The sequence below is a fragment of the Haloferax marinisediminis genome, assembly GCF_009674585.1.
GTDB lineage: Archaea > Halobacteriota > Halobacteria > Halobacteriales > Haloferacaceae > Haloferax > Haloferax marinisediminis.
The window spans coordinates 554703-670045 of sequence record NZ_WKJP01000001.1; the positions used below are offsets into that span (position 1 = coordinate 554703).

General features: G+C 62.3%; 112 protein-coding genes, 1 tRNA gene and 1 pseudogene (1 of these 114 only partly in view). 74 read left to right on the forward strand and 40 right to left on the reverse strand.

What is annotated here, in order from left to right; all coding sequences use genetic code 11:
• The first annotated feature begins 81 nt into the window (after positions 1–81).
• Together GJR98_RS02945 and sufU are read left to right on the forward strand one after the other, a co-directional pair.
• Complete coding sequence (locus GJR98_RS02945; RefSeq protein WP_151135305.1) at positions 82–669, forward strand: mechanosensitive ion channel domain-containing protein; 588 nt, start codon at positions 82–84, stop codon at positions 667–669.
• Positions 670–741: 72 nt separating this feature from the next.
• On the forward strand, positions 742–1167 hold the full coding sequence (gene sufU, locus GJR98_RS02950; protein WP_151135307.1) for a Fe-S cluster assembly sulfur transfer protein SufU: 426 nt from the start codon (positions 742–744) through the stop codon (positions 1165–1167).
• A 109-nt stretch (positions 1168–1276) separates the two neighbouring features.
• Here sufU and radA read toward each other — a convergent pair whose 3' ends face one another.
• From radA to htpX, 3 genes are all read right to left on the reverse strand, one after another.
• Positions 1277–2308, reverse strand: a complete 1032-nt coding sequence (radA, locus tag GJR98_RS02955) for a DNA repair and recombination protein RadA (protein ID WP_151135309.1) — start codon at positions 2306–2308, stop codon at positions 1277–1279.
• Positions 2309–2493: 185 nt separating this feature from the next.
• Complete coding sequence (pspAB, locus tag GJR98_RS02960; RefSeq protein WP_151135311.1) at positions 2494–3099, reverse strand: PspA-associated protein PspAB; 606 nt, start codon at positions 3097–3099, stop codon at positions 2494–2496.
• A gap of 69 nt (positions 3100–3168) precedes the next feature.
• The gene (htpX, locus tag GJR98_RS02965) at positions 3169–4050 is read right to left on the reverse strand and encodes a zinc metalloprotease HtpX (RefSeq protein ID WP_151135313.1); all 882 of its coding nucleotides are present in this window, start codon (positions 4048–4050) and stop codon (positions 3169–3171) included.
• Positions 4051–4187: 137 nt separating this feature from the next.
• On the opposite strand from htpX, the gene GJR98_RS02970 reads away from it, so the two are divergent.
• The 3 genes from GJR98_RS02970 to GJR98_RS02980 all read left to right on the forward strand — a co-directional run bounded on the left by GJR98_RS02970 (position 4188) and on the right by GJR98_RS02980 (position 6988).
• Positions 4188–5078, forward strand: a complete 891-nt coding sequence (locus GJR98_RS02970) for an NAD-dependent epimerase/dehydratase family protein (protein WP_151139373.1) — start codon at positions 4188–4190, stop codon at positions 5076–5078.
• Positions 5079–5167: 89 nt separating this feature from the next.
• Positions 5168–5806 carry a phosphoribosyltransferase gene (locus GJR98_RS02975; protein ID WP_151135315.1) on the forward strand — a complete coding sequence of 213 codons (639 nt, stop codon included), beginning with the start codon at positions 5168–5170 and terminating at the stop codon, positions 5804–5806.
• 48 nt (positions 5807–5854) lie between these two features.
• On the forward strand, positions 5855–6988 hold the full coding sequence (locus GJR98_RS02980) for a 60S ribosomal export protein NMD3 (RefSeq protein WP_151135317.1): 1134 nt from the start codon (positions 5855–5857) through the stop codon (positions 6986–6988).
• A 152-nt stretch (positions 6989–7140) separates the two neighbouring features.
• Here the strand turns inward: GJR98_RS02980 and GJR98_RS02985 are convergent, their stop codons facing one another.
• The 3 genes from GJR98_RS02985 to GJR98_RS02995 all read right to left on the reverse strand — a co-directional run bounded on the left by GJR98_RS02985 (position 7141) and on the right by GJR98_RS02995 (position 9892).
• Positions 7141–7335, reverse strand: a complete 195-nt coding sequence (locus tag GJR98_RS02985) for a DUF7317 family protein (RefSeq protein WP_151135318.1) — start codon at positions 7333–7335, stop codon at positions 7141–7143.
• Positions 7336–7751: 416 nt separating this feature from the next.
• Positions 7752–9617 (reverse strand): helicase C-terminal domain-containing protein, encoded by a 1866-nt coding sequence (locus tag GJR98_RS02990; protein ID WP_151135320.1) that lies wholly within the window; start codon positions 9615–9617, stop codon positions 7752–7754.
• A gap of 71 nt (positions 9618–9688) precedes the next feature.
• Positions 9689–9892 carry a DUF7561 family protein gene (locus GJR98_RS02995; protein ID WP_151135322.1) on the reverse strand — a complete coding sequence of 68 codons (204 nt, stop codon included), beginning with the start codon at positions 9890–9892 and terminating at the stop codon, positions 9689–9691.
• A 116-nt stretch (positions 9893–10008) separates the two neighbouring features.
• On the opposite strand from GJR98_RS02995, the gene GJR98_RS03000 reads away from it, so the two are divergent.
• The 3 genes from GJR98_RS03000 (at position 10009) to GJR98_RS03010 (ending at position 12667) form a co-directional block, all read left to right on the forward strand.
• Positions 10009–10893 (forward strand): YkgJ family cysteine cluster protein, encoded by an 885-nt coding sequence (locus GJR98_RS03000; RefSeq protein ID WP_151135324.1) that lies wholly within the window; start codon positions 10009–10011, stop codon positions 10891–10893.
• 66 nt (positions 10894–10959) lie between these two features.
• Entirely contained in the window at positions 10960–11889 is a 930-nt protein-coding gene (locus tag GJR98_RS03005) for an NAD(P)H-binding protein (RefSeq protein ID WP_151135326.1), read from the forward strand.
• 82 nt (positions 11890–11971) lie between these two features.
• Positions 11972–12667: a DUF7530 family protein gene (locus GJR98_RS03010; RefSeq protein WP_151135328.1), complete on the forward strand. Its 696-nt coding sequence runs from the start codon at positions 11972–11974 to the stop codon at positions 12665–12667.
• Positions 12668–12691: 24 nt separating this feature from the next.
• Here the strand turns inward: GJR98_RS03010 and GJR98_RS17410 are convergent, their stop codons facing one another.
• Positions 12692–12868, reverse strand: a complete 177-nt coding sequence (locus GJR98_RS17410) for a DUF5786 family protein (RefSeq protein WP_191965407.1) — start codon at positions 12866–12868, stop codon at positions 12692–12694.
• Between the two features lie 146 nt (positions 12869–13014).
• On the opposite strand from GJR98_RS17410, the gene GJR98_RS03015 reads away from it, so the two are divergent.
• Positions 13015–14019 (forward strand): DUF5784 family protein, encoded by a 1005-nt coding sequence (locus GJR98_RS03015; protein ID WP_151135330.1) that lies wholly within the window; start codon positions 13015–13017, stop codon positions 14017–14019.
• An 84-nt stretch (positions 14020–14103) separates the two neighbouring features.
• Positions 14104–14202, forward strand: a pseudogene (locus GJR98_RS17905) (DUF6757 family protein); the annotation flags it as partial.
• A gap of 72 nt (positions 14203–14274) precedes the next feature.
• Here the strand turns inward: GJR98_RS17905 and GJR98_RS03020 are convergent.
• Positions 14275–14559: a DUF5789 family protein gene (locus GJR98_RS03020; RefSeq protein ID WP_151135332.1), complete on the reverse strand. Its 285-nt coding sequence runs from the start codon at positions 14557–14559 to the stop codon at positions 14275–14277.
• Between the two features lie 132 nt (positions 14560–14691).
• Between GJR98_RS03020 and GJR98_RS03025 the strand changes: the two genes are divergently transcribed.
• Together GJR98_RS03025 and GJR98_RS17415 are read left to right on the forward strand one after the other, a co-directional pair.
• Positions 14692–15486: a PHP domain-containing protein gene (locus GJR98_RS03025; RefSeq protein ID WP_151135334.1), complete on the forward strand. Its 795-nt coding sequence runs from the start codon at positions 14692–14694 to the stop codon at positions 15484–15486.
• A gap of 73 nt (positions 15487–15559) precedes the next feature.
• The gene (locus GJR98_RS17415) at positions 15560–15724 is read left to right on the forward strand and encodes a DUF6757 family protein (RefSeq protein WP_191965408.1); all 165 of its coding nucleotides are present in this window, start codon (positions 15560–15562) and stop codon (positions 15722–15724) included.
• Between the two features lie 88 nt (positions 15725–15812).
• Here the strand turns inward: GJR98_RS17415 and GJR98_RS03030 are convergent, their stop codons facing one another.
• Complete coding sequence (locus GJR98_RS03030; RefSeq protein WP_151135336.1) at positions 15813–16325, reverse strand: DedA family protein; 513 nt, start codon at positions 16323–16325, stop codon at positions 15813–15815.
• A gap of 94 nt (positions 16326–16419) precedes the next feature.
• On the opposite strand from GJR98_RS03030, the gene hemB reads away from it, so the two are divergent.
• From hemB to hemL, 7 genes are all read left to right on the forward strand, one after another.
• Positions 16420–17412 (forward strand): porphobilinogen synthase, encoded by a 993-nt coding sequence (gene hemB, locus GJR98_RS03035; RefSeq protein WP_151135338.1) that lies wholly within the window; start codon positions 16420–16422, stop codon positions 17410–17412.
• Positions 17413–17777: 365 nt separating this feature from the next.
• Positions 17778–19181 (forward strand): ammonium transporter, encoded by a 1404-nt coding sequence (locus GJR98_RS03040; RefSeq protein WP_151135340.1) that lies wholly within the window; start codon positions 17778–17780, stop codon positions 19179–19181.
• On the forward strand, positions 19178–19534 hold the full coding sequence (locus tag GJR98_RS03045; protein WP_151135342.1) for a P-II family nitrogen regulator: 357 nt from the start codon (positions 19178–19180) through the stop codon (positions 19532–19534). Before GJR98_RS03040 ends, GJR98_RS03045 begins: the two co-directional genes overlap by 4 nt.
• 382 nt (positions 19535–19916) lie before the next feature.
• Positions 19917–21287, forward strand: coding sequence for an ammonium transporter (locus GJR98_RS03050; RefSeq protein ID WP_151135344.1), 1371 nt, complete (start codon positions 19917–19919; stop codon positions 21285–21287).
• Between the two features lie 3 nt (positions 21288–21290).
• Positions 21291–21662 (forward strand): P-II family nitrogen regulator, encoded by a 372-nt coding sequence (locus GJR98_RS03055; RefSeq protein ID WP_151135346.1) that lies wholly within the window; start codon positions 21291–21293, stop codon positions 21660–21662.
• A 141-nt stretch (positions 21663–21803) separates the two neighbouring features.
• Positions 21804–22493: a CPBP family glutamic-type intramembrane protease gene (locus GJR98_RS03060; protein WP_151135348.1), complete on the forward strand. Its 690-nt coding sequence runs from the start codon at positions 21804–21806 to the stop codon at positions 22491–22493.
• Between the two features lie 32 nt (positions 22494–22525).
• Positions 22526–23863, forward strand: coding sequence for a glutamate-1-semialdehyde 2,1-aminomutase (gene hemL / locus GJR98_RS03065; protein ID WP_151135350.1), 1338 nt, complete (start codon positions 22526–22528; stop codon positions 23861–23863).
• 62 nt (positions 23864–23925) lie between these two features.
• Here hemL and GJR98_RS03070 read toward each other — a convergent pair whose 3' ends face one another.
• Positions 23926–24315, reverse strand: a complete 390-nt coding sequence (locus tag GJR98_RS03070) for a hypothetical protein (protein ID WP_151135352.1) — start codon at positions 24313–24315, stop codon at positions 23926–23928.
• A 115-nt stretch (positions 24316–24430) separates the two neighbouring features.
• Here GJR98_RS03070 and hemC point away from each other — a divergent pair, with 115 nt between their 5' ends.
• From hemC to GJR98_RS03105, 7 genes are all read left to right on the forward strand, one after another.
• A complete protein-coding gene (gene hemC, locus GJR98_RS03075; RefSeq protein ID WP_151135354.1) occupies positions 24431–25528 on the forward strand; it encodes a hydroxymethylbilane synthase in 1098 nt (365 codons plus the stop codon).
• 1 nt (position 25529) lies between these two features.
• Entirely contained in the window at positions 25530–26381 is an 852-nt protein-coding gene (gene cobA, locus GJR98_RS03080) for a uroporphyrinogen-III C-methyltransferase (RefSeq protein WP_151135357.1), read from the forward strand.
• Positions 26381–27124 carry a uroporphyrinogen-III synthase gene (locus GJR98_RS03085; protein ID WP_151135359.1) on the forward strand — a complete coding sequence of 248 codons (744 nt, stop codon included), beginning with the start codon at positions 26381–26383 and terminating at the stop codon, positions 27122–27124. Before cobA ends, GJR98_RS03085 begins: the two co-directional genes overlap by 1 nt.
• A gap of 57 nt (positions 27125–27181) precedes the next feature.
• Positions 27182–28357, forward strand: coding sequence for an MFS transporter (locus GJR98_RS03090; RefSeq protein WP_191965409.1), 1176 nt, complete (start codon positions 27182–27184; stop codon positions 28355–28357).
• A 107-nt stretch (positions 28358–28464) separates the two neighbouring features.
• Entirely contained in the window at positions 28465–29196 is a 732-nt protein-coding gene (locus GJR98_RS03095; RefSeq protein ID WP_151135363.1) for an enoyl-CoA hydratase/isomerase family protein, read from the forward strand.
• A gap of 119 nt (positions 29197–29315) precedes the next feature.
• A complete protein-coding gene (locus GJR98_RS03100) occupies positions 29316–30371 on the forward strand; it encodes a PstS family phosphate ABC transporter substrate-binding protein (protein WP_151135365.1) in 1056 nt (351 codons plus the stop codon).
• 207 nt (positions 30372–30578) lie between these two features.
• Positions 30579–31997 (forward strand): DHHA1 domain-containing protein, encoded by a 1419-nt coding sequence (locus tag GJR98_RS03105; RefSeq protein ID WP_151135367.1) that lies wholly within the window; start codon positions 30579–30581, stop codon positions 31995–31997.
• A 5-nt stretch (positions 31998–32002) separates the two neighbouring features.
• On the opposite strand, the gene ppk2 is transcribed toward GJR98_RS03105, so the two are convergent.
• On the reverse strand, positions 32003–32830 hold the full coding sequence (ppk2, locus tag GJR98_RS03110) for a polyphosphate kinase 2 (RefSeq protein WP_151135369.1): 828 nt from the start codon (positions 32828–32830) through the stop codon (positions 32003–32005).
• Positions 32831–33065: 235 nt separating this feature from the next.
• Here ppk2 and GJR98_RS03115 point away from each other — a divergent pair, with 235 nt between their 5' ends.
• From GJR98_RS03115 to GJR98_RS03130, 4 genes are all read left to right on the forward strand, one after another.
• Positions 33066–33290: a DUF7557 family protein gene (locus GJR98_RS03115; protein ID WP_151135371.1), complete on the forward strand. Its 225-nt coding sequence runs from the start codon at positions 33066–33068 to the stop codon at positions 33288–33290.
• A gap of 238 nt (positions 33291–33528) precedes the next feature.
• Entirely contained in the window at positions 33529–33846 is a 318-nt protein-coding gene (locus GJR98_RS03120; protein WP_151135373.1) for a DUF5783 family protein, read from the forward strand.
• A 42-nt stretch (positions 33847–33888) separates the two neighbouring features.
• Complete coding sequence (locus GJR98_RS03125; protein ID WP_151135375.1) at positions 33889–34257, forward strand: NifU family protein; 369 nt, start codon at positions 33889–33891, stop codon at positions 34255–34257.
• An 80-nt stretch (positions 34258–34337) separates the two neighbouring features.
• Positions 34338–35879, forward strand: coding sequence for a sulfatase (locus GJR98_RS03130; RefSeq protein WP_151135377.1), 1542 nt, complete (start codon positions 34338–34340; stop codon positions 35877–35879).
• Positions 35880–35957: 78 nt separating this feature from the next.
• Here the strand turns inward: GJR98_RS03130 and GJR98_RS03135 are convergent, their stop codons facing one another.
• Positions 35958–36854 carry a ketopantoate reductase family protein gene (locus tag GJR98_RS03135; protein ID WP_151135379.1) on the reverse strand — a complete coding sequence of 299 codons (897 nt, stop codon included), beginning with the start codon at positions 36852–36854 and terminating at the stop codon, positions 35958–35960.
• Positions 36855–36908: 54 nt separating this feature from the next.
• Positions 36909–37196, reverse strand: coding sequence for a DUF7130 family rubredoxin-like protein (locus GJR98_RS03140; RefSeq protein WP_151135381.1), 288 nt, complete (start codon positions 37194–37196; stop codon positions 36909–36911).
• A gap of 238 nt (positions 37197–37434) precedes the next feature.
• On the opposite strand from GJR98_RS03140, the gene GJR98_RS03145 reads away from it, so the two are divergent.
• Positions 37435–40674, forward strand: coding sequence for an Eco57I restriction-modification methylase domain-containing protein (locus tag GJR98_RS03145; RefSeq protein WP_151135383.1), 3240 nt, complete (start codon positions 37435–37437; stop codon positions 40672–40674).
• Between the two features lie 240 nt (positions 40675–40914).
• Here the strand turns inward: GJR98_RS03145 and GJR98_RS03150 are convergent, their stop codons facing one another.
• The 3 genes from GJR98_RS03150 to GJR98_RS17420 form a co-directional block, all read right to left on the reverse strand.
• Positions 40915–44514: a DNA polymerase II large subunit gene (locus GJR98_RS03150; protein WP_151135385.1), complete on the reverse strand. Its 3600-nt coding sequence runs from the start codon at positions 44512–44514 to the stop codon at positions 40915–40917.
• Positions 44515–44517: 3 nt separating this feature from the next.
• Entirely contained in the window at positions 44518–44937 is a 420-nt protein-coding gene (locus GJR98_RS03155) for a PPC domain-containing DNA-binding protein (protein ID WP_151135387.1), read from the reverse strand.
• A gap of 90 nt (positions 44938–45027) precedes the next feature.
• Positions 45028–45195, reverse strand: coding sequence for a DUF7556 family protein (locus tag GJR98_RS17420; RefSeq protein ID WP_191965410.1), 168 nt, complete (start codon positions 45193–45195; stop codon positions 45028–45030).
• A gap of 237 nt (positions 45196–45432) precedes the next feature.
• Between GJR98_RS17420 and GJR98_RS03160 the strand changes: the two genes are divergently transcribed.
• The 6 genes from GJR98_RS03160 (at position 45433) to GJR98_RS03185 (ending at position 52814) form a co-directional block, all read left to right on the forward strand.
• Positions 45433–47274 (forward strand): ABC transporter substrate-binding protein, encoded by a 1842-nt coding sequence (locus tag GJR98_RS03160; protein ID WP_151135389.1) that lies wholly within the window; start codon positions 45433–45435, stop codon positions 47272–47274.
• A 214-nt stretch (positions 47275–47488) separates the two neighbouring features.
• The gene (locus GJR98_RS03165) at positions 47489–48538 is read left to right on the forward strand and encodes an ABC transporter permease (protein WP_151135391.1); all 1050 of its coding nucleotides are present in this window, start codon (positions 47489–47491) and stop codon (positions 48536–48538) included.
• 6 nt (positions 48539–48544) lie between these two features.
• Complete coding sequence (locus tag GJR98_RS03170) at positions 48545–49984, forward strand: ABC transporter permease (protein ID WP_151135393.1); 1440 nt, start codon at positions 48545–48547, stop codon at positions 49982–49984.
• Positions 49981–51060 (forward strand): ABC transporter ATP-binding protein, encoded by a 1080-nt coding sequence (locus GJR98_RS03175; protein ID WP_151135395.1) that lies wholly within the window; start codon positions 49981–49983, stop codon positions 51058–51060. The genes GJR98_RS03170 and GJR98_RS03175 overlap by 4 nt, the downstream gene beginning before the upstream one ends.
• A complete protein-coding gene (locus tag GJR98_RS03180) occupies positions 51057–52388 on the forward strand; it encodes an ABC transporter ATP-binding protein (protein ID WP_151135397.1) in 1332 nt (443 codons plus the stop codon). The genes GJR98_RS03175 and GJR98_RS03180 overlap by 4 nt, the downstream gene beginning before the upstream one ends.
• A 3-nt stretch (positions 52389–52391) precedes the next feature.
• Positions 52392–52814 (forward strand): DUF7555 family protein, encoded by a 423-nt coding sequence (locus GJR98_RS03185; RefSeq protein ID WP_151135399.1) that lies wholly within the window; start codon positions 52392–52394, stop codon positions 52812–52814.
• 9 nt (positions 52815–52823) lie between these two features.
• Here GJR98_RS03185 and GJR98_RS17795 read toward each other — a convergent pair whose 3' ends face one another.
• Complete coding sequence (locus GJR98_RS17795) at positions 52824–52958, reverse strand: hypothetical protein (RefSeq protein ID WP_255518394.1); 135 nt, start codon at positions 52956–52958, stop codon at positions 52824–52826.
• A 20-nt stretch (positions 52959–52978) separates the two neighbouring features.
• Between GJR98_RS17795 and GJR98_RS03190 the strand changes: the two genes are divergently transcribed.
• From GJR98_RS03190 to argF, 15 genes are all read left to right on the forward strand, one after another.
• Positions 52979–53611, forward strand: a complete 633-nt coding sequence (locus GJR98_RS03190) for a DUF7529 family protein (protein WP_151135401.1) — start codon at positions 52979–52981, stop codon at positions 53609–53611.
• Between the two features lie 205 nt (positions 53612–53816).
• Positions 53817–54671 carry a CBS domain-containing protein gene (locus GJR98_RS03195; protein WP_151135403.1) on the forward strand — a complete coding sequence of 285 codons (855 nt, stop codon included), beginning with the start codon at positions 53817–53819 and terminating at the stop codon, positions 54669–54671.
• The gene (gene glyS / locus GJR98_RS03200; RefSeq protein ID WP_151135405.1) at positions 54664–56448 is read left to right on the forward strand and encodes a glycine--tRNA ligase; all 1785 of its coding nucleotides are present in this window, start codon (positions 54664–54666) and stop codon (positions 56446–56448) included. The genes GJR98_RS03195 and glyS overlap by 8 nt, the downstream gene beginning before the upstream one ends.
• Positions 56449–56455: 7 nt before the next feature.
• Positions 56456–57058, forward strand: a complete 603-nt coding sequence (locus tag GJR98_RS03205) for a dolichol kinase (RefSeq protein WP_151135407.1) — start codon at positions 56456–56458, stop codon at positions 57056–57058.
• A gap of 55 nt (positions 57059–57113) precedes the next feature.
• Positions 57114–57599, forward strand: coding sequence for a cation:proton antiporter regulatory subunit (locus GJR98_RS03210; protein ID WP_151135409.1), 486 nt, complete (start codon positions 57114–57116; stop codon positions 57597–57599).
• On the forward strand, positions 57599–58798 hold the full coding sequence (locus GJR98_RS03215; RefSeq protein ID WP_151135411.1) for a cation:proton antiporter: 1200 nt from the start codon (positions 57599–57601) through the stop codon (positions 58796–58798). The genes GJR98_RS03210 and GJR98_RS03215 overlap by 1 nt, the downstream gene beginning before the upstream one ends.
• Before the next feature lie 315 nt (positions 58799–59113).
• Positions 59114–60331 (forward strand): argininosuccinate synthase, encoded by a 1218-nt coding sequence (locus tag GJR98_RS03220; RefSeq protein WP_151135413.1) that lies wholly within the window; start codon positions 59114–59116, stop codon positions 60329–60331.
• Position 60332: 1 nt separating this feature from the next.
• Complete coding sequence (gene argH / locus GJR98_RS03225; RefSeq protein WP_151135415.1) at positions 60333–61799, forward strand: argininosuccinate lyase; 1467 nt, start codon at positions 60333–60335, stop codon at positions 61797–61799.
• Between the two features lie 308 nt (positions 61800–62107).
• A complete protein-coding gene (gene lysW / locus GJR98_RS03230) occupies positions 62108–62287 on the forward strand; it encodes a lysine biosynthesis protein LysW (protein ID WP_151135417.1) in 180 nt (59 codons plus the stop codon).
• 1 nt (position 62288) lies between these two features.
• Entirely contained in the window at positions 62289–63164 is an 876-nt protein-coding gene (gene lysX / locus GJR98_RS03235; RefSeq protein WP_151135419.1) for a lysine biosynthesis protein LysX, read from the forward strand.
• On the forward strand, positions 63161–64204 hold the full coding sequence (gene argC, locus GJR98_RS03240; RefSeq protein ID WP_151135421.1) for an N-acetyl-gamma-glutamyl-phosphate reductase: 1044 nt from the start codon (positions 63161–63163) through the stop codon (positions 64202–64204). Before lysX ends, argC begins: the two co-directional genes overlap by 4 nt.
• Before the next feature lie 57 nt (positions 64205–64261).
• Complete coding sequence (locus GJR98_RS03245) at positions 64262–65194, forward strand: acetylglutamate/acetylaminoadipate kinase (protein ID WP_151135423.1); 933 nt, start codon at positions 64262–64264, stop codon at positions 65192–65194.
• Complete coding sequence (locus tag GJR98_RS03250; protein WP_151135425.1) at positions 65194–66330, forward strand: aspartate aminotransferase family protein; 1137 nt, start codon at positions 65194–65196, stop codon at positions 66328–66330. The genes GJR98_RS03245 and GJR98_RS03250 overlap by 1 nt, the downstream gene beginning before the upstream one ends.
• Positions 66327–67412 carry a [LysW]-lysine hydrolase gene (locus GJR98_RS03255; RefSeq protein ID WP_151135427.1) on the forward strand — a complete coding sequence of 362 codons (1086 nt, stop codon included), beginning with the start codon at positions 66327–66329 and terminating at the stop codon, positions 67410–67412. The genes GJR98_RS03250 and GJR98_RS03255 overlap by 4 nt, the downstream gene beginning before the upstream one ends.
• Before the next feature lie 58 nt (positions 67413–67470).
• Positions 67471–68370 carry an ornithine carbamoyltransferase gene (gene argF, locus GJR98_RS03260; protein WP_151135430.1) on the forward strand — a complete coding sequence of 300 codons (900 nt, stop codon included), beginning with the start codon at positions 67471–67473 and terminating at the stop codon, positions 68368–68370.
• 12 nt (positions 68371–68382) lie between these two features.
• Here argF and GJR98_RS03265 read toward each other — a convergent pair whose 3' ends face one another.
• Complete coding sequence (locus tag GJR98_RS03265) at positions 68383–68847, reverse strand: ester cyclase (RefSeq protein WP_151135432.1); 465 nt, start codon at positions 68845–68847, stop codon at positions 68383–68385.
• 119 nt (positions 68848–68966) lie between these two features.
• Positions 68967–69428 carry a DUF1440 domain-containing protein gene (locus GJR98_RS03270; RefSeq protein WP_151135434.1) on the reverse strand — a complete coding sequence of 154 codons (462 nt, stop codon included), beginning with the start codon at positions 69426–69428 and terminating at the stop codon, positions 68967–68969.
• A gap of 180 nt (positions 69429–69608) precedes the next feature.
• Here GJR98_RS03270 and GJR98_RS03275 point away from each other — a divergent pair, with 180 nt between their 5' ends.
• Both GJR98_RS03275 and GJR98_RS03280 read left to right on the forward strand, forming a co-directional pair.
• Positions 69609–71816, forward strand: coding sequence for an ATP-dependent DNA helicase (locus GJR98_RS03275; RefSeq protein WP_151135436.1), 2208 nt, complete (start codon positions 69609–69611; stop codon positions 71814–71816).
• A gap of 76 nt (positions 71817–71892) precedes the next feature.
• Complete coding sequence (locus GJR98_RS03280) at positions 71893–73272, forward strand: cytochrome P450 (RefSeq protein ID WP_151135438.1); 1380 nt, start codon at positions 71893–71895, stop codon at positions 73270–73272.
• A 7-nt stretch (positions 73273–73279) separates the two neighbouring features.
• Here GJR98_RS03280 and GJR98_RS03285 read toward each other — a convergent pair whose 3' ends face one another.
• Positions 73280–73777, reverse strand: coding sequence for a 2'-5' RNA ligase family protein (locus GJR98_RS03285; RefSeq protein WP_151135440.1), 498 nt, complete (start codon positions 73775–73777; stop codon positions 73280–73282).
• Positions 73778–73853: 76 nt separating this feature from the next.
• Positions 73854–74048: a DUF7554 family protein gene (locus GJR98_RS03290; RefSeq protein ID WP_151135442.1), complete on the reverse strand. Its 195-nt coding sequence runs from the start codon at positions 74046–74048 to the stop codon at positions 73854–73856.
• Positions 74049–74175: 127 nt separating this feature from the next.
• Here GJR98_RS03290 and GJR98_RS03295 point away from each other — a divergent pair, with 127 nt between their 5' ends.
• Positions 74176–75372 (forward strand): SPFH domain-containing protein, encoded by a 1197-nt coding sequence (locus GJR98_RS03295; RefSeq protein ID WP_151135444.1) that lies wholly within the window; start codon positions 74176–74178, stop codon positions 75370–75372.
• A gap of 486 nt (positions 75373–75858) precedes the next feature.
• On the opposite strand, the gene GJR98_RS03300 is transcribed toward GJR98_RS03295, so the two are convergent.
• The 4 genes from GJR98_RS03300 to uvrB form a co-directional block, all read right to left on the reverse strand.
• Positions 75859–76299, reverse strand: a complete 441-nt coding sequence (locus GJR98_RS03300) for a universal stress protein (protein WP_151135446.1) — start codon at positions 76297–76299, stop codon at positions 75859–75861.
• Between the two features lie 86 nt (positions 76300–76385).
• On the reverse strand, positions 76386–77471 hold the full coding sequence (locus GJR98_RS03305) for a sulfite exporter TauE/SafE family protein (protein ID WP_151135448.1): 1086 nt from the start codon (positions 77469–77471) through the stop codon (positions 76386–76388).
• A gap of 419 nt (positions 77472–77890) precedes the next feature.
• Positions 77891–78310, reverse strand: a complete 420-nt coding sequence (locus GJR98_RS03310) for an NUDIX hydrolase (protein ID WP_225316356.1) — start codon at positions 78308–78310, stop codon at positions 77891–77893.
• A 1-nt stretch (position 78311) separates the two neighbouring features.
• On the reverse strand, positions 78312–80396 hold the full coding sequence (gene uvrB, locus GJR98_RS03315; RefSeq protein ID WP_151135454.1) for an excinuclease ABC subunit UvrB: 2085 nt from the start codon (positions 80394–80396) through the stop codon (positions 78312–78314).
• A gap of 88 nt (positions 80397–80484) precedes the next feature.
• On the opposite strand from uvrB, the gene GJR98_RS03320 reads away from it, so the two are divergent.
• Positions 80485–80754 (forward strand): DUF7553 family protein, encoded by a 270-nt coding sequence (locus tag GJR98_RS03320; RefSeq protein ID WP_151135456.1) that lies wholly within the window; start codon positions 80485–80487, stop codon positions 80752–80754.
• Positions 80755–81262: 508 nt separating this feature from the next.
• Here GJR98_RS03320 and GJR98_RS03325 read toward each other — a convergent pair.
• Positions 81263–81862, reverse strand: a complete 600-nt coding sequence (locus GJR98_RS03325) for a transcription antitermination protein (protein ID WP_151135458.1) — start codon at positions 81860–81862, stop codon at positions 81263–81265.
• Positions 81863–82047: 185 nt separating this feature from the next.
• Between GJR98_RS03325 and GJR98_RS03330 the strand changes: the two genes are divergently transcribed.
• On the forward strand, positions 82048–83472 hold the full coding sequence (locus GJR98_RS03330) for a short-chain fatty acid transporter (RefSeq protein ID WP_151135460.1): 1425 nt from the start codon (positions 82048–82050) through the stop codon (positions 83470–83472).
• A gap of 30 nt (positions 83473–83502) precedes the next feature.
• Here the strand turns inward: GJR98_RS03330 and GJR98_RS03335 are convergent, their stop codons facing one another.
• On the reverse strand, positions 83503–84363 hold the full coding sequence (locus tag GJR98_RS03335; protein ID WP_151135462.1) for a sulfurtransferase: 861 nt from the start codon (positions 84361–84363) through the stop codon (positions 83503–83505).
• Between the two features lie 252 nt (positions 84364–84615).
• Here GJR98_RS03335 and GJR98_RS03340 point away from each other — a divergent pair, with 252 nt between their 5' ends.
• Positions 84616–85392 carry a sulfurtransferase gene (locus tag GJR98_RS03340; RefSeq protein WP_151135464.1) on the forward strand — a complete coding sequence of 259 codons (777 nt, stop codon included), beginning with the start codon at positions 84616–84618 and terminating at the stop codon, positions 85390–85392.
• 62 nt (positions 85393–85454) lie between these two features.
• Here the strand turns inward: GJR98_RS03340 and GJR98_RS03345 are convergent, their stop codons facing one another.
• A complete protein-coding gene (locus GJR98_RS03345) occupies positions 85455–86561 on the reverse strand; it encodes an AI-2E family transporter (protein WP_151135466.1) in 1107 nt (368 codons plus the stop codon).
• 128 nt (positions 86562–86689) lie between these two features.
• Between GJR98_RS03345 and GJR98_RS03350 the strand changes: the two genes are divergently transcribed.
• From GJR98_RS03350 to GJR98_RS03360, 3 genes are all read left to right on the forward strand, one after another.
• The gene (locus GJR98_RS03350; RefSeq protein WP_151135468.1) at positions 86690–87826 is read left to right on the forward strand and encodes a thiamine ABC transporter substrate-binding protein; all 1137 of its coding nucleotides are present in this window, start codon (positions 86690–86692) and stop codon (positions 87824–87826) included.
• 80 nt (positions 87827–87906) lie between these two features.
• The gene (locus GJR98_RS03355; protein WP_151139374.1) at positions 87907–89640 is read left to right on the forward strand and encodes an ABC transporter permease; all 1734 of its coding nucleotides are present in this window, start codon (positions 87907–87909) and stop codon (positions 89638–89640) included.
• Positions 89641–89735: 95 nt separating this feature from the next.
• Complete coding sequence (locus GJR98_RS03360) at positions 89736–90785, forward strand: ABC transporter ATP-binding protein (RefSeq protein ID WP_151139375.1); 1050 nt, start codon at positions 89736–89738, stop codon at positions 90783–90785.
• A gap of 22 nt (positions 90786–90807) precedes the next feature.
• On the opposite strand, the gene GJR98_RS03365 is transcribed toward GJR98_RS03360, so the two are convergent.
• Both GJR98_RS03365 and GJR98_RS03370 read right to left on the reverse strand, forming a co-directional pair.
• Positions 90808–91704 (reverse strand): DMT family transporter, encoded by an 897-nt coding sequence (locus tag GJR98_RS03365; protein WP_151135470.1) that lies wholly within the window; start codon positions 91702–91704, stop codon positions 90808–90810.
• 26 nt (positions 91705–91730) lie between these two features.
• Entirely contained in the window at positions 91731–92411 is a 681-nt protein-coding gene (locus tag GJR98_RS03370) for a class I SAM-dependent methyltransferase (protein ID WP_151135472.1), read from the reverse strand.
• A 105-nt stretch (positions 92412–92516) separates the two neighbouring features.
• On the opposite strand from GJR98_RS03370, the gene GJR98_RS03375 reads away from it, so the two are divergent.
• Both GJR98_RS03375 and GJR98_RS03380 read left to right on the forward strand, forming a co-directional pair.
• Positions 92517–92975 carry a DUF2391 family protein gene (locus tag GJR98_RS03375; RefSeq protein WP_151135474.1) on the forward strand — a complete coding sequence of 153 codons (459 nt, stop codon included), beginning with the start codon at positions 92517–92519 and terminating at the stop codon, positions 92973–92975.
• A gap of 187 nt (positions 92976–93162) precedes the next feature.
• Entirely contained in the window at positions 93163–93741 is a 579-nt protein-coding gene (locus GJR98_RS03380) for a DUF7090 family protein (RefSeq protein ID WP_151135476.1), read from the forward strand.
• Between the two features lie 28 nt (positions 93742–93769).
• Here the strand turns inward: GJR98_RS03380 and GJR98_RS03385 are convergent, their stop codons facing one another.
• The 3 genes from GJR98_RS03385 to GJR98_RS03390 form a co-directional block, all read right to left on the reverse strand.
• On the reverse strand, positions 93770–94582 hold the full coding sequence (locus tag GJR98_RS03385) for a DUF7089 family protein (protein WP_151135478.1): 813 nt from the start codon (positions 94580–94582) through the stop codon (positions 93770–93772).
• A 4-nt stretch (positions 94583–94586) separates the two neighbouring features.
• A complete protein-coding gene (locus tag GJR98_RS18120; protein ID WP_449271768.1) occupies positions 94587–94673 on the reverse strand; it encodes a hypothetical protein in 87 nt (28 codons plus the stop codon).
• 151 nt (positions 94674–94824) lie between these two features.
• The gene (locus GJR98_RS03390; RefSeq protein WP_151135480.1) at positions 94825–95070 is read right to left on the reverse strand and encodes a ferredoxin; all 246 of its coding nucleotides are present in this window, start codon (positions 95068–95070) and stop codon (positions 94825–94827) included.
• A gap of 78 nt (positions 95071–95148) precedes the next feature.
• Here GJR98_RS03390 and GJR98_RS17605 point away from each other — a divergent pair, with 78 nt between their 5' ends.
• Together GJR98_RS17605 and cgi121 are read left to right on the forward strand one after the other, a co-directional pair.
• The gene (locus GJR98_RS17605) at positions 95149–98013 is read left to right on the forward strand and encodes a DEAD/DEAH box helicase (RefSeq protein ID WP_225316357.1); all 2865 of its coding nucleotides are present in this window, start codon (positions 95149–95151) and stop codon (positions 98011–98013) included.
• Positions 98013–98507 (forward strand): KEOPS complex subunit Cgi121, encoded by a 495-nt coding sequence (cgi121, locus tag GJR98_RS03405; RefSeq protein WP_151135482.1) that lies wholly within the window; start codon positions 98013–98015, stop codon positions 98505–98507. Before GJR98_RS17605 ends, cgi121 begins: the two co-directional genes overlap by 1 nt.
• 155 nt (positions 98508–98662) lie before the next feature.
• On the opposite strand, the gene GJR98_RS03410 is transcribed toward cgi121, so the two are convergent.
• Positions 98663–98735, reverse strand: a tRNA-Gln gene (locus GJR98_RS03410).
• Positions 98736–98867: 132 nt separating this feature from the next.
• Between GJR98_RS03410 and GJR98_RS03415 the strand changes: the two genes are divergently transcribed.
• A complete protein-coding gene (locus GJR98_RS03415) occupies positions 98868–99440 on the forward strand; it encodes an IMP cyclohydrolase (RefSeq protein ID WP_151135484.1) in 573 nt (190 codons plus the stop codon).
• 69 nt (positions 99441–99509) lie between these two features.
• Complete coding sequence (locus GJR98_RS03420) at positions 99510–100169, forward strand: metallophosphoesterase family protein (protein WP_151135486.1); 660 nt, start codon at positions 99510–99512, stop codon at positions 100167–100169.
• A 39-nt stretch (positions 100170–100208) separates the two neighbouring features.
• On the opposite strand, the gene GJR98_RS03425 is transcribed toward GJR98_RS03420, so the two are convergent.
• On the reverse strand, positions 100209–101555 hold the full coding sequence (locus GJR98_RS03425; protein WP_151135488.1) for a tryptophanase: 1347 nt from the start codon (positions 101553–101555) through the stop codon (positions 100209–100211).
• 211 nt (positions 101556–101766) lie between these two features.
• The gene (locus GJR98_RS03430) at positions 101767–102945 is read right to left on the reverse strand and encodes an aspartate kinase (protein WP_151135490.1); all 1179 of its coding nucleotides are present in this window, start codon (positions 102943–102945) and stop codon (positions 101767–101769) included.
• Between the two features lie 184 nt (positions 102946–103129).
• Here GJR98_RS03430 and GJR98_RS03435 point away from each other — a divergent pair, with 184 nt between their 5' ends.
• Positions 103130–103558 carry a hypothetical protein gene (locus GJR98_RS03435; protein WP_151135492.1) on the forward strand — a complete coding sequence of 143 codons (429 nt, stop codon included), beginning with the start codon at positions 103130–103132 and terminating at the stop codon, positions 103556–103558.
• Positions 103559–103663: 105 nt separating this feature from the next.
• Here GJR98_RS03435 and GJR98_RS03440 read toward each other — a convergent pair whose 3' ends face one another.
• On the reverse strand, positions 103664–105220 hold the full coding sequence (locus tag GJR98_RS03440; protein ID WP_151135494.1) for a DNA-directed DNA polymerase II small subunit: 1557 nt from the start codon (positions 105218–105220) through the stop codon (positions 103664–103666).
• Positions 105221–105365: 145 nt separating this feature from the next.
• On the opposite strand from GJR98_RS03440, the gene GJR98_RS03445 reads away from it, so the two are divergent.
• The gene (locus GJR98_RS03445; RefSeq protein WP_225316410.1) at positions 105366–106154 is read left to right on the forward strand and encodes a S26 family signal peptidase; all 789 of its coding nucleotides are present in this window, start codon (positions 105366–105368) and stop codon (positions 106152–106154) included.
• A gap of 39 nt (positions 106155–106193) precedes the next feature.
• Here GJR98_RS03445 and GJR98_RS03450 read toward each other — a convergent pair whose 3' ends face one another.
• Positions 106194–107789: a Cdc6/Cdc18 family protein gene (locus GJR98_RS03450; protein WP_151135496.1), complete on the reverse strand. Its 1596-nt coding sequence runs from the start codon at positions 107787–107789 to the stop codon at positions 106194–106196.
• Positions 107790–109301: 1512 nt separating this feature from the next.
• On the opposite strand from GJR98_RS03450, the gene GJR98_RS03455 reads away from it, so the two are divergent.
• The 5 genes from GJR98_RS03455 to GJR98_RS03475 all read left to right on the forward strand — a co-directional run bounded on the left by GJR98_RS03455 (position 109302) and on the right by GJR98_RS03475 (position 114710).
• Positions 109302–109943 carry an Era-like GTP-binding protein gene (locus tag GJR98_RS03455; protein ID WP_042663592.1) on the forward strand — a complete coding sequence of 214 codons (642 nt, stop codon included), beginning with the start codon at positions 109302–109304 and terminating at the stop codon, positions 109941–109943.
• 6 nt (positions 109944–109949) lie between these two features.
• Positions 109950–110342 (forward strand): DUF2073 domain-containing protein, encoded by a 393-nt coding sequence (locus tag GJR98_RS03460; protein ID WP_151135498.1) that lies wholly within the window; start codon positions 109950–109952, stop codon positions 110340–110342.
• Between the two features lie 48 nt (positions 110343–110390).
• Entirely contained in the window at positions 110391–111437 is a 1047-nt protein-coding gene (locus tag GJR98_RS03465) for an OapC/ArvC family zinc-ribbon domain-containing protein (RefSeq protein WP_151135500.1), read from the forward strand.
• Positions 111438–111782: 345 nt separating this feature from the next.
• The gene (locus GJR98_RS03470) at positions 111783–114338 is read left to right on the forward strand and encodes a DEAD/DEAH box helicase (protein ID WP_151135502.1); all 2556 of its coding nucleotides are present in this window, start codon (positions 111783–111785) and stop codon (positions 114336–114338) included.
• 147 nt (positions 114339–114485) lie between these two features.
• Positions 114486–114710: a hypothetical protein gene (locus GJR98_RS03475; protein ID WP_151135504.1), complete on the forward strand. Its 225-nt coding sequence runs from the start codon at positions 114486–114488 to the stop codon at positions 114708–114710.
• A gap of 87 nt (positions 114711–114797) precedes the next feature.
• On the opposite strand, the gene GJR98_RS03480 is transcribed toward GJR98_RS03475, so the two are convergent.
• Together GJR98_RS03480 and GJR98_RS03485 are read right to left on the reverse strand one after the other, a co-directional pair.
• Positions 114798–115187 (reverse strand): universal stress protein, encoded by a 390-nt coding sequence (locus GJR98_RS03480; protein WP_151135506.1) that lies wholly within the window; start codon positions 115185–115187, stop codon positions 114798–114800.
• A 53-nt stretch (positions 115188–115240) separates the two neighbouring features.
• Positions 115241–115343, reverse strand: partial view of an Sjogren's syndrome/scleroderma autoantigen 1 family protein gene (locus tag GJR98_RS03485; protein ID WP_151135508.1) — the 3' portion only. Its footprint extends 554 nt past the window's final position; 103 of the gene's 657 nt are visible here — the last part of the coding sequence; the start codon falls outside the window, past its right edge; its stop codon occupies positions 115241–115243.

A 115343-nucleotide genomic window follows, 5' to 3' on the forward strand; every position in this document is an offset into this window, starting at 1 on the left:
CCGCACCGTTCGTCGGGACCGCCGACACTCGGTTTTACACCGGGCGAAAGACTTTGGCGGACTGATACGTCATCGGACCACATGCTCCAATCGGTGACTGAGTTCGTCCTCGACGTCCTCGAAAGTACGCTCATCGAATTCGGCACCGTGGTTCGCGACGCGGCACCGAAGGTACTCGCTGGCATCGTCTTCGTCGGACTCGCCTACGTCGGCATCAAAATTATCTTGTACCTCCTTCGGGGTGCCCTGGACGGCCTCTATCCCGAAGAGCAGGAACTCGTCGTCGACCTCGGCGTCGCCATCGCCGGCGTCTTCCTCTGGTTCGGCACGGCACTCGCACTCTTGAACATCGTCGGCATGGAAGAGATTGCGGCGAGTCTCGGGACGGCGACAGGGTTCATCGCACTGGGCGTCTCCTACGCACTGTCGAACATGATTGCCGACACCGTCGCCGGTGTCTACCTCCTTCGAGACCCCGACTTCAATCCCGGCGACCGCGTGAAGTCCGACCCAGTCACTGGGACAGTCGCGGCCATCGAACTTCGGAAGACACGGTTCGAGAGTGACGAGGGCGACACGGTGGTCGTCGCGAACCGCGACGTCGAAAAGAAGTGGACGAAGTTCGACGAGGTGGACGCGACGACTGTCTCTGGGACCGAATCGGCGTAATCGCCGAAATCGACCGATTTGGGCACCCCGGAACCCTTTTACGGCGGTCGGGCGTACCCCCGACGAACACCAATGGGCATTGGCTCAGACATGTATCGTCAGCAGATTTTGGATCACTACAAGAACCCCCGTAACCACGGTCGACTGGAGTCTCCGACGTTCAGTCACACGGGGGAGAACCCCTCCTGCGGCGATACGATTACGATGGACGTGCAGCTCGCCGACGACGGCGAGACGATAGAGCGCGTCGCGTTCTCCGGTGATGGGTGTGCCATCAGTCAGGCGTCCGCGAGCATGCTCACGCAACGACTCCCGGGAACGACGCTCTCGGAACTGAACGAGATGGACACCGACGACATCACCGAGATGCTCGGCGTCGACATCTCACCGATGCGAATCAAGTGTGCCGTCCTCGCCCGACAGGTCGCACAGGACGGCGCGAAGATTCACGAAGGTGAGATAGAAATCGAGAAGACGAAGACCGAAGACGACGCGTAAGCCGAGCCGCGATTTTCTCTTCGTTCGACTGGTTGCTGAGCGCAGTGGCTACTGGGTGGTGTAGTGCCGAAAGGGGGAAGAAAGAACGTGTATTCGCAGCCAGTCGGCCTTATTCGGGCTTCAGACCGCCGTCCTGCACGCGCATGACTGCCTCACCGTCGGCGAGGTTCGGCGCGTCGACGAGGCGGACGATACGCTTGTCGCCCTTGGACTTGCGGAGGTAGATACGGAACGTCGAGGTGTGGCCGAGGATGTTGCCACCGATCGGCTGGGTCGGGTCACCGAAGTAGGAGTCGGGGTTGGACGCGACCTGATTGGTCACGAGAATACCAGTGTTGTACAGGTCGCCGATTCGCATCAGGTCGTGCAGGTGCTTGTTGAGCTTCTGCTGGCGTTCGGCGAGTTGTCCGCGGCCAACGTACTCGGCACGGAAGTGGGCGGTGAGCGAGTCGACACAGAGCAGTCGAACCGGCCAGTCAGAGTCTTCATGCTCGCCAGCGAGTTCCTTGGCCTTCTCGGCGAGGAGAATCTGGTGGTTGGAGTTGAACGCCTTCGCGACGTGAATCTTGTCGAGGAAGTCAGCGATGAGTTCTTCCATCGCGTCTTCGTCGTCCGGCGAGCCTTCGATTTCGCGCTCGTCCATCGTCGTCTGGAGAATGTCGTCGTCGAGGCCGCGGACCATGTCGTCGATACGCTCGGGACGGAACGTGTCTTCGGAGTCGATGAAGATACACGCACCGCCGAGACCACCGAGTTCGCGGGGGAGTTGGACGTTGACTGCGAGTTGGTGGGTAATCTGGGACTTACCGGCACCGAACTCACCGTACACTTCGGTGATGGACTGCGTTTCGAGTCCGCCGCCGAGGAGTTCGTCTACCTCGTCGATTTGCCAGCTGAGTTTGCCAATTTCCTTGCGTCGTTCGAGGACCATCGAACCGGTCTCGAAGCCACCGACGTCGGCGGCCTTGCGTGCCGCGTTGATGATATCCGAGGCCGTGCTCGAACCGATGTCAGCCTTGTTCGACAGTTCGCCAGGGCTGGCGACTGCGATGGACTGATAGCTGTCGTAGCCGTTCTCGACGAGTTTGTCGGCGGTTGCCGGGCCGACACCGGGGAGACTTTCGAGGTCGTCTTCTGCCATACATCGTCGTTCCGCCCATACCCACATAAACCCTCGTTAACAGCAGGGTGAAAGTGAAATCGAGAGACGAGAGCGAGTCGGTGACGAGCGTCTGACGAGGGTTCAAGTCGGAAGTCGCGTAGAGTGCGGCGCGAGCAGAGAAGCGAGACGAGGAGAACAGAGAAGTCAGGAGCGACTGTTCGGAATCACTCCCACGGGTGACCGTTGGGCGTGGAGGGCCACAGCGGGTACCAGTACCCCTCGTCGTCTTCGATTTCGAGTTCACCGTCGAGGACTGATTCGAGTTTGAACTCCAGTTGCTGGTTTCGTTTGGAAGTGCCCTGCGGCGCGAAGGGGTAGTACGCACCGCGGCGGAACGAGTAAATCCAATAAACGCGGTCGTCAGCCTTCCGGAACCCGAAGAGTGCAGCGAGAAGGCGCGACCCGTAGCCTCGTTCGATGAACTCGTCGGCGGCAAAGTGGATGCTCGTCACGAGGTCCTCGGGGTCGTCGTCCACGAGAACGACCCAGTTGTAGCCGTGGCCGTCGGTGTGACGTTTGAACTCCGTCCCGGTCTCTTCGCTCCCGGCGCTGAGAATCGCCTCGACAGCGTCGACGGTGTCTTCGAAGTCAGTGCTGTCTACGGAAGAGAAACAGAGTGCTGCCTCGTCGGCCGAGTCGAATCGGAGGTCCGCTTCCATCGTCAAATACGCCGTACTCATGCCGAAGAGGTCGTCGGGGTCGGCCCGACTGGTCGCGTCCGACTCGGCACTGATACCGAGGACAGAGCGAAGCGAATCTAAGAGTCCCATGGGCACCGCTAGGGTGTCCGAGAACTTATAGGGTGTATCGAAACGAGAACGGTGAGAACCGAGTTCGGATTAGAACGTCTCCATCTCGCGCTCCATGTCGCGGAGGCGCTCGACACGCTTCTCGGTCGAGGGGTGGGTGCTGAACAGTTTTCCGATGAAGTCGGACTTGATGGGGATGATGAAGAACGCGTTCATCTCCGAAGTCTCACGCATGTCGCGCTTCGGGACGTTCTCCATTCGACCCGAAATCTTCAGCAGGGCGGACGCCAGCGCCGACGGGCGACCCGTGATAATTGCCGCCCCACGGTCGGCGGAGTACTCACGGTAGCGCGAGAGCGCCCGGATGAGCAGGTACGAGATAATCCACACCAGCAGCGACGCGATAATCGCGACGATGACCGGCATATTCTGGCGGTTGTCGTCGCCGCCGAAGAGCCAGCCCCAGCGGACGATGAGGAACGCGATGCTGGAGAGGAACGACGCGATAGTCATGACCATCACGTCGCGGTTCTTCACGTGCGCGAGTTCGTGCGCGAGCACGCCCTCCAACTCGTCGTCGTCTAGCGTTCGCAGCAGGCCTGTCGTGACACAGACGGCCGAGTTCTTCTGTGACCGACCCGTCGCGAAGGCGTTCGGCATGGACGAATCCGAGATTGCGACCTTCGGCTTTGGCAGGTCCGCCTGCTGGGAGAGACGGCCAATCATCGCGTGAAGCTTCTGCGCCTGTGGTCCGTCGTCTTCGTCGACGACGCGTGCGCCCATGCTGTAGAGCGCGATCTTGTCGCTGAAGAAGAACTGGGCGAAGAGGAAGACACCCATGAACAAGACCATGATGGTCAGGCTCTGGAAGTACGCGACCAGCACTCCCGCGAAGACGATGTAGAGAGCGAACAACAGGAACATCGTGAACGCCATTCGCCCACGGAGTCCCCAGTCCGGTTTCCATTCCATACCCCGTGATTAGTAATCCGGCTAATAAACGCTGTTGGAGTGCGACAGTTTCGCACACCAGCGCTGGGAAGCACACAGGTGGACGAATGTGCACACAGATGCGTGGTTTTAGCACGACGGAACTCCACCTGCAACATATGGAGACTGTCATCGTCACCGGCGCCCTCGGGCGCTCCGGTCGCTGGATTGCCGACCGACTCGCCGACGAGTACGACGTGGTCGCCGTCGACCTCGACCACCCCGGATTCGAAGTCGACGCCCGCGAGAACCTCGATTTCCGCGCTGCTGACCTGACGAACATGGGCGAAGTTGCGGACCTCGTCGCCGACATCGACCCTGACGCAGTGGTTCACTGGGCTGCGATCCCCTCACCGACCCGCAACGCCGGCTCTCGTGTCTTCGAGACGAACGTCCAATCGACGTACAACGTCCTCGTCGCCGCCGCGCGTGCCGACGCACGAATCGTCTGGGCCTCGTCTGAGAGCGCCTACGGCTTCGCCTTCGCCGAGGAGAAACCACTTCCCGACTTCCTCCCCATCACCGAGGACCACCCGCTCCGACCCGAAGACCCCTACGGGACCGCCAAAGTCGCCGGCGAAGAGGTGTCGAAGATGGTCACCCGCAAGTACGGTGTCTCGACGTGTGCCATCCGCCCGTCGTGGATTCAGTACCCCGGTGAGTACAACTGTCGCGACATCGCGGAATCTGGAGACCTCGCTGGCGGTGCGGGGAACTGCTGGTCCTACGTGGACGTGCGCGACGTTGCCGGACTCGTCGCTGCCGCCCTCGAAACACCAGTCGACGGCCACGAAGCAGTTCACGCCGCCGCCGCAGAGAACTACCTCGGGCGACCGACCGCTGACGCCGTCGAAGCGTTCTGGGGCGAATTGCCACAAGAATGCACCCTCGATGGCGAAGAATCCGCCCTCGCGACGACAAAAGCAGAACTCCTGTTCGACTGGGAGCCTGCCCACTCGTGGCGCGAGGCGGTCGACGAGGACGTTCCAGAACCGACGCTCTGGGAGTGAAGCCGAACGAGTAGGGAGCAGTGCCGGCTTCTCAACCGGCAGACGCGAGACACACTGTTTTCCCAACGGGGCGCATAGGTCTAGATAACATGTTCGCCGATAGAAAAGACGCAGGCCGCCGACTCGCGGACCTGCTCGACGAACGGGGAGAAACGGCGGACGTCGTCCTCGCTATCCCCCGGGGAGGACTTCCAGTCGGCCGTGAAGTTGCCGACCGACTCAGAGCACCGTTGGACGTGGTCGTCGCAAAGAAGGTCGGTGCTCCGGGGAATCCGGAACTGGCACTCGGGGCCGTCGCCGGCGACGGAAGCGCGTGGTGGAACGAAGACCTCCTGTCGTACTTCGACGTGACCGATGAGTACCTCGACCGGGAGCGAGAACGCAACGCCGAGGCGGCACGAGAGAAAGTGAAACTGTACCGCCACGGCGACCCACTGCCGGACGTCGAAGGAAAGCGCGTCATCGTCGTCGACGACGGCGTCGCCACGGGTGCAACTGCTCGTGCGTGTCTCCGGCAAGTCGTCGCCGCAGGGGCAGAACGCGTCGTCCTCGCGATTCCGGTCGCGCCACCGAGTACCGTCGTGGAACTCGAAGACGAGTGCGACGAGGTCGTGACGGTCCAAGCGCCCGAGGCCTTCGGCGCAGTCGGTGTGTTCTACCGTGACTTTTCGCAGGTGTCGGACGAGGAGGCCGCAGACTACCTCGAGAGAGAAGAACCCGAAGAGTAGTCGACGCGTGGCGCGGAATTTAAGCGGTCGAACGGGCTAGACCCGTCAATGAGCGAATCCCGCGACTTCTGTCCCCGATGTGGGGACCCCATCCCAGAGCGAGAAGACCCGCTCCCCGGGATGCCTCGTGAACGAGACGACGTGGTCTGCGACTCGTGTTACTTCGAGGATTTCGAGCTCGTCGACGCACCCGACGAGGTGCAGGTCCACGTCTGTGCGCAGTGTGGCGCCATCCACCGGGGCAACCGGTGGGTCGACGTCGGTGCCCGCGACTACACCGACATCGCGATCGAAGAGGTGTCGAACTCCCTCGGCGTCCACCTCAACGCCGAAGATATCAGTTGGGGTGTCGAACCCGAGCAAATCGACGAGAACAACATCCGGATGCACTGCCACTTTTCGGGTATCGTCCGCGGCACTCCCGTCGACGAGTCCATCGTCATCCCGGTGAGCATCGCCCGCGAGACGTGCAAGCGCTGTGGCCGCATCGCCGGTGGCTACTTCGCCAGTCTCGTACAGGTTCGCGCCGACGACCGCGTCCCCACGACCGAAGAAGGGGAAGAAGCAATCGAAATCGCCGAGTCCTACATCGCCGAACGCGAGGAGAAAGGCGACCGAGACGCGTTCATCTCCAGTGTCAAACGGACGCCCAACGGCCCGAACATCAAGATTTCGACCAACAAGATGGGGAGCAGCGTCGCCAAACAAATCCGCGAGCGACTGGGCGGGACGATCGACGAACACCCGACGCTCGTGACCGAAGACGGGGACGGAAACGAAGTCTACCGTGTCACCTTCGTCACTCGCCTCCCACGCTACACGGCCGGTGACATCATCGACCCCGAAGACGACGACGACGGACCGGTCCTCGTCAGGAGCAACAAGGGACGCCTGAAAGGCATCCGCCTCACCACCGGAGAACACTACGAATCCGAGTTCGAAGACGGAGAACGCCCGGACGCCGAACACCTCGGGTCGACGGAAGACGCCCAAGAGACCACCGTCGTCACCGTCGAAGACGAGTACGCAGTGCAGGTGCTCGACCCCGAGACGTTCGAGGCGAAGACTATCCCACGACCGGATTACTTCGACCCGGACGCGCCGATGGTGCCGGTGCTCAAGAGCCAGTCTGGACTCCACATCCTCCCGGACGAAGCCGTCGAAGACGACACAGACGAGTAGCGAGACGGGGGAGGTACTCGGACAGGAACCGGCATCTCACACGGGCGAAGCAACTGTGCGGGGAGGAACCGAGGAAACGGTCGCTTTTCGAAAAATCGCGCTATCGAGCGTCAGCGTTCAAAGAAAGGACCGTCGTCGAACGGAGGGCCGAATTAGTCTGCACTCGCCGAGTGGTCGGTCGACGTTGCTGCAACGGGTGCATCTTCCTCACGCACCGAAACACCGTGGCGCTGGAGGGCGACTCGGAGGTCTTCTTCGGAGTACCCGGAGTGGGTCGCCGCCTGCGAGAGCGTCAGTGTTCCACTACGATACAGTGTGATCGCCGTGGCGAGTGCGTTGGAGTGCATGACCGATATATCGATATCAACCCCCTCATTGTTAACTATTTCGTGAGAAAGCGTGGCAAATACATGATTAAGGAGCATATGTGTTTACATACGTAGACCAGATTTGAATTTGAGTACCGCAAACACACATACCCGTTAACAATCATTGAAGATTTGTGTCGAAGCGGCGAGTACCGTTGGACGGAGCGAGTATTTTACCAGTATTACGATATATTATTACATATTAATTCGGCCATACTGAAGCCGAGAAATATGTACGTTCACTCGGCGGTATCACGTCCGAAAATCAGTGGAAAAGCGTTAATTAGCGGTTGGCCGACGTAACGGATATGGACCGACAGCAACTCCTCGCACTGACACTCGTGGCACTGATGATGGGGTCGACGCTGCTTACCGGTGTCAGTTTCCTCCTCTAATCACTCGCCCCAGACGTCCGAAAGGGGGTGATTATCTCGGCCGTCGTCGTCCGAATCGCTCGCTGTCGAGCGCGTACGCCGACTGGACGACCCACCACCGGACCCGCCCGTTCGAGTCGTGTTCGACCCGCCCGACCCACCGGTCGACCGAGACTGTGTGCGCTGCGACGACTGCCCGCCGAGATTCGTGTCTCCACGACTCGCGTTGCTTCCGCGCCCGCCGGCCGCGACAGGGTCGAACTCGGGGAGGTCCGGTTTCGTCATGCGGTCGACTTGCTCGGCGAACCAGTCGGGCATGTCGGTGCGTGTCTTCTCGAACAGCTGGAGGAGACTGCTGTCTGCGATGTAGGTGTCGCCGTAGTCGTCGGGTGCGCGGACGACTCGACCACACGCCTGAATCACGGTTCGCAGTGCTGCGCGGCGGTACCACGCCCACTGCCCGTCTTCGAGCCGGCGAGCGACACGTGAGTCGTTCGTGTTGAGATACGGCGCTTTACACAACACCTGCCACCGACACAGGTCACCTTTCAGGTCGAGTGCCTCTTCCATCTTGACCGAGAGGAAGACCTCAGGTCGGTCGGTCGCTTTCCACGTCTCTAGCTCCTCGTTGCGGTTGTCTCGGTCGTGGCCACGGATGCGGTTTCCGAGGCCCATCTCGGCCAGTCGACGCCGCAGTTCCGCCTGAATCGCATACGAGTGGCAGTGAATCAGTCCCTTCTCGTCGGGATGTTTCGCCATCAGCCGAACGATGAGACGGGCGATTTTGGGGAGCGTCTCGTCGCGGTGTTCGTACGTCATCTTCCCCTGTGTCACGTCGTACAGCGGGCGGTTTTCGACCGGGAAGGTGTGTCCAACGTCCACGAGTGCGACGTTCGACGGGTCCAACCCGACCGACCGGCAGAACGCCGCTTTGTTCAGAATCGTCGCCGACAGGAGGGCGAACTTGTTCCCGCGGTCCCAGACGGTGTGTTGGAGGTACTTCGCCGGGTCGAGCGGTTTGATGGCGATGGGTGAGCCCTCGCCGTCGTGCTGGTCGACGACCCACGTGGTCGGACTCTGTGGGTCGCGGTAGTCTTCGACGAACCACTTCAGTTCCGAGCGGAGTTCCTGGAGTCGGTCACGGCGGGCGGCCTCGTCGGGGGTCAACTCGGCTTTCGTCAACAACTCGTCTTTCGCGCGTTTGCAGACGCCAGCGAGCGTCTCGGCGAATCGGGCGGCCCGTTCGACCGGGTCACCCGCCTCGGAGAGGTCCGGGACGCCGATGTCGTCCCACACCGGAACCGTCCGGGGTTTGAGGTCGATGGTCGCGTACATCTCGGCCCACTCCGCGAGGCCGTGTGCCTCGTCGATGACGACTACGTCGCGCTTGCGGAACACGTCCGACCCGGCCGTCTGCATGAAGTACGCGAGCGTCATCGCCGCAATCTGGCGGTTGGAGGCGATAGCACGGTCAGAGAAGTACGGACACCGGTGCCGGACGGTGCAGTCGAATCCACGGGTTCGAGCACAGGGGGCCCGGTCGACTGGGGTGTCTTCTTCACCGCGGATGATACAGCGGTAGTTCGACTTCCCGCGGATAATCTTGAGGTCCGAGAGCAAGTCGTCTTCGGCGACGTCGTCGAGTTGCGACACCTGTGGCGTCGTGTAGTACGCGTCTGTCGCGTCCGCGGGCGACGACTCTTCGACGGTCTGGGCCGTGCCCGCGATGGAACGCGCGAGGAGCGACTTTCCGCTCCCGGTCGGCGCTCGAACCAACACCACGTCGTTGCCGCTCTCGAAGGCGTCACGAATGTCACGCAGGGCTTGCTCCTGATTACCGCGGAAACTGGGGGCGGGGAACGAGTCGACGATGCGTGACGGGTCCACGATGGTTCCTGTCGGTGGGGACGCCTAAATCCACCGCTCCCTCACGAAGACTGCGACGTGAAAACCGTGACTTAGAGACCAGCGACGTCTTCTGCGGTCGGTTCGCGGTCACCCGGTAACTGCTCCATACACTCGAAACAGAGGAAGTGCTCCGACCCGTCGACGAGTTCGAGCGTCATCCCACCCGACGAAGACGTCGGAAAGTTCCACAGGTCGCCGATGCCGCCGGCGATGCGGACGCCCTTCCCGCAGGCGTCACACGGTTCTGAAGTCATACGACGAGTGAGGTGACGGAGCGCCAAAAGCACCCCGCCCAGGTGACCGAGTCGGCACGTCAGGAGCGCACGGACCGCCGGGAGATTCATGTCGATAGACGTATAACTTCTATGGCATGCGTGTCGATTGCGAGGGGTGTGCAGGCTGCTGCATCGACTGGCGACCGGTCTCGCCCGTTTCGCTGGACCACGAGCGACGCGGACCGCGCGCACCACTCGACGACACCTACAACCTCGTCCCGTTGACCCGCGACGAGGTTCGTAACTTCGTCGACGCTGGACTCGGCGACGTACTCACACCGCGACTGTGGAAAGTCCCGGCCGGGGAAGGCGTCGAAATCGACGGTGTCGACGTGGCGACGATTGGCGGCAACCCGGCGTTCTTCGTCGGCATGCGCAAACCGCCGAAACCCGTCGCCCCGTTTGGCCTCGACCGGACGTGGCTTCGTGCCTGTGCCTTTCTCGACCCCGAGACGCTCCAGTGTCGCATCCACGACACAGAGCTCTACCCCGCCGAGTGTTCGGAGTACCCCGGGCACAACCTCACCCTCGACCAAGAGACCGAGTGCGAACGCGTCGAAGCATCCTACGGCGGGGACCGCCTCGTCGACGAGGTACCCCCCACGGACCAACACGGCCTGCTCCTCGGCCCCCACGCCCTCGGCGCGAAGGTGTTCGTCCACCCCGACCCCTCGCGACTGGAAGGCGTCGTCGAACGCCTCCAGCGCCGGTCGTTGACTCCGGAAGACAGGGCCGAGTTCGTCGGTGTCGCGGTCGGTTCCCATCCGGGGTCGACCGAAGTCGACGCCGACCGTGCCCGCGAGGCCCGAGCGCGCACGTTGCAAACAGCGTCGTGGGCCGGCGAACTCATCTCGACGTGGAACGGCATCGCGACTGTTCTCGGAGCGTCTGCCGCAGACGCACCGCACCCAGACGAGGTCGAAGTAAAACGCGGGGCACCCACGACTCCCGGGTGGGACGTCGTTCGAGCAGACAATTAAGCGAAGGCGGCCCGACGGCCCTCACGCGACGAGAGTTTAACATCCTGAACAGCGTTATCACACATCATGAGAGTCCTCGTGACTGGTGCGACCGGATTCGTCGGCCGACGTCTCGTTCCAGCCCTCCTCGATGCGGATCACGACGTGGTCGCCCTCGTCCGCGACGCGAGTCGCTACAGTGGGCCGGATGAAGCCGAAGTCGTCGAAGGTGACTTACTCGACGCGGAGACGCTCACTCCCGCCATGGAGAGTGTCGACGCGGCCTACTATCTCGTCCATTCGATGCGGTCCGGCGGAGACTTCGAAGCGCGTGACCGACTCGCGGCCCGAAACTTCGTGAATGCGGCGTCGGCTGCGGGTGTCGAGCGTGTCGTGTATCTCGGTGGATTGGGTGAAGAACGAGACCGGCTCTCGCCACACCTGCGCTCGCGGCGCGAGGTCGAACACCTCCTCGCGTCGGGGCCGTACGAACTCACTACCCTCCGAGCGGCCATCATCGTCGGTGCCGGGAGTGCGAGTTTCGACATGGTTCGGCAACTCGCGAAGCGCCTCCCGGTGATGGTGACGCCACAGTGGGTCGAGACGGAGTGTCAACCCATCGCGATTAGCGACGTGGTCGCCTACCTCGTCGGCGTGCTCGACCACCCAGAGACAGCGGGCGAGACGTACGAAATCGGCGGTCCCGACGTACTCACGTATCGGGAGATGCTCCAGCAAGTCGGGACACACCTCGGCCACGCACCGAGAATCGTCCCCGTCCCCGTGTTGTCGCCGCGCCTGTCGTCGTACTGGATCGACCTCGTCACAGACGTGGACATGGACGTCGCGCGACCGCTCATCGAGGGGCTGAAAAATCCCGTCGTCGTCACGGACGACCGTATTCGGGACATCATCTCGGTCGACGACATCCCGTTCGACGTCGCAGTCGAACGGGCCCTCGTCGAAGAGCGTGACGAGACGGCGATTTCCATCGAACCAGCGACCGAGGTGCCGTGAGCGCCGGTGGAGTCGAGTATCCCGACTGGACACGTATCGTGACAGTGGCGATTGATAAGTCGCGAGAGCCTAGAGCAAGGAAATGAACGACGCCCCGGACTACGGCGAGACGTGGGTGTACGAGAGCATCGTCGGTGCGCTTCCGGGCGTGAAAATCGGCGAAGCAGGCGCTATCGCTCTCCAAATCGCCGTGTTCGAGACGGCAGTCCTCTTTTTCGCGTGGGTGTACGACCTCTGGACCGCCGCGATTGCGGGAACGGCAGCCATCGTCGTCGCGGCCGTCGGCAGTGTCGTGATGCTCCGGATGGGCGAACAGACCCGCGCTGTTGCGGTTCCGACACCGTATCGACGCCTCCTCTTCGGGTCGAGCATCGAAGTCGTCCTCGGAGTACTCGCGTTCGTCGCGCTCGTGACGTACCTGTTCGTGTTCGACCCCCAGCGAGCCGAGACACCGCTCTTGACGATTCTCTTCGGGCCAGAGCAGCCCATCGTCGTCGTCTACCTGATGCTCCTCATCCTCTGGGACCTCTGCTACCGTATCGGCACGTCCTGGTGGGCCGCCGTCGTCGGCCTCTGGGGCGCGGTCCGCTACCGCTTCGACGAACCCACTGCCCGGACGATTCGGCGGGTGAACCTGCTCAACGTCGGGTTCGGCGTCGCACAGATACTCCTGGTTCCGTTCATTCTAGACCAACCGGTCCTCCTCGTCGCGGTCGGTGGGCACGTCGTGGCCGTGACCGTCGTCTCGGTGACGGCAGCGGCGCTCGTGCGAACCTAATACTCGGACAGAAAGTGTGCTGACTTACTCGCCAGACTTCATCTGCTTGAACTGTTCGAGAAGCGCATCCGCAGAGTCACCGGAGTCGTACTCGATAGTACCGTGGTACGTCGAGCGGTCGTCGTCGGTGCCGACATCGACCTGGCTCGTCATGCGTTCACGGCGTTCGTGTTCGGCTTCGTCATAGGCACCCATTGACATGATACAACATACCGTGAGGGTGAGTACCACATATATCTATCGGAGAAATTCATTCCATTGACACATACTCGGATAATGTGTTGCTAAACTGGCATTCGTGGCCGTCAGCGGGAAAGGATAAAAACACCTGCCGGACAACACCGTGTGTGGCACGCCCCCTTCGCTTTCGCTATGCCCCCGGTCGGTGGGATACGTCGCGAGTCAACCGCGACGTGTACCAGCCCCTCGACGCCAATCTCGGCGCGTCGATGAGCGCTCCGTGGTACGACCCACCCGAGGGCTACGAAGCCCGCCGATTCGACATGGACAACGGTGATACGGCACTCCTCGCGTGGACCGACGACCACGCCTACTGGATTGGCAACACTGAGACGCCGAGTTCGCTCTGGCGGACGGACAAAGTGGCGTTCAACGAGGCCCCCTTCGAAATCTCCCGGTGGGCCCAGCGTGAACTCATCGCCGAGCTGTTCAAAGCGTCACCGTGGCTGAAGCCCTACCCCCACCTCTCGTGGTTCTTCTTGCCGGTGTTCCTCTCGAAAGACGGGCGAGAGACCACTCGGTCGTTCTTCCACGACCACGCAGCAGGGTTCCCGGACGCGACACGTGACGAGGCACTGGAGTTCTACGAGGCGTTCTTCGCGACGGGCGTCCTCGACGAGTACCGCGAACTGATGGCCGGCAAACTCGGCACCTCCGAGTACTTCGACCCGACACGGATGGCCGCGGCGATGGGCGAGTTCGACGTGGCTTACCTCCTCAACGAGGCGGGGTACGACATCACACCCGAAATCGAAGTCGCGACAGGCCACTCCATCGACTTCCGCGCCGAGAACACCCGCGCTGGCGGCGCGCTCATCGAAGTGACGCGCCCGCTCCCACCGAACCGTCGGTCGGTGAGCAACCCAGTTGCCGCGATCCGCGACACGGCGCAGACCAAGACCAACGGCGAGGGACAACTCGCCGAACACGGTGGTGGCGTGACGCTCTTCGTCGACTGCTCGTCGTATCCCGACGACGACTGGGCCGCCATCATGGGCGAACAACCGGACGTTCGACACCGGCCGGCAGTCGTGTTCAGACTCCGTCCGTCGGGCCACGTCGAAGGCTACTCGAAAGGGTCGGTCCCCGTGGACCTCCCGTGGCTCCCGTAGCCCGCGGCTCTCGTAGCGATTCTGACGCGCAGTTCTCACTGTAGCGAGCGTATAGCTAAATCAGCGACTGTCGGATGAGCGAGTATGCAGTGTCACTACTGCGACCGTGAGGCCGCATACGCTCCCGAGAAAGACCACGTCAAGGTCGGCCTCTGCAAGCGGCACTTACGCGAGTACTTCGAGTAACGTGACGAGCCACAGGCTCACGGACGTGAGTTATTCGAAGAAGAATTCGTTCGGGAGGTTCGTCCGTGCTCAGAACGAGAGCATGTCAGGACCGTTCTCGCCGAACGGTGACGGGTCACGGTCGCTGTAGTACCGACGACCGATAGCCTCGTGACCGACACCGGTGAAGAGGGCATCGCGGACGTCCTGCGGGCACGTGTACGTCTCGTCTCCGAGACGGGCCAGAATCTCCGCGACCGTCTCCTGACCGTTTTGAAGCTCGATTACTTCGTCCCCGTAGTGTTGGGCGAAGTCGGTCGAGCTAGTCGGGTATTCGTGGCGATCGATTGCGTCGCCGAGTCCATTCAGGCGCATTACACCCAGACAAATCCGGACCTCATCCTTAATGATTTTCCATGATTGTCCTTAGAGAATTGGTAGTCCTTAATCATCCTTAATGGAGAATTCGGAGCAAGGTTTGTTGCCTCCTCGGACCCACCACGACGCATGCACGACGACCCGCCGGTTGCGGATCTTCATCTCCACACGACCGCTTCGGATGGCCGCCTCACTATCGACCGTCTTCCCGATGCGGCCCGCGCGGGCGGTGTCGACGTGGTAGCGGTGACAGACCACGACCGTTACCACCCCGAGCTGGACGGCTCAGTGGTCGAACGCGACGGTGTGACCATCATCCACGGCATCGAACTCCGTGCCGATGCGGGAGACAGACGAGTCGACCTGCTCGGATACGGCGTCGAACCACACCCCGGACTCACCGCCGAAGTCGAACGCCTCCAGAAGAACCGAGTCGAACGCGCGCGGAAAATCGTCGACTACGTCGAAGAGACCACCGGCGTCCACCTCGACATCGACATCCACGACGGGATTGGCCGACCACACATCGCCCACGCCATCGACACCAGTGATGCCCCCTACGACTATCAGGGTGCGTTCGACGAACTCATCGGTGCGGATGGCCCGTGTTACGTCCCCCGTGACCTCCCGTCGTTCGACCACGGCGTCGCGGTGCTGAAAGAAGCGTGCGCAGTCGTCGGTCTCGCACACCCGTTCCGCTACCGTGACCCAGCGGGGGCGCTCAACCTGTGTGAACATCTCGATGCTGTCGAACGGTACTACCCCTACGGATACGACACCGACGTTTCACTCGTCGACGAGGCAATCGAGAAGTTCGGCCTCCTCGCGACCGGCGGGAGTGATGCCCACGATGAGACCCTCGGACGAGCGGGTCCCCCTGAAGACGACTTCGTTCGGTTTGCGGCTGAGATTCCGGGTCTCTAACTCGTTAGTCAGCTAATAACTCCGGGTTACCCCGGGGCGTAAACTTAAATCCTGTCACGACTCATGGGCGGGTATGCAGTGTCACTACTGCGACCGTGAGGCCGCATACGCCGCCGAGAAAGACCACATCAAGGTCGGCCTCTGTGAGCGACACTTCCGCAAGCGCGTCGAGAAACTCGCCGAGTCTGAAGAACTCGCAGGCTTGAAAGAAAAACTCGACATTAACCGAACGAAGTGACTCCCTACTCACTGGCGCACCTGCACTAACGACCCCATACCGTTCCCCCCCACGAACGAGACCACCACCGTTCCCCACGAACGGTCTTTTACCCGAGAACCCGTCCGCCGAATACGTAGAGCGCCGCGAGTACGCTCTCGAACACGAGCGTCCCCGCCGCCGACAACACGAGGAACTGCCGCGATGACATCTCGGCGAACCCTGCGGGCACGGTGAGCATCCCGCGCGTGAACAACATCGCGTTACTCGCAGGGACGACGAGCGGGCCCCACCGTTCGAACCACCCGTCGAATCTGTCGAGTTTCGAATCGTCGATGCGGAACCACGAACGCGAGGCGAGGTATTCGCGCCCGCCGTATTTTGCGACCAGAAACAGTGCGAACTGGCCAACTGTGGCACCAGCGACGGCGACGGCGAGGATGGGAATGAGATACTCCTCTCCGATTAGTATCAACGCACCCGGGACGAGTAGTTCGCTCGGTGCGATGTACAGCAGCATGGCACCTTCGAGGACGAACACCAAGAAGAGGACGAGAAATGCAACGTCCGAAGCCAAGAGGTCACGGAGGAAGGCGGGCAGTTCAGGAACGACAGCGCTCATCGATGGCTGGTAGTTCGGCGCCTGACACCGTCACTGTGCTGGTTTCCCGCACGGAGAGCGACGACATTTTGCCACCTCCATCCGAAGGCGGGGTATGGACCTCACCGACCGCCCGCGACGGCTTCGAACGGATGGGATACGGCCGCTCGTCTCAGAGACGTCACTGGAGGCGACAGACCTCGTCGCGCCCGTGTTCGTCGACGCGACGACCGACGAGCGAATCCCTATCGAGTCCATGCCGGGACACGAACGCGTTCCTGTCGACGAGGCGGCCGCCCGGGTAGCCGAAGTACGCGAGACTGGCGTCGAGGCAGTCATCATCTTCGGAATTCCCGAGTCGAAAGACGCCGAAGGGTCGCGCGCGTACGCGAAAGATGGAGTTGTTCAAGAGGCAGTCCAGCAGATTACCGCCGAGACGGACGCCTACGTCATCACCGACGTGTGTCTCTGCGAGTACACCGACCACGGACACTGCGGAATCATAGAGGACCACGCAGAAGACGACCCGACGCTGACCGTTCAGAACGACCCAACACTCGACCTTCTCGCGAAGACAGCCGTCTCGCACGCCGAAGCAGGCGCCGACATGGTCGCGCCGTCGTCGATGACCGACGGGATGGTGGGTGCCATCCGCGACGGATTAGACGACGCGGGCTACAGTGACGTTCCAATCATGTCCTACGCCGCGAAGTACGAGAGCGCCTTCTACGGTCCCTTCCGAGACGCCGCCGATGGTGCGCCGGCCTTCGGCGACCGGCGTCATTACCAGATGGACCCCGCCAACGCCCGCGAAGCGATGCGCGAGGTCGCGCTCGACGTCGAACAGGGTGCAGACGTGCTGATGGTCAAACCCGGCCTCCCGTATCTCGACATCGTCCGTGCCATCCGCGAGACCTACGACCACCCCGTCGCCGCGTACAACGTCTCTGGGGAGTACGCGATGCTCCATGCCGCCGCCGAGAAAGGTTGGTTGGACCTCGACGCGACGGCGCACGAGTCACTGTTGTCGATGAAGCGAGCAGGCGCAGACCTCATCATCACGTACTTCGCAGAGCGCGTGGCGGAGAACCTCGCTGGGCGTCGCTGACTCATACGTTCGCCGGCCACTACTAACTCACTCGTCGTCTACTCGCTGTGTTTCGCAAATACGGCACTCGGTAGCGTGGTGCGCACGGCCAAAACGCCTATATCTGGCAACATTTTCCTGAACGTTCGTCCAACCATCACCGAACATTCGTCTTCGGAGTGGACGAAATACAACCTTATATGCGTAATATTCTAACCTATTTTGTTCGAGTGTAGTATTATGCATAGGTAAATTTGAGCATTTCAACCCCTCTCTTTATGTATTACCTCTCCATGAAGCTGAACCGTGATGAAGCACCACAATCCGCACGGATACGGTAGAAAAGTACCCGATTGTATAGCAGACTCGTTCGGAGGTGTACACGCGTGACGCCACTGCAGGTCGACCCATCGGTCATCGCGCAGGGGGTCAACTACGTCTGGATCCTCGTCGTGTCGTTCCTCATCTTCTTCATGCAGCCAGGATTCGCGCTGCTCGAAGCAGGGCAGGTCCGCGCGAAGAACGTCGGTAACGTCTTGATGAAGAACATGACCGACTGGGCGCTCGGCGTCCTCGTCTACTTCATCGTCGGTGCCGGCGTGGCGACGATTATCGGTGGACTCACCTCGCCGGGTGGGTTCAGCGTTGCAGCCGCGTTCTCGTACATCGGTGATTCGGGATCGTGGATCGACTGGCTCTTCGGTGCCGTCTTCGCCATGACCGCCGCCACCATCGTCTCCGGTGCCGTCGCAGAACGCATGGACTTCCGTGCGTACGTCGTCTTCGCAGCCATCATGACGGGTATCATCTACCCCGTCACGCAGGGCCTGACCTGGTCCGGCGGTCTGCTCGCTGGAAGCGGCTACCTCGGTGCGATTCTCGGAACGGGCTACCTCGACTTCGCCGGTGCAACCGTCGTCCACATGTGCGGTGGTGTCGCCGGCCTCGTCGCCGCAAAGATGGTCGGCCCGCGTAAGGGTCGCTTCGACGCGAACGGTAACAGCCAGCCCATCCCGGGCCACTCGATGCTGCTCGCCGTCCTCGGCACGCTCATCCTCGCGTTCGGCTGGTACGGCTTCAACGTCGGCACGCAGGCGACGGTTCTCGCGACAACCGAAAGCGGCGGACTCGAATTCATGGGTGCCGCACTCGGCCGTGTCGCCCTCGTGACCACCCTCGGCATGGGTGCAGGCGCAGTCGCCGCGGTCATCGTCTCGACGCAGTACCAGGGCAAGCCTGACCCACTCTGGATGGCAAACGGCCTGCTCGCTGGTCTCGTCGCCGTCACGGGCGCTGTCCCCCACGTCACGTGGTGGGGCGGCCTCATCCTCGGCGCACTCGGCGGCGCAATCGTCCTTCCCGCGTACCGCTTCACGGTCGACTCACTCAAGATCGACGACGTGTGTGGTGTCTTCGCTGTCCACGGCGTCGCTGGTGCAGTCGGTACGGCACTCATCCCCGTGTTCGCAGTCGGCGGATTCTCCGCGACGCAGCTGGTGATGCAGGTCGCCGGTGTCGGCATCATCGCTCTCTGGACTATCGTCGCGTCCGCAGTCTTCCTGTTCGCAACGAGCACCGTCTTCGACCTCCGCGTCTCGGAAAAAGAAGAAGTCGAAGGCCTCGACGTCGGCGAACACGGCGTCTCCGTCTACCCCGAATTCGTCGGCGACTCCGGTCCCGACCGCGGACTGGGAACGCCTGCAGCAACCGACGGCGGCCACGACGTGCGCACTGACGGTGGCGCCACGGACGACGTGAACGCAGCAGTCGAAGGAGGTGACGACCAATGAGCGAGACTGACGGCATCAAGATGGTGATGGCCATCATCCGCCCCGACAAGCTCGCAGACGTGAAGTCGGCACTCGCCGAAGCAGGTGCCCCCTCGCTCACCGTCACGAACGTCTCCGGTCGCGGGTCGCAGCCCGCGAAGAAGGGACAGTGGCGCGGTGAGGAGTACACCGTCGACCTCCACCAGAAGGTCAAAGTCGAGTGCGTCGTCGCAGACACACCAGCAGACGACGTGGTCGACGCCATCGCCGACGCGGCCCACACCGGCGAGAAAGGTGACGGGAAGATATTCGTCATCCCCGTCGAAGAGGCCGTTCAGGTCCGCACCGGAAAGGAGGGGAAGCCAGCAGTCTGAGCGAGAAATCCGCCGGTAGTCTCTGCTTTCGCCGCCGCACTCGCGGTGTTCGCCACCGCGCGTGTGGCACCACGCCCGCTGGGGGTCCCGATTCTGTCCCGACCCTCGTATTACTTTTCTTACACTACATGCGTCGAATTCTGCGGCAACATTTGTCCAATTAGTCCGTGACATACGACCTTAAACATCTCATACTTCATTTTAAAGCGGACATATGTCATCTATATCAAGATAATGTGGACAAATGTCAACACGAATGGTTATGTACTCTCATGTGGATACAATCTTCCATGATTCGCGAAACATTCGTTCGCGAATTGAGCACTAACATGAACGACCGTCCATTTGAACTTCAGTTCGAATCGTCCATCGGAGGAATCGTATGCTGACCGCCCTACAGACAGACCTCGCCTCAGTCGTCGAAGGTGTGAACCTCGTGTGGGTCCTCACCGTCACCTTCCTCATCTTCTTCATGCACGCCGGCTTCGCCATGCTCGAAGCCGGACAGGTGCGTGCGAAGAACGTCGCCAACCAGCTCACCAAGAACCTCTTGACGTGGAGTATCGGCGTCATCGTGTTCTTCCTGCTAGGTGCGGCCGTCTCGTCTATCGTCGCCGGCCTCACCGGCGGCCCCGTGACGAGCATCAGTGACGCCTTCATGGGCCTCTACGCGCCCGATGCGTCGGCGACCACTGCGTGGGTCGACTGGCTCTTCGGTGCCGTCTTCGCCATGACCGCCGCCACCATCGTCTCCGGTGCCGTCGCTGGCCGCGCAAAACTCCGTGCGTACCTCACGTACACCATCCTAATCGCGGGCGTCATCTACCCCGTCGTCGTCGGCATCACCTGGGCTGGCGGCTTCCTCGGTGGCCTCGGCTTCCACGACTTCGCCGGCGGCATGATCGTCCACGGCATGGGCGGCATCGCCGGTCTCACCGCCGCGTGGCTCATCGGCCCGCGGATGAACCGCTTCAACTCCGATGGCAGCGCGAACGTCATCCCCGGTCACTCCATCGCGTTCGCCGTCCTCGGCACGCTCATCCTCGCGTTCGGCTGGTACGGCTTCAACGTCGGCACCGCCGCCGCGCCACTCGCGTACTCCGACGGCGCAATCACGCTCGGATCGTTCGCCTACGTCGGTCGTGTCGCCCTCGTGACCACCCTCGGCATGGCCGCTGGCGCAATCGGTGCGGGCGGCGTCGCCATGTACAAGACCGGCAAGGTTGACACGCTCTACGTCGCCAACGGCCTGCTCGCTGGCCTCGTCGGCGTCACCGCAATCGCAGACGACATCATCTGGCCGGGTGCGCTCGTCGTCGGCCTCCTCGCCGGCGCACAACTCCCCATCGTCTTCGAATTCGTCGAAAAGCGCCTCCGCATCGACGACGTGTGTGCGGTCTTCCCCGTCCACGGGTCTGCGGGCGTCCTCGGAACGCTCCTGTACCCCGTCTTCGCCGTCCCCGTCTGGCACAGCGGTGCCTCGTTCGTCTCGCTGGCCATCCCGCAGGTGGTCGGCGTCGGCGTCATCGCCATCTGGACGTTCGTCGCCACGGCAGCAGTCTTCGGCGTCTTCCGCGCTGTCGGCCAAGCCCGCGTCTCTCCCGACCACGAACGCGAAGGCCTCGACACGGCTGAACACGGCGTCGACACGTACCCCGAGTTCGGGTCGCGCGACACCGACACCGGCATCCGCGCTGACGGGTCCGGCATCCCACACGGGGATGGATTCATGACGACGCGGAAGGAGGACTGAGCCATGAGCAACGCTGACCTGCCCAACGACGGTGGCATCAAGATGGTGATGGCCATCATCCGGCCCGACAAGCTCGCAGACGTGAAGACTGCACTCGCCGAGGTGGGTGCCCCGTCGCTCACCGTCTCGAACGTCTCCGGACGCGGCTCGCAACCCGCCAAGAAGAGCCAATGGCGCGGCGAAGAGTACACCGTCGACCTCCACCAGAAGGTCAAAGTCGAGTGCGTCGTCGCCGAGACACCGGCCGAAGACGTCGCCAACGCAATCGCAGACGCCGCTCACACCGGCGAGAAAGGTGACGGGAAAGTGTTCATCCTCCCGGTCGAAGCAGCCTATCAGGTTCGAACCGGCAAGACCGGCCGCGACGCAGTCTGAAGCGACTTCGACTGCCGCCACTTCGACTGCCGCTACTCAGTGGGTCGGTCGACGTGACCGCCGACCGGGCGGACGCCGGCCCCACGCGAAACCATTTTTCTACTCCGCACGAAGCGACGTGACGATGAGCGGTGTCTCTCCGTGTTGAGTGTCGAAGTCGTCGTCGGCCTCGTCATTGCACTCGCCGGGATGTCCATCGTCGGCGTCGCCGTCGACCGATACCTCCCTGAGCCCGACAGTCCACGCGCAGACCTGCTCGTGAGCGATATCAGCAAGTGGGCGGTGTTTCTGACGCTCTGTGGCTACGTCGTGGTCGTCGAGGGGCGACCACTGTCGTCGCTCTCGGGCCGCTCGCTCGACCCACTCTCGTTCGTCGCTGTCGTCGGTGTCGGCGTCTTCGTCCTGTTCGCGGCGAACGTGGTGACTGCACCACTGTTCGACCGGTTCGGTATCGACGACCTCGGTGATGGGATGTCGCACCTCGCGTCGCTCTCGGTTCGACACCGTCTCTTCGTCGCGGTCACGGCTGGCGTCACCGAAGAAGCGCTGTTTCACGGCTACGCCATCGAACGACTCATCGAAGCGACCGGAAGTCCGCTCCTCGCCGGTGGTGTCTCGTTCGTCGCGTTCACTGCTGGCCACGCAGTCGGGTGGAGCCGCGGCGCAGTCGTCCGTATCGCGGTTCCCGCGTTGCTGACGACGCTCATGTATCTCGTCGTGCGCGACGTGGTGGCCCTGATGGCGATTCACGCGCTCAACGACGCCGCAGGGTTGCTGTTGGCGCGGTCGGTGCAAGGCGTCGAGGACGCGACGGACGGCGCGACCCAGTAAGGTCTTTGCCGCGAGGGGGCGAACCGCCGCGCATGAGACACGACGAGTCCCGCGCGTTGTACGACCGAGCGCTGTCGGTTCTCGCTGGCGGTGTGAACTCCTCGGTCAGGGCAACCCAGCCCTACCCGTTCTTCGTCGAACGAGGAGACGGCGCACACGTCATCGACGCCGACGGGAATCGGTACATCGACTACGTGATGGGCTACGGCCCACTCCTGTACGGCCACGACGCACCCGAGCCCGTCCAAGCGGCCGTCCAGAAACACGCCGCCGCAGGGCCGATGTACGGTGCACCGACGGAGATAGAAGTCGAACACGCCGAGTTCGTCGCCCGGCACGTCCCCTCGGTCGAGATGCTTCGCTTCGTCAACTCGGGTACCGAAGCGACCGTTTCGGCAGTCCGCCTCGCCCGCGCGACCACCGGGCGCGACAAAATCGTCGTCATGCAGGGCGGCTATCACGGCGCACAAGAGTCTACGCTGGTCGAAGGCGGCCCTGAGGGTGCGAGTCCGAGTACGCCGGGCATCCCCTCGTCGTTCGCAGAACACACGATTCCCGTCCCGTTCAACGACGCCGAGGCAGTTCGCGAGGTGTTCGAAGCACACGGTCAGGACATCGCGGCGGTGTTGGCCGAGCCCATCCTCGCGAACATGGGCATCGTCCACCCAGTCGATGGCTATCTCCAGACGCTTCGCGACGTGACCGAGGAGTACGGCTCGCTCCTCATCTTCGACGAGGTCATCACTGGGTTCCGCGTCGGCGGCCTCCAGTGTGCCCAAGGGAAGTTCGGCGTCACGCCGGACCTCACGACGTTCGGGAAGATTATCGGCGGCGGGTTCCCCGTCGGTGCCATCGGCGGCAAAGCCGAACTCGTCGAGCAGTTCACCCCCGGCGGCAACGTGTTCCAGTCGGGCACGTTCTCCGGCCACCCAGTCACGATGGCCGCGGGCCACGAGTACCTGAAGTACGCCGCCGAAAACGACGTGTACGACCACGTCAACCGACTCGGCGAGAAACTCCGGTCTGGCATCTCCGACATCCTCGAAGACCAGGCACCCGAGTACACCGTCGTCGGCACGGACTCGATGTTCAAGACCATCTTCACGCGTCACGGCCCCGCCGACCGCGACGACCTCTGTGAGAGCGGATGTGAACAACGCGAGTCGTGTGCCCGCTTCGACTACTGTCCGAAGACCGGTGCCGACGTGTCGAAGGCAGAAACCGACCGCTGGGAGCGCGTCTTCTGGCAGGAGATGAAAGACCGCGGCGTCTTCCTCACCGCGAACCAGTTCGAGTCGCAGTTCGTCTCGTACGCGCACACGGACGAAGACATCGAAGAGACGCTCGAAGCGTACAAAGAAGCGCTCTAGCGTCTACGACCGCTCCCTCTCTCGAAATAATAGTTCGTTAACCCGACAGTTTCGGGTGCGACTCACTCGACCCGCAGTCGCGACTCTGCTGCCTTCCAGAGCGGTGGGTAGGCCAACGCGCTCCCCAGACCGACGCCGAGAACCCACGCGAGGACGATGCCAACGACGTTCTCCTCCAGTTCGAAGAAGACGAGGAGGGTGACGAAGACGAGTGTCGTAACGAGACCGACCAACCACACTCGGACGACGAGACGGAGTCGGAGCGGGCGAACCCACGTCAAGACGACACCTGCTACGCCAGTGAGAACGTAGCCAAGCCACCACGGCGCATCGTATCCGAAGAGCGGCAAGAGCACGTCGAGTGGCGCGAACACCGGGAGCAACCCGAAGAACAGGAGCGCGACGACGACGAAGTCACCGACCTGCTGGACGGGTGAATCGAGGGAGGGCATTGAGGAAGTCGTGGTTCGGGCGGGGTATTCGTCTTTCCCTCCCGTGGTGCGTCAGACCCCGACACGACAGCGACGAACTGGAGGGCTTTTCAACGCGGGCGCCAGACAACAGCGTATGACTACACGGACGCTGCGACTGGCGACGCGGGGGTCGGCGCTCGCTCGCGCACAGGCTTCGAGCGTACAGGAGGCGCTCGCGAGCCGACGACTCGACGTCGAACTCGTCGAGGTCGAGACAGAGGGAGACCGAATTCAGGACGAACTCATCCACCGACTGGGCAAGACGGGCGCGTTCGTTCGCGCACTCGACGAGCGCGTCCTCGACGGCGACGTCGACGCGGCGGTCCACTCGATGAAGGACATGCCGACGGAGAAGCCGAACGACCTCGTCGTGGCCGGCGTCCCCGAGCGCGCACCTGCGGGCGACGTCCTCGTCACGAGCGACGGGTCCGACATCGACGAACTACCCGAAGGCGCAGTCGTCGGTACGTCGTCGCTCCGCCGACAGGCGCAACTGCTCAACTACCGCGAGGACCTCGAAGTCGCACCGCTCCGCGGCAACGTCGACACGCGCGTCGAGAAGTTGCTGGCGACGAGTCTCCAGCGAGAACACGAGGCCCGCGTCGAAGACGACAAAGAACGACAGGGGAAGCACGGAAAGACCGACCACGACGGCGAGTTCGACCAGCGCGCCGACGAGTGGTTCGACAACCTCACCGAACTCGAACGGCAGGCGATGAGCCGAAAGGTCGACACCGAGTACGACGCTATCGTCCTCGCAGAGGCCGGTCTCAAGCGCAGTGGACTCGCCGACAAGGTCGAGTACCAGCGTCTCGACCGAAATTCGTTCGTCCCCGCACCCGGGCAGGGTGCCATCGCAGTGACGGCGTCCGACCCAGAGATTGTCGACCTCGTCCACGACAAACTCGACCACCCGCGAACGCGCGTCGAGACCACCGTCGAACGAACCATCCTCGCCGAACTCGGCGGCGGGTGTATCGCACCAATCGGCGTCCACGCGCTCTTGCAGGGCGAACACGTCCACGTCGACGTCCAAGTGCTCGCGACAGACGGGTCAGAAGCCATCAAGACGTCGCGTGACCTGCCAGTCGGCAACCACGCGAACACGGCCCGCGAGTTCGCAGCAGGACTGCGCGAGCGCGGTGCTGACCAGCTCATCGAGGCCGCCCGACAGGAAGCAGAGGAGGAGTGAGATGACGGGGGAGGACGAGCCGGCTGACTCCGACACCGTCGGGATGGTCCACCTCGTCGGGAGCGGTCCGGGTGACCCGGAACTGCTCACGATGAAGGCCGCACGCCTCATCGACGAGGCAGACGTGGTCCTCCACGACAAACTGCCCGGCCCGGAGATTCTCGGGATGATTCCGGCCGAAAAACGCGAAGACGTCGGCAAGCGTGCCGGTGGCGAGTGGACGCCACAGGAGTACACGAACGCCCGATTGGTCGAACTCGCCCGCGAAGGGAAGCAGGTCGTCCGATTGAAAGGTGGCGACCCGTTCGTCTTCGGCCGCGGTGGCGAAGAGATGGAACACCTCGCGGAGAACGGAATCCCGTTCGACGTCGTGCCCGGCATCACCTCGGCAGTCGGTGGCCCCGGGTCCGCAGGCATCCCCGTCACCCACCGCGACTACGTCTCGTCGGTCTCGTTCGTCACCGGGCACGAAGACCCGACGAAAGACGAGTCGGCAATCGACTGGGGAGCGTTGGCCGCGACGGGTGGGACGCTCGTCGTCCTCATGGGTGTCGGCAAACTGCCGCTCTACACGGCCGAACTGCTCGACGCAGGAATGGACGCCGACACGCCCGTCGCCCTCATCGAGCGCGCGACGTGGCCCGAGATGCGCGTCGCGACCGGGACGCTCGAAACCATCGTCGACGTTCGCGACGAGGCCGACATCGAACCGCCGGCGATTACCGTCATCGGCGAGGTTGCGGCGACTCGTGACCACGTCAAGGAGTTCCTGCGTGGTGGCGGCGTCGACGCCCTCGCCAGTGCATCGACCGACGGCATGAAGGAAGCCGGTGACGAGGAGACAGACGAATAATGAGCCAACAGGTTCGTGCTGCGGTCTTCCGCCCCGACGACGAGCGTATCGACGCGGCGGTCGAACTGCTTGATTCCCTCGGCGCGACCCCGATTGCCGACCCGATGCTGGTGGTCGAACCGACAGACGCAACACCCGAACCGGCCGAGTACGTCGTCCTCACGAGCAAGACCGGGGTCGAACTGCTCGCCGAGGCCGGATGGGAACCGGGCGAGGCAGTGCTGTGCTGTATTGGTCCTGCAACCGCCGGCGCCGCACGTGAGGCCGGCTGGACTGTCGACCGCGTCCCCGACGAGTACACGTCGTCCGGGTTGGTCGAACACCTCGCACCCGACGTGTCGGGGGCGACGGTCGAAGTCGCCCGGAGCGACCACGGGAGTGACGTTCTCCTCGACGGCCTGCGCGACGCCGGTGCCGACGTTCACGAGACGGTTCTCTACCGGCTCGTTCGCCCAGAGGGGTCGGGCGAGTCGGCCGTCATGGCAGCCGACGGCGACCTCGAAGCGGCCCTGTTCACCTCGTCGCTGACGGTCGAACACTTCCTCGACGCCGCCGAAGAACGCGGCATCCGCGAGGAGGCAATCGCCGGCCTGAACGCTGCCGTCGTCGGTGCCATCGGTTCGCCGACGCGGGAGACGGCCGAATCGCACGGCATCGACGTCGACGTCGTTCCCGACGAGGCGACGTTCGAGGCACTCGCCTGCGACGTCGTCGAAACAGCAGCACCGACCTACCACGAGTGACACGGCCGGGCCGCAGCGACTCGGATGCGACAGCGACCCGGGTGCGAGCGTGACGGAATGAGCGAACCTACAACCGACGGGTCGTGGCGAACCGTCGCCGCAGTCACCGGGTGGCAGACCGCGGCCAGTCTCTGTTACTACACCATCTTCGCCTCCACGGGACTCGTCCGTGAGGCGTTCTCGCTGTCCGAGTCACTCGTCGGCGTCTTTCTGACCGCCGGCGTCCTCGGATACACCCTCGCGTTGTTCCCGAGCGGTGCGCTCGTCGATGGCTACGGCGAGAAACCCGCGATGGTCGTCGGTCTCTTCGCGCTCGCAGTCGCAGTCGTCGGCGTCTCGTTCGCACCCTCGTACGCACTCTTGTTGGTCACCGCCGGCCTCCTCGGTGTGGCATATTCGGCGGCGATGCCCGGTTCGAACCGTGGTATCGTCGCTGCCGCCCCCGCAGGGAGCAAGAACCTCGCGATGGGATTGAAACAGGTCGGCGTCACCGCCGGAAGCGGTGCATCGTCGGTCATCATCACGGGCGTCGCTGCCTTCGCGGCGTGGCAGACAGGGTTTTGGCTCATCGCCGTCGTCGCCGTGGTGTACGCGCTCTTCTTCGCCGTCGAGTATCGGGGGACGCCCGGAACCGGACGGCTCGAACGGCCACAACTCGGTGGGCTGAGCGACAACCGAGTCTACGTCGCCCTCGTCGCCGCCGGACTGTTCATCGGTGCGTCTATCTACTCGATGCTCGGGTACACCATCCTCTACGTGCAGGACGTGGTCGGAACGAGTCCCGCAATCGCCGGTGGCGTCCTCGCGGCGACGCAGGTGACCGGGAGCATCGGCCGTATCGGTGCCGGGAGTCTCGCCGACCGACTCGGTGGCGTGAACGGGGCGGCAACCGTCGCACTTGCTCAACTCACGGGTGCGGTCGTCCTGTTCGGCCTCCTCGCCGGAGCAGGGGGGTCGCTCGTCTTCACCGTCGTCGTGTTCGTCGCGCTCGGACTCACCATCCACGGCTCGACGGGTGTGTTCTACTCCTGTTTGAGCGGCGTCGTCGACGACGGCGACATCGGCGCAGCGACTGCGGGTGGACAGACCGCAATCAACACCGGCGGCCTGCTCGCACCACCGCTGTTCGGTATCGTCGTGGAGTCACTCGGCTACGGTGCCGGGTGGACAGTCGTCACCGTTTCGACGGTCGCAGCGGCACTCTTGCTGTTCGTGGTCACACGACGGCTCTAACAACTCGCGCCTGTCCCAGAGAGTTCGTACTGAGTCGAACCGGCGGTCGGCGCTGGATTCGACGTGTGACCCCTAGACTATTCGTACTCGTGTGCGCACCTTGTCACATGATACGATACGACATCCGTGGCGACGCGAGTTGGCTCACGCTCGACCGACCCGAGAAGAAGAACGCCCTCCACCTCGACGGATGGCGAGCACTTCGCGATGGCCTCGACCGGGCAGCAGAAGACTCCCGTGTGGCCGTCCTCACCGGTGTCGAAGACGTGTTCTGTGCCGGTGACGACATCGCCCTCATCGACGAGGCGGAGACTGCCGACGACGTGGAGACACTGACCGACTGCCTCTACGACGTGTTTTTCGGCATCGAATCGCTGGACATTCCGGTCATCGCGGCCGTCAACGGACTCGCCTACGGCGGTGGCTGTGAACTCGTCGCCGCGTGTGACCTCGCTGTCGCCGTCGAAGATGCGACGTTCGCGCTCCCGGAGACGACCATCGGCGCGTATCCACCGTACGCAGTCGAGCGTGTGGCCGAAACCGTCGGCAAGAAACGACTCATGGAACTCGCGCTGACGGGCGACCCAATCGACGCTGACCGGGCGGCAACGTGGGGGCTCGTGAATCGAGTGGTCCCGGCAGGACAGTTAGCGGAGACGACCACGCAATTCGTCGAGTCGATTGCAAATTCCCCCCGGCGTTCGACCCGCCTCACGAAACAGTACGCGGCAGTCGGTGCGGCCGACCCGGCGGCACGCGACCGAATCCGCGGTGCCTTCCAGCAGATTCGTGCCGACGACGAGTGTCGGGCGGCGACGAAACGGTTCTTCGAGCGGTGAGCTGAAGACGACCCGTCTCAGGACGCTTCGATATCGCTATCCTCCGGGATATATACCAACCATATACTATATGTATCTAATAGCAGGATACTTAGTTAAATCTGCGTTCGTCACGGATGATGACGCGCAAGACGGACGACGTCGTTTCACGCCGAAAGTTCTTGATTGCCTCCGGTGCGGTCGGCCTCGCTGGCCTCGCCGGGTGTACTGAGAACAACAGTGGTTCTGGATCCGCAGACGAATCGGGCGGTTCAGACGACGCGGCGAGCGCTGAAAACGAGAACTCCGGCTCCGACACGGACGCGCTTTCGGGCGCAATCGACATCGCCGGTTCTTCGACGGTGTTCCCACTGGCCACCGCGATGGCCGAGCGCTTCCGTGAAGAGAACCCCGACGTCAACATCAACATCCAGTCGACGGGCTCCGGCGGCGGCTTCGCGAACTACTTCTGCCCCGGCGAGACCGACTTCAACAACGCCTCGCGCCCAATCAAATCCGAAGAGCAGGACCAATGTTCGACGAACGACGTTGACCCCGTCGAAATCAAAGTCGCGACCGACGCCCTGACCGTCATCGTCAACAACGAGAACGACTTCATCGGCGAGGGCCTCACCGTCGAGCAACTCAAGACCATCTTCTCGGCTGAGGAACAACCCGAGACGTGGTCCGACGTCAACGCCGACTGGCCGGAAGAACCAATCGAAATCTTCGGTCCCACTGACGCATCCGGCACCTACGACTACTTCATCGAGGCCATCATCGGCGAGGAGGGTCCGGGCCACCGCCAAGACTACTCCGCGACCGAACAGGACCGCACCATCATCCAGGGTGTCGAAGGCTCCGAATTCGCCATCGGTTACATGGGCTACGCCTACTACAGCGAGAACACCGACGCTGTCCAGGCAGTCGCTATCGACGACGGCGACGGCTACGTCGAACCGTCGCTCGAAACGGCACTCTCCGGTGAGTACACGCCGCTGTCGCGCCCACTCTTCACCTACCCTGCAACGGACGCCCTCGAGAAGGACCACGTCGCCGAATTCGCTCGCTTCTGGATGGAGAACTCCACGAGCAAGGAAATCGTCGCCGACGAAGTTGGCTACGTCCCACTCGGCGAAGACGAGCAGCAAGAGATGCTCGACAAGCTCGATTCGGCCATCGAGGAAGCAAACTAACACATCCGCGTTCGGCACGTCCGCTGACCCTGTCCACGTCTGTCTCGGGCGGCCGTGCCAGCGACGAAGCTTTTTGTAGCAAGACAGTCCCACTGCGGTACGTCATGCACGATGACGGTCGAACAGTGAACGCGGGTGGCCGAGGGGTGGCACACTCGCGAAACTGCCAGCGTTTATGCCGATGTCGCCGTGAGTACTGAACAACTGATGGAAGGACCCGTCCCCGACCTCACTGAGCACGCCGCGGCGTGTGCAGACCGACTCCGCGCCGCCGACCGGGTGCTCCTCGCTTCGCACATCGACGCCGACGGGTTGACGAGCGCCGGCATCGCCTCGACGGCGCTCGAACGCGCCGGGATTCCGTTCGAGACCGTGTTCTGCCGCCAACTCGACGAGCGTGCAGTCGCCGAAATCGCGGCGACTGACTACGACACCGTCCTCTTTACCGACTTCGGCAGCGGTCAACTCGACATCATCGCCGAACACGAATCGGCGGGAGACTTCCACCCCGTCATCGCCGACCACCACCAGCCCGCCGAGGGCGTCGAGACCGAACACCACCTCAACCCACTTCGGTTCGGTATCGACGGAGCGACCGAACTCTCTGGAGCAGGCGCGAGTTACGTCCTCGCCCGCGCACTCGAACCCGAAGGAGGCGACAACCGTGACCTCGCGGCCCTCGCCGTCGTCGGCGCTGTCGGCGACATGCAAGATTCGAACGGCACCCTCCACGGAGCCAACGAAGGCATCGTCGAAGAGGGGGTCGAAGCCGGCGTCGTCGAAGAGGGGACGGACCTCCGCATCTACGGCCGACAGACGCGTGCACTCCCGAAGCTCCTCCAGTACGCGACCGACGTTCGCATCCCCGGTATCTCGAACAACGAAGCCGGGGCTATCGAGTTCCTGACCGAACTCGACGTGCCGGTCCGTGACGACGACGGTGAGTGGAAGCGATGGGTTGACCTCACGGGTGAGCAGCGACAGACTCTCGCCAGCGCCCTGATTCGCCGGGCCATCGCGAGCGGCGTCCCTGCCCGACGAATCGACGACCTCGTGGGAACGACGTACGTCCTCTCACGAGAGCAGGAAGGCACCGAACTCCGCGACGTGAGCGAGTTCTCGACGCTCCTGAACGCGACGGCCCGCTACGACCGAGGCGACGTGGGACTCGCCGTCTGTCTCGGCGACCGTGACCGCGCGCTCGACCGGGCGCGCAGACTCCTGCGCAACCACCGCCGAAACCTCTCGAACGGCCTCCAGTGGGTGAAAGAACACGGCGTGACTGTCGAAGAGAACCTCCAGTGGTTCGACGCCGGCGACGAGATACGTGAGACCATCGTCGGCATCGTCGCCGGCATGGCCGTCGGCACCGACGCGACGCGCTCGGGAATCCCCGTCCTCGCTTTCGCCGAGAACGAAGATGGCGACGTGAAAGTCTCCTCGCGCGGGTCGTACGTGATGGTCAGAAATGGCCTCGACCTCTCTGTCGTCATGCGCGAGGCATCCCGAGCAGTCGGCGGCGACGGCGGCGGGCACAACGTCGCGGCGGGTGCGACGATTCCGAAGGGGTCGGTCGAAGAGTTCATCGCAGAAGCCGACCGCATCGTCGGCGAGCAGTTAGGATAGCCGACTCAGTCGCTGTCCACCGGATTCGACCCGAACTTCGCGGGCACCCAGTCCTGGTCGTCGATGGGTGGGCGCTCGTAGTCGGCGTTCTGTCGCGGCGGAAGTTCGATGGGGTCGGGCGTCAGGTCTTCGTACGGAATCTGGTCCAAGAGGTGTGAGATACAGTTCAGTCGTGCGTGTCGTTTCACGTCTGCGTGGACGATGTTCCACGGTGCGTCGTCGATGTCGGTGTATTCTAACATCACGTCTTTGGCTCTGGAGTACTCGACCCACTGTGACCGCGCTTCGAGGTCCATCGGACTCAGTTTCCAGCGACGTTTCGGGTCCTCGTTGCGTTTCTGGAACCGTCGCTCCTGTTCTTCGTCGCTGATAGAGAACCAGTACTTGATGAGGATGATGCCAGACCGAACCAACATTCGCTCGAACTCGGGGCAGGTCCGGAGGAACTCTTCGTACTCTTCGTCGGTGCAGAATCCCATCACGCGCTCGACGCCCGCGCGGTTGTACCAACTCCGGTCGAACAACACCATCTCACCCTCTGTGGGGAGTTGCTCGACGTAGCGTTGGAAGTACCACTGCCCTTTTTCGCGCTCCGTGGGCGTCCCGAGAGCGACGACCCGCGCGACCCGCGGGTTGAGTCGACGAGTGATGCGCTTGATGACGCCACCCTTTCCCGCAGCGTCACGTCCCTCGAAGATGACGCAGACTCGGAGGTTTTCCTCCGTAATCCAGTGTTGGAGTTTGACGAGTTCTTCCTGCAGAGAGTTCAACTCGCGCTTGTAGTGTTTCTTCTTGATGACCCCTTTTTTGTTGTATTCGACCTCGCTCGACATACCTCATGTATGGTCTTTGAGAACAAATACCAAGTGGGCTGGAAGGAGGACGCTGGACCAACGAGAAGACTTTCGTATCGCAGCATGCAGTTTATGGTATGGTAGTGAGCTGTCACTCAGCGGTGGGAAACACTTCCTCTCAGCGTCGAGAGGCGCGAAATATCCGCGAAATCCTCATATTGGATGCTCGTGTATCACACGGTACCGGCCCGCATGGCCGGAGAGGGGTAAGACGATGGCGACCGCGAGAACAAACAAATTCGAATACGATTACCCGGTCGGTTACGAACCGGAGGTACAAACAGAGACGGTCGAGTTGGACCGTCGAACCGTCGAACGACTCGATGCACTGCGCGAGGACGAGGAGCAGTCGTACGACGAACTAATAGACGAACTCCTGTCCATCTTCGTGACGAGCGAGCTGTTCGCCGCGCGTGTGGACTCTCCACTCATCGAGTGACGCGCGGCCACCTCACTCCATTTTCGACACCCGAGTCATCGTAGGGCCGTAGCCACAGCTAATCTGCAGAATTCACGCGGGATAACCGCTCAGAGAACGCTTTTTTGAGCAGCTATCGGTCTACTCGATAGCCGACTCGATAAACAGACAGGTGCTATACGAAACGAGTGGGTGCAGCGCCCCGAGCGCGCACCGGCCAATCGTCCGATTTTTTGCCGCCAGTGGGAAACCTCCGAGTATGACCGACTTCGACCCAGAGAAGTTCGAAGACAAGTACGTCCACTACTTCCCGCAGCTCCAGCGTGCGTACAAGAACGCCTTCGAGACGATGAACGACGAGTTCGACTCGACGCTCATCCACGGCATCGACCAGCAGATTCTCAACGAGTCTGAACCGTTCTACGAGGACGGCGACTTCTCCGTCGAACTCCCCGAGAACCCGCCAGAGCGACTCACTGCTGTCGAAATCGATGACGACGAACTGGAGGCCGTCCTCGACCGATACGTGGACGAAATCGAGGCCGAACTCCGCCGTGTCTTCGGCGTCGAAGCGTAACCCATCCAAAGGCCTAAGCCCGTTCACCCCGAACGCGCGTCCATGAGCACGGAGACGCAGGACGGCGAGGACGACCTTAAAGAGCGTGTCGTGAATTTCCTCCGTCGGAACTTCCCGCAAATCCAGATGCACGGCGGAAGCGCGGCCATCCGCGACCTCGACCGAGAGACGGGTGAGGTCACGGTCCTCCTCGGTGGCGCTTGCTCTGGGTGTGGCATCTCCCCGATGACCATCCAGGCGATCAAGACCCGCATGGTCAAGGAGATTCCCGAAATCAACGAAGTCCACGCCGACACCGGCATGGGCGGCGACATGGGTGGCGCAAGCCGCGGCGGCGACGTGAGCCCGTCGTTCCCCGGCGACACCAGCGACGACCGCGAAGACGACCAGGGTCCGCAGGCCCCGTTCTAACGTAGTTTCTCAGCGGTTTTTTCGGTCGCTCCGCGACAGAGAACAGGAGTTTTATCGGCGACTACGCCGCACCCACGGGTATGACAGCCGAGTCGCCCGAGAACGTCCTCTTCGTCGTCATGGACACGGTCCGCAAGGACCACCTCACGCCGTACGGCTACGACCGCCCGACGACGCCGGGCCTCGAACAGTTCGCCGAAGAGGCGACCGTCTTCGAACAGGCCGTCGCGCCCGCCCCGTGGACGCTCCCGGTTCACGCCTCGCTCTTCACCGGAATGTACCCCAGTCAGCACGGGGCCGACCAGGAGAACCCGTACCTCGAAGGTGCGACCACGCTCGCACAGACGCTCTCGGCGGCCGGATACGACACTGCGTGTTACTCTTCGAACGCGTGGATTACGCCGTACACCCACCTGACCGACGGGTTCGCAGACCAGGACAACTTCTTCGAGGTCATGCCGGGCGACTTCCTCTCTGGCCCGCTGGCGAAGGCCTGGAAGACGATGAACGACAGCGACACGCTGCGGGCGCTCGCCGACAAACTCGTCAGTCTCGGCAACACCGTCCACGAACATCTCGCCGGCGGCGAGGGTGCCGACTCGAAGACGCCCGCCGTTATCGACCGAACCATCGACTTCGTCGACGACTCCGACCAGTTCTTCGCGTTCATCAACCTGATGGACGCACACCTGCCCTATCACCCGCCGAAGCAGTACAAAGACCAGTTCGCACCGGGCGTCGATTCGACCGAAGTCTGCCAGAACTCCAAGGAGTACAACTCGGGCGCCTACGAGATCGACGACGACGAGTGGGAAGACATCCGCGGCCTCTACGACGCCGAAATCGCCCACATCGACGACCAACTCACCCGCCTGTTCGACCACCTGAAAGAGACCGGAAAGTGGGACGACACCATGGTCGTCGTCTGTGCCGACCACGGTGAACTCCACGGCGAACACGGCCTCTACGGCCACGAGTTCTGCCTGTACGACCCACTCATCAACGTCCCGCTCATGGTCAAGCACCCGAAACTCGGCGCAGGCCGCCGTGACGACCAGGTCGAACTCGTCGACCTCTACCATACGGTTCTCGACTCACTGGGTGTCGAAGGCGGCGACCCCGCCAAGCCCGGTGATGACGCCGTCACGCTCGACCGAACTCGGTCGCTCCTCTCTGCGGACTACCGCGACTTCGCCCGCGCGACGAACGACGACCCCGGCCAGCACCACGACGGCCAGTACGCCTTCGTGGAGTACTCTCGCCCCGTGGTCGAACTCAAACAGTTAGAGGAGAAGGCCTCGAAAGCGGGAATCGTCCTCCCGGAAGACTCACGATTCTACTCGCGGATGCGCGCTGCACGCCGTGTCGACGCCAAGTACACCCGAATCGACCGCATTCCAGACGAAGCCTACCGTCTCGACGAAGATGCAGGCGAAACCGAGAACCTCGCAGACTCGGACGACGAGGCCATCGCCGAGACAGAGGCCGCACTCAGCGAGTTCGAAGACGCGGCCGGCGGTGCGTGGACCGACGCCCTCGATACCGACGTCTCCGACGACTCTGTCGACCAGATGGACGACGAAGCACAGGAGCGACTCCGCGACCTCGGCTACCTCGAATAACAGCGTCGTACCTCGAATACCGGCACGCACCGAATACCGACACGCACCGAATACTGACACGCACCGGCGAACTCCCCGTTACCGAAGCCCTTCTCCGCGTTCCCACGCCCGAAGCAGCGCCGCGAGCGTCCGATTCGTCGGCACCTCGAAGTCGTGTTCGGCGGCGATGTCGACGACCGCCCCGTTGATGGCGTCGACCTCGGTTCGTTTTTTCGCGTCCACGTCTTGGAGCATCGACGAGCGGTTCGCAGCCGTCTGTTTGACGACTCGGTCGATTGCTTCGCGGGCGACACGGTTCGGGAGCCGAACACCCTCCAATCGGGCGATTCGAGCAGTCTCGCGGGCGGCACGGTGAGCCACGTCGCTGGCCTCGTCGGCCGCGAGCGCTCCGTTTTCGACGCGTGCGAGTGCAGTGACCGCGTTGATACCGGCGTTCACGGCGAGTTTCTCCCAGCGTCGGCGGGGCATATCTGCGGCCACGAGTGTCCGGATATCAGCGTCGCGGAAGGCCTTTCCCACGCGTTCGGCGAGTGGGGACGCCCCGCCGTCGAGCGTGCCCAAGACGACGCGGCCGATTCCAGTGCACTCGACGCGGCCGGGTCCAACGAGTCGAGCGCCGTAGGTTGCAGTCCCCGCGAGCACGGGAACGTCGAGTCGTGCGTCGAGTACCTCCTCGGTCAGGCCGTTTTGGAGCGAGAGAACGGCGTCGACGTCGCACGCCGCGAGGGCCTCGGCTGCCGCGGCCGTGTCGAACGATTTGACGGTCACGAGAGCGAGGTCGGCGTCGTGGCCCGTTTCAGTCGTCGTCGCGGCCGGCGAGACGTGCGCGGACGCGGCACCGACGATATCGAGCCCGGTCTTCGAGACGCGTGACGTGTGCCGGCCTCGGCCGACGAGTGTCACGTCGTGGACCGACGCGAGCAACCCACCGACGAGTGTTCCGAGGCTACCCGCGCCGAAGACGAGAATTCGCATAGCTACAGGTACTCGCCGGGTGACAAAAATCGAGGAGTCTCGCGGGTGACAGCGTCAGTCTTCGGTCCAGTAGTAGAGGTTCTCGCGTTCGGCACCACAGTTCGGACACGAGTCGGGTAACGTTTCGATGTCACCCATCTCCCCACAGTCGCTACAGCGCCACATCAACTCCGCCTCACCGAACTCGTGGCCTGCGCGCTCGTGTTCGATGGACATCGCGGCGAACCCCTCCCGAGTCGTGACGAAGAAGCCGTCTTCGTCGAACCCGCGGACAGTGCCGATTTTGGTCCCATCCTCCGCGTACACCACCATTCCGACGGTTGGCTGCGTCTCACTAGCCATGTGTGTACATACAACATGGAGAAACCTAAATTCGGATGCCCATCACACCTGTCCGCTGGCGGGAGATGTGGCCCCATATAAGAGATAAACCAGATAGTGCGATATAGAATGGTGACACAGGGCCAAACCCACGAACCCATCCCTTACCTCGACTGAACTTTTAAGTCGAGTGACTAGCCAACGTGCGGTATGTCTCGTCGCGTCGCTCGTGTGAACACGCCCTGCGAACTCATCGCGGATGTCTAACGGAGAGGCCGGAGAGATTCGTCGGGTGCTCGACGAGGAACTCTCACTCGGCGAGTGTAGACGCGACAGTCGCGGTGTCGAGGCGGCGGCGACGCAGTTCTTTCGAGACCTCTTCGTCGAGAGACTCAACTTCGAAGCGGTCACCTCACCACGGGGTGATTCTCCGTGGCAGGACCTCCTCGTTCACGAGTGGCCGAACACGATACGTGCGAACGCTGCCCGTCTCGTTGCGAGAGCCGGGAGGTTTCGGGTTATCTACGTCGAACTGGAGGAGCTGACTCCTAACACGGAACGGGACGTGCTTCGGTGTCTCACCCAGTCGAACCAAGCGAGTGGGTGGACCACTGGGCGGACCGTCCTCACAGTCTTCCACGCGCCTGCCGAGGACACGTGGCATCTCGTCACACCGTACGAGGGAGCGACAGGCGACGAGGAAAACGGCCGTCTGGTTCTCCGTCGCTACAGCCTCGGTGAAGGCGAGACACATCGAACCGTCGCCGACGCGCTGTCGAGACTGGATGCCAGCAACGGACGACTGGCAGAACGCATCGACGAGGCGTTCAGGGTCGAGCCCATCACCGAGGACTTCTACGAGGACTACAAGCACGCATTCGACACCCTCAGTAGCGAACTTCGTGAGAACGGCCTCGACGTCGAGGCTGCCGACCGGTACGCACACGTGACACTCAACCGATTGCTGTTCTGCTACTTCCTCCAGAAGAACGGCTTGCTCGGCGGGCGAGCGGACTTCGTCCGGTGGTTCCACGAGCGATACGAAGCGTCGGATGACGAGGGAGTGTTCCACGAGACGTGGCTCTCTGCCCTCTTCGATTGGATAACCCACCCAGAGGGGACGCGTCTCACAACCGAACTCCCCAGTGACGTCGAATCCGTCGTCGCTGAACTCCCATACATGTCTGGGCTCTTCCACCCGAGCGACGGGGACGAACTCGACGTCTTCCTGTCCGACGAGGCACTGAATTCGGTGATTCGAGGGTTCCTCGAACAGTACACCTTCACGGTCAGAGAAGAGCGTCCGTACGACGTCGACGTCGCCGTCGACCCGTCGATGCTCGGGAAGGTTTACGAGTCCCTCATCGCCGAGCGAGAACGCGACGAGGCGGGCATCTTCTACACACCTCGCTCCGAGGTCGACCTGCTGTGTCGATTGGCACTCTACGAGCAGGTCTGCGACCACGTGGACGACCTCGATTCAGAGCGCACCCGGCGGATTGTGGAGTTCGTCTTCAGCGACCCACAGGAGTGGGACGCGGCAGACATCGAGGAAACGGAACAGCTCGAACAGATTCTGCACGAACTCCGCATCGTCGACCCAGCCTGTGGGAGCGGTGCGTTCCTCGTGGGGATGAAACAGGTTCTCACCGAACTGTTCGAGAAAGTGGGCAGTCAGCCAGACGACCACCGAACCGCACAGAGTATCAACGAGAGCCTGTACGGCGTCGACATCAAAGCATGGGCCATCCGAGTCGCCGAGTTCCGTCTCTGGCTCTCACACGTCGAGGACGGAGGGCGACGACCCGACACCCGTTCAGGGCTGCCCCCCATCTCGTCCAATCTGAAGGTTGGAGACAGCCTGATTCAGAGACGTGACGAGGAGGGTGACGCCGCAGCCTTCAGCTGGGATATCGACTTCGCCGACGTCGTCGAAGACGGTGGATTCGATATCGTCATCGGGAACCCGCCGTACGTTCGCCAAGAAGCGATTACCGACCAGCTGATTCACCCGAAGCGACTCGAAGAGATGAGCGACGGTGAGGTCTCGTCGTCGAAGAAGCAGTACAAAGACCAACTCGTCGAGTCCGTGGAGGAGTCGTTCGGCATCACGCCGGACAGGCGAAGTGACATCTACGTCTACTTCTACTTCAAAGGGCTCGACCTCCTCCGCGACGGGGGCACGCTGGCGTATCTCACGTCGAATTCCTGGCTCGACGTGAACTACGGGAGACAACTGCAAGCGGGCCTCCTTCGGTACTCGAATCTCCGATACGTACTCGATACCCGGGCAACCCCGATGTTTGGAGAGGCAGACGTCAACGCGGTGATTACAGTCGCGAATCGAGAGTCCGAAGAGTCACTGGACGGAGAGACAGCGTTTCTGGCGTTCGACGAACACTGCGGGAACATCGTCCACGCAGAGGCGATTACGAGTGCCCTCGTCGACGAGCGTGAAGACACACGGGAGATTGTCTACGGCGAAGAGACACTGTACTATTCACAGATTCGGCACGGTCGGAGGGTCGCAGTTCCCGCATCGAGCCTGTGGAAACTCGGCGGAGGAGACGTCGAAGAAGCATCGACTGGAGCCCGAGCCACCGGTTCGTACTCCGTCGACTCGAAGTGGGGAATCTATCTGCAAGCCCCAGACGTGTACTTCCGACTCCTGAGTCGGAATCAAGACGAGTTGACGCCGCTCGCAGAACTCACAGAGGACGTGTTCCGCGGCATCACGTCAGGTGCGAACGAGTTCTACTTCCCAGACAACGAGACGATTTCGAACTACGGTATCGACGAGCGGTATCTCTCTCCGCTCGTGAAGAGCCCCCGGACACTGAAGCAGCGAACCATCGCGCCAGAGCGACTCGAACGCAAGCTGTTGAAGATTACCGAACCCAACGAGGACGCCCTGCCACGCGGGATTCGCGCGTTCATCGACTGGGGAGTGTCTCAAGGCTACCCATCACGTCGAACCGTCAAGCGACGCGACCCGTGGTACGACGTTGGACCCGACATCAAACAGACCCAGATACTCTGGCAGCGCACTCACTACACCAAACACGCAGTGTACTACGCTGAAAAACCGGTCTACGTGACAGACCGATTCTATGGAATCAACGTCGACCCCGAGTCGTACGACCCGAAGGTGTTCGCTGCACTCCTCAATTCGACGTTCTATGCGCTCGTGAAGATGCTGTACAGTAGTGAGGTGTCGGGGCGCTCTATCGACACCGCCGTCTACGAGGTAGAATCGTTCCCGATTCCGTCACCAGAGACGGTCTCGGACCACGAACGAGACGCGCTCGTGGACGCGTTCGAAGCCTTAGACCAACACGAACCCGAAGCAATCTACGACGAGTTCGAACGAGATGCCCGCCGCAAACTCGACGAGGTCGTCTTCGGTATCTTAGCTGCCGACCAAAACGAGCGTGCCGACGTGTACCGGAGTGTCGAGCGACTGAGTACACAGATTAGAGCGCGAGACCGCCGGCGGTAACACAAATTCTCCAGTTGCCTACGCGCACGCTAGACACATATGTTACTAATGAACGAATCTGGGCACCAGTGTGCGAAATCTTAGAAGAACGTGCCGTTTGACACACTAGCTCCCTGAGATGCAGGTTCGAGAACAGGTTCGAGAGCAGGTTCAAAAGTGGCGTCGAACGTCGTTGTTGAGGCGTCGCCGAGAGAACGCGAGTGCGTGAAAAACGGAGGAAAAAGACCGACGCCGCAGAACCTACATGAAGTCCGCGATGCCAGACTGTTTGTTTTTGTCGTTCTCGAAGATGGATTCGAGACTCTTTTCGAGCACTTCGAGGCGCTGTTTGGTGTAGTCGCGGCAGTTGAACTCGTCTGCCACCTCGATGGCGACGTCCATGTACTTGTTCACACTTCCCTGATGCACCGTGAGGTTCACCCGGCCACCGCACTCGCGGCATTCGCCTGTGAGGGGCATCCGGCGGTACTTCTCGCCGCAGTCGAGACACCGCGTCTCCTGTCGGGAGAAGGCACGGAGGTTCCCGATGAGGTCCGGCAGGAAGTGCCCCTCGATGACGCGTTCTGCCACGTCAGTCTCGTCGACGGCGCGGAGTTTCCGCGCGAGGAAGAGTTGGGCGTCCATCTTGTCCATCATCGACCCGAGCGTCTTGTACGCAGAGAGGTCCGGTCCGGCGGCGATGTTCGTCGTGTCGTGGGTGTGGTGGAATCCGGTGTACTCGCGGTCGGTGCCGAGGTACTCTTCGGCGATGGTGACTTCGTCTTCCCAGTCGTCTGGGTCTTCCATCTGGAGCGTCGCCTCGTAGAACGCTCGTGGATACTGCCGAACGATGTCCATGTTGTGCGCCTCGTCGTCGATTTCGGAGGGGTCGATACGCGAGGACATCACGAGCGGTGCGTCCATCTGCCCACCTCGCTTGTCCGGGAGGAACTCCTTCGAGAAGTTGAGGAGTCCGTCCATGAGGAGCATGACACAGTCTTCGTCACCGTCGCAGTTGCGACGCTTCGCGGCGTGGAAGTACGGATGTGCGTAGCCGACGGCCGCCGTCGTAAACCCGACGACCCGCCCGACGACTGCCGCAGACGTGTGCGGTGCCATCCCGAAGACGAGTTCGCCGATGAGGTCGTCGCGCTCTTCCATCTGGTAGAATCGGTCGAGACCGTAGAACTGCTCCAAGAGGTCGTCGACGAAGTCCGCCGTCTGCATCATGTGCTTCGCCGCGCCGTTCGAGAGGACGATGTCCTGGACTTTGAGTTCGACCAGTTGGTCGTCGAACCGGAGCGGTTCGCCGTCGATGTCGGTCTCGTAGCCGAGTTCGCGGAAGTGGCCTGCTGTCACGTCGAGTTCTTCTGGTCTGACGGCCGTGACGGGCAGGTCGGTCATGTCGTACCGGACGGTTCCGTCTTTGAACGACGACACGTCGTGTTTCGCTCGGAGGATGCCTTTCTCGATGGGTTCGGGCGTCTTGTTCGAGGAGGTGAGTCCTTTGACACCCTTCAGAATCTTGAACGACGACTCGCGTTCGCCGACGGATTCGAGGGCCTCCCTGTACTCGGTGTTCAGGTCGACTTCCTGCCACTCGACGCTCTCGACGTCCCACTCACAGCGGTCACAGTAGACGCGACCCGACTCGTCGGGTTCGACGACGGTTCCACAGTCGTCACACTCGTAGTGAGGGTCGGTGTGGCCGCCGCACGCCGTGCATTTCGGCTTGAAGCCGAACGTCCCGCAGTCGGGACACTTCCGCCTGCCGATGCGGACCGAGATGTGTCCGCGCTTTCCAGAGTCACCGAACTCGCGGGCGGCGTCACCAACGTCACGCTGACTCCCTCCTGCTTCGCCGATGGGAAAGAGCGTGTGGACGGCCGGTGAGAGGTCACGACGCTCGGACTTCTCCGGGCGGCCCATCCGGTTTCCGATGCGAGTCGGCGCGCGCTCTCGGATGGTGAAGGGTGCGACCTCGTTGACCGCCTCGATGGCGTTGTTGCCGTCGTCCCACTCGCGGGCACGGTCCGACAGGTCGTCGAGGTCCCACGTCCGTTCTCGGTCGTCGGTGAGGCCGAGGGTTCGTGCGAGCGGTCGCCAGATGGGAACGCGAAGGTCGGCGTCGGTCTGGCGGTGTGCGACGAGGAGGTGTTCGAGCGTCTCGCGGAGTTCGGGGGTTCGTTCGAGGACGAGCGTTCCTTCTTCCCCGCGTTCGGGCTCGTTGTCGGCACCGACACCGACGCCAGTTCCGCCGTCGGCCTCTGCAGCGACAACGTCGCCGGCCGCGACAGCGTCCGCGAGTGCATCCAACTGCTCGATGGAGATGTCGTGCCAGAGGTAGGTGTACTCGGGGTGAAGTGGGGCGTCGAACTCGGTCGCCCACGAGAGGGCATCGTCGACGCTCGGGTGTTCGAGGCCGATGGTCGGGTCGTCTCGCAGGGCCTGCACGTTCGCGTCGGTCGCCTCGAAGTCCTGAATCCACCACTCGAAGACGTACGAGGCAGGGGCGAGCGGATGGTTGTTCTCGACGAACTCGCCGAAGTTGACGAGGTACTCGCCGAGGTCGAGAATCTTCTCGACGCCGTTTTGCAGTTCTTCTGCTTCTTCGGGGTCGTCGATACGGCGAACGTCGCCGTTGGCGAGTCTGACCGTCGGACCCTCGATGGAGTCCACTGGGACGACGCCGCCCGCCTTCCCGGGTCGTTCGGTCTTTATCTGCGTCCCGGTTGCGATGAAGTCGTCCACGATGTGCATCGTGGCGGGGTGGACGCCGGCGGTTGCGAACCCGTGGTTACGGGCACGGCCGTATCGGAGTCGGAATCCACCGGGTGCGGATGGATGGCCGAAGACGGGGCGACCGGCGATGAGGTCGCGGAGGAACTTCGTCGCAGGTTCGACGCGAACTGGTCCGTCGGCCTCGTTCGCGGCGTCGGCTTCGTCGTCGTCAGCCTCAGCAGCGTCGTCGTCGCTTTCGGCCTCGTCGTCGGCCTCGGACTCGTCTTTGCCACCGTCTTTGCCGATGGTGCCGTCGATGAGGTCCTGTAGCCACGGCCAGTCGACTTCGTCGAGTTGACGGGTGTATCGCTGAATCTTCGGGGCTTTGAGTGCAATCCCCTCGGCCATGACGAGACACATCCCCCCGCGGGCGGAGTTGGTGTCGACACGTTCGAGGTCACGGTAGCCAGACACCTCCTCGTCACCCGTCGCCTCGCCGTCGAGCATGATGGGCATGTTCTCGGCGATGAAGCGGGTCTCTTTGTCCTTCGGTGAGTACTGCAGACCGGTCTCTTTGTCGTAGAGGTTTATCTCTTCGACGTAGCGCTCGATTTCGTCGGTTCGTCCTTTGTACTCGTCGATGCCGAGCAGCGACCGGGCGTAGTCGGCGACGAGCACCGAGAGTGCCTGTGCGGTCCCACCCGCCGAGCGAATCGGGCCGGCGTAGTAGACGTTGACGAACTCGGTGCCGTCGTCGTTGTTGAGAATCTCGACGCGGTCGATTCCTTCGATTGGTGCGGCGACGACACCCTCGGTGAGGAGGGCGACGGCGGTGCGAACCGCGCCCTCGACTTTGCCTTCGCGGGAGTCGTAGTCACCGACGTTACCGTCGACGAAGTCGGTCACGAGTTCGAGGGCGGCCTCCTCACGAGACATCTGGCCTTCGAGTTCACGGACCCGTTCGGCGACGCCGTCGATGCCGAGGATGTTCTCGACGCGGTCGGCCATGTCTTTGGCGACCGGAATCTCGACGTCGGTCTTCGGGTCGTGTCCTTTCGCTTTCGCGGCGCGCGCGACATCGAACGCCTCGTCCAGACGGTCTTCGATGCGCGTGAAGTAGCGCTCGTCCTCCTCTCGCACGGTTTACAACCAGAGGTCGAGGTCGGTTACGTCGTCGTGCTCGCGTTCGAGTGGTTCGTCGAACACGCGCAGGTTGACCTCGCCGGCGAAGACGGTCGCCGAGTCGAGGTGTCCTGCGAGCGACTGGCCACTTCGTCGAGACAAGACCGCGTGGGTGTGCGCGAAGGGTTCGCCGTCGAGGAGCGAGACGTTCCCAACGCAGGCGGCGACTTCGAGCGGTTCGTCGAACGTGACAGACTGGTACTCCTGGTCGTCCTGATCGTAGAACCAGAGTTCGGCGTCTTGGACGGCACCCATCGCGTTGAACCACGCGGAGTCGATGCCCTTCCGTGCACAGAACTCCTCAATCTCCTCGCGCCAGTCTGCACCGTGTTCGAGGCGTGCGAGATACTCCTCGCTGACTGTCACCGCTCGAGCGTTCATGCGACGTACCACGAGCGAGTCGGACTAAAATGTAAATGGTCTCGTCCGCCCTCCAGTGAGCGGAAGGATTATTCGTCAGTGCCGGAGTAGTTATCGCCAGTCGTCGAGTGCGAGTGCGTCGGCTACGTCGGCCGCGAGCCAAGCGTCGTCGCGGGAGATATCCGCGATAATAAGACGCTGGCCCGTCTGGGTGCTGTCCACCGAGGCCATGACCTCGGCGCCCGAGTCGTCGACGGAAGCCTTCGCATCCGGCGTCATGTATGATACGTAGTGACACCCCTATATAAGTTGCCCGAAACAACAAGCGAGAAAGTCACTCGCGTTGCACGATTCTGTCGCTTCAGAGACCGGCCTGGATGAGAAACTGACGGTATGAGCATTTTGAGCGGCAGAATTCGCCGTTTGGGTATGTAACTACACCCCCTCCACGCTATACTATATCAAACAAATCGAATACGGTAAGTTTATCCACAAGGACCGGGAAGATTGGTCCGAATGCCAGACACTAACAAACTCTCACGTCGTCGTTTCCTGAAGGCAACGGGTGGGGCCGCAACGGCCGCTGCCCTCGCCGGTTGTACCGGCGGTAACGGCGAAGAAGAGACCACGACCGAATCCGGTGGGCAGGAAGAGACTACGACCGAACAGCAGACCGAAGCCGAAGATTCCGGCAACGAGCTGTCCGGGTCCGTCTTCCAGCGCATCCTCTCCGGGACGGTCACCACGCTCGACCCCGTCGCAGCGACCGACACGTCCTCCGGCATCATCATTCAGCAGGTCTTCGACTGCCTGATGTCCTATCCGGACGGCCTCCCGACGGTCGAGAACGAACTCGCCGCCGACTACGAGGCATCCGAGGACTTCACGACGTACACGTTCCAGCTCGAAGACGCCACCTACCACGACGGTAGCGCTGTCAAGGCTGCTGACTTCGCCTACGCGTGGGAACGTCTCGCCGCGTCCGAGAACAGCCGCCGCGCATACTTCATCCTCGACTCCATCGGAATCGAGCACGAGACCGACAGCGACGGAAACTACGTCCCCGGTTCGCTCGGCGTCGAAGCCGCGAGCGACACCGAACTCGTCGTCAACCTCAAAGAGCCGTTCCACGACACGCTCGAGATGCTCGCGTACACCTCGTTCGCCGCATACCCAGAGGGTATCGTCGGCGACATCGAGGGCTACGACGGCGAGATGGAGTACACCGAGTTCGCCAGCAAGAACCCCATCGGCGCAGGTCCGTTCGAGTTCGCCTTCTGGGAGAAGGGTACCGCCGCAGCCGTCTCCAAGAACGAAGACTACTACGGCGACGTCGCGCAGGTCGACAACGTCCGCTGGCAGGTCATCGAGGACGACACGGCCCGCTACAACTACGCGATGAACGAGAACGCGGACTACTTCGGTCTGCCCACCGCCCAGTACGACCCCGGTAAGGTCCAGGTGGACAACGTCGACGAGTTCGGCCGTGAAGTCGGTAAGTACGGCCCTGTCCGTAACGGTAAGACGGTCAACTACGTCGGTGTCCCGACCCTGTCGATCTTCTACGTTGGTTTCAACATGAAGAAGGTCCCCAAGCCGGTTCGCCAGGCGTTCGCGTACGTCCTGAACCAGGACCAGATGGTCGAAGAAGTGTTCAAGGGTCGCGGTTCCCCGGCATACATCTTCACGCCGCCGACCATCTACCCAGGTGGCGCACAGGCCGCAGAGTCCAAGGTCGAGGCCGACTACCCGTACGGTGTCGCCGAGACTGACATCCAGGCAGCCCGCGAAGTCATGGAAGAGGCTGGCTACGGCCCGGACAACAAGTTCGAGGTCCAGTGGACCCAGTACAACTCCGGCACGTGGGAGGAGATGGCGAAGATCCTGCGCGACCAGCTCGCGTCGGCTCACGTCGACATGAAGATCGAGAAGGCCGACTTCTCGACGCTCCTCGAGCGTGGCCGCAACGGTCAGCTCGAAGCGTACACCCTCGGCTGGATTGCTGACTGGCCAGCAGCGGACAACTTCCTCCAGCTGCTCAACCCGCCGCAAACGAACACGGACCAGACCGGTCCGATCTCGTACGTCAACTGGACGGCCGACAACGGCGATTCCTACCAGAAGGCGACCGACGCCTACCAGCAAGTCGTCAACAACCCTGCACCAACCGACGAAGCGCAGGCAGTTCGTGACGAAGCCTACGTCGAGATCGAGGAATCCAACTGGGACGACGTTGCGATGCTCACGATCTACAACCGGAAGGACGAGACGTTCTGGTACGACTCCGTCAACATCGAACCGTTCGGTGGCATGGGTCCATCCCGCCAGAAGCTGAACAACGTTACCCTCAACCGGTAATCCGTTCAGCCCGCGGCGGTCTCACGTGCCCGCCGTGAACTACAGAACGGACAAATATTTTTGACAAGCGTGCAATTAGTCACCGCTATCTGAAAGATTCAGCTGAAACAGCTGGGTATAGTGGGAGATTAAAACTCAGAAGCGCAAGACATATCCACCCGACTCATTAAACCATTACAATAATGTCCGCTCGAACGGTCTGCGAGGTGATGCCATGAGTCGATGGCAGTACTTCCTTCGCAGGGTACTGATGTCGATTCCTGTCGTCATCTTCGGGACGACGATTACGTTTGCACTCATCCGTCTGGGTCCACTCGACCCCGTTTCAGCAATTTTAGGGACGCAATACAACCCACAGGCTGCTGAGCAAATCCGACAGAACCTCGGATTGAACCAGCCGCTCTGGAGCCAGTACTTCGACTTCATGTACCGGCTGTTCACCTTCCAGCTCGGTCAGTCATGGGTCATCGCACCCGGGACGACGGCGTACGAACTCATTCAGGTGTACGCACCACGGACGATTTGGCTCGGCTTCTGGTCGGTCCTCATCGCCCTGTTCGTCGGTATCCCGCTCGGCTTCTACGCCGGATTGCATCCCAACACGTTATCCGATTACGTCGCGTCGTTCGGCGGAATCGTCTGGCGTGCTATGCCGAACTTCTGGCTGGCAATCATGCTCGTCACAGCCCTCTCACAGACTGGGCAATGGACGAACGGGTTCTTCACCTGGCAAACGTGGATCGTGAAGACGAACGTCGTCACACCGCCAGCACTCGGCTTCTTCGAATCCCCGTTACAGCAGTTCCTCGAGGACCCCGGTGGGTGGATGAACTCGTTCATCAAGGCGACCAAGCAGATTGCACCCGCGGCACTTGTCCTCGGGTCGGCGTCGATGGGTAACGAGATGCGTATCGGCCGGACGGCAGTCCTCGAGACCATCAACTCGAACTACGTCGAGACGGCCCGCGCCAAAGGTGTCTCCGGACGTTCGCTCGTCTGGAAGCACATCTTCCGGAACGCCCTCATCCCGCTCGTCCCCATCATCACGGGTGAGGCGTTCTTGCTTCTCGGTGGGTCCGTCTTCGTCGAGACCGTCTTCGCGATCAACGGCCTCGGGTGGCTGTTCTTCAACGCAGCCATCAACGGCGACTTGCCGCTCATCGGGACGCTGATGTACATCTTCATCCTCATCCTGGTCGGCACGAACATCCTGCAGGACTTCCTGTACACAGTCATCGACCCGCGCGTCGGGTACGAGGGGTGAATCACAGTGAGCACACCAACAGAAACCGAAATTCCGCTTCGACAACGAGTCGCTGAGAATCCCCAACCGGCGTTGATTTGGGCTGCAATCGGTGCGGTCCTCATCGGCGTCGAACTTGGCGCAATCCTTCAAGTCATCGCTGCGATTGCTGGCGTGATTATCAACCTGATCCCGGGCGACCCGGGTGCCGCTGCACTGAGCTCTCTCCAGGAGTCGCTCAAGACCATTCCGACACTCGTCTCGCGTGACTTCATCCCGAACCAGGGGTACTGGGACGGCTCGCAGTGGGTCGGTACCTTCCTCGGTCTCTCACCCGCCGCGGCGTGGGCCGTTCGCGTCGTCGTCGTGTACGCGTACGCCTTCGCAGTCCTCGCATGGCTCTGGAACGGCTACAAGCGATACCGTCAGTACTACCGCCGCGTCGACTGGACGCCGCGTGACGACGTCGTGAACCGATTCCGGGGCCACACCTGGGGACAGTTCGGTCTTGTCATTACTATCGCGTTTGTGGTCATGGCGATTTTCGCCCCGGCACTCGGGCCGACCACCATGGAGGAGAACATCCTCCAGCCGTACGACTACGAAGTGAGCTACTGGGACGAAGAAACCCAGTCCGTCGAGACTGCCCTCGTCGGTGAAGCGAACCTCGGGTCTGGCTCACAGGGCGCCGGTGACGAGAACGTTGGCCCGATGAGCTACGACGACTACGGCAGATTCCATCCGTTCGGCACAGCGACCAACGGGAAGGACTTGTTTACACAGGTGGTGTTCGGGGCGAGGATCTCGCTCACCATCGCCGTAGTCGCAATGGGAATCGCCGGCATCATCGGCCTCTCGCTAGCCATGATAACGGCGTACTACAAGGGGCTCGCTGACCTCGCCATCGTGTTGGCGAGTGACTCGATACAGTCGTTGCCAGTCATCATGGTCCTCATCTTGATGCTCGTCATCTTCCAGGGGACGTGGTTGAAAGACCTGTACGACGGTGCAGTGCTCATCATCCTCATCTTCAGCCTCGTCTACTGGCCGTTCATCTGGCGGTCGATACGTGGTCCAGCGTTCCAGGTCTCCGAGCAGGACTGGATCGACGCCGCGAAGTCGTTCGGCCAGACGCCGGGACAGGTCATGCGCAAACACATGGCTCCGTACGTGTTCAGCTACATGCTCATCTACGCCTCGCTTAGCCTCGGTGGAATTATCATCAGCGTCGCCGGTCTCTCGTATCTCGGACTGGGTATCGCACCACCGACCCCCGAGTGGGGTCGCCTCATCGCTGACGGTCAGCAGTACGTCGCGAGTCCCTCGTGGCACATCTCGTTGATTCCCGGTGTACTCATCACGCTCGTCGTGACGGGTCTCAACGCATTCGGTGACGGTATCCGCGACGCAATCGACCCGCAAGCCGACACCGGTGACGAGGCTGCGGCCACGGGAGGTGGCGCATGAGCGCCGACCAGACCACGGAGACCCGCCAGCAGGGCGAACCGATTCTGTCGGTCGAAAACCTCCGGACCGCGTTCTACACGGACAAAGAGGTCATCCGCGCCGTCGACGGCATCTCGTTCGACATCCACCGCGGAGAGACGGTCGGTATCGTCGGCGAGTCGGGCTCTGGGAAGTCCGTCACCGCACGGTCTATCATGCGACTCGTCGATAACCCCGGTCGCATCGAGAACGGGCGCATCATGTACGACGGTGAAGACCTGCTCGACAAGAATCCCAAGCAGATGCGGGCGATTCGAGGCGGGAGCATCGCGATGGTGTTCCAAGACCCGCTGACGAGTCTGAACCCGGTCTACACCGTCGGCAACCAAATCAAGGAGGCGCTCCGTCTCCACCGCGGAATGAGCGGGTCGAAGGCGACGAGAGAGGCCATCGAACTGCTCGAAGCAGTCGGTATCCCGGACGCACACCGTCGTGTCCGCGAGTATCCCCACCAGTTCTCCGGTGGCATGCGACAGCGCGCCGTCATCGCGATGGCGCTCGCGTGCGACCCCGAACTGCTCATCTGCGACGAGCCGACGACGGCACTCGACGTGACCATCCAGGCACAGATTCTGGAACTGCTCGAAGAGCTCCAAGAAGAGCGTGACCTCGCGATTATGTTCATCACCCACGACATGGGTGTCATCGCCGAAATCGCAGACCGCGTCAACGTGATGTACGCGGGCGAAATCGTCGAGAGCGCGCCAGTCGTCGAGCTGTTCGAGTCGCCGAAGCACCCCTACACGCAGGGACTGCTCAACTCCATCCCCGGACAGGGACTCGAAGAGGGTGGCCGTCTCTCGACTATCGAAGGCGACGTGCCGACGCCGAACGAGAAACCGACGTACTGCCGGTTCGCACCACGGTGCCCCAAGGCGTTCGCAGAGTGTGACACGGTCCACCCGGTTCAGGTCGACGTCGGCGACGACTCGACCCAGCACCGTGCGTCGTGTCTCCTCTATCCCGAGGACCTCCCGAAAGGAGAGGCAGTCGACGTCCACCGCTCGCGCGGAGCAAACGGAGGTGACCAGCGATGAGTACCACGACCACTGAAGAGACGATGAGCAAGGAGACCCAAGAGACGCTCCTCGAAGTAAACGACCTCAAGACGTACTACGAGGACGGCGGTCTTCTCGGGTCCAACCCCGTGAAGGCAGTCGACGGCGTATCGTTCGAAATCCAACGCGGTGAGACGCTCGGGCTCGTCGGTGAGTCCGGGTGTGGGAAGTCCACGCTCGGGCGCACGCTGATGCGCCTCGAAGAGGCAACCGCGGGCGAGGTCAAACTCAACGGCACGGACATCACGACGCTGTCGGGTGCCGACCTCAAGCAGTTCCGCAACGACGTGCAGATGGTCTTCCAGGACCCCGATTCGAGCCTCAACGAGCGGATGACCGTCGGTGAAATCATCCGCGAACCGCTCGACGTCCACGAGTGGAAGACGCCGCAAGAACGCCGTCAGCGCGTCCGCGAACTCCTCCAGACCGTCGGTCTGCAGGAAGAACACTACTACCGCTACCCGCACCAGTTCTCCGGTGGCCAGCGCCAGCGTATCGGTATCGCCCGTGCGCTCGCCCTCGAACCCGAGTTCATCATCCTCGACGAACCGGTGTCCGCACTCGACGTGAGTGTCCAGGCAAAGATTCTCAACCTGCTCGAAGACCTCCAAAACGAGTTCGGCCTCACCTACCTCTTCATCGCCCACGACCTCGCGGTCGTCCGTCACATCTGTGACCGCGTCGCGGTGATGTACCTCGGGAACATCATGGAGATTGGCCCAGCCGACGAGATGTTCGAGGCACCGGCCAACCCGTACACCCACGCACTCCTGTCGTCGATTCCGGAGCCGAACCCGACGGCCGAGCGTGACCGCATCACCCTCCGTGGGACGCCGCCGAGTCCGCGTGACCCGCCGGCAGGATGTCCGTTCTCGACGCGCTGCCCGGTCAAGATTCGCCCCGAGCAGTACACCACTCTCGACGACGAACTCTGGGAGCGTATCGAAGTGTTCCGCGAAGTGCTCCGCGAGCGGTCGCGTGCAGAACCGTCGCTGTCTGACCGCGTCCGCAACCTCCTCGGTCGCGAGACCCACCAGGCGGGGATGAACGAGACGCTCACCGAGCTGTTCGGTGACCTCGACGTCCCAGCGGACGTGATGGACCACCTCCGCGAGGCCGCAGACTACGCGGAGAACGGCGACGAAAACGCAGCGCGGACGTACCTCCGCGAGGAGTTCGGGAGCATCTGTGACAGTGAACGCCCCGACCAACTCGGCGTCGGTGACCGTGGCCGCCTGAGCCTCTGTCACCGTCACGACGCAGAATACGACGAACCGGCCGACGTCTTCGAAACACTCATCCAGTAATCGATGGAGTTCAACCCACGCCGACTCGGTGTCAAGACCATCGACGCAGTGGTCTACGCACTCGTTCTCACCGGCGTGGTGTTCGTCCTCACCGCGACCGTGAGCGTCGCCGCTGGCGGTGGCCTTCCCGGTGCGAAGTGGCTCATGTTCTTCCTCGGGTTTACGATGCTCGCGTACGCGTCGCTGAAACTCCGCCCGAAAGCCGCGTGGAAAGGCGGAGGCGACGACGGTGGTCTGTTCTCGGGTAGCGACGAACCAATCGGTATCGAGAAACTCGTCGGTGGACTCCTCGACAGGGTGTTGCCGCCGGCGCTCCGACCCGAACCGAACGAGCGCCCGTCGAGTGGAACGAAACTGTTCCTCGCGGCGGTCTGTATCCTCGCCACGTCGTTCGTCATGGAAGTCGTCTTCGGCATCAACTACTGAGGCCGACTTCTACGACGCCGACTCCGAGACATTGACGCCTCCGTCAGGACCACCCACCGGCAACGCGAGACGTACCGCCGGATACTCGATTGCACCGGCCACCCGAGGCCACTCCTCTCCCTGTGGTCCGATGCCTTTTACCATATCCATCGTCCACCTCAGATATGGTCGAGTCCGGAGACGAAGACGTACCCAACGTGGAACGTATCGCGAGCGAAGCAGACCGTCGCCGCGAAGCGTGGGGTGCGACCCTCGACGACATGACAGCGTTGGCCGACGAGTACGAAGAAGAGGGGTGGAAGACGGTCCGTATCGCCGCTGGCGACACCGGAACGTTCGGACCCGGTGATGCGAAAGGTGACGACGAAGCGTTCGGTATCGCGTACGTCGTCCCGGGCGACAAGGCAGCGGAAGTCTCCGAACTCTTCGAAGCGTCGTCGTTCCCCGAGTACGAAGTCTACCGTGCCGAGAACGACGGACGCGTCTACATGGTGACCGCGCTGCTCGCACCGGACATCGAGACGGTCGTGTTCGTCGCCGGCGCGTGGGACCTGCGTACCGCACTGAACTGTGCGACGACGGCAGTCGAGCGTGGGCGCATGTACACCTTCCTCCAGAAACTCGACGGGACGCTCGTCGGCGTCGTCGAACACGACGACCCCGAGAAGTTCTTCCCCAACCTCGACGCAATCCGGCGCTACGCACCGAACGCCGGTAGTGAGGAGACGGGAGCAGAAGACGCAGACGACGTCGAAGCCGACGCCGCTGACGACGTCACCGACGAAAGCGACGCGTAATCGACGCATCGCCACTGTATACCCGACACGTGACTGGCGCGCGACCGACACGTAACTGACACGTAACTGACGCACACCCACACTGTCGAACGAATTAGTCGAGACAGTTCCGCTGAACACAGCGCCCGGTCGATTCTTCGGGTGGTGTGTCAATGAGTCGAAAGCGTTCGCAGAGTACATTAGGCGTGGGAATGAAAGCGGGTGTATGAAAGTAGCCGACGCGATGACTCCCGGTGAGGAGGTCGTGACCGTGTCCCTTCCGGGCACCCGCGACGACGTTCTGGAATACCTCCAAGAGCGTGGCTTCTCCTCCGTACCCGTCGTGAAAGAGACCGACGACGGTTCGACGTACCGCGGTCTCATCTCCCGAGAAGACCTCATCAAGCACCCAGACGAGGACCAACTCGCAGTGCTCGTCCGCGAGGTCCCGACCGCGAGCGCCGACGACGACCTCGAAGAAGTAGCCGCGATGATGGTCGCAGAAGACGCACGCCGGATTCCCGTCGTCGAAGACGGCGAAATCGAGGGCATCATCACCGTGACCGACGTCGTCCGTGCCATCGCGCGCGGCGACATCGACGGCGAGACACAGGTCGGTGACCTCGCATCTCGCAACGTCAACACGACGTACATCGAGGTTCCGCTCCCGGTCGTCGAGCGTGAGATTTTCTACGCCAACGTCCCCTACGCCGTCGTCCTCGACAAGGAGGCCTCGCTGGCCGGTATCGTCACCGAAGTCGACATCATCGAAGTCGCTCGCGTCGTCGAAGGCGAAGCGGGTACTGGCGACTCCGTCGCCAATCAGGACGACGAGTGGATGTGGGAGGGCATCAAAGCAGTCGGCAACCGCTACATCCCGACCCGTAACGTCGAGATTCCGGCCGAGCCCGTCTCGAAATTCATGACCGACAACCTCGAAACCGTCTCGACGCGCGCCTCCGCCAAGGACGCCGCACAGATGATGATTCGCGAGGACATCGAGCAGATTCCGCTCGTGAGCGGTGACGAACTCATCGGCATCGTCCGCGACATCAACCTGCTGGAGGCACTGTATGAGTGAGGGCACCGAGTCCGCCGCGCTCGCCGAACTGGCGAAGCGTCGCGGGTTCTTCTTCGGTTCGTCCGAATCCTACGGCGGCGTCGGCGGGTTCTACACCTACGGTCCGCAGGGTGCCGCACTGAAGTCGAACGTCGAAGAGGCGTGGCGTGACCGCTTTGCAGTCCAGGAAGGCAACCTCGAAATTGAGGCGCCGACCATCATGCCGGAGCCCGTCTTCGAGGCGTCTGGTCACCTCGACGGCTTCGACGACATGCTCGTCGAGTGTGCCGAGTGTGGCGAGTCGCACCGCGCAGACCACCTCATCGAAGACAACTCCGCACTGGAAGACGCGGAGACGCTCTCGCCCGAAGAGGCCGCAGAGAAGATTGCAGACCTCGGCCTCGTCTGCCCGAACTGTGGTGCTGACCTCGCCGGCCAGTCGGTCGAAGAGTTCAACCTGATGTTCGAGACGAACATCGGCCCCGGTTCGAAGACGCCCGGCTATCTCCGTCCCGAGACGGCGCAGGGTATCTTCGTCGAGTTCCCGCGCATCAAAGAGTACGCCCGGAACCGCCTCCCGTTCGGCGTAACACAGATTGGCCGCGCCTACCGCAACGAGATTAGCCCGCGCAAGAACATCGTCCGCACCCGCGAGTTCACACAAGCGGAGTTAGAGCAGTTCGTCGACCCCGAGCGCGACGAACCGGACCTCTCGTCGGTCGAAGACGTGGAAGTTCGACTCTACCCCGCCACCGAACAGCAGAAAGACGACGGCGACTACATCGACATCACCGTCGGCGAGGCAGTCGAAGAAGACATCGTCGCAAACGGCTGGATTGGCTACTACCTCGGCATCGCTCAGGAGTGGTACGAACACATCGGCGTGGACATGGAGCGCTTCCGCTTCCGCCAGCACCTCCCCGGTGAACGCGCGCACTACGCCGCCGACTGTTGGGACGCAGAGAGCGAAGTCGACGGTGACTGGATCGAGATTGCTGGCTTCGCCTACCGTGGCGACTACGACCTCACGAAGCACGGCGAACACGCCGACGACGACTTCACCGTCTTCCAGCAGTACGACGAACCCAAGACGGTCGAACGCGCCGTCGTCGACCCCGACATGGCGACGCTCGGCCCCGAATTCGGCGCACAGGCCGCCGACGTGGCGGAGGCGCTCGAAGCGCTCGCCCAGCGCGACCCGGACGCCTTCGACGCCGACGAGGTCACACTCGACATCGACGGCGAGGACGTCACCGTCGACACCGACGTGGCGAACTTCGCAGTCGAGACGCAGACCGAAGCGGGCGAACACATCACGCCGCACGTCGTCGAACCCTCGTTCGGTGTCGACCGCACGGTCTACACACTCCTCGCGCACGCGTACGAGACAGACGAAGTCGACGGCGAAGCACGCACGTTCCTCTCGCTGTCACCCACGATTGCGCCGACGAACGTCGGTGTCTTCCCGCTCGTCAGCAACGTCGACGAACTGGTCGACCTCGCAGACGACGTGGCCGAAGAACTCCGAACCGCTGGCTTTGCGGTCGTCTACGACGACTCCGGCAGCATCGGTCGCCGCTACCGCCGACAGGACGAAGTCGGCACACCGTTCTGTGTCACTATCGACCGAGACGGCCTCGAAGGGTCGGGCGCAAACACGGTGACCATCCGCGAACGCGACTCTGGCCGACAGGTTCGCGTCCCCGTCTCCGACCTCGTCGAGACGTTCGTTGGCCTCCGCGCCGGGACCACCTCGTTCGACGACGTCCTCGAGACGAACGAAGTCGTCAAGGCGTAATACGACCGTGGGACGCCCGAGCACCGCCGAGATAAAACGGCGTCTGGTCCACGTGAGCGGGTCGGGGATGCCACTCCTCTACATCCTCGGCATCGTCGACTGGCAGACGCTCGGTTACCTCTTCGTACTCGCGTCGATTGCCGTCACCGTCCTCGAAGTGCTCCGTCTCTACGGGAACCTCGACTGGCGAATCTACGACGAACTCACCCGTGAGTACGAACAAGATAACGTCGCAGGCTACGCCCTCTACACCTACAGCCAGACGTTCGTCGCGCTCGTCTTCGCGCCGTACATCGCAGTCCCCGGGATGCTCATGCTCACCGTCGGCGACCCGATAAGCGGCCTTCTCGGGTCTGCACCGGTCGGCGAGATGAAGTCGCTCAGTACGCTCGCGGCGATGTTCACCGTCTGTTTCGCCCTCACCGCACCGTTCGTGATACCGGTCGCTGGCGTCGTCGTCGGGAGCGTCGCGTCGGCGGCGGGTGCAGTCGGTGCGACGGTGTCAGACGGCGTGAAGCCCGTCGTCGCGGGCTACGTCATCGACGACAACCTCTCGATTCCGCCGGTCTCTTGCGCCGCCATCGCGGTGACCCTCACGCTTCTCGCGTGAATCGGTGTGCGACTGTCGTGCGATTTTATTTCACCGGGTCTCTAATCTTCCAGTCGTGACTGTCTACGAGAGCGACCTTCCGGGCGTCGGGAAAAAACACGAGGTGGAACTCGACGGCGGGGCACGACTCGTCATCGTGACCCACAACACCGGGAAACGAGAGGTATTTCGCCGCGCGAGCGCCGACAGCGACTCAGAGAAACTGTTCGAACTGAACGATGACCTCGCGCGACAGGTTGGGACGCTCCTCGAAGGCGCGTACTTCCAACCGGTCCAGTCGACCTCCATCGAGACGTTGCTCGGCGACAACACCGTCCTCGAGTGGGTGGAAGTCAGCGACGACTCCGACGTCGTGGGAAAGACACTCGGCGAGTCAGAACTCCGGCAGGTGACTGGGGCGTCCGTCATCGTCATCGAACGTGACGACGAAGTCATCACCTCGCCGGGAGGCGACGCGATGATCGAAGCAGGCGACACGCTGGTCGTCATCGGCGCCCGTGACGCCTGCCGTGACTTCGTGACACTCGTAACCGGAGCCTAATGGCAGCGGACCTCCTCGAATTCGGCTATCTACTCGTCGTTCTCGCCCTCACCGGGGCGATTGCACTCCGACTCGGTCTGTCGGTCATCCCCCTGTACGTCATTGGCGGCGTCGTCGTCGGCCCGTACGTCGCAGGGCGACTCGGCCTTCCGTACGTCGCCGAGGGCGAAGTGATCACGCTGCTCGCGGAAGTTGGTATCGTGCTGCTCTTGTTCTTCCTCGGACTCGAGTTCAGCCTCGACCGACTCCGTGCCGCGCGGAGCAACATCAGCCGCGCCGGTGCCATCGACCTGCTGGTGAACCTGCCACTGGGCGTCGTCATCGGACTCGCCCTCGGGTGGTCGGTCGTCGAAGCGTTCCTCCTCGGCGGCATCGTCTACATCTCTTCGTCCGCCATCGTGACGAAGACGCTCATCGACCTCGGGTGGATTGCCGACCCCGAATCCGAACCCATTCTGGGGACGCTCGTCTTCGAAGACCTCGCCATCGCCGTCTACCTCGCCGCCGTCACCTCACTCGTCCTCGGTGGCGAGGGCGGACTCGCCGCGATTGGGCGCTCGCTCGCCATCGCGTTCGGGTTCCTCGGTCTCCTCCTCATCGCTGTCCAGTACGGGACGAGCCTGTTCACTCGCGTCCTCGACGTGGAGAACGAAGAGGCGTTCGTCCTTCGAGCGCTCGCCGTCGTCGTCCCCATCGCCGGCGCAGCACTAGCGCTCGGCGTGAGCGAGGCAGTTGCGGCGTTCTTCGTCGGCATGGGCTTTTCGACGAGTGGCCACCGCGAGACCATCGAGCGCCGCCTGACGTCCGTCCGCGACGTGTTCGCGGCGATATTCTTCTTCTGGATTGGCCTCGGGACGGACCCGACGTTGCTCGTCGCGGCCGCGGTTCCGCTCGTCATCGCCGTGGTGTTGACGACGCCTGCAAAGGTCATCTCTGGCTACCTCGGCGGCCGTGTCTACGACCTCTCGAACCACCGGTCACTCCGCGTCGGTGTCGGAATGGTCCCACGCGGGGAGTTCTCGCTCGTCATCGCGGCGCTGGCGGCGTCGGGGTCGACACAGGTGATGCGCGAGGTCATCCCGTCGTTCGCCGTCGGGTACGTTCTCGTCATGAGCGCCCTCGGGACGGTGTTAATGCAGCGGTCTGACCTCGTCGAACGACTGATCTTCCGTCGACAGTCGGCGGGAGCAGACTCCTAAATCGACGGGTTCGGACCGCTCTGTCGCCGAGTGACTCGACTGAGGCGAACGTTGCGGTGCCGAAAGAATTTAATATGGACGATGTTGTAGGCACTCACAACCATGGCGACTCGCAGCACCTTCGCCACTTTTGCCCCGCTGCGAGCCGCTGCTGTCCGACGACGACGACCGGCCCTTTAGGGCCAGAATCATCATATCCTTCGGGACACGTCGAAATTTCTAATCTCCAGTTTTCTTGGCTATAGGCATCTCTACCACTTAATTTCACAGAATGAATGCAAAGAATTTATTTAGGTATCCCTACCACAGACGAGTATGAAGAAAGTCGCACTCGCGTTCTCCGGCGGACTCGACACCACAATCTGCGTCCCAATCCTCAAAGAGGAGTACGGATACGACGAAGTCATCGGCGTCACCGTCGACGTCGGTCAGCCCGAAGAAGAGTTCGACGAGGCCTACGAGACGGCCGAAGCACTCGGACTCGAACACTACGTCATCGACGCGAAAGACGAGTTCGCCGAACTCTGTCTCGACTCCGTCACCGCAAACGCGGACTATCAGGGCTATCCCCTCGGGACAGCGCTCGCACGCCCGGTCATCGCGAATGCCATCCTCGACCTCGCACTCGAAGAGGACTGTGACGGCATCGCCCACGGGTGTACGGGTAAAGGAAACGACCAGCTGCGCTTCGAAGCAGTCTGGCGTGCCTCTGACCTCGAAGTCATCGCCCCCGTCCGCGAGATGGGCATGACCCGCGAGTGGGAAATCGAGTACGCCGCCGAGAAAGACCTCCCAGTGCAGGGAGGCAACGAAGGCGTCTGGTCCATCGACACGAACCTCTGGAGCCGTTCCATCGAGGGCGGCAACCTCGAAGACCCCGGCTACGTCCCGCCGGAAGACATCTACGAGTGGACCGACCAGCCCTCGGGCGAGACGGAACTCATCGAGATTACGTTCGAAGATGGCTACCCGGTCGCCATCGACGGCGACGAGATGGAGCCCCTCGAACTCATCGCCTTCCTCAACGAGAAAGCCGGTTCGTACGGCGTCGGCCGCACGGACATGATGGAAGACCGCATGCTCGGCCTGAAGGTGCGCGAGAACTACGAGCACCCGGCCGCGACGACGCTCCTCAACGCGCACAAGGCGCTCGAAGGCCTCGTCCTCACGAAAGAAGAGCGTGACTTCAAGGCCACCGTCGACAACGAGTGGTCCCAGAAGGCCTACGAGGGCCTCATCGACGCCCCGCTCGTGGGTGCGCTCGAAGGCTTCATCGAGAAGACCCAAGAGCGCGTCACGGGCACTGTGACCATCAAGTTCGAGGGCGGACAGGCCCGCCCGGTCGGCCGCGAGTCCGAGTACGCTGCCTACTCCGAGTCCGCCGCCTCCTTCAACACGGAGACGGTCGACGGCATCGAGCAGGCCGACGCCACGGGCGTCGCCAAGTACCACGGCTTCCAGGCACGCCTCGCGAACCAGAGCACGAAGAAAGAAAAGCCAGAACTGGCCGCCGACGGCGGCAGCGACGAGTAAGATGACAGGCGAGGACGGTGACTCCGAGAGCGTCATTCGCCGGGACCGCTTCAGCGGCGGCCCCGCCCGCGGGTTCATGTCGAGTCTCGCGGCAGACGAACGCATCTTCGAGGCCGACCTCGCCGTCGACCGGGCGCACGTGGTGATGCTCGCGGCACAGGACATCATCGAGTCCGACGTCGCCGCAGACATCCTCGACGCGCTTGACGACGTGGAAGCCGCCGGCCACGAGTCACTCTCCGGCGGCGAAGACGTGCACGAAGCCATCGAAGCGGCCGTCATCGACATCGTCGGCCCCGACGGTGGGAAGATGCACACCGCGCGCTCGCGCAACGACGAGGTTGCGACGTGTATCCGCTACCGCCTCCGCGAGGACGTACTGGAGGCACTCGACGCCGCCCTCGCACTGCGCGAATCGCTCGTCGAGACGGCGGCAGCACACACCGAGACGGTGATGCCCGGGTACACACACCTGCAACCCGCCCAACCGACGACGGTTGCGCACTTTCTGCTCTCGTACGAACGGGCGGTCGCCCGCGACTGCGCCCGCCTCATGTGTGCGTACGAGCGTATCAACCAGTCACCCCTCGGGTCGGCCGCCTTCGCGGGGACACCGTTCGACGTGAACCGCGAACTCGTCGCCGACCTCCTCGGGTTCGACAGCGTGATGGAGAACTCGATGGACGCCTCTGCGACGCGCGACTTCCTCGCGGAGACGCTCGGGGCGCTGACGACACACGCCATCACGCTCTCGGGACTCGCCGAAGACCTCGTCATCTTCTCGAACAAGGGCTTCGTCGAACTCTCGGACGACTACTCGTCGACGTCGTCTATCATGCCCCAGAAGAAGAACCCCGACACGATGGAACTCGTCCGCGCCGTCGCGGGCGACGCCGTCGGGGAACTCACCGGGCTCTTGACGACGCTCAAAGGACTGCCGCGCGCGTACAACCGCGACTTACAACGCGCGCACAAGCACGCGTTCCGCGCCGTGGACGACGTATCCGAAGCGGCCGCCGTGGCCGCCGGTGCCGTCGCCTCCGCGACGTGGCCCGAAGACGAACTCGCCGCGGCCGCCGGAGACGGCTTTTCGACGGCGACGGGCGTCGCGGACCTGCTCGCGATGGCGGGGCTACCGTTCCGCACGGCCCACGAAGTCGTCGCCGAGGCCGCCGCCCGGTCCACGGGAACGCCAGACGTGGCAACACTTGACGCCGTCGCTACGGACGTATTAGGTGAGTCTCTCTTTACGCACGTGACAGCAGACGCCGTCGAAGCCGCGCTCGATCCGACCGAGAGCGTGGCGAGTCGCGATTCGGTCGGTGGGCCCGCGCCCGCCGCCGTCGAATCGACGCTCTCGACGGCCCGTGACGACCTCTCGGCGGACTACGCTGCCGTCGCGGACGCCCGCGACACGCTTACGGCCGCTGCCGACGAACTCGACGAGGAGGTATCGAGCTATGTCTGAGGTATCCACCCCAGTCGCCGGCCTGCCGCGACCACCGCGAGCGGTTGCTCCGCGACGACCACGACGACCGGTCTCGGTTCGGCGACGACCGCGACCGGAACCGCGACCACGACCGACGGCAGGGACGGCCCGACCGGTTCCGTCCCTGGTGTCGGGTGAGGGTGGCAACCGAGCTCGACACGTCGTTCGGCCGACCACGGTGGTCGGTCGAATCACCTGATATCCACCGAGAGAGTCTTCTTTACGCTATTTTTTGTCCCGTAATTTTCGACGGATTTAATACCATCCGTGGCCCAGCCTGAGATGTAATGAGCGACACCATCACTGCGGAAGACCCGCTGAGCGGAGAAGAAATCGAGCTGCCGGCCGACGTCGAAGTCGGCGAAATCATCGACAGTCCTGCCACAGGCGCAGAACTAGAGGTCGTCTCCCTCGACCCCGTCGTGCTCGAGGAAGCACCTGAACTCGAAGAGGATTGGGGAGAGTAACGTGCATATTGGACTGCTCTACTCCCGGATTCGCCGCGACGAGAAGTTGCTCCTCAACGAGCTCCGCGAGCGCGGCCACGAGGTGACGAAGATAGACGTTCGGAAAGAGCAGTTCGACCTCACCGAGCCGCCGGCGGCGTTCGACGGCGTCGACATCGTGGTCGACAGGTGTCTGGCGACGAGCAGGAGCCTCTACATCACGCGCTTCCTGCAGTCGTACGGCATCCCCGTCGTCAACTCACACGAGACGGCAGACATCTGCGCCGACAAGGCGAAGAACAGTCTCGCACTCGCGGATGCGGGCGTCCCCACGCCCAACACGAAAGTCGCGTTCACCGTCGAATCGGCGATGGAAATCGTCGAAGAGTTCGGCTACCCCTGCGTCCTCAAGCCCGTCGTCGGGTCGTGGGGACGTCTGATGGCGAAAATCGACTCCGAAGCGGCCGCCGAGGCGATTTTAGAGCACAAGGCGACGCTCGGAAACTACGAACACAAGGTGTTCTACATCCAGGAGTTCGTCGAGAAACCCGGTCGCGACATTCGCGTCCTCGCCGTCGATGGTGAACCCATCGCCGCGATGACTCGAACCTCGGACCACTGGCTCACGAACGCCGCGAAAGGCGCCGACGCCGAAGCGTTCGAACTCGACGACCGCGCGAAAGAACTCGTGAAGCAGGCGTCCGATGCAGTCGGCGGCGGCCTGCTCGGCGTCGACCTCATGGAGACCGGTGACGACTACACCGTCCACGAGGTCAACCACACGGTCGAGTTCAAAGCACTCAACGACGCGGTCGACGTGGACGTTCCCGCGAAGGTCGTCGATTGGCTGGAGACGAAAGTCGACGGCGAAAAGACGCTCGCGGAGGTTTCGGCGTGAGCGAGGTACTCACAGCAGGTGTCGTCGGTGGCTCTGGATTCACCGGCGGTGAACTGCTCCGTCTCCTCGATGGACACCCGAACTTCGAGATCGCACAGGCCACGAGCCGCTCCTACGAGCGCAAGACCATCGGCCACGTCCATCCGAACCTTCGTCACCTCGACGTGCGCTTTACCTCACCCGAGGACCTCGAATCGGTCGACGTGCTGTTTACGGCGACACCGCACGGCGTCTCGATGGAACACATCGACGAGTTCCAGGACGCCGCCGACACCGTCGTGGACCTCTCTGCCGACTTCAGACTCTCCGAAGAAGCACAGTACGACCAGTGGTACGACGGGCACACGTGCCCCGAATATCTCGAAAAGTCGGAGTACGCGCTTCCCGAACTGAATCGCGAGAACCTCCCCGGTGCGGACCTCATCGCCGCGGGCGGGTGTAACGCGACTGCGACGATTCTCGGGCTGAAACCACTTTTCGACGCCGACATCCTCTCCGGTGACGAGCAGGTCGTCGTCGACGTGAAAGTCGGGTCGTCCGAAGGTGGCGCGGGCGCGAGCAAGGCGTCGTCACACGCCGAGCGCTCCGGAATCGTCCGCCCCTACGCCCCGACCGGCCACCGTCACGAGGCCGAAATCGAGGAGTTCCTCGGCCTCTCTGTCTCCTTTACCGTCCACGCAGTGGACATGGTCCGCGGTGCGGCGGCGACCTGTCACGTCTTCCCCGACGGACCAGTGTCGAAAGGCGACATGTGGAAGGCCTACAGAGGAAGCTACGGCGACGAACCGTTCATGCGCACCGTCGCCGGCGGCGGTGGCGTCTACCGCTACCCCGAACCGAAGGCCGTCGCAGGCACCAACTTCGGCGAAGTCGGCTTCGAAATCGACCCCTCGAACCGCCGACTCGTCGTGTTTTCGGCCATCGACAACATGATGAAAGGCTCTGCCGGGCAGGCAGTCCACGCCGCCAACATCGCACTCGGCTTCGACGAGACGGCCGGCCTCGACTTCACTGGCTTCCACCCGATTGGGTCTCCCTGAGCGTACCGTCCCCGAACACACCAGCTCCAGACCGACCACCAACGAACTACACCGACTATGACAGGATACACACGCGAGGAACTGCTCGCGGCACACGAACAGCTCGTCGACAACGAGGCGAACCTCATCGCAGATGGGGGCCAAGAACCGCCAGTCGTCGTCAAGATTGGCGGCGCGAAAGCCGTCGACCCAGAGGGTGCCGTCGCAGACGTCGCACACCTCGTCGCCAACGGCACCGACGTCGTCGTCGTCCACGGCGGGTCCACTGCCGTCGACGAGACGCTCGAAGAACTCGGCGAGGAACCGACCTACGTCGAATCACCCTCGGGTGTGACCGGCCGCTTCACCGACGAGCGCACCATGGAGGTGTTCTCGATGGTGATGCCCGGCAAACTCAACACCGACCTGACGGCGCTGTTCCGTGAGGCAGGCGTCGACGCGCTCGGCCTCTCTGGCGTGGACGGTGGACTCCTCACTGGCCCGCGCAAGTCGGCAGTTCGCGTCGTCGAGAACGGCAAGAAGAAGATCAAACGCGGCGACCACTCCGGGAAGATTACTTCGGTCAACGCGTCGCTCCTCGAAACCCTCCTCGACGGCGGCTACACGCCAATCGTGACCGTCCCGATGCTCGCCGACGACGGTGTCCCAGTGAACGCGGACGCCGACCGTGCCGCAGCGGCAGTCGCGGGCGCACTCGGCGCGAGACTCGTCGTCCTCACCGACGTGAAGGGCGTCTACGCCGACCCCGACGACGAATCGACGCTCATCGAGACGGCCGACACGCCCGAGGAGTTCGAGGCGCTCGAAGCGGCCGCAGAAGGCTTCATGACGAAGAAAGTCATGGCCGCGAAAGAAGCACTCACCGGCGGGGCCGCCGAAGTCATCGTCTCCGATGCGAACCTGAACGACCCCATCGTGACGGCGCTCAACGGCGGCGGCACGCACGTGACGCCCGGTGCGCTGGTCGAAGCTGAGGAGGCCTCGCAATAATGTCAGGTTTCGTCTTCAGCGAGAAGCCCATCACCATCGAATCCGGTGAGGGTCCGTACCTCTATTCGGACGACGGAACCGAGTATCTCGACTTCGGCGCGAGTTACGCCGTCGCGGCACTCGGCCACTCGCACCCTGCGGTCACCTCCGCGATTCAGGAGCAGGCCGCGAAGTTGACCTACGTGCAGGCGTCGTATCCGGTCGAGGTTCGCACCGAACTGTACGAGAAACTCGCCGCACTCGCACCGGGCGACATCGAGAACGTCTGGCTCTGTAACTCCGGGACCGAGGCGAACGAAGCGGCGATGAAGTTCGCCCGCTCGGCGACCGGCCGCCAGAAGATTATCGCCACCAAACGCGCCTTCCACGGGCGCACCCTCGGTTCACTCGCGCTCACGTGGAAACAGAAGTACAAGAAGCCGTACGAACCGGTCGCTGGCGGCGTCGAGTTCGTCACCTACGGCGACGAGGAAGAACTGGCAGAAGCCATCGACGACGAGACGGCCGCCGTCTTCCTCGAACCGATTCAGGGAGAGGGCGGCATCAACCCCGCTTCGGCGGAGTACCTACAGGCCGCCCGCGACCTGACCGAAGACGCGGGTGCAGCACTCGTCTTCGACGAGATTCAGACCGGAATCGGTCGCACTGGGTCGCTGTGGGCCTGCGAGAACGCCGGCGTCGTCCCCGACATTCTCACGAGTGCGAAAGGCATCGCCAACGGTCTCCCACTCGGCGCGACGCTCTGTGCCGACTGGATTGCCGACGGCGCGGCCTCCCACGGGTCGACGTTCTCCGGCGGTCCCGTCGTCTGTGCCGCCGCAAACGCCACCCTCGACACCATCGTCGAACAGGACATCCCCGGCCACGCAGCAGCGGTTGGGAACTACCTCACCAGCGAACTCGAAGCAGCCGTCGAGGAACACGACCTGCCAGTCCGCGAGGTCCGCGGCGAAGGTCTGATGATTGGCGTCGAGGTCAAACGCGGCGCGAACCGCACGCTGAAGCATCTCGCACTGTCCGAGCAGTTGCTCGCACTTCCGGCGGGGCGGACCGTCGTGCGGTTCCTCCCGCCACTCATCATCGAGGAAGAACACGCGGACCGCGCAGTGGATGCGATGACGAACGTGTTGTCATGAACGCTGGAACCACACACGACAGCCACAGCGAGACGGACGCCGCCCTCGTCGCCGACACCGACTGGGCCGAAGCGCGTCGTCTCCTCTACGACATGGTGTCGACCCCTTCCGTCTCGGGCGACGAGGAAGATGCCGCCGAGGTGCTGAAGGCGTTCTTCGAAGCACACGACCGTGAAGTGTGGATAGACGAGGTCGGAAACGTCCGTGCACCTGCCGACGACTCGGTGCTCCTCACCTCACACATCGACACTGTCCCCGGAGAGGTTCCCGTCAAAGTCGAAGACGGCGTCCTCTGGGGTCGCGGAAGCGTCGACGCCACCGGTCCACTCTGTTCGATGGCCGCGGCGGCCGTCGAGACAGGCGTCTCGTTCGTCGGCGTCGTCGGTGAAGAGACCTCTTCGCGCGGTGCGTGGCACCTCGTCGAAGACCGCGAGGCACCCGACGCCGTCATCAACGGCGAACCATCCGGGTGGGACGGCGTGACCCTCGGCTACCGCGGATTCCTCTCGGGGACGTACGTCTCGACCAGTGAGTTGGGACACTCGTCGCGCCCCGAAGACAACGCCATCCAGTCGGCCGTCGCGTGGTGGTCACGCGTCGCCGACTTCTTCGACGAAGAGTACGACGGCGTCTTCGACACGGTGACGACCAAGCCCGTGAACTTCGACGGCGGTCCCACCGAGGACGGCCTCGCCGTCGAGGCGACGGTGGACGTGCAGTTCCGCGTCCCGCCGCGCCTCACTATCGACGACGTACGCGAAGTCGCCGAGGGTGAACTCACCCGCGGGAGCGTCCACTGGAACAAACCCATCCCACCGGTCATGATGAGTCCGCGCACGGAAGTCGCGCGGGCGTTCCGCGTCGCAATCCGTGGCATCGGCGGGACGAAACCACGCCTGCTTCGCAAGACCGGGACCAGCGACATGAACATCTTCGCCGGGACGTGGGACTGCCCGATGGCGACCTACGGCCCCGGCAACTCGGACCTCGACCACGCACCCGACGAACGCCTCGAACTCACCGAGTTCGACAACTCCATCGACGTGCTCGTGGAGGTCTGTAAGACGCTGGCCGAGGACTGACCCTCGAATCACAGCCGACTGAGACACGGAATCGACACGGAGACACGACACTCACACAATGCTCGAAACGACACACTTCACCGACATCGACGACATCAGCGCATCGGAGTTAGACCGCGTCCTCACCCGCGCCGCCGACATCAAGTCCGGCGCAGACGAGACGCAACTCCCCCGAGCGACGCTGGCGATGCTCTTCGAGAAGCCGAGTACGCGTACTCGTGTCTCCTTCGAGACGGGCATGACCCAGTTGGGCGGTCACGCGCTGTTCCTCGGCCCCGAAGACATCCAACTCGGCCACGGCGAACCACTCTCAGATACCGCTCGTGTGCTGGGTCGCTACGGCGACGCCATCATGGTGCGCCTGTTCAAGCACGACGACCTGCTCGAAATCGCCGAACACTCTGAGGCACCGGTCATCAACGGTCTGACCGACGACGCTCATCCCTGCCAGACGCTCGCCGACTTGCTCACTATCCGTGAACACGTCGGCGAGTTCGACGAAGTACAGGCAGCGTGGGTCGGCGACGGGAACAACGTCGGTCAGTCGTTCGTCCTCGGGTGCGCCATGGCGGGCATCGACCTGACGGTTGCGACACCGCCAGACTACGCGATGGACGACGAGGTCATCGCACGCGCGGCCGAACTCGGGGAACCACCGAAGGTCACGACGAACCCCGACGAAGCCATCGCAGACGCCGACGTCGTCTACACCGACGTGTGGATTTCGATGGGCCAAGAGAGCCAACGCCACGAGAAACTGCAGGCGTTCGAAGGCTTCCAACTCAACGAGGACTTCCTGGCCGACACCGACGCGAAGGTCATGCACTGCCTCCCCGCACATCGCGGCGAGGAGATTACCGGAGACGTCCTCGAAGGCGACCAGTCTATCGTCTGGGACCAAGCAGAGAACCGTCTGCACGCCCAGAAGGGACTCATCGTCGAGTTGCTCGATAAATAAGCGAACCGTCGCCTACGCTTCTGCGCCTGCGCCGCCTTCCGCCTCGGGTTCGGCTTCCGACGGAATGAGACCGAGTTGCTGCATCGTTCCGTAGTAGTCGAAGGCGTCCCACTGTTCTGCGATTTTGTCGCCCTCGAACCGGTAGATGCTGATGCCGCTCGATTTCCAGTGGTTCCCCGTCGGTTCCGTGGTGAGGTACGACGGCGCTTCGTTCGTCCCTTCGAGCGTGTAGCGGACGGCAACCTGGTCGCCGGCAGCGAACATGCCTTCGATGGTAAATTCGAGGTCCGGCGTCCCGTCGAGGGCCTCCTGCATCATCTTCTTCGCTTCGTCGAGGTCGTGGTCACCCATCGTGTCGTGCATGACGAAGTCCTTGGTCGCGATTTCGTCGAACGCTTCCGGGTTGCGGTCGTTCCACATCGCCTCGCCGATCTTTCGAATCATCGGTTTCATCTCTGCTGTCGGTATCAGGTCCATCTCAGTTCACCGCGTGTACGTACGACTCGAATAATCATAGAAGGTTTGTCACAAAAACGAGTCTGTCTCTGGTGGCTGGTGGTCCAGTCGAGAAAAACCGAACCCTAGTCGTGTCGGTTCTACATCGTCCGGTCGAAGATTGGATACGCCAGTCCGAGGACGGCACCGAAGACGACGTGACCGACGAGACTGGTCGTGCTGATGTTCGGGAGCGGCGGGTTAGCGGGCGACCCGACGGCGCTCAGCCAGACGGGCATGACGAGGACGGCGAGAACCACCCAGAGCGCCACACCGTAGGCGATGCCGAGGCCGAGTGACTTCGCGGTCGTGTCGAGGCCCAGGACGCCTGCGAGGCCGGCGAAGGCGACGCCAAGAATCGCGCCGTGAGCGACGTGAATCGTGAAGCCAGCAGTGCCACCCGCGAGGGTGTACATCGATGGGATGGCAACTTCGAGGACGGGGCGCATCTGCATCACCATCATCGCCCCCATGACGATGGCAGCGACGGCGCCAGCGGCGACGCCTGCGACCCAGTTTCCGTCGAGTGTCGATTCGGTTCGTGCTGTCGTCTGTGTCGACATGTGGCCGCACGTTCATCGGTTCCGCAATTAATCCTCTCTCGGACGGGTGAGACTGCCGCATTGCGGGGATACGATTATATGGAGTGGTCCGCGTCGGGCGGTGACGCCGACAGGAGCACTCGCGGTTACGTGGGGGTTCCCCTCCGAGACTTTTAATCAGATGGCGGCCGAGAACCGTTCGTGGCCCACGCGAACGGTCCCCGCGACGACGATAACGACTCGGAGAGAGCGTGGCGCTTCTTCCCGTACGACGAACCGTACCCGAATCAGGAGGCGGCGATGTCCGGTATTTCGGACGCCCTCGACGACGAGCGCAACGTCCTCCTCGAAGGTGCGACTGGGACGGGAAAGACCATCTCGGCACTCGTCCCGGCGCTGGAGTACGCCCGTGAACACGACAAGACGGTGGTCATCACCACGAACGTCCACCAGCAGATGCGGCAGTTCATCGAAGACGCCCGCGCCATCACCCGACGCGAACCCATCCGAGCGGTGGTGTTCCGCGGCAAGTCCTCGATGTGCCACATCGACGTGGGGTTTCAGGAGTGCCAGACCCTCCGCGACACGACAAGAAGCATCGTCGAAAAGGAGTCCGACAAGTCTGAACTCTCAGAACAGGCCCAGACGCTCCTCGACCGGATGCGTGAGGGCGAGTCGGGTGCTGGTGAGGCCAGAACTGCCGTCACGAACGAACTCGACGCCATCGACGACGAGTTAGAACAGTTGAAAGAGGGCAACTACTGCGACCACTACTACAACAACCTCACGCAGAACACCGACGAGTTCTTCCAGTGGTTGTTCGACGACGTGCGGACGCCCGACGAGATTTTCGAACACGCCGGGCGACAGGACCTCTGTGGCTACGAACTGCTGAAAGAGGGGATGGAAGGTGTCGACCTCGTGGTCTGTAACTACCACCACCTGCTCGACCCGATGATTCGCGAGCAGTTCTTCCGGTGGTTAGACCGCGAGGCCGACGACATCATCACCGTCTTCGACGAGGCGCACAACATCGAGGGGGCGGCGCGTGACCACGCCAGCCGCGCCCTCACCGAGAACACCCTCGAAAGCGCGATGAACGAGTTGGTGGACGTAGACGACTCGCGCGCCGAGAGCGCCCGCAACGTCGTCGGGGCGTTCCTCGACGCACTCCGCGAGAGCTACGACGAAGCGTTCGGGTTCGGCGAACGCGAACAGGTCGGCGAGAACTGGTACGACCTCTCTATCGCCAGCCAAGGCCGCAGAGACGACCTGACGATGGAGTTCCTCCGGTCGTACGAGGGGCGCGGCATCGACGTGGAAGTCGAACTCGCCTTGCAGTTGGGCAAACGCCTCGACGAGCAGTACGAAGACGAGTACAAGAACGGCGAGGCGACGACGCGGAAAGAGTGTCAGACCCTGCAGGCGGCGAACTTCATCGCCGACTGGATGGAGATGGGTGACGAACTCGGCCGCCATCCCATGCTGTCGGTGCGGCGTGACGGCGGCACCGAGGAGATATACGGCCGTGCCGAACTCTACACCTGTATCCCTCGGGACGTGACCCGCGAGTTGTTCAACGAGGTCCACGCGAGTATTCTGATGTCGGCGACGCTGCGGCCGTTCGACGTGACAGAACAGACACTCGGCCTCGAAAAACCCGTGACGATGGCCTACGGGCTCGAATATCCCGAGGAGAACCGACGGACGTTCGCCGTCTCGTTGCCGGCGCTGTTCTCGTCGGAACGCGACAATCCAGCGACCCAAGAGACCATCGAGCAGTTGCTGGTCGACGCGGCCCGCTTCACACCGGGGAACACGCTCGTGTTCTTCCCCTCGTACGCGGAAGCAGAGCGCTACCACGAGCGACTCAGGGCGAATCCGATGGCCGACTTCGACTTCTTCCTCGACGAACCGGGCGTCCGCGCTGAGGAAGCACGACAGGAGTTCGTCGGCAAAGACGACGCTATCCTCCTCACGTCGCTGTGGGGAACACTCGCCGAAGGGGTGAGTTTCGACGGCGACGACGCGCGAACCGTCGTCGTCGTGGGCGTTCCGTATCCGCACCTCTCCGAACGATTGGAGGCAGTTCAAGACGCCTACGACCGCATCTATCGCGGCAAGAAAGAAGCAGGGTGGCGCTACGCCGTCGAGATTCCGACCATCCGCAAGACCAGACAGGCACTCGGGCGCGTCATCCGTGCGCCCGACGACTTCGGTGTGCGCATCCTCGCCGACAAACGCTACACGCGCGAGAGTTCGTCGATGGGCAAGTACGGCGTTCGTGGGTCGTTCCCCGTCGAAGAGCGGGCAGAACTGGTCGACATCGCGCCGGAGAAACTCAAGTTCGCGATGCTGAACTTCTACAACGACCACGACGCGTACGACGGCGACCCGCCACGGCCCTGAGACAGGCACGAACGTCCCAGTGAGCGGGACGTCCCTCGCCGTGCGATTCTTCCCTCTGCGAACCAACACATACCTGATGAGCGCGACCCCTCCCGGTCCGAAGGGAATCCCAGTCTTCGGCGCCAGTCGGCAGTACGCCCGCAACCCGTTCCGGTTCCTGACGGCAGTGGCGGATTCCTATGGCGACGTGGTCCACTTCGACCTCGGCCCGCTGGACACCTACATGCTGACGAACCCGACCGACATCGAACGCGTCCTCGTGAGCGAGGCGTCGAAGTTCCGAAAGCCGCAGTTCCAAGACCGGGCAATCGGTGACTTGCTCGGCGACGGCCTCCTCATGAGTGAGGGCGCGACGTGGCAGAAGCAGCGCCAACTCGCCCAACCCGCGTTCGACATGCGCCGTATCTCGACGATGGCGGGGATGATGACCGACCGCACCGAGAGGATGCTCTCGGAGTGGCACGACGGCGACGTGGTCGACGTGCAACTGGAGATGACGCGACTGACCGTCGAGATAATCGTCGACGCGATGTTCGGCGCGGACCTCGACGACGAGCGTATCCGACTGATTCAGGAGAACCTCGAACCACTCGGGACACGGTTCGAACCCGACCCGATTCGCTTCCTCATGCCCGACTGGGCACCGACGAGAGAGAACCGCGAGTACCACCAGTCGCTGTCGAAGCTCGAAGACCTCATCTGGGATATCGTCGACGAGCGCCGCGGGACCGAGTACGGACCGACGCCGGCGTCGTCGGTGGCGAACAGCGACTCGGTCGAGGGAGAACCGATGGACCTCCTCTCGATTCTCCTCCGCGCCTACGACGAGGGCGAACAGACGGAGAAGAACCTCCGCGACGAACTGATGACGATGCTGCTCGCGGGCCACGACACGACAGCGTTGACGCTCACGTACGCGTGGTACTTGCTGTCTCAGCATCCCGAGGCCGAGGCGAAGCTCCACCGCGAGTTGGACGACGTGCTCGGCGGACGAACGCCCACGTTCAAAGACGTTCGGCAGTTAACGTACACAGAACGCGTCCTCAACGAGTCGATGCGGCTGTACCCGCCGGTGTACGTCATGTTCCGTGAACCCAAAGTCGACGTACGTCTCGGTGGCTACCGTATCCCCGAAGGGTCGGCGATTATGCTCCCACAGTGGGTCGTCCACCGCTCGGAACGCTGGTGGAACAACCCACTGGAGTTCGACCCCGACCGCTGGTCACCGGAGCGGACGAGAGACCGACCACGGTTCGCCTACTTCCCGTTCGGTGGCGGGCCCCGCCACTGCATCGGCAAACATCTCTCGCTGCTCGAAGGGCGACTCATCCTCGGGACAGTCGCACAACAGTACGAACTCGACTACATCCGAGACGAACCGTTCTCGCTTCGTGGGTCGCTGACGATGCACCCCCAAGAACCGATGGGGATGCGACTGCACGCCCGCGAAGACTGACTCCTTCTCAGGCGGGGAGCGAGATACTCGCTGCAGTCTCCCGGAAGTTCCCGTCGTAGAGGTCGACACGGGAGACGGTCCACTCGACTGGGTCGAACTGTTGGCTCGCAACCGCGCGAGCGTCCGAAACGTCGCCACCGCGAGCGAGTGTGACGTGCGGCACGTAGTCGTCGCCTTCGAGCGCATCGACCGCGCCGTACTCCTCGACGAGTCGCCAGTGGAGGTCTTCGAGCCCGGGACTCTCGACGACGAGGTAGACGACCGGTGCAGACCCCCGTGGCGGGTGTTCGAAAAAGTCGATACCCGTCACACGGGCCTCGAACGCCGGTGCACCGCGGAGTGTCTGCCGAAGGCGCTCGCGGAGTCGGGCGAAGTCGTCGGATTCGAAGCGCTTGCACACGAGCGTGTGCCGGTCACGGACCCGGTCGAACGAGGCCAGGTACGGGAACAAGTCGGACGCGAGGCGGGCGACCCGCCCCGGAACCGGGACGTTCAGACTGTACACGCCAGTGTCTCACGGGAGGGATACAAAGGCGTGTCGTCGTCGTCGCGGGCGCGATGTGACCCGACGAGCGTCTGTGTTAGATACGGTCGAGTAACCAGAGGACGATGAGCGCTGCGACGACGAGGCCCAAGAGCGGCTTGAGCGGGCCCAAGAGCATCGTGAAGAGTCCGAGAATCTCACCGACGATTTCGAGCACCAGCCAGATGAGGACGAGGACCAACACGAGTTTCAGGAGGTCCTCTACGTCGATACCGTCTCGATTCAGTTTCATACACGGCCGGTCGGGGAGTCTGCAGTAAATACTTGGTGGCCAGTGTGAGAGTCGGTAACTCGGTAGGGTCAGCACGTCTGGTTCGACTGCCGGGTAGGTTTATTCGTCTACAGTGTCACTCTCTTTCATGGACAGTGTATTTTACCAACTTGGGAGGCTCTCCAGTAACTCGTCGGGAGTCGAGTCGTCGGCCTCGGTCGGCGGGTCGTCCCGCATCCCACGTTGGCTTGGTCCCCTCGCACTCGCGGTTGCGCTGTTCGGCATCGCCGTCGTCGTCTTGCCCGTCACGCCACTGACGCTCGCCGGATACGTCGTCCTCGCACTCGCCATCGCGGCGGTGTACGACGCCGTCGAAATCGTTCAGGCGTACGAGAAGCGGACGCTCACCGTCTTCGGAGACTACAAAGGAATTCTCGACCCGGGAATCAACTTCGTCCCACCGTTCGTCTCGAAGACCTACCGCTTCGACATGCGGACGCAGACGCTCGACGTGCCGTCACAAGAGGCCATCACCGAGGACAACTCGCCGGTGACCGCCGACGCCGTCGTCTACATCCGGGTGATGGACCCCGAGCGCGCCTTCCTCGAAGTCGACAACTACCGACGGGCCGTCTCACTGTTAGCACAGACGACGCTCCGTGCCGCCCTCGGTGACATGGAACTCGACGAGACGTTGGCGCGACGCGACCACATCAACGCACGCATTCGCCGAGAACTCGACGAACCGACCGACGAGTGGGGCGTCCGCGTCGAATCCGTCGAAGTGCGTGAAGTGAAACCGTCTGCAGACGTCGAGAACGCGATGGAACAGCAGACTGCCGCCGAACGCCGCCGCCGCGCCATGATTCTCGAAGCGCAAGGTGAGCGGCGCTCGGCCGTCGAGAAAGCGGAGGGTGACAAGCAGTCGAACATCATCAGCGCACAGGGGAAGAAACAGGCCGCCATCCTCCGTGCACAGGGTGACGCCATCTCGACGGTGCTCCGGGCCCGCGCCGCGGAGTCGATGGGCGAACGCGCCATCATCGACAAAGGGTTCGAGACGCTGTCGAGTATCGGCACGTCACCGTCGACGACGTACGTCCTCCCGCAGGAACTCACGTCACTGCTCGGACGCTACGGGAAGGGCCTCTCCGGGTCCGACGTACAGAAAGCCGCCGGCCTCGGCAGTCAGGAGTTCGACGAAGACACCCGAGAACTCATCGGACTCGACGACATCGACGAAATCCTCAGCGAACTCGGGTCGATCCAGACCGACGACCTGTCTACCGACGGTGTCGACATCGAAATCGAAGACGGCGGCGTCGAGATGGAGTCGCAGAAGTAGTCGCACGTCGGTGCGGTTCGTTTTCTCGGTCGGTCCACAACGGTGAGTCGTCGGTAAAAACAGAGCCTTCGTCCGTTCGAAGAGACCTGAAGCAGCAAGACGCCAGACAGGGGAGACGTAGTCCGCTGCCTCGAACGACTGCCTCGAAGCTGGTGACACCCTAGTTTGGCTGTCAGTTCGCAGTCGAGGAAGTCGACTCCCCCAGCGGCCACATCTCTGAGACCACCAGTTTGTTCCCTGCTTTCAGAGTCTCTACAGGCGCTGTTTCCCGTCGCGCCCGAGACGACACGAACACGAGCGTGGTTCCCCACCACGTCTGCGGCGGTCCGCAGACATGTAATAATTGCTTGAATGACTATTAGGCGCGTACGAACGTTCTCAGGTGCCGAGAGTTCGTGATAACGATACGGTACGCATTGGCGTCGCTGACGGTCGGATATCGGTGTGAGAAGTTGGAGCGTGAAACGCGCCGTCGGCGTTCGTGGCTTAGTCGTCGTTGCTCGCCCGGACCGTCAAGACCGGAGCGGACGACTGCCTGACGACACGTTCGGTGACGCTCCCGATGAGGTAGTGGTCGAGGCCGGTTCGGCCGTGGGTCGCCATCACGACGACGTCGATGTCGGCGTCGTCGGTGTACTCGGCGATGACCGAATCCGGAACGCCTTCCTCGATGATGCGCTCGGTGGGCACGTCGTCGGGGAGTGCATCCACCGCGGCATCGACGGCGGCCTCGGCGCGTTCGCGTTCTGACTCTTTCCACACGTTGGGGGCGATACCAGCGGATGGCGACTCGAACCGGTTGCGCGAGTCGGCGACCGAGAGCACGTGAACCGTCGCGTCGTAGGTCTGTGCGAGCGTCGTGGCGTGGTCGATCGTTGCTTTTGTCGCGTCACTACCGTCGGTCGGGAGCAGGATGTGGTCGTACATGGGTGGTGTGGACGAAGTGTGCGGTGTGGTTGATGAGGACCTCGTGTGAGTGTGGTGTGGAACCTAAACGAGGTGTGGTTCGTCGGTTAGATGCCTGCAGCCATCAGGAACAGCGCGACAGAGATGACTGCGAAGAGGCCACCGACGAAGGTTTTGATGGTTTCAGTCTCCAGTGCGTTGGACACGTACGGCGCGATTTGGCCGCCGAGGACCGTCGCAGGGACGGTGAAGACGACCATATTCCACGGCGTCGACGCCAGACTCAGGGTGTGGCCGCCGACGAGGCCGCCACCGAAGACGTGCACGAGCGACGCGAGGATGGCGGTCAGCGCGACGACGATGTGGTTGGTACCGATTGCGACGCGGACGGGCACTTTCGTGCTGAGCATCGAGATGATACCGAGTTCGCCGACACCGAAGCCAGCGAGCCCCTGGAACGTGCCGCCGATGCTGTAGTTGGCGAAGCGACGGAGGTAGCCGCTACGGGTGTATTTGTAGTCGTCACCTTCGCGGTCGACGCGGGTGACGGTTCCGTCGTCGTCGGTGCGGACGCCCGCTGGACCGAGCTTACCGGGGTCGTTCGGAAGACTCGACGTGACGGTTCCGCCGTCGGTCGCTGCGGCGTGTTCGGAACTCGAGCTACCCGGCTCTTCGTGACCGAGGTCTGCCTTGAACAGCAGGTACGACGCGGCCAAGAGCGCGATGCCGAGGAGCGCGTGGAAGACGACCTCGGGGATGATGAACGAGAGCAGGGCACCCCCGACGACGAACGGAATCGACCCGGCGACGAGGCTGAGCGCCAACCGTCGGTCGACGAGACCGTACTGGATGAACGCCACGGCCGAACTAGACAGGCCGAACGCTTCGCTGATGAGTCCCACCTTCACGATGGTCGCAGGTTCGAGCGGGTGTGCGAACACCGGGAAGATGAAGATGAGGAACGGGACGAACAGTGCCGACCCGCTGATTCCGACCGTGTTCACAGTCGTTGCCCCGAGGACGAACACCGGGAACAACCACCAGTAGTTGAGCCAGTAGTCCATACCGACGTCAGTGGGCGTTGGAGCCACAGTGAAGACGGCGGCGATGAACAGCACGGGTGCGATGAACACGAGGATGTGTTGATACTTCAGGAACGACTTCTGGACGTGACTGAGAGACTGAGAGCTCATTGTTCTCGTTGTTGTCAGTGCGTAGTTGCAGTCGCGCTCACTCGGGTCGAGTGACGCGAGGAAAACAGATTGTATACCGAATCGCCAGCGGATTCGCACCGCGTGCAAGGTTCATCCACCACAGACGGTGTGACCGACCCACACACCGGCGTCGCCGGTTGCGAGTGGTCACCCGACGAGTCAAGCGACTGGGGCTCGAACGACGGGAACATCTAGGTGATACCCCCGTTCGGGTAGGCGTGGTGAACGTTGTGTCCTGCTTGCTCGTCCGCAGCGTCCGCAGAGTTGCGGGTCACGGTGAAACGGGCATAGCGAGGTCGGGCTAATAAGTCTTGATACCGACCTAGCTTTTGGGTACGGTCCTCACACCGACGCGCGTCGAAGAAGCGGCGACAAGTGTGGGAACCCCTAGTCTGTACTCAGTCGATAGACCCGAACACCCGTCGAACGAGGGCGCGTTCGTTCTCGTAGGTCAGAACGTCGAGGGCATCTTCGGGGGAAACCCACTCGCGCGCACCCACCTCGTCGTCGGGGTCGAACGGGTCTTCGTCGACGAGGTGCATGTGCCAGATGAAGACCCCTTTTGGGCCACTCTCCGTGTCGGCATCGGCGTCGACCACGTACTCGTAACGCCCGGCAAAGCGGCCGCATTCGACCGAGGAGCGAGTCTCCTCTGCGACTTCTCGAATCGCAGTCTCGACGAGTGTCTCACCCGATTTGACCTTCCCCTTCGGGAGCGACCAGTCGTCGTACCGCGGACGATAGACGAGACAGATGCGCCCGTCGTCGCGTCGGAGGAGGCCACCAGCGGCGAACGTGAGTTGGGTGGCAGTAGCCACGTCAGAACTCGTCTGGTGGGGTGAGACCGTCGTCGTCCTCGTCTGGGTACTCGGGTGCGACACCATCTTCGAGACCGTCGACGTCGAACTCACGGCGGAGTTTCTGAATACGGTCGCGGATGTCGGCGGCGAGTTCGAATTCGAGGTTGTCGGCGGCCTCCTGCATCCGGTCTTCGAGGAACGCGATTTGTTCGACTGCTTCGTCCGCGTCCGCAGGTTTGTCGCCCGAGACGCCGCGCGTGTTCGTCTTGCTCCCGGGGAGGTTCGTCTCGCCGACTTCCTTCTCGATGGTCTTCGGCGTGTAGCCGTGTTCTTCGTTGAACTCCTGTTGGATACGACGACGACGCTGCGTCTCGGAGATGGCGGCGTCCATCGCGTCGGTGACCTCGTCGGCGTAGAGGACGACTTCGCCGTTGACGTTGCGGGCGGCCCGGCCCATCGTCTGGACCAGCGTCGTCTCAGAGCGCAAGAAGCCCTGCTGGTCGGCGTCGAGGATGGCGACGAGCGACACTTCCGGGATGTCGAGGCCCTCACGGAGGAGGTTGATGCCGACGAGCACGTCGATGTCGCCGAGGCGGAGCGACCGGATGAGTTCGTGGCGTTCGAGCGTGTCGGTCTCGTCGTGCATGTAGGCCACGTCGACGCCCGCCTCTTCGAGGTACTCGGTGAGGTCTTCGGCCATCCGTTTCGTGAGCGTGGTCACGAGCACGCGTTCGTCGCGGTCGATTCGGGCGTCGATTCGGGCCATCAGGTCGTCGACCTGTCCCGTCGCCTCCGCGACTTCGACTTTCGGGTCCACGAGGTGGGTCGGTCGAACGATTTGCTCCACGATTTGCTCGGAGTGTTCGCGCTCGTAGTCGCTCGGTGTCGCGGAGACGAACAGCAACTTGCCCGTCTTCTCTTCGAACTCCTCGAACGTCAGCGGCCGGTTGTCGTAGGCCGTCGGGAGACGGAACCCGTTTTCGACCAGCGAATCTTTACGAGACTTGTCACCGGCGTACTGTCCCTTGATTTGTGGGAGCGTCACGTGCGATTCGTCCACGACGGTGAGGAAGTCGTCGGGGAAGTAGTCGAGGAGCGTGTAGGGGGCGTCACCCACTTCGCGGTCCGAGAGGTGGACCGAGTAGTTCTCGATGCCGGAGCAGTGGCCCGTCTCACGCATCATCTCGATGTCGAAAGTGGTCCGTTCTTCGATGCGCTGGGCGGCGACGAGGTCACCCTGTCGCTGGAAGTACTTCACCCGCTCTTCCATCAGTTCTTCAATCTCACCGATGGCCTGTTCCATCTGTTCTTCGGGGATGGAGTAGTGTTCCGCCGGGTGGATGAGGACGGCCGGTTCGGACGATTTAACCTCGCCTTCGAGCGGGTCGAGTTTCATCATCCGGTCGATTTCGTCGCCCCAGAACTCGATGCGGACGGCGTAGCGGCCGTACATCGGGAACACTTCGACGGTGTCGCCGCGGACGCGGAACGTCCCCTGATGGAAGTCCACGTCGTTGCGCTCGTAGTTCAGGTCGACGAGGCGGCCGAGTAGCTCGTCGCGGTCGAGTTCCTCGCCGACTTCGAGGCGGAGGGACATGTCGGTGTAGTTCTTCGGGTCACCGAGACCGTAGATGGCCGAGACGGAAGCCACGACGATGACGTCGTCACGGGTGAGGAGCGACCGGGTCGCAGAGTGGCGAAGTCGGTCGATTTCCTCGTTGATGGACATATCCTTGTCGATGTAGGTGTCGGTCTGTTCGATGTACGCCTCGGGTTGGTAGTAGTCGTAGTACGAGACGAAGTACTCCACCGCGTTGTCGGGGAAGAGTCCCTTGAACTCCTCGTACAACTGGGCAGCGAGCGTCTTGTTGTGCGCGAGGACGAGCGTCGGTTTCTGAATCTCTTCGATGACCCACGAGACGGTGTTGGTTTTGCCGGAACCGGTGACACCGAGGAGCGTCTGAATATCCGCACCCTCACCGTACGCACGGGCCAACGCCTCGATGGCTTCGGGTTGGTCTCCCGCCGGTTCGAAGGGGGCGTCGACGCGGAATTCGCGTTCTGCCTCGGGTCTATCGGCAGACAGGGGACCGGACTCGCTCATTGCCAGTTGTTGGAAGTCGGCGTACTTGAGCGAGGCGGTGCTTGTCGGCGTGGGAATAGTTTTCCGACGAAACGACGTATGATACAGTATGACACGAGAAGAGCTCCAGAAGGCGAGTCAACTGCTCAAAGAGGCCGCCGAAAGTACCGATGGAGAAGTCCAGACCCGTCTCTACGACCAGTCCGACCAGTTAGCGAAACTCGCCGACCGCGAGCAGGGACCGGACCACGGGCGACTCGCCCGACACATGACCGTCCTCCACGACCTCGCCGACCAACTCGACGGTGATGCCGCCGAGAAAGTTCGAGAAGCCCGACAGCAGGTCCTCGAATACCGAAAGACCGTCCCCGGCGTCTGACGCCCGGCAGACAGACCCCTTCGTTTCCACTGGAACGTGAACGGTTGGCATGCATAGAGAGTGGTCGAGCAGACAGTGGTGAGAGACGATTCGAAGAAGAACGAATTACGCGAGTTTTGACCGCTGACCTATCCAAAATCCGAACAGCATAGCCAGAAATAGAATTGCTACTGGAATCCAGAATCCCAAATTAGTGAGCAACGCGAAAGAGAGCATTTCAGGTGCGAAGATGAACATCCAGAGGGGGATACCAATCACCAAGCTTGCGACAGCGACGAGAATAAATCTGGGATACGAATCCATCTACACCATAGTAATTTCTATGAGTTGATAATTTTCATCCCTGTCGCTCTCAGTTTCTCCCCCGTCCGCGACAGTAGCCAAATCGACGCGGCAAGCACACTGTCCCGCGAGCGAGGCCGAAGGCCGAGTCTCGCGGCCTTTTTTCCTCCAGGTTTTTGCTCCGAGCGGGTCGCCGGAGGCGACCCCCGAGGAGTAAAAAAGTGGGTCAGCAGACGTTCTTCGGCTTGATTCCCATCCCCTCCAACGTCTCCACGTATTCGTCGTAGGCAGCCTCGACAACCGTGTCGGCAGCGGCTCGGGCGGCGTCTTCGTCGTCGACGAGTTCCTCCACGGCGTCTGCGAGGCCCTCGACCTGCTCCTGCAGGTCGGACTTGAGCGTCCGGAAGGTGTTGGCGGCCTTGGGGTCGGCGTCGCCGATGAAGAAACCGACCATCTGTTCGACGGCCTTGAGGGAAACGACCGCACGCGCGAGCGCGCCGCCGAGTCGCTCGTCTGTCGTGTCGAAGTCAGCGAGAACGCTGTAGATAGTGGGTGCGTCGCCTTCAGGGTCAGCGTTCACGGTTTCGGCGTGCTCACGGGCCGTGTCGGCGAGGTCCGAAAACAGGGTTGCGGCGTCGTCGTTCGGTTCGTCGTCGGCCCACGTGTCGAACAGGTCGACAGCGGCCGCTGCCTCTGCCGCGGCGGCGGCACGAACGGCGTCGCCGTTCATCTCGCCGCCAGTGACGGCGAACAGCGCCTTCGAAGACCCAAGTCGGGAGAGGGGTGTTTCGTGCGCATCGCGGAGGGAATCGAGGAAGTCGGACATGCGGGTACGTACGCCCGAATCGGGTTTGTACCCATCGGCGGCGGCGAGTTCCGGTGGGAGTCTACGACACGTATTCGACCATCCTCGATTGCAGGCCTGACAATCGGTTCACGTATTTAAAACATCACCGACCAGTCAGAATCTAAAACATTATATATTGTATTATCATGATGGTATTCTATAACATGACGAACGTTGTCAGAGCAGCCGCAGAGAACAGTTCGAAGCTCGTCGAGCGCTATCTGCCCGACGCGTTCCTCTTCGCCGTCATCCTCACCGGCGTCGCATTCGCGTTGGCGATGGTGTTCGTCGCCCCGGCCGACGGTGTCGGCATGGCCGGACACGCACAGAATCTGCTCCTCGATGGGTGGTACGGCGGGTTCTGGAACCTGCTGTCCTTCGGGATGCAGATGACGCTCATCCTGATGACCGGGTACGCGCTCGCGCAAACCCGGCACGTCGACGCACTGCTGACCAAACTGGCGCGGATTCCGAACTCCGAGAAGGGCGCCGCAGCGATGGTTCCCGTCGTCGCCGCCGCCGCGTCGTTCGTCCACTGGGGACTCGGTCTCGTCGTCGGGGCACTGTTCGCTCGGAAGATTGCCTCCGAGTTCCGCGCAATCGACTTCCCAATCGTCGTCGCAGGTGCGTACTCAGGGTTCGTCGTCTGGCACGGTGGCCTCGCAGGGTCGATTCCGCTCTTGTTGAACACCGAGGGGAACTTCCTCATCGAAGCGGGCGTGCTGAGTTCGACGTACGCGACCGGTGGAACCATCTTCACCGTCGCGAACCTCGTCCTCGTCGTCGCCGTCGGGTTCCTCTTCCTGCCCGCGCTCTTCGCGCTGATGTACCCGAAATCCGATGCGAAAAAGACGCCAATCGACCCCGAAGAGTTGGAGGCGTCGGCCGATGGGGGGACGACGAACGTCTCGCTTCCTGACGACGCGTCCATCGCGACCCGTATCGAACACTCTGGCCTCGTGGCGACTGGAATCGGTCTCGCCGGACTCCTCGCAGTGGCCCTCTACTTCGGTGAAGGCATCACCAACGGGACGATGCCGTGGAACAACCTCAACCTGAACATCGTCAACTTCGCGTTCCTCTTCCTCGGCCTGACGCTCCACGGGACGCCGAAGGCGTACGTCGAATCCATCGTCGAAGCAGTCGAGAACGTCTGGGGCATCATCCTCCAGTTCCCGTTCTACGCCGGTATCATGGGCATCATGGCCTACGCACCCGGCGAGTCGGTCAGCCTCGCGACGCAAATCGCACAGGGTATGGTCGCCGTCTCTCCGGACGGCGCACTCCCTGCGATCGCCTTCTTCACGGCCGGCCTCGTGAACTTCTTCGTTCCTTCCGGCGGTGGCGAGTGGGCCGTCATCGGTGAGACGCTGGTCAAAGCAGCGCAGGCGTCCGGCACCTCGATTCCGCGCGTTGCGATGGCCGCCGCGTGGGGTGACGCGTGGACGAACATGATTCAGCCCTTCTGGGCGATCCCGCTGCTCTCCATCAGCGGCCTCTCCGTCCGCGACATCATGGGCTACTGCGTGATGGTACTCCTCGGGGCGGGCGTGCTCGTCACTGTCGGTATCAGCGTCCTCCCGATGTAATCCGCAAAAAGAACCGTACTCGAAACGAACTCAGTTTCCTTTTTCGACCGGTGCGCCAACGAGGTTGCCCCACTCCGTCCACGACCCGTCGTAGTTGGTGACGTTGTCGTAGCCGAGCAGTTCGTGGAGCGCGAACCACGCGATGGACGAGCGCTCGCCGATGCGGCAGTAGGCGATGGTGGACTCGCCGCCTTCGATGCCTTCAGCGGCGTAGAGGTCACCGAGTTCCTCGGCGGACTTGAACGTCCCGTCGTCGTTGACCGTCGCGGCCCACGAGATGTTGCTCGCGCCGGGGACGTGGCCACCACGCTGGGCGGTCTCTTGGAGTCCCGGCGGTGCGAGAATCTCGCCAGAGAACTCTTCGGGCGAGCGAACGTCGACGAGCGGAAGGCCCTTGTCGACTGCTTTCTGGACGTCGTCGCGGTAGGCACGAATCTCTTCGTAAGGACCCTTCGCCGCGTAGTCTTGTTCCGGATAGGACGGAACCTCATCGGTGGTTGGATAGTCGTTGTCGACCCAGTAGTCGCGACCACCGTTCATGAGGCGAACGTCCTCGTGACCGTAGTACTTGAACTGCCAGTAGGTGTACGCAGCGAACCAGTTCGAGTTGTCACCGTAGAGGACGACCGTCGAGTCCTCGGAGATGCCGTGGGAACCGAGGAGGTCCTCGAAGTCTTCCTTCGTCAGGACGTCGCGCGTGGTCTGGTCCTGCAGTTGGGACTCCCAGTTGAAGCCGATGGCACCGGGGGCGTGACTGTCGTCGTACGCCTCCGTGTCGACGTCGACTTCGACGAGACGATACGCCGAGTCGTCGCTCTGGAACTCGTCGAGGTGGCTTTCCACCCAGTCCGCTGAGACGAGAACATCCTTCGCGTAATCGGAGTTGGACATTACACTACAGTGTACGCCAGCAAACGGCATAACTCTCACAGCGACGGCATGTACGGCCTCACCTCGGGTGATGCGGAAAATGTTGCCCAAATAGCACGCCGTTGGCACCCGATTATCGGCCACTATTCGACTCATTTGCCCGGTTTTGGGGCCTGTTTTGGCTGATGCGGTAATACCATCCGGTATTTCGGACACGTGGCGAGGGGTGCATCGAGCCACGAACCTAAATCCGCCCACTGAGTAGGTGTCGCTATGGTAGACGTGGTCTCTGCAGCGTGGCTGTCGGAGCGACTCGACGACGTTCACGTCGTCGACGTCCGCGATGGCTGGGAGTTCGACGGAATCGGTCACCTCCCGAACGCCGTGTCGATTCCGTTCGACGAGTTCCGAAGCGCCGAGGGTGACGTGGGGATGCTCCCCGGCCGCGACGTGTGGGCCGAGTTACTGTCGGCTGCCGGAATCTCGGCCGACGACGACATCGTCGCGTACGACGACACACACGGTGTCTTCGCGGCTAGATTCATCGTGACGGCACTGCTGTACGGCCACGACCCGGCGAAACTCCACCTCCTCGACGGCGACTTCAGCGCGTGGAACCGCGAGTACGAGACGACGACCGACTCAGTCGAGGTACCCGTCACGACCTACGAGGTATCCGACCCGTCTGCGTCACCACTCGTCGATTTCGAGACGGTCGAATCGGCGCTGGACGACCCCGGGGCAGTCATCGTCGACACCCGTGACGAAGCAGAGTTCGAGGAGGGGCACCTCCCCGGCGCAGTCAACCTCGACTGGCGAGAACTCGTGGACGACGAGACGCGCGGTCTGAAACCGCGCGACGAACTCGATGCAATCCTCGAATCAGGTGGAATCACGCCCGACCGCCGAATCGTCCTCTACTGCAACACGGCCCGCCGAATCAGCCACACCTACGTCGTCCTCTCACACCTCGGCTACGACGATATCGAGTTCTACGAAGGAAGCCTCACCGAGTGGGAAGCACGCGACGGGGCGCTCGTCGAAGGCTGACTGGACGCCCGACAAAAGCTGGCGGGACACCCGTCGAAAGCTGACAACACACCTCTCAAACGTTAGTGAGCGACGCCGGCAGTCTCGTCTGAGTCGGTGTCGGTGCCCACCCCGGAACCTACCTCTGGGTCGGAGTGCTGAGGTCCGTCTCTCGGGGCCGAGTCGTCGACCATCGGCCCGTCCTCTTCGACGTTCAGTTCGTCTCCCAGAATCGAGACCATCTCTGCGAGGAGCGCGACGACGAGTGGTCCTGCGATGATACCGACCGGGCCGAGACTGAGGAGTCCACCGACGAATCCGACGAAATAGAGACTTCCGGGGAGGTCGGCCGTCTCTTTTGCGAGACGCGGGCGAATGAGGACGTCGGGAAGCCACGCGATTGCGAAGCCACCGACCACGACGATGAGCGCGGCGGCCACGACGTTGCCAACTGCGACGTGGTACAGCGCCAGCAGCGCGAGCAGGAAACTCGGGCCGACGATGGGGATAAACTGGAGGATTGCGGCCACCGTCGAGAGTGTGATAACGTAGTCGTATCCGAGTCCCCAAAACACCACGAGTGCGATGAAGAACGTCCCAACGGCGGTCGCTGCCTGCAGGACGTAGATAGCGAAGAGTGTCTCGCGGGCGCGTGTGTTGAGTGCCCTGGCCACGTCGTGGTACTCCATCGGGACCGACGCGAGAAGCGTCCGTCCAACTGAGTCACCGCCGAGAACCAGCGAGAACACCAAGAATCCGAACAGGGTGAGTTTGATGAGGACGACAGGTGCCGCCGTGGCGGCGGACCGTCCGAGCGACCGTATCAAGGAGAAGACCACCGTGAGCACCTCGTTCAGCGTCACCTCGTAGAACATATCGAGGAACTCGAACGAGAGCGCCTCCGGCAGGAGTGAGGCGAGGGCGAAGAGGTCGTCCAGACGGAGAAAGAGGATGACGAAGAGCGGTGCGAGAACGACGACGACGCCCACTGCGGCGACGACAGTCGCGACCGCACTCGCACCCCATCGAGATATCCCGCGAGCTTCGAGACGGCGTCTGAGCGGGATGAGGAGGTACGCGACCGTGATTGCGAAAAACACCGTCGCCAGTACGTCGACGAGGATGAACGCCGCGAGCAGCGAGATGAGCGCGAGGAGACCGCCGAGGACGTACAGGCGCGAACTAGTCACCCGTGTGGATTCTCCCGCAGGGTGCAAAATCGTTCCGCCGACAGGACCTGTTCTCACCCGTCTCGGCCTCGAATCTGGCAGGTGAGACACCATGGACATTAAATATCACCGAGTACAACAACCGAGTAATGAAGCGAAGAGCGTTCTTGAAAGCGACGGGGGCAGGTGGGACTGCTGCACTCCTCGCCGGGTGTACCGGAACGACGGATAGCGAGACGACGACGACCGAGTCGGGGGGCGGGACGGAGACCACCACCACGCAGGGTACGACGGTCGGGGGCGAAGACCAGGTACTCGCTGTCGGAACGTACGCGTCGTTCGTCGACGCACCGAGTTCGAGTCCCGGTGTCTGGCTCAAAGACCAGTTCGAATCGGAGTTCGACGCGACGCTGGAGTGGCAGACGCCAGAAGCAGGCGTGAACCACTACATCGAACGGGCACTCCGCGGTGTCGAATCCGGTGCAGACCTCTACGTCGGACTCGACGCGCAGATGCTCGTCCGCATCGACGACAAACTCGACGAGCCGCTGTTCACCCCGGCAGAAGGGCTCTCGCGCATCGGTGACGTGAACGAAGAGTTATCCTTCGACCCTGAGGGGCGTGCAGTCCCCTACGACACGGGGTACATCTCGCTCGTCTACGACGAGACGCAGGGTGAAGACGGGGCGTTCACCGCCCCGGAGACGTTCGACGGCCTGCTCGAACCCGAGTACGCAGGCGCACTCCTCGCGCAGAACCCAACGTCGTCGGCGACGGGACAGGCGTTCTTGCTCCACACTATCGACGCGAAGGGCGAAGACGGCTACCTCGACTACTGGGCACAGTTGAAGGAAAACGACGTGCGCGTGCTCGGTAACTGGGCCGACTCGTACACGGCGTACTCCAACGGCGAGGCGCCGATGGTCGTCTCGTACTCGACCGACCAGGTGTACGCGAGCCAGTCGGGAGAGGACCTGGCCAAACACCAGATTCGGTTCCTGAACGACCAGGGCTACGCCAACCCCGAGGGGATGGCGACGTTCGCGGACGCCACCCAACCCGACCTCGCCACCGAGTTCATGGACTTCGTCCTTCGGCCCGAGGTACAAGCAGAAATCGCCGTTCGCAACGTCCAGTTCCCGGCGACGACGACGGCAGAACTTCCCGAAGACTTCGCCCAGTACGCCCAAGAACCGCCGGAGGCTGTCACGTTCTCCTACGACCGTCTCAGAGACAACCTGAGTGAGTGGACCGACGCGTGGGCCCGCGAGTTCGCCAGTAAGTGAGGCCCCGCCGTGACCGCCGAGAGAACCGAACCCTCACGTGACCGCAGTGACAGGGGTTCAAGTGAGACACTGTGAGCACCATCGACACGCTCGCTGACGCGACTCGGACGCCGGTACGCTGGGTCGCTCGCACGCTCGAAGAGCGTCTGCTCACGCTCGTCGCGATCGGGACTGCCCTCGTCCTCTTCGTCCTGTTCTACTACCCCGTTGCGACCGTCTTCGCCGACGCCGTCATCGACGACGGCGCGTTCACGCTCGAACCCATCACGGCGATTCTGACGAGTGAGTTCTACCTCGTGGACATCATCTGGTTCACGGCGAAACAGGCGTTCTACTCGACGCTCGCCAGTCTCGCACTCGGTCTCCCCGCGGCGTGGTTGTTCGCCCGGTTCGAGTTCCCCGGCCGCGAGACGCTTCGCTCACTCACCATCCTCCCGTTCGTCATGCCCTCTATCATGGTCGCCATCGGCTTCGTGGCGACGTTCGGACGCAACGGGACACTCAATCGCGGTCTCGCACTCGTCGGTCTCCCACCAGTCGAGTTGTTGTTCACGCTCGAAGCCATCATCATCGCACACGCCTTCTACAACGCACCGCTCGTCGCTCGTGTGGTGACCGCCGCGTGGGAGAGTGTCGACGCTCGTGCCGTCGAAACCGCCCGCTCACTCGGCGCGAATCCACGGCGAGCATTCCGCGACGTGGTGCTCCCGCAACTCCTCCCGTCGGTCGGTATCGGCGCGACGCTGACCTTCATCTTCACCTTCGCGTCGTTCCCCATCGTCCTCGCACTCGGCGGGTTCCAACTGGCCACTATCGAGGTGTTCGTCTTCGCGAAGGTTCGTGACCTCGCGTACGCCGAGGCAGCGAGTCTCGCTGTCATCGAGACGGTTATCTCACTCACCCTGACGGCGGCCTATCTGAGTTACGAGGCACGACAGCGCGCTGCCGGCAGAACGGCGAATCCGCTTCCGCGGCAGTCGGTCGTTCCGACGGCGTGGACGCCGAAATCGACCCTTCGAACCGTCGGCATCGCCGTCTACACTGCCATCGTCGGTCTCGTGTTCATCGTCCCCATCGCGAGCATGATTCTCGCGAGCGTCACCGGCGCCGACGGCGGCCTCACCCTCGAACACTACGCCTTCCTCGCGGAGCGACAGGCGACTGGTGCGACGTATCAGGTCAAGCCACTGCCCGCAATCTGGAACTCGCTCCTCTTCGCCGTTGGCACACTCCTCATCGCCGTCCCGATGGGTGTGACGATGGCCGTCCTCACCACCCGCCGGTATCGTGGGCGAACGCTCATCGACGCCCTCGCGATGGCACCCTTCGCCGTCTCAGGAATCGTCGTCGGGCTCGGTCTCCTGCGTGGTCTCGTCTTCGGTGTCGACGTGTTCGGCACGCGCATCCGTGTGACCGGTGCGCTCGCTATCGTCGCTGCCCACGCCGTCGGCGCGTACCCGTTCGTCACGCGAAACGTCGCACCGCTGTTCTCCCGCCTCGACGACCGACTCGTAGAGTCGGCGCGGAGTCTCGGTGCGACTCGAACACGGGCCCTCGTCGACGTGGAACTCCCGCTGGTCTGGACCGGTGTCGTCGCGGGTGCCGCGTTCGCCGTCGCTATCAGTATCGGCGAGTTCGACTCCACGATTATCCTCGCAGAAGGCGCGGGACGGTACACGATGCCCGTGGCCGTCGAGCGACTCCTCGGCCGTCGCCTCGGTCCGGCGACCGCGATGGGGTGTATCCTCCTCCTCGTCACGTCTGTGAGTTTCTTCGTCGTCGACCGCTTCGGCGGGCGGTGGGGTGAACTATGAGCAGCGAATCAGAGTTGGAAGCAGAGCCGAACGAGAGTACGGAAAGTTATGCTCGTCGCCCGAAGACGGAGACACGTGAACTCGGAGGGCATGACGTGAAACTCGAACTCGACGGCGTCTCGAAGCGCTACGGGACGGCGACGGCGCTCGACTCGGTGTCGCTGTCGGTCGACAACGGCGAATTCTTCACGCTCGTCGGCCCCTCCGGGTGCGGAAAGACGACGACACTCCGCTGTATCGCCGGGTTCGAGTCACCGACCGACGGTGAGGTCCGCTTCGACGGCGAGTCGATGACGGGCGTGCCACCCGAAGCGAGGAACGTCGGTGTGGTGTTCCAGAACTACGCGCTGTTTCCGCACATGAGCGTCGGCGAGAACGTCGCCTACGGACTCCGGTTCGCAGACCCACCGGGCGGCGTCTCCCGCGACGAGCGCGTTTCGGAACTCCTCGAACTCGTCGACCTCGCTGGATTCGAAGACCGTGACCCGGATTCACTCTCCGGCGGGCAGCAACAGCGTGTCGCACTCGCACGCGCGCTCGCACCCGGCCCTGACCTCCTCCTGCTCGACGAACCCATGTCGGCACTCGACGCCCGGCTCCGTGAGCGACTCCGTCAACAGGTCAAGCGCATCCAGTCGGAACTCGGTGTCACGACGGTGTACGTCACGCACGACCAGTCGGAAGCACTCGCCGTCTCCGACCGCGTGGCCGTCCTCAATCGTGGCCGCGTCGAACAGGTTGGCGACCCCCGCGACGTGTACCATCGCCCCCGAACCGAGTTCGTCGCGGAGTTCGTCGGCGAGAACAACGTCCTCCACGCAGTCGTGGAGTCTCGACTGGAAACAGGGGGGGTCGAGGTCGCTGTCGGCGACCAGTCGTTCGTGCTCGACACCGGTGACAACTCGGTCGGCGAGTCGCTCACGTTCTGTGTCCGGCCCGAGGACCTCCACGTCGACGCCGAGGAAAACCAGATTCGCGGCACCATTACCGACACCGAGTTCCAAGGCGCGACCACGCGCATCAGACTCGATTGGGAGGGAACCGAACTGACCGTCGTAGTGGCAGACGACGGTGATGAACGGTTCCAAGTGGGGTCGGAACTCGTCGTCGGGTTCGACCCCGACGCGGCGCACATCGTCGCGTAAACAGAACGCTCGCGGTTTCGACTCAGTCGAGTGAATCGGTACTGACGAGATAGACACCGACTGCGAGGACGACTCCACCGACGACGAATCCAGCGTCCACCTGTTCTCCGAGGAACGCCACACCGAGGAGCGTGCCAACGACCGGTTGGGCGAAAAAGAAAACAGCGACGTGGGTCGCGTCGGTGTACTCCATCCCCTTGTACCAGAAGTACCATGCTGTCGCCGTGCTGGCCAACCCGAGGTACAAGACGGCAGCGACGACGGATGTCGTGACGTCGACCGCCAGGAGCGAGACGTCGCGGGCGGCGAGTTCGAACGGAACGAACAGACCGAACAGCGGTACTGAGAGAATAGTGGCGTACGTGACGGCTTCGAGCGCGGAGTAGCGTCGAATGACGGGTTTTCCGTAGACGGTGAAGCCCGCGAAGAAGAACGACGAGAGGACGAGCATCGCGATGCCGACGGGGTCGATGTTCGTTGCAATCGTGTCGAGACTTCGTTCGGCGAGGACGCCGAACGTTCCGAAAACGGCCAGAGAACTCCCCACGAGCGCGCGCCGACTCAGCTGTTCGTCGAGTGCTACGACACCGAGTCCAAGGATGAACACGGGCGTCAGAACCGTGAGGACCGACCCCTGACTGGCGTTGGTGAGGTCCGTCCCGACGAACTGCGTGGTGAGCGCGGCCGTCAACCAGACCGCGAGTCCGCCGAACCGTCGCCACTCTTCGCGGGCGAACGTCCGCCGGGGTGTCGTCGTGGCGACGACCACACCGAGTGCCGCCGCACCCAAAACGATTCGCAAGAATGCGAGCGTGAGCGGCGGAATCGCGTCGAATCCCCACTTACTCACGACGTACATCCCACCCCAGAGCGCCGACGCGAGGAGTGGGGCGAAGCCAAACAGGGTGGTTCGGTTCATCGAGGGAGAGGAGAGAGAGCGGAAAGTTAGGGCGCGACGCCGACGGTGAGCAGTGTTCCGAAGGTCCGGTAGCGGTCGACCATGTCCTCACGGGTCTCCCAACTGTCCGTCGGGAACTCGTCTGCGGGTGGAATCTCGATGTCCATGTCTGCAATCGAATCCTGTTCGGCGACGTAGAGCCCTGCGTCGCGGAACGCGTCGCGGTACTCTTCGTGGGACCAGCGCGTCATCTCGATCGAGATGTTGTCCTGCCAGTGGTGCGAGTGGACGTTCTCTTCGTAGTAGTTGACCGCGCAGTAGAACGTGCCACCGGGTTTGAGGATGCGAGCGACCTCTTCGAGCGTGTGGTGTGGGTCGGGTGCGTAGTAGAACGCCTCCATCGTCCAGACGTGGTCGACGCTGTCGTCGGCAAACGGCAGGTCGTCGAAGTCGCCGACGAGGAACTCGATATCCTCGGTGTCGGTGTACTCGCGGGCGTTTCGAATCATCTCGGGCGACCCGTCGAGGCCAAACCCGTGGCCGATTCCTTTCGTGTCGTAGAGGGCGCGGAGGGCGTACCCGCTCCCGGTTCCGAGGTCGACGACGGTGTCGCCTTCTTCGACTGGCATCCGCGCGAGGGCGTGCTTCGCGGTGTGCCAGTGTCGGTCTTCCATGCCTTTGTCGCGGCCGTCTGCCGCCCAGGCGTCGAACTCGTCGCGTACGCTCATATCTCCACGTGGAGGTACAGGGTCAAAATCAGTTCGAAGCGTGGTCGCCCGACAGCGATTCCAACAGGCGCGTCATTTAATTGCCGCCGCCGCTACGACCGGAGTATGGTCGGAGTACGCCGTCGATTCGCGCTCGCCGACACGGCACAACAGGTCGTCGGCGGGTTCCTCCTCGCGGGGCCGTTCGTCGTCACCGAAGAGGTGTGGGTCCTCGCGCGGAGTATGTCGGCACTTCAGGGGTTCCTCACACTCGTCATCGTCCTCACAGTGGGGTACGGAACCCTCTACAAGGCGGACAACCGCGACCCCGACAAGGAGAAAGAAGTCGGTGGCATCCCGATTCGGTTCATCTCACTCATCACCGTCTCGTATCTCTCGGTGTTCATCCTCGCCCTCGCGTTCGACGCGCCGGGAACGTTCCTCTCGGACGTCTCGGGGACCGTCGTGTTCGACTCGTACGGCCTCGAACTCGACCTCGCAGTCCTCGGCATCACGCTCAAAGCGACGAGCGTCGGCGCGGTGTTCAGCGTCATCGGCGCGGCGACGGCCGACACGCTGTTCTGAAGACAGACTGAACCACACTGTGCTGAAGACGGACAGAACCACGCCGTGCTGAAAACGAACAGGACCACACCCTGCTGACCACTTTACTGCCACTGCATCGTTCTGACTGCCTCGCCGGCCTGTGATTCTCTCTCGAATGAGGCGAAATGGCATGAAGGATTAAGTCCGCTGAGTATCTGCTTGCAGTATGGATTACGAGCTCGCCATCGAAGAGACGCCCGAGACGATTCCGGGCGGCACAGGAATCTTGCTCCTCCATCCGAGTATCGGCGAGACTGACCGCATCGACACTGACTTCTTCAAGGTCGACACCGACCACTTCCTGGTCATCTCGACGCGGACGACCGCGCGGGAAGTCGAACAGAAGTTAGAGTACTACGAAGTCGACGAGTCTCGCGCAACCATCCTCGATACACTCTCTATCGAACGCGGCTACTCCCGCCGGAGTGCCGACAACATCTACTACGTCGCCTCCCCGGACGACTTAGACGCGATCGTCGAGAAGACGCGGCAGTTCTTAGAGCGACACGACGGAAAACTCCGACTCAGCATCGACTCGGTGACCGAGATGGCCTACTACGCGGACGTCGACCGTGCCTTCGAAGCGACGAAACAGATTCTCGAACTGCTCGAAGAGTACGACGCAGTCGGTCTGTTCCATCTCTCGAAAGAAGTCCACAACGAAGAGACACTCCAACGCTTCCGCGAACTGTTCGACGGCGTCGTGGATCTCGACGAAGACGGAACCGTGTCGACGGAGTTCTAACACACGACCCCGTCGCTTTGACCGGCGTTTATTCGGGTGAATCGCGTTTCTCGCCAGCCTCTGCTAACTGCTCGAACGTCTTTTGCGCCCACCGGACCGCGTAGGTCGGCCCGTGGTCGAGGTACGCCGACGTGTCCAGCGCCGCGAACGGCGCGGGGAGGTCACGGCCGTGTTTGATGGCTGAACACGCGAACTCGGTCGCCTCGGCGAACGACAGTCGACCCATCGCCACGAGTCGCGGGAGGTTGGCGAGTCTGTCGTCGAGTCGCTCGCCAGCATCGACCCACGCGTCGGAGAGGCGGTCGTGTCGGCCGTCCCACGAGGCGAACTCCTCGCGCGTCTGGAGACCGACCCATCCTTCGTAGAGGGCGGCGGCGACCTGATACACCTCGTTCGGGCCGAGTGGTATCGCGTCCGCGAGGTCACGATAGTGCTCGCCGAAGAACGGCAGGAAGTGTTCGGGGATGTCGTCGGTGCCGGCCTGTACGAGCGCCTCGGCGATGAGGAAGTCGAGGAAGTCCTCTGGCGTCCCTTTCGCCCGGTACTTCACGAGAACGGTCGGTGGCGTGGTCTGTCGAGTCCACGTCACAGTCCCGTCGCCGGGCATGCCGATAGTGAAGTCAGACGAGGCGTACCGCCGAAGTGCCTGTGGAGCATCGGCTGGTAGCCACTCTGTGGGGTAGGCCGCCGGCGAGAGCGAGTCGGCTACGAGGCCGAGGTTCTCGGCCGCCTCTGGGGGGATGGTGTCGAAATCCCCGGCCACGTCGACGACGAGCGCATCTGGTGCGTACTCGTCGCGAACCGATTCGAGGTCCGGCGGCAGCGTGCGTGGTTCGAACATCTCCTCAGGCGAGGCTCATACCGACGAAGATGACGGCCAGCAAAGCCGACACACCGATGGTACCGAGCACGATTTTCGTCGCTTGGCTCATAGTGGCACGATTACTGCCCCGGCGCTTAAACCCTTACAGTCTGTCGTCCGGCGAATCTCCACCCGAAACGAAGGGGTTCGGGGACAGTCACCACGGGCGCGCTTCACACGTTTCGGAGCGCTAACAAAACTGTTCGACCGACGTCGACTCGTCAGGGGACGAGTTGTTCGCCGTCGTCGTCGATGATGCGGATGGCTTCGACGGGGCAGACCCGTGCGGCGAACTTCGCGTCGAACTCCTCGTCTTCCGGGATTTCGAGGACGAACACGCCGTCGTCGGTCTCTTCTGCGCCTTCGAGGTCGGCTTTCCCATCGTCGAGGTTCTTCTGGAACGTGTCCCATTCGTCGACACACTGGAAGATTCCGATGCAGGTGTCACGGTCGTACTCGACTCTCATACCGGCACCTTCCGTCGGGCCGTACATATCCCTGCCGACCCGATGGCTTAAACCGAAAGACGGCCCAAGAGGGAAGCAATGCGAACAGCGGACCTGACGGGCCTGCCGACGGGAGTTCCCGAGGCCCTCCACGACGAGGGCATCGAGGAACTGTACCCACCGCAGGCCGAGGCCGTCGAGGCTGGCCTGACCGACGGCGAGAGCCTCGTCGCTGCCGTTCCGACGGCGAGCGGAAAGACACTCATCGCCGAACTCGCGATGCTGTCGAGCGTCGCACGCGGCGGGAAAGCACTCTACATCGTCCCACTCAGAGCGCTCGCCTCCGAGAAGAAAGCCGAGTTCGAACGCTGGGAAGAGTACGGCATCGACGTGGGTGCTGCCGGTAGCGATTTTAGTTCAGATAGTGGGTGGCTCTCATCGCGCGACATCATTGTCGCCACCTCAGAGAAGGTGGACTCACTCATCCGAAACAACGCGGCGTGGATGGACCAGTTGACCTGCGTCGTCTCCGACGAAGTCCACCTCGTCAACGACCGACACCGTGGGCCGACGCTCGAAGTCACACTGGCGAAACTCCGGCGACTCAACCCGAATCTGCAAGTCGTCGCACTCTCCGCCACCGTCGGCAACGCCGGCGAAGTCGCCGACTGGTTGGACGCCACACTCGTGCAGTCCGACTGGCGACCAATCGACCTCAAGATGGGCGTCCACTACGGCAACGCCATCTCGTTCGACGACGGGAGTCAGCGAGAGGTCCAAGTTGGCAAAGGTGACCGGCAAACATCAGCGCTCGTAGAAGATGTGTTGAACGACATTCCTGAGGCAACAGATAATGAACCCTTGATGAATCAATCTTCAATTACATTATTTGAGTGTCAGACACAACAGCATGTCAGAAATACTGTAGACTGGTTGAAAGGAAGAGAGTCTAGCAAACTGACCGAGGAAAAACGGAAGCAATTGGCGGAGATATGGGAGGACATCTCTAATAAAAGAAGTCAAAAAACCGATGGCGAAGACGAGGAAATTGATAAAAATGACCGGTTAGCCCGTTCTCTAGCAAGAGGTATTGGGTACTTGCACGACGGGTTGAAACAAGAAGGAGAGCTAAAAAGCCCCTCACAGAGATGGGTTGAATCGGCCATCAGTTCGGGATTGGTCAATTTTGTCTGCGTAACACCTGCGTTTCAGTCGGATATCGAATCACTAATTCAGAAATTAGATGCTGAGCGTGAAAGAAATGTATCCACAATTTCTGTTGGTGGGGCTGCCCTTGTGTTTGTTAACTCAAGACGAAACGCCGAATCGTCTGCTAAACGCTTGAAAGAAGTGACCGAAAAGTACGTTGGGGGAGAAGAAAAGAAAGAGCTCGCGAATGTTGCGGCAGAAATTCGTGATGTGTCAGACGCAGAAACAAGCGATACACTCGCTAACTGCGTGGCGAAAGGGGCTGCATTCCACCACGCTGGTCTCGCCCCAAAGCAACGAACACTCGTGGAAGACGCCTTCCGTAACCAGCTCATTAAAACAATAAGCGCCACGCCGACGCTCGCCGCCGGCGTCAACACGCCGAGTCGTCGCGTGGTCGTCCGCGACTGGCAGCGCTACGACGGCGACTACGGCGGCATGAAACCGCTCGACGTACTCGAAATCCACCAGATGATGGGCCGTGCCGGTCGACCGGGACTCGACCCCTACGGCGAAGCGGTCCTCCTCGCCAAAGACGCAGACGCCCGCGACGAACTGTTCGAGCGGTACATCTGGGCCGAGGCCGAGGACGTCCACTCGAAACTCGCGGCCGAACCCGCCCTTCGGACGCACCTGTTGGCGACCATCGCGTCCGGGTTCGCGCACACCCGCGAGGGCCTACTCGAATTCCTCGACCAGACGCTCTACGCGGCGCAGACCGACGACCCAAAGCGGTTAGAGCAGGTGACAGACCGCGTCCTCGACTACCTCGAAATCAACGGCTTCGTCGAGTTCGAAGGGGACAGTATCCAAGCGACGCCGGTCGGCCACACCGTCTCGCGCCTGTATCTCGACCCGATGAGCGCGGCCGAAATCATCGACGGCCTCGAGTGGGCCGCCAAACACCGGACGGAGAAACTCCGCGCACTGGAAGGCGAGACCACGCCCACGCAAAAACGAGAGTCCGACGCCACCGGCGGATTCCAGAAGGCCAGCGAGATGGTCACCGCCAGCAGTGGGGGCGAGAGCGACGAAGACGCCGACTTCGAGTCCGACCGAACGTACCCGACACCGCTCGGACTCTACCACCTCGTCTGCCGAACCCCGGACATGTACCAGCTGTACCTGAAGTCTGGCGACCGTGACACCTACACCGAACTCTGCTACGAGCGCGAACCCGAGTTCCTCGGTCGGGTCCCCTCGGAGTACGAGGACGTTGCCTTCGAAGACTGGCTCTCTGCGCTCAAGACGGCGCGACTCCTCGAAGACTGGGTCGGCGAAGTGGACGAAGACAGAATCACGGAACGCTACGGTGTCGGACCGGGTGACATCCGCGGCAAAGTCGAGACGGCAGAGTGGCTCTTGGGTGCGACCGAGCGCCTCGCGAGCGAACTCGACCTCGACGCCGTGTACGCGGTCCGTGAGGCCAAGAAGCGTGTCGAATACGGCGTTCGCCAAGAACTGCTCGACCTCGCTGGCGTCCGCGGCGTCGGGCGAAAACGCGCTCGGCGACTGTTCGAAGCGGGCGTCGAAACTCGTGCAGACCTCCGCGAAGCAGAGAAGTCTCGCATCCTCGCCGCACTCCGCGGCCGACGAAAGACCGCCGAGAACATCCTCGAAGCGGCGGGCCGAAAAGACCCCTCGATGGACGACATCGACGAAGCAGACGCACCGGAGGACGCCGTCCCCGACGACGCGGGATTCGAGACGGCGAAAGATCGCGCCAACCAGCAAGCAAGCCTGACTGATTTCTAATGAAAGTACTCGAAGCAGAAGCGACCGTTGCAGACCTCGACGAATTCATCGCCACCGTCGGCGACATCTCCGACGAGACGGGCGCGACGATTCAGGCGTTCGACGCCCGGTTCGTCGTCGGCCGCGACCACCTCGAACGGGCGGTCGAACTCGCCGACCGAGCAATCGCTCGCGGGAACGAAATCGCACGGGACCGCGCCGTCGAGTTCATCCTCTACGCCAGCGGCCGCCGGCAAATCAACCGCGCGTTCGAGATGGGCGTCACCGAAGGAACGCTCCCAGTCGTCATCGTCGTCGACGACGGCGACGAGAGCGCGGCTGAGACGGCACTCTTCGAACGGTTAGACCTCGAAACAGCAGAGACACTCGGCGACTACGACGAATCGCTCGTCCGCGACTTCTACGAGATCGGCGACGCCGAACTCGCCGCTGCCGACGGTGACCTCTCTGCACTCGTCAACGAGCGCGTTGCGCTCCTCACAGTAGACCGCTGAAGCGATTATAAAGGTCTCTTTCGAGCGTAATCGACCGCTGTCGTGCGATTATTCCAGTTGAAACAACCCCCTTCAGATTCCAAAATCTACCCCTTCGTTTCAACTGGAGAACAGGGGGCGACGGGTCGCCCTGTCAGGTGTAAAACACAGAGAAGTAGTCCCACCAGGATTCGAACCTGGGTCGTTGCCCCCAGAAGGCAACAGGATTGGCCACTACCCCATGGGACTTCGCATCACTTCGTAATTCGCGGGTATTTGTAAACGTTGCGTGTCGGGGTTGCCGTGTCATGCGTTCGCATTCCGACGGATGGACGTGCATAAACCACCAACTATTTGCCCTCGTTCTATCCATTGTCGTGTATGTACGTCGGACGATTCGTCGTCGTCGGTCCCGGAATCGGTGCCTATCGTGTCTCCTCTCGGTCGTTCCCGAATCGACAGGTCGTCGAGCGCGACGGAACCCTGACCGTCGGGCCGACGCCCGACGCCCCGGAGACTGACAACCCCTACATCGCCTACAACTGTGTCCGCGAAGGCGGCTCGTACGTCGTCGTCGGCAACGGGTCGCAGGTCGACCCCATCGCCGAGAAGCTCGACATGGGCTACACCCCCCGCGACGCCCTCGCGGAGATTCTCCTCGCACTCGACTACGAGAAAGACGACTACAACACGCCGCGCATCGCCGGCGTCGTCGGTGCCGACGAAGCCTACATCGGCATCGTCCGCAAAGACGCCCTCATCGTGACGGAAGTCGACGAACCGACGCTCGTCGCAACCTACGAAGAAGACGCTCCACGAGCGTTCGACCTGAGCGCCGAGAGCGCCGCTGACGCCGCCCGCGAACTCTACGACCACGAGTTCGAACACGCGGTCTGTGCCGCCGCCACGACCGTCGGCGACGACGTCGAGACGGCCTTCTACAACGGCGAGTAAGTCGAGACGGCCCACGTCGCCTCCGACCTCGGCCACCAACTTTTCACTCGTGAAACCGTAGTGTCAGCTATGCGTCTGGGCGTCATCTCGGACGTGCATGGGAACCTCCCAGCACTCGACACCGTTCTGGCGGACATGCCACCCGTCGACTGCATCGTCTGTGCCGGCGACGTCGTCGGCTACAACCCGTGGCCCGACGAGTGCGTGACAGTTCTCTCAGAACGGTCGGTCCCGACCGTCTCCGGAAATCACGACCGGGCAGTCACCGCTGGGACCGGCTTTCGGTTCAACAGTCTCGCTGCTGCAGGCGTCGACTTCGCCCGCGACGAACTCTCCCCGGCGTCGCTCGACTGGCTCGCATCGCTCCCAGCGAGACAGACCGTCGCCGATGGGCGCGTCAAACTCGTCCACGGACACCCGGACGACCCAGACCGATACACCTACCCAGACGACTTCTCACCTGCGCTCCTCTCGGACGAAGACCTCCTCGTGTTGGGCCACACCCACGTGCAAGGACACGCCGTCTACGACGACGGAATCGTATTGAATCCGGGAAGCGTCGGCCAACCCCGTGATAGCGACCCGAGAGCGGCCTACGCCGTCGTCGACCTCGACACCATGACCGTCGACGAACACCGAGTCGGCTACGACATCGACCGCGTCGCCGAGCGAGTTCGTGACGTCGGCCTTCCAGAGCGAATCGCTACCCGACTCTACGAGGGACGCTGAGCGAAACGGAGCGCGCGGGAAAAACGCAAACGAGAGAGTTCAGTTCGAGACCGGTTCGAGTTTCGCCGAGAAGTGCCGAAGTTCTTTCATCGGCGGTTCCTCGACGATTTCGAGGCCGTGGTACTCGTCGGCCGTCTCCATGACCTTCTCCGCCGTCTCGGCGATGTGTTCGAGGTGTTCGCGACTGTACGTCCGCCGCGGCAGTGCGAGGCGAACGAGGTCCGGGCGCTCAGTTCCCGGGAACGCGAATCCGCCGAGTTCGACGCCGCGGACACCGCCTTCGAGGTAGAGCGCGCAGACGAGTTCCTGTCCCGGATACTGCTCTTTCGGGATATGCGGGAACATCTCGCTCGCGTCGAGGTAGACTGCGTGCCCACCGGTCGGGAGGTAGACGGGGACTCCTGCTTCGGACAGCAAGTCACCGAGTTCGGCCACCTGTTCGACTCGGTCAGTCACGTACGGCGGCGCGACCGCTTCACGAAGGCCGACTGCCATCGCCTCGATGTCGCGACCCGAGAGCCCACCGTACGTCGGGAAGCCTTCGAAGAGAATCGCTCGCTGTTTGGCGTGTTCGAACACCGTCTCGTCGCGCATGGCGGTGAACCCGCCGATGTTGACGAGGGCGTCCTTCTTGCCGGACATCGTGATAGCGTCGGCGTGGGCGAACTGTTCGCGGGCGATTTCGGCGACACTCCAGTCTTCGTATCCGGCCTCGTGTTCCTTGATGAAGTGTGCGTTCTCTGCGAACCGGCAGGCGTCGATGACGAACAGCGCGTCGATATCGTTGGCGAACTCGGCGACAGCGCGGATGTTCGCCATCGAGACGGGTTGGCCAGCGACAGAGTTGTTCGTAATCGTCTGGACGACGACCGGAATCGCGTCTTCGCCGACCTCTTCGACGAGCGCGTATCCCGCGTCGATGTCGAAGTTCCCCTTGAACTTCTCGTTCGAGTTCGGGTCACGGGAGGCCGGAGACGGACAGTCGACGGGTTCTGCGCCCTGATTGACGACGTGTGCCCGCGTCGTGTCGAAGTGCGAGTTGTTCGGGACGACGTCGCCTTCCTCCAGGAGGACGCCGTAGAGGACGTTCTCTGCGCCACGTCCCTGATGCGTCGGGATGACGTACTCGAAGCCCATCACGTCGTGGACGGACGCGGCGAGTCTCGCGAACGACTCGCTCCCGGCGTAGGCTTCGTCACCGCGAATCATCGCGGCCCACTGCTCGGCAGACATCGTTCCCGTTCCTGAGTCCGTCAGTAAGTCGATGTAGACGTCACGAGCGTCGAGGTTGAACACGTTGTACCCTGCCCGTTCGAGGGCGGCCTCTCGCTCTTCACGAGAGGGAAGTTCGATGGGTTCGACCATCTTCGCTTTGTACGAGCGCATACTCCGAAACACACCCGCGAGTGTGAAGAATAGTACAGGCGGAAAAACGGGGGACTGCGAGCGTTTCCCGGCGTTTGTGGACGACACTGTACATCGGTGCTGTCGGTCTACTGAACACCACTCGCGAGGGTCGTGACTGGTCGAGCGCAGGACAGAAGAGATGGGTCGTCACCGACGAGAAAAGCGTCCCACTCGGGGACGAGCAGTCGGATTAGAACTCTTGTTGGATGATTTCGAGTGTGTCTTCGCGGTCGTCCCACGCGACGAAGATAGCGACGGACGTCGCCGACGTGATGACGTCGTGGATGTTGATGCCGGCGTCAGAGAGCGGTTGGACGATGTCGAGGATGACGCCCGGTCGGTTCGGCAGTTCGCCACCGGTGACGCGGATGACGGCGATGTCGTCTTCGACGGTGACAGAAGAGAGTGCCTCGTCGGCGACAACACGGTCGTGGAGGACCGCTTCGGCCTGATTGGCGGACTCTTCGAGGACGTACATCGTGATGGAGTCCATCCCCGAGGCGACCGAGTCGACGTTGATGTTCTCGTCGCGCAGCGCGACAGCGAGGTCAGCGAGGATGCCCGGTCGGTTCCGAATCGCTCGGCCCGCGACGGTGAGACAGGCCAGCGGTTCTTCTTGCATGTCGATGAGGTTGTGGAACTCACCTTCGATGAGCGTCCCACCGGTGAGGAGGTCACCGTGCTGGTAGTGGACGACACGAACGTCGAGGTCTTCGTCCTTGTACGAGAGCGCAGACGGCGCGACGACTTCGGCGCCACGGAACGAGAGGTTCCGGAGTTCGTCGACAGTGATACGGCCGACGTTTCGCGCACCTTCGACGACCCGTGGGTCGCCCGTCATGACGCCTTCCACGTCGGTCACGATGACGACTTCGTCGGCGTCCATGTACTTGCCGAGCATGACGGCGGTCGTGTCGGACCCACCGCGGCCGAGCGTCGTGACCTCGCCTTCGAGGTTCTGTGCGAGGAAGCCCGTGATGACCGGGACGACGCCATCTAACTCCTCGGCGAGTTCGGCGGCGCGTCGCTGGGTCTCTTCGACGTCGACTTCGCCGAGGTCGTTCGTGATGACCGGCCAGTCGTCTGCGCCGGGTTCGACGAACAGGGCGTCGACGCCGCGGGCCGTGAGGGCCGCCTTCAGCATCCGGACGCTCGTCCGTTCGCCCATCGAGACGATTTCTGCGCGGTCTTTGTCGTCCGCCTCGAACTTGATTTCGTCGAGGAGGTCGTCGGTCGTCGACCCCATCGCGGAGGCGACGACGGCGATTTCGTGTCCTTTCTCGACGGCCGCCGCGATGGAATCTGCGGCGCGGTTGATTCGGTCACCGCTCCCGAGAGAGGTGCCGCCGAACTTCGCGACTACGCGCATCGTTCCTCCGGATTGCTGCGCTTCGACGCTTGGTGCTCAATCATGCGAGGGGCTAACGCGGGGGGACGTATAACTATGTCCTCTTTTTCAACCGTTGCCGACATCCCGAAATCCGGGTGCGAGACGGTCCCTACCCGCTCTCTCGGTGCGGAGGTTTATCAACGAAGCAGCGGAACGTTCAAGCATGGAAGTCAGAGACGCCGTCGACTCCGACGCTGAGGCGCTCGCCGCCGTCGCCAACGCGCCGATACGAGCGATGCGTCGGTTGATACGGCATCGAACCGTTCGTGTTGCGACGGACGACACCGGTGCCGACCCACACGCGGACGCCCCGGCGGCGGACGAACCGATTCTCGGGTTCGTCGGGTTCGACGTTCGAGACGGCGTCGTCCACATCACTCGTCTCGACGGAACCGATGATGCGGCACGTCGGCTCCTCGAAGAACCACTCCGATTCGCGAGCGCAGAGGGACTCCCAGTGGAAGTTCTCGTCCTCGAATCCGAACCATCGCTCCGCGAGGCAGTGACGAGCGCCGGGTTCGAACAGGTCAGCGACGGACCGCGGTTCGACGGCTATCCGACGGTTCGGTATCGACTCTCCGACACGGTGTAACCGACCGAGGGTAAACGAGAGTTCGAGTGGAAGCGAAGGGGTTCAGTCGTCCGCAGTCGGTGCGTCAGATACGCCCTCTGAGAGGCGTGGACACACACGCTGAACTCAGGAGAACTTCCTGACCGTCATGTTCAGCGTGTCGAGGTCGACGATGGGTGCGTACCCCGAATCGGGGTCGATATTGACGGATTTCTGGAAGTCGGTCTGTGACTGCCAACAGCCGGAGTTGACCGCGAGGACGTTGTGGTACTTGCCCCACCCGAGTTTGTGGACGTGGCCGGTGTGGAAGATGTCCGGCACGTCTTCCATGACGAGGTAGTCGAGTTTTTCGGGGGCGAGACGTGTGTGACCACCGAACTGCGGGGCGACGTGGCGCTTTTTGAGTAGCTGGTACATCGCCTTGTGCGGTTCGTCGTAACTCGCTTTCTCCGCGGGGAGTTCGGCGATGACCTCGTCCAGCGAGACACCGTGGTACATGAGGATGTTGACGCCTTCGAGCGTGACCATCGATGGATTACTCGTGATTTTGGCGTCGTGGGCGGACATGATGTCGCGAAGTTCGTCGTCGAATCCCGGTTGTGGTTCCGCGAGGCGAACCGCGTCGTGGTTGCCCGGAATCATCACGATGTCGAGGTCGCCCGGAACCGACTTGAGGTGCTCCGAGAACGTCTCGTACTGGTCGTAGATGTCGATGACGTCGAGTTCTTCGTCCTGATTCGGGTAGACACCGACACCTTCGACCATGTCACCGGCGATGAGCAGATACTCGACGTGCTCTGCTTCCTCGGTGTGAAGCCAATCGGCGAACCGATTCCACGCCTCGGCCATGAACTCTTGACTGCCGACGTGGACGTCCGAGATGAGCGCCGCCTGCACGTGGCGGTCTGCAGTGTTCGGCCTGTGGCCCCGTGGAACGTCCGGGAAGTGCATCGAGTCGACGAAGAGGATACCCGCGTCGCCCGAAAGCGTCCCTTGCACCGCGATACACTCGTCTAAGAGGAGTTCGTTGACGTACGACGCGATGTCTTTGTCCTTCATCACGAGACACGGGAACGTCCCGGTCGTGTCTTCGAGTTCGACAATCCAGTGGCCACTCTTCGTCGAGCGAACGTCGTTGACGAGACCGATGAGTTCGGCATCCTCGCCACCAGACATCTTGGAGATGGCCTTCGCCGGACGGTGGTTGACGCGCCCGCGCAGCATCTTCGAGAGTTTCTCGTACCGGTCGCGGAACACCTTCACGAAGTCGTCGTACTCGCCAGTTCCGGTCGACTGGCCGGTCATGTCGTTCGCGATTTCGAGCGACCGAAGAGTGGGGTCTGTCGTTCGCCCACCTGCCGAGACCTTCGCTTCGTTTGGAGTCGATTTACCAACAGGTTCGGACCCCTCTCCCGATGTTGCAGCGGAAACAGAGGGGTCTGTCGCAGCGGCAGCACTCGGGGCCGCAGTTCCCGGAGGGTCCGCGGCGGGTGCAGACGCGAGCACCTCGCGGACGTGGTCAGCAGTGATACGAAGCGCGTCGTCCGGGACCGAGTCGACGACCTGGGCGAGTGTCACACCCGGGTCGTCCGACCCAGCGATGAGCGTCACGGCCTCGCGTTCGGCGTTGTAGCCGCGACTGACGAGTGCCCGGACGATGCGCGCCGGCGTCTCCAGTGGCACACGCCGAAATCCGCGGAGCGGAGCAAAAAGGGTGCCGAAACCCAGAACGTTGAAACCCAGTCCGGGTAAATTGGAGGTGATGAGTGCCGACGACGGTCCCCCGGTCCCCGGAAAACCACGGGGTGGCCCTGACCCCGACGAAGGGTTGCTCAAACGCCTCCGAACGGCGGACGATGGCCCACTGCTGTTCATCCGTGAAGCGTTGATAAGCGCGTTCACGGTGGTAGCCGTCGGCTTCCTTCTGTTCGCCATCAGTGGCGTCTGGCCCCCGATGGTCGCCGTCGAGAGCGGAAGCATGGAACCACACATGCACAAAGGTGACCTCGTGTTCATCACCGGCCCAGACCGGTACTCCCCCGACGCGGCCATCGAAGGAACGTCCGTCGTCACCGCCGAGACCGGTGCAGCGGTCGGCTATCGGACGTTCGGTGGGAACGGAAACGTCATCGTCTACGACAACCCGGGTGTCGGCGGACCACCGATCATCCATCGCGCGATGCTCTGGGTCGAAGAGGGTGAAAACTGGTACGACAGAGCCAACCCAGCGTATGTGTCGGCCGATAGCTGTGCCGAGCTCGCCAACTGTCCAGCCGAGTACTCCGGGTTCATCACCAAGGGAGACAACAACCCGCGCTACGACCAGGTGAGTGGAATCAGCGAGCCGGTTCGACCTGAGTGGGTCCAAGGTGTCGCCCGCATCCGCATCCCGTTCCTCGGCTGGGTCCGGCTGACCCTCGCGAGCACGTTGTCGACGACGACACCAATCGGTCCGGTTCCAGTCGAGCAGGCACTGGCTCCCATGGAGCAGACACCGTCACCCTTCGAGCAGACAGTAGCACCCTTTGAGCAACCACTAGCACCCTTCGAACAGACCACGCCGCTCACCGAACCCACCAGTCCGGTACACGACGCACAGCGCTCGCTCGCGGCGTAAGGAGTCAGAAGTTTTCTCGCGAGTCGTCTCTGTCTCAGTTCAGTTGTCGAACCGCGCCTGCACGAACGGTTGCGCGCTCTCGATGTCGCCGAGGCGCGAGTCGGTGAGTAAGACGGCCTCGGTCTCGTCGATGGGGACTGAGAGACTGATCTCCTTCGTTCGGCCGTAGCGTCCTTTCGAGACGACGACAGCGTTGACGATACCGAGCATGTCGAGTTCCGAGATGAGGTCGGTCACGCGACGCTGTGTGAGTACGTCGGCGTCGATCTCCTCGCAGAGGCGCTTGTAGATGTTGAACACCTCGCCGGTGTTGATGTTGCGAACGCCGTTCTTCTCGAGGAGGATGATAGCGAAGAGGACGATTTTCGACTGCGTGGGGAGCGTCCGGACGACTTCGACGACGCGGTCGAGTTCTATCTTGTCCTGTGCCTGTCGGACGTGCGCCTCTTCGACCGTGTCGGCCTGTCCGCGCTCGGCGAGTTCACCGGCAGTCCGAAGCAAGTCGAGGGCACGGCGGGCGTCACCGTGTTCCTGTGCGGCGAACGCAGCACACAGCGGGATGACGTCGTCGGTCAACGCGCCGCCTTTGAACGCCACGTCGGCGCGGTGCTGGAGAATGTCGCGAAGTTGGTTCGCGTCGTACGGGGGGAAGACGATCTCCTCCTCACCGAGACTCGACTTGACTCGTGGGTCGAGGAAGTCAGTGAACTTCAGGTCGTTCGAGATACCCATGATGGAGATACGCGAGTTGGTGAGTTCCGAGTTCATCCGAGAGAGGTTGTAGAGCGTGTCGTCGCCCGATTTCTCGACGAGTTTGTCGATTTCGTCGAGCATGATGACGACCACCCGTTCTTTGTAGTCGACGGCGTCGAAGAACGTCGTATAGACGCGGTCGGTGGGCCACCCTGTCATCGGGACGGTCTCCATCTCGTCGGCGTCGGTCTCCAACTCTTCTGCGCGTTCGTCTATCTCCGCGATAGAGTCGTACGGCGTGTCGACGAGCGCGTTCGGGTCTTCGGTCGCTCGCGTGCGCATCTCGTCGAGTCGGTCGAGTTCGGCTTCGATGCGTTCGAAGTTCTTCTCGATGAACTTGTTCGCGAGTTGTGCGAGCACGCGATACTGCGTGTCCGTCACCTCGCAATTGATGTACTCGACTTCACACGGGACGTCGTACTTCTGGGAGGTGGACTCCAGTTCCTGACTCACGAACTTCGCGCTCGCGGTCTTTCCGGTCCCGGTCTTTCCGTAGATGAGAATGTTCGACGGCGTCTCGCCCCGAAGTGCAGAGACGAGAATCGTCGCCATCTGGTTGATTTGGTCGGTACGGTGGGGAAGTTCGTGTGGCGTGTACGAGGGGCGAAGCACCTCTTTGTTCTCGAAGATTGGTTCTCCCGCGAGAAGGTCGTCGAACAGACCCTTCGACCCCTCGTCGTCGTTCAAGACGACTTTGTCGAGTCCCACGTCGGGGTCTTTGTGCTGGTCTACGTCGTCCGGAACCTCGGTATCCGGGCCGATACTCGCCTGGATATCGATATCCTCGGCGGATACGTCGGTCGACTCCGCGTCTCCGTTACGCGCAGTGTCGTCCGCCTCTTCTCGTCGGTTACCACCTTGTGAATTTTCGTCCTCGCCCATCGTGTATACCCCTTCGTTTCAAGTGGAACGGACGCCCAAAACGGCATAGAGAGAGTACGAGGCCGGCGATATCCGGCATCTACTCGTGAAGCCACAGAAGGCGCTTCCAGATGATGCAAAGGAACCAAACGAACAGTTGGTACAAAAATCTTACTTCTCCGACTCGTCACCCCGTCGAACAGCCAAAAATCGAGGGACGGGAACGATTTCGACACGAGAAGCCGTCTGTTCTGAAATCAGGTGAATCGGGCAAATGAATCGGGCAGGTGAGTCTGAGAACACGTCACGACAGCCTGATAGAACGTCACGGCAACCCAATAGGATGCCACCAGAACCAGACAGGGTGCGCTACCACACTTGTGTGGAGACCGAGCCAACGAGACACTCAGCTGAAGAAGTCCACAGGGGAGTCAGTTGTGTTGGGGTGAGTGGTGTGTGGACCCGAAAGGGTGGGGGAGTGAACGCGACGAAGACCGAGAGTGTCGACGTCGACGCGAAACCGCGCGCACTGCGAACTCGTCGGTCGGTGACGCGTGTTCAGCGAGTTCTTCACTGAGTTTCGATCTCACGACGCCGACAGAACTGTCGTCTCGTGGTGGGGGAGTCGTCGAGTTGGAAGGTCTGTCTGGAGGCCGACGCGAAAAATTGGCGTGGCCGACCCCTCTATTTCGTGTGCAATCGGCGAAAATCGTCTATCGAATAATTCGCTGGAGAGAAGTGTTCTCTCGGTGGATTAACCCCCTCGTTTCCTGTGCAATTAAGTCCCGATTCTCCAGTTCGACGGGAAACCCTTGGTTGTCGATTGCCCCACACCCCTTCGTTTCGGGTGGAGTCGCTCGAAGGTGGACCCGGGGTCTCAGGGGTTTCTAGAAGCAGGTGGTTTTATTACACGAAATGTGCAACCATAACCGTAGTAGAGAAAAGTGCGTTATTATTGTGGGGTTGGATGCTAGAATTAACATCCGAACGCCGTCTAGCGGTTACCCCCGCCCCACCCCTTCGGCCCGTTCCACCTGAAACGAAGGGGTGGGGGTGTTGACCCCCGATTGTTTCTAGTCCATCGCCACCGACAGGATGGATCCAACTTCGCTCCACTCGCTGTGGCTCCGTCTCTCCACATCGCTTTCTTGTCGACTCCGGGTGAGATTGGCGCCCACACGAAACAGACCGGCTTCCACTCGAAGCGGAGTGGGTGTCCGGCCGGTACTCGCGTACACACCGACTAAATGCTCGATACACGTTCGATAAACGTCTGATTTTGGAGTCGCACTGCGCACGCACAGGAACAAGAATATCACCGACACCCGAATTACCGGTCTGGACACGAGCGAAGGCCTGAGCGGCACCAAAACGAGTGGTTTCGACTAGCTCGACCCGAACAAACGGGGAATTCAATTTCTGCCGTTGTATCTGAAAACTGACTAGTGTCTGACGTAGTGCTTAAGTGAGTCCGGTTGGGTGATACCTCCATACGCCCTCCACGACGAGTTCGGGAGGTGCGGGAGGCCCAGGATGGGACTGCTCACAGATCTAAGAGACAGCATCTCACGAGTCGTCGACCGGCTCTTTTCGGAGAGCGAGCCGAAGCGGATCGGTATTTATGGCCCGCCCAACGCCGGGAAGACGACTCTCGCAAATCGTATCGCCCGTGATTGGACCGGTGACGCAATCGGTCCCGAGAGCCACATCCCTCACGAGACCCGTCGCGCACGACGGAAGGAGAACGTGGAGATCGAACGGAACGGCAAGAAAGTCACCATCGACATCGTCGACACGCCGGGTGTCACGACGAAGGTCGACTACAAGGAGTTCCTCGAACACGACATGGAGAAAGACGACGCCGTCCGTCGGTCGCGCGAAGCGACCGAAGGTGTCGCCGAAGCCATGCACTGGCTCCGTGAGGACGTCGACGGCGTCATCTACGTCCTCGACAGCACGAAAGACCCAATCTCGCAGGTCAACACGATGCTCATCGGGATCATCGAGAGCCAAGACCTGCCGGTGCTCATCTTCGCCAACAAAATCGACCTCGAAGAGTCGAACGTCGAGCGTATCGCCAACGCGTACCCGCAACACGAGACGGTCGAACTCTCGGCACTCGAGGGAGAGAACATGGACGAAGTGTACGCCAAAATAGCGGAGTACTTCGCGTGATTCACCATGCCTGAAGCAACGGCGTCCGAAAACGGTTCTGGCGGGGTCCAGATAGACCTCTTCAGTGGTAACAGGATGGCAAACCTCACGAGCATGGAGAAGATTCGTCTCATCCTCGACGGCGTTCGTGATGGGAACATCGTCATCCTCGAAGAGGGGCTCTCACCCGACGAAGAGTCGAAGCTCATCGAAGTGACGATGGCTGAGATAAGCCCCGACGAGTTCAACGGCATCGAGATCGAGACGTATCCGCGCTCGCAGACCGCAGACCAGAGTTTCCTCGACCGACTCATGGGTCGGCAATCGACACAGAAACTCACGGTCATCGGTCCGGCGAACCAGATTCAAACGCTCCACAAAGACGAGAACCTCATTAGCGCGCTCGTCTCGCGGAAGTAGGGGGCTCACGAACGACCTTCACGCGCCATCCGGCGCCCACATCTATCAATGCCACATCAATGCACGACGTGCAGTAAGGTGTTCCCCGACGGTTCGAAAGAGATGCTCTCGGGGTGCCCAAACTGCGGCGGCAACAAATTCCAGTTCAAGCCCGCGTCCAGTTCCGGCGGTCCCGCCGGGACCACCGCGGGCGGCAGTGACGACACTCACACGCAGCGCGGCGCCGGAACGCGGGACTTGACGTCGTCCGCGGCCGACGCCGTCCGTGAACGGGCGGCAGCGACCGAATCCCGCCCCGACACCGGTGACGAAGAAGTAACGGTCAGCGACTGGGTGAACTCCAAGCAAGGCCCCGAGCCGGCCGCAGACGCCGGTCCCGCCGGTTCTCCAGGTGCGTCTTCGACTGACTCACCGAGTACACCCGCGAACGATTCGCCGAGTGTACCCGCAAGCGACTCACCGAGTGGCAGTTCGACGGAACCGTCGGACGACCCAACAGGCGACCCGTCGTCCCGAGGATGGGGCGAGTGGCCCAGCGCCCCCGACAAGATGGCGGAGTCTGACGCCACGACCGACACCGCTGCAGGCGAACCGACGGTGTCGGAAACGGATACGTCGAGCGACCACAGTCCTCACATTCGCGCACGGGAAACCGACGAGGACAACTCCCAGAAGAGCGCTCGAAGCGACGTCGTCACCCCAGAAGAACTCGCGGCGCTCGACGCGCAACGCCGCGACTCCGAACCGCAGACGCAACCGGGTGTGACTCCGTCGGACCGCGACGAGACGGCTGACGCACCGGACACGTCTCCACCGAGCAGTGCCTCATCCGACACGACCGCTCCAACCGACACACCGCCAGACGTCGATGGGACGGCCATCGAACCCTCCTCTGAGGAGCGACCAAACCTCGACCAACTCCGCGAGGAACTCAACGACCAGTTCGAGAGCATCAAAATCGTCAACCCCGGTCAGTACGAACTCAACTTGATGGAACTGTACGACCGAGACGAGTACATCATCTCACTTCGCGAAGACGGTCGGTACGTCATCGAAGTCCCCGACTCGTGGGGCCCCGGTTCGCGAGAAGACTGACTCGCTCACTCGCGTCCGACTCCTCTGATTACTCGCTCACTCGCGGCTGAACCCCCCAATTTCGTGTGGACCGAACGGTCCAGCCGTCTGATGGGCACAATCATTATATACAGTCACTGAGAGTATATTTGCTTGGGGAAGCGCTATGTCCAACCCGTATACTAGTACCAAAGTCGCCGAGTGGGCGGCGCTCGTTGGAGCGTCACTCCCCGAACCGCGACCAGACGACCCCGACACTGCCGACGTCGCGCGGTGACGTTCGTCACCGACGCAACGGGCGGCAGTTCACTTCACTTTCACCGTGCTCTACGAACCCTTATCGGCGAGGGCGCGTAATCGCAATCGATGCCGGCCTCTGAGGACGTCGCGTACGTCGACCACCCGCTACTCGTCCCGTCGTTCATCGAGCGACGGCTCTACCAGATTCGACTCGCAGGCGCCGCGCGCGACGACCACACGCTCGTCTGTCTGCCGACCGGTCTCGGGAAGACGACGGTCAGTCTGCTCGTCACGGCCGAGCGACTGTACGAAGTCGGCGGCAAGTCGCTGTTCCTCGCCCCGACGAAACCACTCGTCCAACAGCACGCCGACTTCTACCGTGAGGCCCTCACCATTCCCGACGACGAAATCGTGGTCTTCACCGGTGACGTTCGACCCGACGACCGGGCCGAACTCTGGGAAGAAGCCCAGATAATCATCGCGACACCGCAGGTCATCGAGAACGACCTCATCGGGAACCGAATCTCCCTCCGTGACGTGACGCACCTCACGTTCGACGAGTGTCACCGCGCGAGTGGTGACTACGCCTACGTCTACATCGCAGAGCGATACCACGCCGACGCGGCAGACCCACTCGTCACCGGGATGAGTGCCTCGCCCGGCGGCGACGAGGAAGCCATCCTCGAAGTCTGTGAGAACCTCGGTATCGCCGACGTGGAGGTGATGACCGAAGGCGATGCCGACGTCGACGAGTACACGCACGACACGGACGTGGAGTGGAACCGTATCCAACTCCCCGACGAGATTCTGGAGATACGCGACGCGCTCAACGAAGTCATCACCGACCGACTGGAGAAACTCAAGCAGTTGGGCGTCGCGCGCTCGACCAAACCCGACGTCTCGCAAAAAGACCTCAACAGGATGCGAGCGGAACTCCAGCGACTGATGAACGCGGACAAGTCGGAGGGGTACAAGGGGATGTCCACGCACGCGGAGGTGATGAAACTCCGACGAGCGGTCGAACTCGTCGAGACGCAGTCGGTCGAATCCGTCCGACGCTACTTCGAACGCCAGCGGAACGCGGCCCGTTCGTCGGGCGCGTCGAAGGCGAGTCAGCGACTCGTCGCCGAACCGAAGGTCCGCGAAGCGATGCGGAAAGCAGAGTCGTTCGACGGTCTCCACCCGAAGTTTCGGAAGACGCGAATCCTCCTCGCCGAGACACTCGGCATCCACGACGGAGAACGCGTCATCGTGTTCACCGAGTCCCGCGACACTGCCGAGGCGTTGACGGAGTTCCTCTCGGAGAACTTCTCCGTCCAGCGATTCGTCGGACAGGGAGACCGCGAGGGGTCCGACGGGATGTCTCAGAAAGAACAGCAGGAGACGCTCGACAAATTCCGCAGCGGGGAGTTCGAAGTCCTCGTCTCCACGTCTGTCGCCGAAGAGGGACTGGACGTGCCGGAAGTCGACCTCGTGCTCTTTTTCGAACCTGTGCCGACGGCAATTCGCTCTATCCAGCGCAAAGGCCGAACTGGTCGCCAAGCCGACGGGCGCGTGGTCGTCCTCCTCGCCGAGGACACGCGTGACGAGGCGTACTTCTGGATTTCACGCCGCCGCGAAAAGACGATGCAGAACGAACTTCGTGAACTGAAGGGTGCCGCGCCTGAAATCGAGGCCGAACTCGACCACTCTCAACGTGACCTCGCAGAATTCTCGGGTGGCGAGTCCACCGGAAACGCAGGGGTCGATGGCGCGGCGACCGCGGAAACTGGGCAAAGCGCTGCGTCGCCGTCCGCTGATGCCGCCGACGCCGCCGACGGTACCGAATCAGTCGCCACGGCGAGCGCAACGAACGGGCAGTCCGGCCTCGCAGACTTCGGACCCTCTGACGAGCAACTGGCACGGGCCGAACCCGACGACGAGGCCGAGGGAGAATCCGAAGGTGAGACCGAATCTGCCGACGGGAGTGACGACGCCGAAAACAGCGACGACGACACCAACGCAGGCACGATTGCGAAAGCCGGGTCCGACGACGGCGTCGAAATCGTCGTCGACCAGCGCGAACTCGACTCCCACATCGCGCGGACGCTCTCGAAACGTGACGACCTCACGACTCGACTCGAAACGCTGGCCGTCGGCGACTACATCCTCTCGGACCGCGTCGCAGTCGAACGAAAGAGCGTCTCTGACTTCCTCGACACGTTGACCGGTGGTGACCGCTCGTTGTTCGAGCAAATCGCCGACCTGACACGACACTACGCCCGTCCGTTACTCATCGTCGAGGGAAGAGGCCTCTACGAAGAGCGGAACATCCACCCCGGCGCGATTCGCGGCGCACTCTCGTCTGTCGCCGTGGACTTCGGCGTGAGCGTCCTCTTCACCGAGGACGAAGACGACACCGCCGAGATGCTCGCCACCATCGCGACACGCGAGCAGACAGACCGCGAACGAAGCGTGAGCGTCCACGGCGGAAAGAGCGCGAAGACGCTCGACGAGCAACAGGAGTACGTCGTCTCCGCCATCGCCGACATCGGTCCCGTGACTGCGCGGACCTTACTCGAAGCGTTCGGCAGCGTCGAAGCGGTGATGACGGCGAACGAAGACGACCTGCAGGACGTCCGTGGCGTCGGGAAGGTCACCGCCGAACGGATTCGTGAAGTCGTCGGGTCTGAGTACCGCTGAGCAACACGACTCTCCTGCGCCGTCCCGCAAAAACACCAATTTCTCCCGAGAACGAACGAAACTCTGGAGCGACAGTCGTCGCTATTGGTCACTATTGTTGTACCGAAGAAAACATTATATGGCTCGCCACTAAATTACTACTCGAACATGAGTAACTCTTCCTCGACCACTGACGCCACGACGGGACAGCGCGCATTCTACGGCGAACCACAACACGAAGATTGCCACGTAGACGACCGCGACATCTTCTGTAACGGAGACGAGCGCGTCGACGAGCGCAGTCTGTTCGTCCAGACTTCGCACTACCTCGTGACGACTGACGACGAATTCACTCCTGTCGAACAGACCCAGCGCACCGCTGGCGTCGCGTAAGCACACTCGGTGGTTCGAGGAACCACTTCAGCATTTTACCGAACTATCGATGCCGTTCGAGAGCCGACGGTGTCGGCAGATTTTGGCTCAGGGGACTACGGTCATCGGGACTGCTTCTGCACGGAGGACCGTCTCTGCAGCACTGCCGAAGACCGCGCGCTCGACGGGGCCGTCTTCGTGGTGACCCATGACGACGTGGTCGTACCCGTGTTTCGCGACTGTGGCGAGAATCTCCTCTCCGACTCGGTCGGCGTTCCACACGTCTACCGTGATGGTCGTCAGTTCCGGTTCGTCTGGGACGTCCGACGCGACGAGGCGCTCGCGTGCGTCGTCCATAATCGCGTCAGTGGCATCTGTCTCGTTGTTGGTGAAGTGGACGACGTGAAGTGTTGCTCCCATGCCGACAGCCATGTCGATGGCGAAGTCGAGGGCGCGCTGACTGGCGTCGGTGCCGTCGATGGGAATGAGAATCTGCATACGCATGGGAGGGTCCGCGGAGGCGTAAATTCTCCCGTCGGTGTGGTCGTCGGCTATCGGTCCAGCGCGGCGATCGCCTCGGCCGCCTCACGTGCGGCAGCGAGGAACTCCTTCGCACGACGCGGGTCGTCGGTCGACTCTGCCTGCTCTGCGGCC

Coding starts and splice junctions, on each gene's coding strand:
- GJR98_RS02945 (WP_151135305.1), top strand. CDS start 82: ATGCTCCAATCGGTGACTGAGTTCGTCCTCGACGTCCTCGAAAGTACG.
- sufU (WP_151135307.1), top strand. CDS start 742: ATGGGCATTGGCTCAGACATGTATCGTCAGCAGATTTTGGATCACTAC.
- radA (WP_151135309.1), bottom strand. CDS start 2,308: ATGGCAGAAGACGACCTCGAAAGTCTCCCCGGTGTCGGCCCGGCAACC.
- pspAB (WP_151135311.1), bottom strand. CDS start 3,099: ATGGGACTCTTAGATTCGCTTCGCTCTGTCCTCGGTATCAGTGCCGAG.
- htpX (WP_151135313.1), bottom strand. CDS start 4,050: ATGGAATGGAAACCGGACTGGGGACTCCGTGGGCGAATGGCGTTCACG.
- GJR98_RS02970 (WP_151139373.1), top strand. CDS start 4,188: ATGGAGACTGTCATCGTCACCGGCGCCCTCGGGCGCTCCGGTCGCTGG.
- GJR98_RS02975 (WP_151135315.1), top strand. CDS start 5,168: ATGTTCGCCGATAGAAAAGACGCAGGCCGCCGACTCGCGGACCTGCTC.
- GJR98_RS02980 (WP_151135317.1), top strand. CDS start 5,855: ATGAGCGAATCCCGCGACTTCTGTCCCCGATGTGGGGACCCCATCCCA.
- GJR98_RS02985 (WP_151135318.1), bottom strand. CDS start 7,335: ATGCACTCCAACGCACTCGCCACGGCGATCACACTGTATCGTAGTGGA.
- GJR98_RS02995 (WP_151135322.1), bottom strand. CDS start 9,892: ATGACTTCAGAACCGTGTGACGCCTGCGGGAAGGGCGTCCGCATCGCC.
- GJR98_RS03000 (WP_151135324.1), top strand. CDS start 10,009: ATGCGTGTCGATTGCGAGGGGTGTGCAGGCTGCTGCATCGACTGGCGA.
- GJR98_RS03005 (WP_151135326.1), top strand. CDS start 10,960: ATGAGAGTCCTCGTGACTGGTGCGACCGGATTCGTCGGCCGACGTCTC.
- GJR98_RS03010 (WP_151135328.1), top strand. CDS start 11,972: ATGAACGACGCCCCGGACTACGGCGAGACGTGGGTGTACGAGAGCATC.
- GJR98_RS17410 (WP_191965407.1), bottom strand. CDS start 12,868: ATGTCAATGGGTGCCTATGACGAAGCCGAACACGAACGCCGTGAACGC.
- GJR98_RS03020 (WP_151135332.1), bottom strand. CDS start 14,559: ATGCGCCTGAATGGACTCGGCGACGCAATCGATCGCCACGAATACCCG.
- GJR98_RS03025 (WP_151135334.1), top strand. CDS start 14,692: ATGCACGACGACCCGCCGGTTGCGGATCTTCATCTCCACACGACCGCT.
- GJR98_RS17415 (WP_191965408.1), top strand. CDS start 15,560: ATGCAGTGTCACTACTGCGACCGTGAGGCCGCATACGCCGCCGAGAAA.
- GJR98_RS03030 (WP_151135336.1), bottom strand. CDS start 16,325: ATGAGCGCTGTCGTTCCTGAACTGCCCGCCTTCCTCCGTGACCTCTTG.
- hemB (WP_151135338.1), top strand. CDS start 16,420: ATGGACCTCACCGACCGCCCGCGACGGCTTCGAACGGATGGGATACGG.
- GJR98_RS03045 (WP_151135342.1), top strand. CDS start 19,178: ATGAGCGAGACTGACGGCATCAAGATGGTGATGGCCATCATCCGCCCC.
- GJR98_RS03050 (WP_151135344.1), top strand. CDS start 19,917: ATGCTGACCGCCCTACAGACAGACCTCGCCTCAGTCGTCGAAGGTGTG.
- GJR98_RS03055 (WP_151135346.1), top strand. CDS start 21,291: ATGAGCAACGCTGACCTGCCCAACGACGGTGGCATCAAGATGGTGATG.
- hemL (WP_151135350.1), top strand. CDS start 22,526: ATGAGACACGACGAGTCCCGCGCGTTGTACGACCGAGCGCTGTCGGTT.
- GJR98_RS03070 (WP_151135352.1), bottom strand. CDS start 24,315: ATGCCCTCCCTCGATTCACCCGTCCAGCAGGTCGGTGACTTCGTCGTC.
- hemC (WP_151135354.1), top strand. CDS start 24,431: ATGACTACACGGACGCTGCGACTGGCGACGCGGGGGTCGGCGCTCGCT.
- cobA (WP_151135357.1), top strand. CDS start 25,530: ATGACGGGGGAGGACGAGCCGGCTGACTCCGACACCGTCGGGATGGTC.
- GJR98_RS03085 (WP_151135359.1), top strand. CDS start 26,381: ATGAGCCAACAGGTTCGTGCTGCGGTCTTCCGCCCCGACGACGAGCGT.
- GJR98_RS03090 (WP_191965409.1), top strand. CDS start 27,182: ATGAGCGAACCTACAACCGACGGGTCGTGGCGAACCGTCGCCGCAGTC.
- GJR98_RS03095 (WP_151135363.1), top strand. CDS start 28,465: ATGATACGATACGACATCCGTGGCGACGCGAGTTGGCTCACGCTCGAC.
- GJR98_RS03100 (WP_151135365.1), top strand. CDS start 29,316: ATGACGCGCAAGACGGACGACGTCGTTTCACGCCGAAAGTTCTTGATT.
- GJR98_RS03105 (WP_151135367.1), top strand. CDS start 30,579: ATGGAAGGACCCGTCCCCGACCTCACTGAGCACGCCGCGGCGTGTGCA.
- ppk2 (WP_151135369.1), bottom strand. CDS start 32,830: ATGTCGAGCGAGGTCGAATACAACAAAAAAGGGGTCATCAAGAAGAAA.
- GJR98_RS03115 (WP_151135371.1), top strand. CDS start 33,066: ATGGCGACCGCGAGAACAAACAAATTCGAATACGATTACCCGGTCGGT.
- GJR98_RS03120 (WP_151135373.1), top strand. CDS start 33,529: ATGACCGACTTCGACCCAGAGAAGTTCGAAGACAAGTACGTCCACTAC.
- GJR98_RS03125 (WP_151135375.1), top strand. CDS start 33,889: ATGAGCACGGAGACGCAGGACGGCGAGGACGACCTTAAAGAGCGTGTC.
- GJR98_RS03130 (WP_151135377.1), top strand. CDS start 34,338: ATGACAGCCGAGTCGCCCGAGAACGTCCTCTTCGTCGTCATGGACACG.
- GJR98_RS03135 (WP_151135379.1), bottom strand. CDS start 36,854: ATGCGAATTCTCGTCTTCGGCGCGGGTAGCCTCGGAACACTCGTCGGT.
- GJR98_RS03140 (WP_151135381.1), bottom strand. CDS start 37,196: ATGGCTAGTGAGACGCAGCCAACCGTCGGAATGGTGGTGTACGCGGAG.
- GJR98_RS03145 (WP_151135383.1), top strand. CDS start 37,435: ATGTCTAACGGAGAGGCCGGAGAGATTCGTCGGGTGCTCGACGAGGAA.
- GJR98_RS03155 (WP_151135387.1), bottom strand. CDS start 44,937: ATGAACGCTCGAGCGGTGACAGTCAGCGAGGAGTATCTCGCACGCCTC.
- GJR98_RS17420 (WP_191965410.1), bottom strand. CDS start 45,195: ATGACGCCGGATGCGAAGGCTTCCGTCGACGACTCGGGCGCCGAGGTC.
- GJR98_RS03160 (WP_151135389.1), top strand. CDS start 45,433: ATGCCAGACACTAACAAACTCTCACGTCGTCGTTTCCTGAAGGCAACG.
- GJR98_RS03165 (WP_151135391.1), top strand. CDS start 47,489: ATGAGTCGATGGCAGTACTTCCTTCGCAGGGTACTGATGTCGATTCCT.
- GJR98_RS03175 (WP_151135395.1), top strand. CDS start 49,981: ATGAGCGCCGACCAGACCACGGAGACCCGCCAGCAGGGCGAACCGATT.
- GJR98_RS03180 (WP_151135397.1), top strand. CDS start 51,057: ATGAGTACCACGACCACTGAAGAGACGATGAGCAAGGAGACCCAAGAG.
- GJR98_RS03185 (WP_151135399.1), top strand. CDS start 52,392: ATGGAGTTCAACCCACGCCGACTCGGTGTCAAGACCATCGACGCAGTG.
- GJR98_RS17795 (WP_255518394.1), bottom strand. CDS start 52,958: ATGGTAAAAGGCATCGGACCACAGGGAGAGGAGTGGCCTCGGGTGGCC.
- GJR98_RS03190 (WP_151135401.1), top strand. CDS start 52,979: ATGGTCGAGTCCGGAGACGAAGACGTACCCAACGTGGAACGTATCGCG.
- GJR98_RS03195 (WP_151135403.1), top strand. CDS start 53,817: ATGAAAGTAGCCGACGCGATGACTCCCGGTGAGGAGGTCGTGACCGTG.
- glyS (WP_151135405.1), top strand. CDS start 54,664: ATGAGTGAGGGCACCGAGTCCGCCGCGCTCGCCGAACTGGCGAAGCGT.
- GJR98_RS03215 (WP_151135411.1), top strand. CDS start 57,599: ATGGCAGCGGACCTCCTCGAATTCGGCTATCTACTCGTCGTTCTCGCC.
- GJR98_RS03220 (WP_151135413.1), top strand. CDS start 59,114: ATGAAGAAAGTCGCACTCGCGTTCTCCGGCGGACTCGACACCACAATC.
- argH (WP_151135415.1), top strand. CDS start 60,333: ATGACAGGCGAGGACGGTGACTCCGAGAGCGTCATTCGCCGGGACCGC.
- lysW (WP_151135417.1), top strand. CDS start 62,108: ATGAGCGACACCATCACTGCGGAAGACCCGCTGAGCGGAGAAGAAATC.
- GJR98_RS03245 (WP_151135423.1), top strand. CDS start 64,262: ATGACAGGATACACACGCGAGGAACTGCTCGCGGCACACGAACAGCTC.
- GJR98_RS03250 (WP_151135425.1), top strand. CDS start 65,194: ATGTCAGGTTTCGTCTTCAGCGAGAAGCCCATCACCATCGAATCCGGT.
- GJR98_RS03255 (WP_151135427.1), top strand. CDS start 66,327: ATGAACGCTGGAACCACACACGACAGCCACAGCGAGACGGACGCCGCC.
- argF (WP_151135430.1), top strand. CDS start 67,471: ATGCTCGAAACGACACACTTCACCGACATCGACGACATCAGCGCATCG.
- GJR98_RS03265 (WP_151135432.1), bottom strand. CDS start 68,847: ATGGACCTGATACCGACAGCAGAGATGAAACCGATGATTCGAAAGATC.
- GJR98_RS03270 (WP_151135434.1), bottom strand. CDS start 69,428: ATGTCGACACAGACGACAGCACGAACCGAATCGACACTCGACGGAAAC.
- GJR98_RS03280 (WP_151135438.1), top strand. CDS start 71,893: ATGAGCGCGACCCCTCCCGGTCCGAAGGGAATCCCAGTCTTCGGCGCC.
- GJR98_RS03290 (WP_151135442.1), bottom strand. CDS start 74,048: ATGAAACTGAATCGAGACGGTATCGACGTAGAGGACCTCCTGAAACTC.
- GJR98_RS03295 (WP_151135444.1), top strand. CDS start 74,176: ATGGACAGTGTATTTTACCAACTTGGGAGGCTCTCCAGTAACTCGTCG.
- GJR98_RS03300 (WP_151135446.1), bottom strand. CDS start 76,299: ATGTACGACCACATCCTGCTCCCGACCGACGGTAGTGACGCGACAAAA.
- GJR98_RS03305 (WP_151135448.1), bottom strand. CDS start 77,471: ATGAGCTCTCAGTCTCTCAGTCACGTCCAGAAGTCGTTCCTGAAGTAT.
- uvrB (WP_151135454.1), bottom strand. CDS start 80,396: ATGAGCGAGTCCGGTCCCCTGTCTGCCGATAGACCCGAGGCAGAACGC.
- GJR98_RS03320 (WP_151135456.1), top strand. CDS start 80,485: ATGACACGAGAAGAGCTCCAGAAGGCGAGTCAACTGCTCAAAGAGGCC.
- GJR98_RS03325 (WP_151135458.1), bottom strand. CDS start 81,862: ATGTCCGACTTCCTCGATTCCCTCCGCGATGCGCACGAAACACCCCTC.
- GJR98_RS03330 (WP_151135460.1), top strand. CDS start 82,048: ATGACGAACGTTGTCAGAGCAGCCGCAGAGAACAGTTCGAAGCTCGTC.
- GJR98_RS03335 (WP_151135462.1), bottom strand. CDS start 84,363: ATGTCCAACTCCGATTACGCGAAGGATGTTCTCGTCTCAGCGGACTGG.
- GJR98_RS03340 (WP_151135464.1), top strand. CDS start 84,616: ATGGTAGACGTGGTCTCTGCAGCGTGGCTGTCGGAGCGACTCGACGAC.
- GJR98_RS03350 (WP_151135468.1), top strand. CDS start 86,690: ATGAAGCGAAGAGCGTTCTTGAAAGCGACGGGGGCAGGTGGGACTGCT.
- GJR98_RS03365 (WP_151135470.1), bottom strand. CDS start 91,704: ATGAACCGAACCACCCTGTTTGGCTTCGCCCCACTCCTCGCGTCGGCG.
- GJR98_RS03370 (WP_151135472.1), bottom strand. CDS start 92,411: ATGAGCGTACGCGACGAGTTCGACGCCTGGGCGGCAGACGGCCGCGAC.
- GJR98_RS03375 (WP_151135474.1), top strand. CDS start 92,517: ATGGTCGGAGTACGCCGTCGATTCGCGCTCGCCGACACGGCACAACAG.
- GJR98_RS03380 (WP_151135476.1), top strand. CDS start 93,163: ATGGATTACGAGCTCGCCATCGAAGAGACGCCCGAGACGATTCCGGGC.
- GJR98_RS03385 (WP_151135478.1), bottom strand. CDS start 94,582: ATGTTCGAACCACGCACGCTGCCGCCGGACCTCGAATCGGTTCGCGAC.
- GJR98_RS18120 (WP_449271768.1), bottom strand. CDS start 94,673: ATGAGCCAAGCGACGAAAATCGTGCTCGGTACCATCGGTGTGTCGGCT.
- GJR98_RS03390 (WP_151135480.1), bottom strand. CDS start 95,070: ATGAGAGTCGAGTACGACCGTGACACCTGCATCGGAATCTTCCAGTGT.
- GJR98_RS17605 (WP_225316357.1), top strand. CDS start 95,149: ATGCGAACAGCGGACCTGACGGGCCTGCCGACGGGAGTTCCCGAGGCC.
- cgi121 (WP_151135482.1), top strand. CDS start 98,013: ATGAAAGTACTCGAAGCAGAAGCGACCGTTGCAGACCTCGACGAATTC.
- GJR98_RS03415 (WP_151135484.1), top strand. CDS start 98,868: ATGTACGTCGGACGATTCGTCGTCGTCGGTCCCGGAATCGGTGCCTAT.
- GJR98_RS03420 (WP_151135486.1), top strand. CDS start 99,510: ATGCGTCTGGGCGTCATCTCGGACGTGCATGGGAACCTCCCAGCACTC.
- GJR98_RS03425 (WP_151135488.1), bottom strand. CDS start 101,555: ATGCGCTCGTACAAAGCGAAGATGGTCGAACCCATCGAACTTCCCTCT.
- GJR98_RS03430 (WP_151135490.1), bottom strand. CDS start 102,945: ATGCGCGTAGTCGCGAAGTTCGGCGGCACCTCTCTCGGGAGCGGTGAC.
- GJR98_RS03435 (WP_151135492.1), top strand. CDS start 103,130: ATGGAAGTCAGAGACGCCGTCGACTCCGACGCTGAGGCGCTCGCCGCC.
- GJR98_RS03450 (WP_151135496.1), bottom strand. CDS start 107,789: ATGGGCGAGGACGAAAATTCACAAGGTGGTAACCGACGAGAAGAGGCG.
- GJR98_RS03455 (WP_042663592.1), top strand. CDS start 109,302: ATGGGACTGCTCACAGATCTAAGAGACAGCATCTCACGAGTCGTCGAC.
- GJR98_RS03460 (WP_151135498.1), top strand. CDS start 109,950: ATGCCTGAAGCAACGGCGTCCGAAAACGGTTCTGGCGGGGTCCAGATA.
- GJR98_RS03465 (WP_151135500.1), top strand. CDS start 110,391: ATGCCACATCAATGCACGACGTGCAGTAAGGTGTTCCCCGACGGTTCG.
- GJR98_RS03470 (WP_151135502.1), top strand. CDS start 111,783: ATGCCGGCCTCTGAGGACGTCGCGTACGTCGACCACCCGCTACTCGTC.
- GJR98_RS03475 (WP_151135504.1), top strand. CDS start 114,486: ATGAGTAACTCTTCCTCGACCACTGACGCCACGACGGGACAGCGCGCA.
- GJR98_RS03480 (WP_151135506.1), bottom strand. CDS start 115,187: ATGCAGATTCTCATTCCCATCGACGGCACCGACGCCAGTCAGCGCGCC.